Genomic DNA, 112,402 nt, shown 5'->3' with positions numbered 1-112,402 from the left:
TGGAAAGACCTGCTCGGCAAGATGCTGACCGACACCAACATCCGCACCGGCATCGTCGACCCGAACCGGGACGCGGCCGGTCTGGCCGGTCTGCTGGCCCTCGGGGCCTCGGCCGGTGAGGGCGCGCAGGCGCAGCAGGCCAAGGTCGGCGCGCTCCGCGCGCTGGCTCTGGGCAGTTCGGCGCTTCGTGACGACCTGCTCCAGAAGTTCCCGCGGTCGGCCGGTGAGGCCGATCTCTCGAGCTCGCTGAGCGCCGCGCCGCTGTCCGAAGAAGACGTGATCGCGTTCAACGCCGAGCAGCCGGCCGTGCAACTGGCCGCGCTCTACCTCGACCCGTCCCCACCGGGACTGAGCTACCCGTTCGCGATCATGCCGGGGGTCGACCTGCAGCGGCAGGCCGCGGCCACCGGCCTGCGCGGGCAGCTGTCCGGCGCGAACTTCAAGAATCTGCTGGCCAAGGCCGGTCTCCGCGGGCCGGACGGCACGGTCGGCGACGGCTTCAGCATGCCGGTGGGCGCTCCGGCGGCCAGCAAGGCCGCTTCGGCCCCGGCCGACCCCTCCAAGGGCGGCGCGGCCGCGTCCGGCGTCGACGCCGGCGCGATCAGCCAGGCTCTGGGTAGCTGGTCGGCGATCACGCTGCCCGGCCGCGCGCTCGCCGTGTTCGACGTCTCGGGCTCGATGAAGAAGCCGGTGCCGACCGCGCGGGGCCTCAGCCGCGCCGCTGTCACGCAGAAGGCCGCGCAGCAGGGTCTCAGTCTCTTCGACGACAAGTGGTCGGTCGGCGTGTGGGTGTTCTCCACCGACATGGTCGGCAAGCGACCGTACAAGGAGATCGTGCCGATCAGCCCGCTCACCTCGTCGCGTCAGGAACTCCTCCAGGCCACCGGGGCGATCGTGCCGAAGGACGGTGGCGACACCGGTCTCTACGACACCGCGCTGGCGGCCTACAAAGAGGTCCAGAACGACTGGGTCGACGGCCGGATCAACTCGGTGCTGCTGTTCACCGACGGCGAGAACGACAACCCGGGCGGGCTCGAGCTGCCGCAGCTGGTGGACGCCCTGAAGAAGGCGAACGACCCGAAGCGCCCGGTCCGCATGGTCATCATCGGCATCGGCGGCGAGGTCAACCGCAAGGAGCTGGAGGCGATCACCAACGCGACCAGCGCCGGCGGCGTCTTCATTGCCCCCGACCCGGCCAAGATCAGCGACATCTTCCTCGAGGCCATCTCCAGCCGGAACGGCGCCAACGGGTAAAAAGTTACGAACTGCGAGCCGCTGCGGGACTCGGTGCCGACCGCCCGCCGAGCGGAGCGAGGCCATTCAACTCAGCCATTCAGCTCAGCCGGACCAGTCCAGGACGACGGCCACGGCGTCGTCGTCCAGGTCGGCCTCGCCGAGGTGGATGCGCAGGTCGCCGAGCAGCGACCGCACCGCCTCGAGCGGGGCCATCGGCCCGATCCGGCGCAGGAAACGGCCCAGCGCCACGTTGCCGTAGGCCGCGGCCTCGGTGATGCCGTCGCTGACGACCAGCAGCCGGTCGCCCGGGCGCAGCTGAACCTTCTCGGGGTGGTACTCGGTGCTCTCGAACATGCCGAGCGGGAACTGCGCCTCGAAGTCCTGGGTGCGGGCCTCGCCGTCGCGCAGCACCATCAGCGTCGGTGAGCCGGCGTCCACCGCGGTCAGCTCGCCCGACCTGAGGTCCAGTTCCAGGAGCAGGGCGGAGACGTGCCACGCGCCCGCGTGCTGGGCGAAGATGGCCTGGTCGGCGAGGGCGGCCTGGTCGGCCAGGGGCAGGCCGGCCCGGCGCGCGTTGCGCAGGGCGTACGTGGCCAGCGAGGTGAGCAGCGCGGCGGTCATGCCCTCGCCCATCCCGTTCAGCACGGCCAGGGACAGCCGCCCGTCGTCCTCGGCCCAGTCGAAGCTGTCGCCGTTCACCGCGTACGACGGCTCGAGCTGTCCGGCCAGGCCGAACGAGGGCCGGATCCGGCACCGCCCGGGCAGCAGCTCCCACTGCATCTCGGCGGCCAGGGTCAGCCGCCGGGTCCGCGCCGCCATCGTGTAGCGGTCGGTGCCGACGACCGCCGCCTGGAGCTCGTGTCCCAGCGCGAGGGCCAGCTCGGCCAGCTCGGCGCGGTCCTCGGCCGGGTCGGGGGCGGGCCGGCAGCGGAGCACCCCGATCCGTTCGCCGCGCACGTTCACCGGCAGGTGCAGGACGCTGCCGGCCAGCACCTCGGTCTGGTGGTCGAAGCAGCGCCAGGCCGGATCGCCCGGCCGGGTCACCGGCGCGCCCCCGGCCAGCGGCAGCAGGGCGGCCAGCCGGTAGTCGACGAGCAGCAGGTCCGCGTCCTCGATGCCGTACTCGGCCCGGAGCGCGTCGGTCATCGCCTCCACGACCCGGTCGGCCGGAGCGCCGGTCAGCGCCCGCCGGACGGACACACTTCGCCTGGACACGGTTTCATCCCTTCGGCTGCGTGGACGGTACGGGTAGTGTCCGAGGCACCATGGGCGAACACCATGGGCCGGTCGTACCGGACCCGATGCGCGCCGCGGCGCTTGATGACGCCGCGCAAACCTTGCTGGCCACCTGGGAGGCGGCCCGCGAACAGAGCACGCCCCGGTTGTCCGCGGCGCAGTTGAACGCGCTGATCGTGGTCGAGAAGGACGAGGGCATCAATCTGCGTACGCTGGCCGGCCGGTTACGCATGATTCTGTCCTCGGCGAGCCGGCTGTGTGACCGGTTGGTGGCCGCCGGCCTGGTCGATCGGGCGCCCGGGCGCATCGACCGTCGTGAGATCGCGCTGTACCTGACACCGTACTCGCGGCAGCTGCTCGACGAGCTTCGCGCGTCACGGCTGGCGCTGCTGGGCGCGGCGCTCGACCGGATGTCCCCGGCGGGCCGGGCGGGGCTGGTCCGCGGCCTGTCCGAGTTCGCGGTGGCCGCCGCGGAGAGCCCGAGCGACACGTCCCGGCGCACGGCCTGAAACTACGTCGTCCGGGTCAGGAATGTCGCGGGGTCGTCGAGGATCGACCGGATCACCGACTCGGCCGCGCCCCGCATGGCCGCGTCGGCGCCCAGGGCCGCCGCCCGCAGCGTGACCGGGGCCAGGCCGGCGGTCAGCACCCGCCGGCCCAGTTCGTGCTCGATCGACGGGCGTAACCGGGGGAGCAACGGGCCGTAGATGCCGCCGAGCACGATGGTGTCCAGGTCGAGCAGGTTGATCACGCCGGCCAGCGCGATGCCCAGGGCGGCGCCGGCCTCGCCCAGGTCGGCGTCGTCCGGCAGGCCGGCGAGCGTCGCCGCGCCGGCCGCCCGGAGCAGCGCTTCCTGGCCGGCGTACTGCTCGAGGCAGCCCCGTGCCCCGCACCGGCAGGGCCGGCCGTCCGGATGCACCGGCAGGTGGCCGATCTCGCCGCTCCAGCCGCGTACCCCTCGGTAGAGCGCGCCGTCGAGCACCAGGCCCGCGCCGATGCCGATCTCGCCGGACACGTAGCCGAAGGTCGGGCGGCCCCCGGCCGCGCGCAGCTCGCTCAGCGCGGCCAGGTTGGCCTCGTTCTCCACGGCCACCGGCAGGCCCAGCGCCTCGCTCAGGTAGCGGCCGGCGTCGACGTCCTGCCAGCCCAGGTTGGGGGCGACCCGCACGATCCCGTCCGCGGAGACCAGCCCGGGAACGGCCAGCGCGGCGCCGGACACGCCGCCGGCCGGGGTCAGCCGGACGAGCCGGGCGAGCGTCTCCTCCCACGAACTGCTCCGTTGGTCGGCGGGCGCGACGACCCGGTGGCGGACCTGACCGGTGAGATCGATCACGCAGGCGGCCAGGTAGTCGACGTTGATCTCGAGGCCGAGCCCGAAGGCGCCGTCCGGGGCGAGCGCGAGGCCCGCGGCGGGCCGCCCGGCGCCGGACCGTGGCGCCGGCTCGCGCTCGACCAGCAGCCCGCGGACGATGAGGTCGTCGACGAGCGCCGAGACGGTGGCCCGGGTGAGCCCGGTGGCCGCCGAGGTGGAGGCCCGTGAGATCGGATTTTCGCTGGTCGCGACGGTTTGCAGGACGAGCGCGAGATTATGGGCGCGGACGCTGGACTGGCGCACGGGGACCGTCGAGGAGGCCTGGATGCGCGCGGTCACGCCCTTGACATTGCCATACCGCGCTCAAATAATTCAACCATTGAACAAATCCACGACGTTTCCCGGAGGTAACCGTGTCGCTCCAACCCACCCGCGAGGACAAGTTCTCATTCGGCCTGTGGACCATCGGGTGGCGGGCCCGCGACGCCTTCGGTGAGGCGTCCCGCCCCAAGCTCGACCCGATCGAGGGTGTGCACAAGCTCGCCGAGCTCGGCGCGTACGGCATCACGTTCCACGACGACGACCTGGTGCCCTTCGGCTCGGACGCGGTGACCCGGGACGGGATCATCGCCGGCTTCAAGAAGGCGCTGGAGGAGACCGGCATCGTCGTCCCGATGGTGACCACCAACACCTTCGAGCACCCGCTGTTCAAGGACGGCGCGTTCACCAGCAACGACCGTTCGGTCCGGCGGTACGCGCTGCGCAAGATCCTCCGCCAGGTCGACCTCGCCGCCGAGCTGGGCGCCAAGACCTTCGTGCTCTGGGGTGGCCGTGAGGGCTCCGAGTACGACGTGGCCAAGGACATCTACGCCGCCCTCGACCGCTACCGCGAGGGCCTCAACCTGATCGCGCAGTACTCCGAGGACAAGAACTACGGTCTCCGGTTCGCCATCGAGCCCAAGCCGAACGAGCCTCGCGGCGACATCCTGCTGCCCACTGCCGGCCACGCCATCGCCTTCACCCAGGAGCTGGAGCGGCCCGAGCTGTTCGGGATCAACCCCGAGGTCGGCCACGAGCAGATGTCCAACCTCAACTACACCCACGCCATCGCCCAGGCGCTGTGGCACGACAAGCTGTTCCACATCGACCTCAATGGCCAGCACGGCCCCAAGTTCGACCAGGACCTGGTCTTCGGTCACGGCGACCTGCTCAACGCGTTCTCCCTGGTCGACCTGCTCGAGAACGGCAGCTGGGGCGGCGGCCGAGGCTACGACGGCCCGCGCCACTTCGACTACAAGCCGTCGCGCACCGAGGACTTCGCCGGCGTGTGGGACTCGGCGGCCGCCAACATGCGGATGTACCTGCTGCTCAAGGAGCGTGCCGCGGAGTTCCGGGCCGACCCGGCGGTGCAGGAGGCGCTGGCGTACAGCAAGGTCAAGGACCTGTCCACGCCGACCCTGAACCCCGGCGAGACGTACGCCGACCTGCTGGCCGACCGCAGCGCCTGGGAAGACTTCGACGCCGACGCGGCCGGCGCACAGGGATACGGATTCGTGAAGTTGCATCAGCTCGCCATCGACCACGTTGTCAGGGCAAGCTGAGCTCATGAGTTTGATCGCCGGAATCGACAGCTCCACCCAGTCCTGCAAGGTCGTGATCCGCGATGCCGAGACCGGGAAACTGGTCCGGCAAGGACGCGCGAGTCACCCGGACGGCACCGAGGTGCATCCGGAGGCCTGGTGGACCGCGCTTCAGCAGGCCATCGAGGAGGCCGGCGGGCTCGACGACGTCGCCGCCGCCTCGGTCGCCGGCCAGCAGCACGGCATGGTGGTGCTCGACGAGAACGGCGAGGTGGTCCGCCCGGCGCTGCTGTGGAACGACACCCGCAGCGCCGGGGCGGCCTCCGAACTGATCAAGGAGCTGGGCGGGCCGCAGGAGTGGGTCGACGCGGTCGGCATCGTGCCGGTGGCCAGCTTCACCCTGACCAAGCTGCGCTGGCTGGCCCGCAACGAACCCGAGAACGCGGAGCGGGTCGCCGCCGTGTGCCTGCCGCACGACTGGCTCACCTGGAAGCTCAGCGGCGCGACCGGGCTCGACACGCTGCGCACCGACCGCAGCGACGCCAGCGGCACCCTCTACTGGTCCGCCGAGCACAACGCGTACCGTCCCGACCTGCTCGAACTCGGCTTCGGCCGGGCCATCCGGACGCCCGAGGTGCTCGGCCCGACCGGCATCGCCGGACACCTGCCCAACGGCGCGCCGCTCGGCCCCGGCGCCGGCGACAACGCGGCGGCCGGCCTCGGCGCGGGCGCCCAGCCCGGCGACGTGGTGATCTCGATCGGCACGTCCGGCACGGTCTTCGTGTCCAGCGACGTGGCCCCCAACGACCCGACCGGCACGGTGGCCGGGTTCGCCGACTGCACCGGCCGCTTCCTGCCGATCGTGGTGACGCTGAACGCGGCCCGGGTGCTGGACGCGGCGGCCAAGCTGCTGGGCGTCGACCACGACGAGCTGTCCCGCCTCGCGCTGTCCGCCCCGGCCGGCGCCGACGGCCTGGTGCTCATCCCCTACCTCGAGGGCGAGCGCACGCCGAACCGGCCGCGGGCCACCGGCGCCATCCACGGCCTCACCCTGCGTACGTCCGACCCGGCGCACCTGGCCCGGGCCGCCGTCGAGGGCATGCTCTGCGCGCTCGCCGACGGCCTGAACGCGCTCGAGCGCAACGGCTCCACGGCCAACCGGATCGTCCTGGTCGGCGGCGGCGCGCGCAGCGACGCGGTCCGCCGGATCGCCCCGGCCCTGTTCGGCCTGCCGGTGCTGGTCCCGCCGCCCGGCGAATACGTCGCCGACGGCGCGGCCCGTCAGGCCGCCTGGGTCACCGCGGGCGGGGCGGCGCCGCCGTCGTGGTCGGCCGAGACCCCCGAGGTGTACGAGGACACGAGCGTCCCGCTCATCCGCGAGCAGTACGCGGCCGCCCGCGACGCGGTGATCGACCGGAGGGACGGCTAACCTCTTCCCGTGACCTTGCGAGGCGGGACGGCGCATCGCGCGTACAGCGTGGTCGTGTTTGTCATCCTCGCGTCGCTGGACAACGTGGCCATCGGGCTGGTGCCGCCGCTCTACGGCTTCATCGGCTCCGACCTCGGCGTCGGCGAGGGCCGCATAGCGCTCGCCACCACGGTGATGTTCCTGGTCAGCGCGGTGGCGGCGATCGGCTTCGCCTACATCGGGGACCGCACCGACCGCAAGCCGGTGCTGCTGATCGGCACGGTCGTCTGGGTCGCCGGCACGGTCTGGTCGGGGTTGTCGGAAAGCTACCCGGCCTTCCTCGGCTCCCAGGTGCTGGCCGCGTTCGGGCTGGGCGCGGTCGCCTCGGTCAGCTTCGCCGTGGTCAGCGACCTGATCTCGCCCAAGCGCCGCGGCCTGGTGATGAGCTTCTGGGGGCTGTCGCAGGGTGTCGGCACGATCGCCGGGACGATGGTCGGCGGGCTGCTCGGCCACGACGACTGGCGGCGGCCGTTCCTGGTCACGGCCGGTGCCGGGGTGATCGCCGGGCTGGCCTACCTGTTCACCTACAACGTGCCGCGCGGCGAGAGCCAGCCGGAACTGGCCGGCATCGACTACGACGAGCGGATCCACCACGACCACCTGCCGGTGATCCTGCGCCGGCGTACCAATGTGTGGCTGATTTTGCAGGGTTTCTCGGCCCAGGTGGCGTTCGGGTCGCTGGTCTGGCTGCCGGTGCTGTTCCGGGCCCGGGCCGAAGACCAGGGCTACACGGCGAGTACGGCCGTGCTGGTCGGCAGCATCTTCGCGACCATCTTCCAGGCCGGCGGGGCGCTGTCCATCCTGGGCGGCCTGGCCGGCGACCGGTTGCAGCGGCGCACCCCGCGCGGGCGGGCCCTGGTGTCGGCCGTGGGCATCCTCGCCGCCGTGCCGTTCTACGTGGTGCTGTTCTTCGTGCCGATGCGGATCAACGTCCCGGACGGCGCCGGGTCGGGCGAGATCATCCCGGCCGTGCTGAAGAACGTCTTCACCGAGCCCACGGTGGCCGCCTGTCTCGCCACCGCGATCTTCGCCCTGGCCCTGACCTCGGCGAACTCGCCGAACTGGTTCGCCATGATCGGTGACGTGAACCCGCCCGAACACCGTGGCACCGTCTACAGCCTCGGCAACCTGGTCAACGGCTTCGGCCGGGCCGGCGGCAACGCCCTGGTCGGTGTCGCCTTCCGCGGCCTCTCCGGCGCGTTCCCGCCGCCGCTCAACTATGCCGTCGGGCTGGCCGCGTTCCAGTTCTTCTTCATACCCACCGGCGTCATGTACTGGCTGGCCAGCCGCACCGTGGCCAAGGACATGGCGGACACGCACGAGGCGCTGCTGGCCGCGCGCGCGTCCGCCCTGTCGCCGTCAGACGGTGAACCAGACGGTGACGTCGGTGGGGACCCGGCCGTCGGCGTCGAGGGGCTCGCTGCTCAGGAGGACACCCGCGCCGACCGGTAGCGCGACCGGGCTCTCGTCGAAGTTGGTCAGCACCCGCACGTCGCCGTTCCGGAACGAGCTCGAGTCGTCCCAGGTCATCGTGCCGGTGCCGAGGGAATACGACCGCCGCAGGCGCAGGGCCGAGCGATAGAGCTCCAGGGTCGATCCGGGTACGCCGACCTGACGGTCCCGCGCGTACTCGGCCCAGACCGGCGGCTGGGGCAGCCAGCTGTGGTCCGAGGGGCCGAAGCCATACGACGGGGCGTCCGCCTCCCACGGGATCGGCACCCGGCAGCCGTCCCGGCCGCGCTCGGCGCCGTTCGACCGGAACCAGGTCGGGTCCTGCCGAGCCTCGTCCGGGATCTCGGTGGCGTCCGGCAGCCCCAGCTCCTCGCCCTGGTAGAGGTACGCCGACCCGGGCAGCGCCAGCATCCGCAGGGTGGCCGCGCGGGCCCGGCGCAGGCCGAGGGCCGCGTCCGGCTGCGGGTCGCCGGGGCCGATGCCGCTGAGCTGCTTGAGCGGCTCCCGGTAGCCCAGCCGGCTGGTGTGCCGGAGCACGTCGTGGTTGGACAGCACCCAGGTGGTGATCGCCCCGACGGTGGCGTTGGTGGCCAGCGACTGCTCGATCACCTCGCGCTGGTCGTCGGCCGTCCAGGCGGCGAACAGGAACGGGAAGTTGAAGGCCTGGTGCATCTCGTCGGGCCGCACGTACCGGGCGATCCGCTCGACCGGCTGCACCCAGGCCTCGGCGACCAGCATCCGGTCCGGCCCGTACGAGTCGAGCACCGCCCGCCACTGCCGGTAGATCTCGTGCACGCCCTCCTGGTCCCACATCGGCGGCAGGTTGTCGGCCGGCGGCACCGACCACGGCCCGAAGTCCGGGTAGTCCCAGTCGGCCAGGTCGCGGTCCTTGACCAGCCCGTGCGCCACGTCGACGCGGAAGCCGTCCACGCCCCGGTCCAGCCAGAACCGCAGGATCCCGACGAACTCCTCCCGGACCTCGGGGTTGTCCCAGTCGAGGTCGGGCTGGGTGACGTCGAACAGGTGCAGGTACCACTGGCCGGGCGTGCCGTCCGGCTCGGTCACCCGGGTCCAGGCCGGCCCGCCGAACGTGCTCCGCCAGGTGTTCGGCGGCTCCTCCCCGCCCGGTCCGCGACCGTCCCGGAAGAGGTAGCGCGCGCGTTCCGGGCTGCCCGGCGCCGCGGCCAGCGCCGCCCGGAACCACTCGTGCTCGCTGGACGTGTGGTTCGGCACCAGGTCGACGATCACCCGCAGGCCCCGGGCGTGCGCCTCGGTGATCATCTCGTCCGCGTCGGCCAGGGTGCCGAACAGCGGGTCGACGTCGCGGTAGTCGGCCACGTCGTACCCGGCGTCGTTCTGCGGGCTGGTGTAGAACGGCGACAGCCAGATCGCGTCCACGCCGAGTTCGCGCAGGTCGGCGAGGCGGGACGTGATGCCGGGCAGGTCGCCCATGCCGTCGCCGTCCGAGTCGGCGAACGATCGGGGATAGACCTGGTAGATGACGGCGTCGTGCCACCAGAGGTGGGTGTCAGCAGGCATTGACCCACGCTATCCGGCCAGGCCCGGCCCTACCCGTCGAGAATCGCGGCGAAGCGTTCCTCGGCCAGATCCAGCTGGTCCAGGATGTGGTCCTTGGCGGGCAGGGAGAGCGGGGTGTCGGGCCGTCCGACGAGCTCTCTCAGCTTGGGTACGAGCGGCCGGTACTTCCGGGCCGACCGTTCGGCCTTGGCCGGCGTGGTGTGCACCACGCCGACGCCGTTGTCGGTGAAGTCGGACACCTTGATGACGCGCGCCCACGGGTCCCGGTCCAGGCTGGCGGCCACGTGCACCCGGTACTGCTCGTCCCGGTCGCGCTCCGGGTCGTACTCCGGGTTGGTCACCGACCGCACCAGCTCGGCCACCCGCGGGTTGAACCGCCGGGCCAGCTCGGCCACCGCGGCGTCGGTCAGCGGCGCGTGGCCGAGGTCGGCCGGCAGCCCGGACAGCTCGGCCGGGTGGTCCTCGACCGCGTCGTGCAGCAGCGCCGCCATGAGCACGTCCACGTCCCGCACCCCGTAGTACCGGATGATCCGGATCGCCACCCGCAGCAGGTGGTTGAGGTAGGGCTCGCGGACCCGCCGGTCCTCGGCGTGCAGGGTGGCGGCCAGGTCGAGCGCCCGGACGAGCTGCTCGCTCTCGTCCGCCGGGAAGCTCTCCAGCTCCAACCGGAACCGGTCGCGCAGTCCCGCCTCGCCGTACACCTCGGTGATCGCGTGCAGTGGCATCGACAGGAGCATGCGCGTGGCCATGCCGAGTAGATATACCAGCGATGGTCAGGAAGCGGTGGTCACTTCGGTGGCCTTCTGCGGGGCCGGCCGGGTCGGAACCGGGCGGGGCGAGGGCCGGCTGCGGCGCATCGGCATCGCCGAGGCCTGCTTGAGCGACCACGGGTTCTCGGCGTGCACGCCGCGCTTGGGCATGCCGGCGCCGTCGGTGAAGACCTCCTCGGTCATCGCCTGGAGCGCGCTCAGCGCCATGGCCAGGATCGTCGCCGCGGTGACCACGGTGATCGGCACGATCATCAGCAGTGGCCGGATCCCGCGGACGCCGCCGGCGGCGACCGGCTCCAGCTCCACGCTCGTCGCCGCCATCGCCGTGTAGTGCATGCCGCATACCGCGATGGCCATCACCACGGCCGCCCCGGTGATCGGCGCCCAGCCCTTGACCGACTGGGTGAACCACAGCGCCGTGGTCGCCGCGACCACCGCGATGATCCCGGACGCCACCACCAGCGGCATGCTGAAGACGAGCCGGCCGGAGACGTGCAGGCCGGCCATCCCGGTGTAGTGCATGGCGACGATCCCGGCGCCGGTGAGCACACCGGCCACCACGGTCTTGCCGAAGCTGCGCCGGCCGTGGCCGACGACCATCAGGCCGACGCCGACGGTGAGCACGCACAGGCCCAGGCTGACCATGGTCAGCACCATGTCGAAGCGCACCGGGCTGGCCGGCACGTCGAAGCCGAGCATGGCGGTGAAGTGCATCAGCCAGATGGCGGCGCCGCCGATCGCGAAGGCCGCGATCATCAGCCACCGGTTGCGGCGCCCCCGGGAGCAGGCGGCCCGGGCACGGTCGGTGCACATCAGGCCGAGGAAGGAACCCAGGAAGGCCAGCAGGAACGCGGCTATCGGGTTGAAGGCGCCGTACGTGAAGTGATGAACCTCAGCCACGATGTGTGCACCTCGCGAATACGTCGAGTGGACTTGTTCGCGGGGTATTCAGTCACTTATCGGTACACATCCATCGCACATCGTGTGCGGGTGACACGGAGCCGGAACGCAGGGAACCGGGGCCACCGTATGGCCACCTCGGGGGAGTGGAGATGGCCATACGGCAGTCCCGGTTCGGGGTTTGCCGTTAGTCAGGGGATAGGGACAAGGGTTCCGGGGCGGGATCAGGTGAAGAGGCTGACGCCACCGGGGCCGACGAGCAGGCCGACGATGATCAGCACGACGCCCCAGAGGATCTGCCGCCGGAACAACGCGAGGATGCCGGCGACCACGAGGATGACTGCGATAATCCAGAGCAACAGGTCCATGCTCAGCGGATACCCGACCCCGGAAAAACGGAAACCTCACGCGTGCACAAGTGTCGCCTGGATCTCTTCCGAGAGCAGGCGGTAGACGTTGTAGGCCTGCTTGATGACCGGGTGCGCCACGTTGCGGACGGGTACGCCGCCCGGCGTACGCCCACGCTCGGTGCCGTGGTGAGCGTGCCCGTGCAGGGCGAGCGTGGTGCCGGCCGCGTCGATCGCCCGGCCCAGCTGGTACGACCCCAGGAACGCGTGGATCTCGGGCGGCTCGCCGGCCAGCGTCTCCGGCACCGGGGCGTAGTGGGTGAGCGCCACCAGGGCGTCGCACGTCACGCCGGTCAGGGCCGCCTCCAGCCGGTTCGCGGCATCCTCGCCGGTGCGGACGAAATCCTTCATCTCGCGCTCGCCGAAGTTGCTCGCGCAGGTCCCGCCGAACCCGCCGCCGAAGCCCTTCGCCCCGGCCACGCCGAGCCGGTGCCCGTTCAGCTCCAGCACCGTCGAGGCGCCCTCGAGCACGGTGATCCCGGCGTCGGTGAGCACGGTGCACACCGCGTCGGCCTGGTCGCTCTGGTGGTCGTGGTTGCCGAGCACGGTGACCACGGGCACGGCCAGCCCGCCGAACTCGGTCACGAAGCTGCGCGCCTCCTCGACCGTCCCGTGCCGGGTCAGGTCGCCGGCCACCAGCAGCACGTCGGCCACCTCGGGCAGCTGTTCCAGCGCGGGGCGGTAGCGCCCGACCACGTCGGCGTCGACGTGCACGTCACCGACCGCCGCGACCCGGATCACGAGATCTCCTCGGCGTCGGCCGGCACGGTCGTCCGGGTGATCCCGATGTCGCAGGTGATCTGCACGTGCGGGAACCGGGAGGTGATCCGGCGGCAGATCTCGTCCCGCCGCTCCGGGCTCTCCACCTCGCCGCCCAGCACCACGGCCTGCTCCCGGCGTTGCACCGTGATGCCCTGCTCGGCCACCCGGTCGTCCTCGGCCAGCAGCCGCTGGATCTCCGCCTCCAGATAGTCGTCCACCTGAGGTGTCATGCGTTCCCCCCGTTGGTCGTCAGCGCGTCGGGCACCACGTCCAGGCGGTCGAGCAGGACGAGGAACGCCTCCGCGTACGGCGACTGGGCGGTCTCCTTGCGGACCCGCTCCCAGTCGATCTGCTCGCGCAGCGACCGCGCCACCGGCAGGCCGGTCGCGAAGTCGCAGTGGTGCTGGGTGTAGCTGAGCAGCTTGTGCACCATCAGCTGGGTGGCCGAGATCACCGGCATGGCGATCGCCTCGACCGGCCGGGTCACCGAGTCGGCCAGCGTGGCGTCGGTCACCGGCGACTCCACCGGGCGGTAGATCAGGTCCACCATGCGGCCCTCGTCGTACACCTTGACCAGCCAGTCCTCCGGCGGCTGCTCGGTCTCGAAGCCGACCGCGGCCAGCTCGTCGAGCGCCCGTTCCTTGTCCTGCTCACGGATCAGGAAGTCCACGTCGTGGTCGCTGGAGTGGCCGCCATGTGCGTACACCGCGAAGCTCCCACCCAGCGCGAACGGGATCTCGGCCTGCTTCAGCACCGACGCGACCCGTTTCAACGTGGTGGCGAGTCCTTCGTCCACCCGGTGCGGCATGGCAACTCCTGTCGTCGTGATGTGCGGCTTCAGTCGCATTCTGGTACCCCGTGGAGCCCTCGGTGGAACGGAACGCGTGACACCCCTGAGTACCGTCGATGGTGTGCCCCTGAACTCACCGTTCCCGCGCTCCGTGGCGCTCATCGGGATCGACGGCTCCGGCAAGACGACCCAGGCCCACCGGCTGGCCGAAATGCTGGCCGCCGAGGGGTTGCGGGCGTCGTACCGGCAGAACGCCGGTGGCCGGCACTTCGTCGCCCGCATCGCCAAGTGGTTCGGCCGCCCCGACGCCGAGGCCCTGGTCGGCCGCCGCGCGATGCTGGTGATCGAGGCGGTGCTCCGCTGGGGGGCGATCGTCCGCACGCTGTTCTTCCAGGCGTTCACCGGCGAGACCGTGGTGATGGACCGGTACGCCTACTGCCAGTACGCCAGCATGCGGTCACATCACGCCAAGCCCCGGGCCGAGCGCCGCGCCCGCCTCGCCTACCGCCTGTTCCCGCCGCCCGACGTCACGTTCCTGCTGGCCGTCAGCCCCAAGGTCGCTCAGGAGAGGATCGATGCGCGGGGGTACGACCGGGAGGAGCTGACGTTCCTCCAGGACGCGGACGCGGCGTACCGGTCGCTGCCGGAGTTCCCGGCCTTCGTGGTGATCGACGCGGACGGCACCCAGGACGAGGTGGCCGCCGCCCTGCGCGCCCACCTGCCCCTGGCCGCGGTGTCCGCGATCCCGCACCCGCGCGCGTCGGCTCTGCTGGCCGGCTCCCGCAGCGCCGTGCTGGCCTTCGGTTCCCTGCTCGCCGGCGTGGCCGCCCTCAGCTACCAGCTCCTCGAAGCTTTCTAGGCCTGGCCGTAGACCGGGATTGTGGCGCCGCTCATGGGGGTGGAGTCGTCGCTGGCCAGGAAGAGGATGACCTTGGCGATTTCGGCGGGGTTGACCCACTTGCTCCGGTCGCCGGGCATCCCGTTCCGGTTGGCCGGGGTGTCGATCACGCTCGGCAGCACGGTGTTGCAGCGGACGCCCTGCCCCTTGTACTCGACCGCCACCGCGTTGGCGAAGGCCAGCACCGCCGCCTTCGCCGTCACGTAGCCCGCCGCGCCCGGGAACGGCGCCACCGCGGCCCGGGACGAGACGCAGACCACCGAGCCGCCGCCGTTGGCCACGAGCACCGGGAGCGCGGCCCGGGTCACCAGGAAGGTCGGCCGCACGTTGGTCCGGATCATCGCCTCGAAGTCGTCGACCGCCGTCTCGTGGACGCGTCCGCCGCCGGCGTACCCGCCGACCAGATTGACCACCGCCGACAAGTGCGGTCCGGCGGCCGCGATCGCCGCCTCGACGTCACCCTGTGACGTGAGATCCGCCACAACCGCCTCGGCGCCGGCCGGCAATCGCTCCTGTGAGCCGGCTCGCACCGGGGCCACCACGCGCCACCCGGTTTCCAGGAAGGTCGAAATCACGGCCGTCCCGAGCCCGCCGGTGCCGCCGGTGATCACTGCCGTCCGTGCCATGAGAGAGCCCTTCTCCTTGTGTTCTCTGTCACGTCATGCCATCGAATCGACTCGACGGGGCAGTGGTTTACCGAAAGGATGGTCACCCGTACGGAAGTCACCCCTCCGGGCGAGTGAACTGCGGCGCAGCGTGGCGCATTGTGACGGTGGTCCCGTTCCGTCACGCCTTTGCGGCGGCGTTTGCGTCAAGCCACGTGGCAACCGGCCGATCCTGCGTATGAACCCTGCTGGCAACCAGGACGTACAGGGTAGTGACGAGCATCGCAGGGCAGGTCGTGATGCCCGTCGCTGCGACCGACGAGGGGCCGATGGTGTGATGACGTGGGCAATGGGTATGCGAGCTGTCACGCATCCAGCGCCGGGTGCGGCTCCGAATGACTCCCCGATGGCGTTCTTCAGTAAGTACGCAACGGGCTCCCAGCCAGCGCTCAGACTGTCGTGACACTTTCGACTCACCAGCCGCCGGCCGTTTCACCAGCCAGCACGGCAAACGGAATGACTGCGGGGCGCCATCTGTTGTGCAGGTGGCAGTTCGGCAACGCACCTTACTGCGGACGTTACGGGGAGGAACCAGATGGACGCAGGTAACGCCCGTAACTGGGTTAGCGAAGGCAATGAGGGGACCGTGGGCAACGTGGAGAAGAACACCGTGATGCGGACCGATGAGGTCGCCGAGGAGCGCGACCTCGTTGGAGTCTATCTGCACGAGATCTCCAGGACGCCGCTGCTCGACGCCGCCCGGGAGGTCGATCTCTCGAAGGCCATCGAGGCCGGCCTGTACGCCGAGCACCTTCTGGAAGAGGGCCAGCCCCGCCGCGGCACCAGCCGCGAAGAGCTGGAGCGCGTGGTCACCGAGGGACAGCGGGCCAAGGATCTGTTCATCCGCGCCAACCTGCGGCTGGTCGTGTCGATCGCCCGGCGGTACGTCCGCTCGGGCATGCCGATGCTCGACCTGATCCAGGAGGGCAACACCGGCCTGGTCCGCGCGGTCGAGAAGTTCGACTACGAGCGCGGCTACAAGTTCTCGACGTACGCGACGTGGTGGATCCGTCAGGCCATCAGCCGGGCCATCGCTCAGCAGGAGCGCACCGTGCGCCTGCCCGTGCACCTGGTCGAAGACGTCAACCGGATGCGGAACGTCACCCGCCAGCTCGTCCGCGAGCTCGGCGCCGACCCCGAGCCCGACCAGATCGCCAAGGCGCTCGGCGTGACCGTCGAGCGGGTCGGTGAGCTCACCCGCTGGGCGCAGGACACGGTGTCCCTGGACACCCCGGTCGGCGACGACGGTGACACCAACCTCGGCGACCTGGTGGCCGACAGCGACGCCCCGTCGCCGGAAGAGATCGTGCTGACCGCCCTGGAGCGGTCGCGCATCGAGGGTCTGCTCAACCACCTCGACGACCGGTCGGCCGGCATCATGCGGGCCCGCTACGGCCTGGAGGACGGCCGGGAGCACTCGCTCACCGAGGTCGCCTCCCGGTTCTCGCTCTCCCGCGAGCGGATCCGTCAGCTCGAGATCCAGGCGCTCGGCCGGCTGCGTGAGCTGGCCCGGGCCGAGGGCCTGCAGGCCGCCTGACCGATCAGGTCATACAAGAGGGCCGGTTCCCCGCGAGGGGAACCGGCCCTTTCACTGTGCTGAGTTACTTGACCCGGCCGTACCCGGTCGGAGTCATCGAGTTCATCGAGCGCTTCGTCACCGGCTCGCCGGTACGGTAAGCGTCGATCATCATTCCGCCGCCGACGTAGAGGCCGACATGGCCACCGTTGCGGAAGAAGATGAGGTCGCCCGCCTTCAGGTCACCCTTGCTGATCGGGGTGGTGGCGCTGATCTGGGCGGAGGCCTTGTGGGGCAGGCTCTTGCCCGCCGCACGCCAGGCCGCCGAGGTCAGCCCCGAGCAGTCGTAGCCGTTCGGGCCGTCGGCGCCGAACTTGTACATCACGCCGATGGCGTTGTACGCGAAGGACACCGCCTTGCCCGCGGAGCCGGCGATCTGCGGGATCGGGCCGCTGTACTTGCTGCCCGACTTGGTCGGCGTGCCGTACGCCGCCGTCCGCATCGCGTACAGCTTCTTGATGTCGTTCTCGATCTTCTTCTTGCGCTTGGCCAACTCGTTCAGCTGCGCGTTCTGCTTGTTCTGCGCGGTCTTCAGGGCGGCCTGACGCGTGTCGTAGTTCTGCGTGGTCGCCGTGTAGTTGTCGATCTTGCGCTGGCGATCGCGGGTCAGCTGGTCGAGCATGCCGATCCGGTCCATCAGGGTGCCCGATCCCTCGAGCATCACGTTCATGGCGCCGATGTCACCCTGCTGGTAAGCCTTGTTGGCGATCTGGCCCATCTCGGCCTGGGCGACCTTGAGGGCCTCCTTGGCCGGGCCCAGCGACTTCGTCAGCGCGACCTGATCGGCCTTGGTCTTGTTGAGATCGATCTTCATGCCGTTGTACGACTCGACGACATCCTCGAGATCGTCCGATGCCTTGGCGATCTTCTTGGTGATCTCGGTCTTGGACGGTTCCGCGTGAGCGGCCGTCACGGCCGGCCCGGTCAGCGCCAGCGCCATGAGGGCGACGGCCGCGATCCGGAACCTCGTGCGGGCGTGTGACAACGCTGAGAGGCCTTTCTTCCGCCTGTGCCGCCTACCGGGTTAGCTGACGGGTTCGGGCGGGAAGAAGGCCCTACCGCGGTGGTGCGCGGATTCACCCCGAGAACTCGGTTCCCCGGTTCGTCACGATGGGCCCGGGCGCGGCCGGATGGGGGTGACCGCGTCGAGGCCGCCGTGCAGACTCGGCAGCGCCGGCTCGGCGCCACCGGAGGGTGTGGCTGCGGACCGAACCAACCGCATTAACTTATCGATGGATCTCCGAAAAGCAAGCTCGGCAAGAAAACCTTAAGCCAATGAATGCGCGGCGTAATTCTAGGAATTCAGCGCGTGATCCCCGGACGCGGAATCGGACTTTTCGGGATTGACGCTGATCCAATTGCGCGTCACTTTCCGCTCGGCCCAGAAGGACAGGAACGGGATGGTGCCGGCCAGCATCACCAGCAGCATGCGGCTGAGCGGCCACTGGGCGCGGCGGCCGAGGTCGAAGGTGGCCAGCACGTACAGGATGAAGAGGAAGCCGTGCGCCGGGCCGACGCCCGCGACCACCGTGTCGTTGTCGGCCAGGTACTTCAGCGGCATGCCCACGAGGACCAGCACGATCAGGACCACGCCGACGATGTAGGCGATGATCCGGTAACGGGTGAGAGCTCCCTGCACGGTGCTTTCCTTACTTCCTGGGTCCGGGGTAGTCGCCGGGGCGGGCGCCGGGATGGGCGTTGAGCCAGGCGAGGTAGTCGTTGTAGGCCGCCAGTTCCGGGTCGTCGGCGCCGGGGTCGGGCGCCGGGCGGGACGGGACCCGGACCGGGCGGCCGACGGTAACAGCCGAATCTGGGAGCTTTTCCCGTTCCGGCGCCGGCTCCGCCGCCGGTTTCGTGGCCAGCCGAACCTCGCGCCACCACAGGAACGCGACGAAGCCGGCGAAGACCGGCCACTGGAACGCGTACCCCCAGCTCAGTGCGTTTCCGCCGGTGGCGCGGGTGTATTGCCACCAGCCCAGCAGGAGGAAGGCCACGATCAGAACGAGCGCGACCACATGGCGGAGGATCCACGCCGGGGTCAGCAGCCCTTTCATGACTGTCAGGGTAGTCGCGCGGGTTTCAGGGCGACCCGCGCGGGCAAGGCTGAACGGTATGAGCGACCAGCCTGTGGAGATCTCCGAGATCGGCATCGACCCGGCGGGACTGGGTGACGACGACCTGATCCGTGAACTGGCCAGCCTGCACCGGACCCGGCTGGACACCCTGCGGTACGGGCCGGACGCCGCCCTGGACAACCACCTGCGGCGGACGGCGGAACTGGAGACCGAGTACCTGGCCCGGCACCCGGGCCGTGAGGTGGATCCGCATCGCCTCACGCAGGACTTCTGACGTGTGTCCTGGGTCACAATGCCTGCTGGAATCAGGGCGGGCGACCGACAGTTGAGAACAGATGTCGGTGTGTCCAGTGTCCCCGGGCCTCACCCATTGCCTTCACGGAATACCGTTCGGCTGGAGCCGTGTTGAGCCACTCGCCGAGAGGCGACATGCACACCGACACCTATGCGCCGCCTCCGAGGTTCTCGGGGGCGGCGCATTATGTTGGGCCGGTTGTGGGTACCCGATCTTCATGAACGATCCTCGTACCGAAGAGCGCGCCGCCGACCTGCTTCCCGAGGAGCGCGCCGCCGGCAGCGCCGACCCGGAGGCCCAGGCCGCGGCCATTCTCGCGGATTCGGACGATCGGGAGCACAATTCGGACCTTTCGCGGGAAAACCGCACCTCGGCAGAGACGGTCGCACCAGCCGAAAGGGCTGAAGGCACCCGGTAGAGGCACAAAACTTTCGTGTCCACCTCAGGACGTGGGAGGATCCGACGCGTGCCCGCACCCCGACGGAGCGCTGAGCGCGCCGGTCAGCGGTCCACGCCGCCGGCGGCCGCTTCCTCCGCCCCCAATCAGACCCGACGCACAGCCCGTCCCCGCCACCCGGGACAGGGCGCCGGCGCCCCGAACGCGGGCCCGGTCCACCACACCGAGACGGAACCCGTCATCGCCGCCCACCCCAACGCCCCAGCCATCGGCCCGTCCCTGCCCGCTCCGCGGGACGCCGCCGATCCCGCCCCCGCCGAGGTGGCCCGGCCCGGATCGGCCGTCGTCATCCCCTCCGAGGTCGTCCGGCCGGGCGCCGGGGGCCTGGCGCTGCCGCAGACGAGCACGGTCGAGGTGGCCGGGCTCCTGCACGAGCTGTCCGAGCGGCTGCTCTCCGCGGACGACGTGGCCGGGGCCTTGGAGCGGCTCGCCGTCTTCACCGCCGGGACGATCCCCGGCGCGGTCCGCTGCTCGGTCGCGCTGATCACCGAGGGGGAGGGGCCGAGCCTGACCGCGTCGGGCAGCGACGGCCGCGGGGTCGACGACTGCCAGTTCGAGACCGGCGAAGGACCCGTCCTCGAGGCGGCCCGCACCCGCACCCTGGTGCTCACCCAGGACCTGCCGAACGACCCGCGCTGGCCGGCGCTGGGCGACTCCGCCCGCGACGAGGACGTGCACGCCGTGGCGGCCATCCCGCTGGACGTGCGGCGGACGTCGGTCGGCGCGCTCAGCATCTACGTCCGGCAGGCGCAGAGCATCCGCCCCGAGCTGCTGCTCACCGCGATGGCCATCGTCAACCAGGCCGAGATCCTGCTCAGTGAGCTGTCCCGCCGCGCGGCGCTGAGCCAGGGCGCCACGGTCGACCGCGCCATCGGCGTGATCATCGCGCAGCGCGGGTGTGGCGTACGCGAGGCCTACGACGTGTTGCAGGAGACCGCGCAGCGCCTCGGCATGGACCGTCAGTCGGTGGCCGAGCGCCTGATCGCCGCGGCCGCGCGCGACCGCTCGTAAGCAGAAGGGGCGCGGATCGCTCCGCGCCCCTCGATCACTCGTTCCCGCTGTCAGCGTTTGGCGCTGTGCGTGGGTTCGTGCTGTGTGTCCGGCGCGCGTTCGCCCGACTCGTGCGAGCCGCCGCCCGACTCCGGCGTGCCCGGGTCGGCGCCGGTCGCCGCGGCTGCCTCGGCCGCGTCGGCGTCGGCCCGCTGCTGCTGGGCCGAGCGCTGGGCGAGCGGGATCTCCGGCAGGAAGAGCACCACGATCAGGCCGATGATCATGACCGAGAAGGCCAGCAGGAACACGATCTGGATGCTGTCCGAGAAGCCGACCTTGAACGGGTGGGCGATCACGTCGGGCAGCGTCTTGAGGAACGACGTGTCACCGAGGTCGCCACCGCCGGCGGTCGCCTTCTGCAGGGTCTGGGCCGCGCTCGGGTCGGCGGCCAGGGCCCCCTGGAACTCCGGCGTGGCCTGAGCCGACTGGAAGGCCGTGCTGATCTTGCCGGGCAGCACGTTGAACAGCACCGACAGGAACACCGCGGTGCCGAGCGTGCCGCCCATCGAGCGGAAGAACGCCACCGAACTCGTGGCCACGCCGATCTCGCGGGGGCTCACCGCGTTCTGCACCGCGGTGATCATCGGCTGCATGTTGCCGCCCAGGCCGAGGCCCATCAGCACCATGATCAGCATGGTCCGCCAGAGCGGGGTGTCGGCGTCGATGGTGGCGAACAGCCCGAGCGCGGCGACCATCAGCGTGCTGCCGATGATCGGGAAGATCCGGTACCGCCCGGTGCGGGAGATGAGCTGACCGGCCAGGATCGAGCCGGACATGATGCCGAACACGAACGGGATCATCTGCAGGCCGGCCATGGTGGCCGAGGAGCCCTTCACGATCTGCAGGTACAGCGGGACGGTCATCAGGCCGCCGAACATCGCCATGCCCAGAATGGTGCTGGCGATCGAGGACACCCCGACCGTACGGTTGCCGAACAGCCGCAGCGGCAGCAGCGCCTCCTCCTTGTAGGCCCGCTCGGCGAGCACGAAGGCGACCAGGCCGACCGCGCCGATCACGTAGCAGAGGATCGCCCGGCCGGAGTCCCAGCCCCAGGTGCGGCCCTGCTCGGCGACGATCAGCAGCGGCACCAGGCCGATGATCAAGGCGAGGGCGCCCGGCCAGTCGATGCGGTGGGTGACCCGGGTGTGCGGCAGGTGGAGAACCCTGGCCACCACGATCATCGCGGCGACGCCGATCGGCACGTTCAGGTAGAACACCCAGCGCCAGCCGTCGATCCAGAGCAGCTTGTCGGCGCCGGCGAAGAAGCCGCCCAGGATCGGGCCGATGACGCTGGCGGTGCCGAACACGGCGAGGAAGAAGCCCTGGTACTTGGCGCGCTCGCGGGGCGGGACGATGTCGCCGATGATGGCCAGGGCCAGCGACATCAGGCCGCCGGCGCCGATGCCCTGGATCGCCCGGAACGCGGCCAGCTGGTACATGTTCTCGGACAGGCCGCAGAGCATCGAGCCGACGATGAAGATGCCGATGGCGAAGAGGAAGAACGGCCGCCGTCCGTAGATGTCGGACAGCTTGCCGTACAGCGGTGTCGAGATCGTGGACGTGATCAGGAATGCCGTGGTGGCCCACGCCTGGAGGTCGAAGCCGTTCAGGTCGTCGGCGATGGTCCGGGTGGCGGTGGCCATGATCGTCTGGTCGAGCGCGGCCAGGAACATGCCCATCATCAGGCCGCCCAGGACCGTGAGGATCTGGCGGTGGGTGAAGTCGGCCGACCGGGCGGCGGGGCCGCCCGCCGGCGCGGTGCTGATGTTGCTCACGCGATCTCCCGTGATGTCGCGGCCGAGTCACTGCGCAGGAGCGCCTCGGCTGAATTGTTGAATTCGGCGAACAGGCCGGTGAACAGGTCGGCCCGTTCCGGCGGCCAGTCCTGCATGACCCGTCCGACCAGGGCCGTGCGGGCCTCGCTCAGCCGCCTGCCCGCGACCCGTCCGGCCTCGGTGGCCGCCAGCCGGGAGACCCGGCCGTCGGCGGGGTCGGCCTCGCGCCGGGCGAGGCCGGCCTTGACCAGCTGCGCCGCCTGCCGGCTGACCGTCGACGGGTCGGCCTGCTTGATCTCGGCCAGGTCGGTGACCCGCATCGGGCCCCGGTGACAGAGCGGGAACAACAGCATCAGCGCGGAGAAATCGGCGCCGAGTTCCCCGACATTGAGCATGCCCTTCACGCGAACACCCAGTCGGGCGAATCGCACAAGTTCGCCGGCGAGGCGGCCGGCCGCGCTCTGGTCCGTTTCCATAGTTGCGTGCAGCCTACAAGTTGTTGGTTGGTGAACGCATTGTGTTCCGCATCTCCCAGATGATCGCGGTCAGAGTCTCCGTCTCCTCCAGCGCGGGCGGAACCGGAACCTCGTACTGCGTCACGCGCTCGAAGAGCCGCGCCGGGAGAAAGCCCCGATCGGCGTCACCGACCAGCACCCGGGCGCCGGCCCGCCGGGCGGCCAGCAGCGTCGCGGTCATCTGCTCGGCCACCCGCCCGGTGTAGAAGACGTCACCGGCCAGGACCACGTCAGGCTGCCCGATGTCGCCGGCCAGCGCGACCCGATTTACCTCCGCGTTACGCCGGGCCGCGGCGGCCGCCTCGGGATCGGCGTCGGTGGCCGCGACCGCGGCCGCGCCCGCCTTGGCGGCGGCGATCGCGACCAGTCCCGAGCCGGTCGCCACGTCGAGCACCCGCCGGCCGCGGACCACCTCGGGATGATCCAGGACGTAGCGGGCGAGACCTTGCCCGCCGGCCCAGGCGAATTCCCAGAACGGTGGCGGCCGGTCGCTGGTGAAGTCGCCCTGGAACAACCCGCGATGCGGCGCGGCCAGGTGCAGGGAGATCTCCGGCGTAAGGGGTACGGGTGTCAGCACGCTGCTGATTCTCCCGTGACGTGAGGGGGTTCCCTCGACCGAAAGACCTGTTATGACGACCGGTCGGCCTCATCCGTTCGGCGGGCGGGCATCCGAGTCGATCCCGGTGCGTGGACCGGATAGGACTGTTCATACGGCGAGCAATCTTGATGCGCGAACATAGACTGCGGCGACTACGTTTCCGCGGGGGTCCGATTCCAAAGATCGTGTACGAAGGAGGTGGCGGATGAGTGACGGGTCGATCACCGTGCTCGTCGTCGACGGCCACCAGACCTTCGCCGACCTGCTCGGCGTGGCCCTCGACGGCCAGGCTGACCTGCGCTGGGTGGGCCACGCGCGGACCGGGCAGGAGGCGCTGAGTCTGGTCGGCGAATTGCGTCCGAACGTCGTCCTGCTTGACCCGGAGCTGTCCGATTCAGACGGAATAGCCATCGCCGAGCTGCTGCGGCACCGCTATCCCGACACCAGAGTGGTGATCCTCACAGCAAGCAATGAGGCGGCTCTGGTGGGCCGGGCGACCGCCGCGGGCGCGGCCGGCTTCCTGACCAAGAACGGACCGCTCGGCGACGTGCTCAACGCGGTGCACACCGCGCATGGCGGCGGCATGACCGTCTCCACCGACATCCTCGCCCGGCTGCTGCGCAGCACCGCGCCGGTGGCGGGTCCGCGCCCGGGTGGCCTGACCGCCCGGGAACACGAGGTGCTCGAGCTGATGGCGGCCGGTCTCGACCCGCGGGCCATCGCCCGGCGGCTGGGCATCAGCGTGCACACCTGCCGTGGTCACGTGAAGGCGCTGCTCGGCAAGCTCGGCGCCCACAGCCAGCTCGAGGCCGTGGCGGTCGCCCGCCAGCGCGGCATCATCTCGTAGCCGGGATTTCTGCGCTGTCCGTGCACCTTCGGATGGCGGCTGACCTGCGATGAGTGACGGAGAGTAATTCACCTCAACACTCATCCGCGGCGGGCCGCCATCCGTACCACACCCCGGAAGCGCCTCGGCGAAGCATCGTCGGCGCCGACGCGATCGGGAGGACATCGCGTGGAACGTTCACCAGCCGATGAGGCCATGGCGTCCGATGTGGCCGTGGCTGATCTGCCGTTCAGCTCGGGCGCGCACTGGGCCAACCGTGACAGCCTGCGCAACACCGGGGAGCAAGCGATGTTCCGACGTCCACCGGCCGCGTCCTCGTTCTCTTCTTCCGAGGATCCATACCGCACCTCGTCCGCCGAGGATCCGTACCGCCCGTCTTCGCCCGAGGCCGCCGGCTCCGCGGAACAGCCCTGGGACGCGTTCGGGACCGACACCGGTTCGCACGCCGCCGTCTCGGACGCCGCCGTCTCGGACACCGGGTCGCGCAGCCGCGCCTCCTTCGGGATGACCGACGAGCCGATCAGCGGGAACTGGTTCGGCCGCGACCCGTCGCCGGTCTCCCCGGCCGCGCCGGCGCCGGCCTTCCCGGCGCCGGTCCAGCCCGAGCCGATCGCGGTCGAGCTTCCGGTACGCCTGCCCGAGCCGACGACGCACACCGGCAACCACCGGCAGACGCAGATGCCGCTTCCCCCGCAGGCGTCGCCGCGGCCGACCTACCAGGTGGCCGACTACGCCGCCGCCGCCGAGGCGGGCGCCGGGTTCTTCAACGAGGCCCAGCAGCACGAGATCCGCCCGCACCGGGCCGCTCCCGCCGGGCACCACCAGCAGGGTCCGCCCCGGCGGTCGAAGGGTCTCGCCGTGGCCACGGTCACGCTCAGCGCCCTGGTGCTGCTCGGCGGCGTCGCGGCCGGCGTGCGCTACTTCACCGGGGACGACAAGAGCCTCGGCTCGGTGCTCCAACTCGGCAACGAGGTCAGCGACAAGCCCGACTCCTCGGTCGCCACGGCGCCGCTGGGCCGGCGCACCAGCGCCACCTTCGAGCTGGTCGCGGCCACCCGCAAGGCCACCGTGAAGACGCAGGATCTGGGCGACGAGTTGTACCGGATCTCCGCGCTCGGCCAGACCGGCGCCGCGCCCCGGCCGGCCATCGTCGGCGACAAGGTGCAGCTGTTGCTGGAGACCCAGGGCGCGGCCGCGCCCGGCAACGTCGAGATTCTGCTGTCCAACAAGGTCACCTGGGGGCTGCTGTTCACCGGCGGCGCCGACGAGCAACTCGTCGACCTCACCGGCGGCAAGCTCAGCGCGATCGACCTGACCGGCGCGAGCCGCCGGGTCAACCTGACGCTGCCCCCGCCGCAGGGCACCGTGCAGGTACGCATCACCGGCGCGATCGAGGACTTGTCGCTGTCCTCCGGCAGTCCGGTGCGGGTGCGGGTGGACGGCGGGGTGAAGACCGTCGCGGCCGGCGAGCGGACGCTGAAGAACCTCGAGCCGGGCTCCACCCTGACGCCGAAGGACTGGAAGGCGGCCAATCGCTACGACGTCTCGGCGGAGTCCCGGCTGACGTTGCTCACCGTGAAGGACGCCGCGTAAGCGCGAACTTCAGGACAGTACGCGCAGGCGTACCGTCTGCTCCATCGCACGAAGCCGGTCGAGAACCTCGTCGGAGTAACCACCGCTGATGTCGGTGATCAGGTAGCCGTACTCGCCGCGGGTACTCAGCAGCTGACCCTCGACGTTCACCTTGTGCTCGGCCAGGATGCTGTTCACCTGGGCCAGCACGCCCGGCGTGTTGATGTGCACGTGGACGACGCGGCTCATGCCGGCCTGCTGGGGCAGCGCGACACCGGGCAGGTTGACGCTCAGCGTGGTGTTGCCCTCTTGCACGAAATGAACCAGTTTGTTGGCCACGAAGTCGCCGATGTCGGACTGCGCCTCCTCGGTGGACCCGCCGATGTGCGGGGTGAGGATGACGTTGGGCAGGCCACGCAGCTCGGAGACGAACTCGTCGCCGCGGCCCTTGGGCTCGGACGGGAAGACATCCACCGCCGCGCCCGCGAGGTGGCCACTGGCCAGCGCGTCACGCAGGGCCAGGTGGTCGACCACGATGCCGCGGGACAGGTTGAGGAAGATCGAGCCCTTCTTCATGCGGCCGAACTGCTCGGCGCCGAAGAAACCGGCGTTGCCCGGGCGGCCGTCGACATGCAGGGTCACCACATCGGCGGTAGCCAGCAGTTCCTCCAGGCTGGCGCAGCGGTGGGCGTTGCTCAGCGCGAGCTTGTCGGCGGTGTCGTAGAAGGACACGTGCATGCCCAGGTTCTCGGCCAGCACCGACAGCTGGGTGCCGATGTTGCCGTACCCGACGATGCCCAGATTGCGGCCGCGGATCTCGTGACTGCCGTCGGCCGACTTGTCCCAGACGCCGGCATGCATGCCGGTGTTCTTCTCGGTCAGCCGGCGGGTCAGCGCGATGATCTCGGAGACGGCCAGCTCCACCACCGAACGGGTGTTGGAGAACGGCGCGTTGAACACCGCGGTGCCGCGCGACGCGGCCGACACCAGGTCGATCTGGTCGGTGCCGATGCAGAACGCGCCGATCGCCACCAGGCTGTCGGCCGCGTCGAGCACGGCCGCGGTGACCTTGGTCTTCGAGCGGATGCCGAGCAGGGCCACGCCCTTGACGCGTTCGATCAGCTCGGCCTCGTCGAGGGCGGAGCTGACCGACTCGACCTCGTAGCCCTCCGCCTCGAGCCGCGCGACCGCGTCGGCGTGGATGTTCTCGAGCAGCAGGACTCGCACCATGGCTCCGATCTCAACAGGGGAACTTCCAGGGTAGTCGTGTCAACCTTTGAGATGCCGCCGCATCCAGGGGAGGAGTGCGTCACCCTGGGCGCGCTGGAACGCGCGTACGGTCGGCAGGCCCGGGGGCGGCGGCAGGCGGGACTGGTCCAGGAAATAGCCGACAAAACCCACCACCACGTCCACACCCTCGGCCGGCCGCACCGCGTCGCCGTCACCGCCGTGCACCTCGACGTTCATCGCGAGCAGGGTCAGGTCCAGCCAGTCCGGGCCGTTGCAGGCGTGCGGCCAGTCCACGAACCAGACGTCGCCGGCCGCGGTGATCAGCATGTTGTCCGGGCGGATGTCGAGGTGGACCAGGGTGTCGCCGGTCAGCGAGGCCAGGCCGCGCCCCGCCGTCGCGACGAGATCGTCCAGCCGGGGCCGCAGCCAGGGGTCGAGGTCGGCCGGCGGGTCGGCCGCGACGCGGCTCCACCCGCCGAAGTCGGTGGCCAGGGTCTCCGCGGCGGTGCGGCCGCGCGGGAACGGCGACGGCGTGAGGGAGCGGGCCAGGTCGGTCACCGCGCTCACGGCCGCGTCGAGTTCGTCCTTCACCCAGGGGGTACGGGGGTGCCGGCCGTCGATGTCGTCGAACACGAGCACGACCCAGTGGCCGTCGTCGAAGGTCCCTCGCAAGCGGGGCGCGTTCGTGGACGCGGGCAGGGCGGCGCAGATCTCCGCCTCCTGCCGGGCCAGCTCGGCCGATCGCGGGTTCTGGTCGGGGCTGACCGCCTTCACGAACGCACGGTCACCGGCGGCGGTGGTGACGCGGTCGGCCGTACCCGGGGAGAAACCGCCGCTCTGGGAGACAGCCTCGGTGACCGGGCTCTTCAGGATCGCGGCCACCGCCCCCTGAACCTCCCCGGGCAGATCGCGCCAGCCGAGGCGTGCGCCGCCGATCGCCGGGATCATGCCTCTCACCTCCGTTTGTGGTGCCGGGTCCCCAGATGAGAGAACCCTGGCAGTCCCGTCTCGATTACGAAACGGGTTTTCCCAGGTCATCCGGGACGGCCGGAAAGTGTCACAGCCCGATGGCAAGGTGTCTGCCATGAGCGCACCCGCCATCGAGACCGACGCACTGGTCAAGACCTTCGGCGACAACCGCGCGGTCGACGGGGTCGATCTCAGCGTGCCCGCCGGAACCGTGTACGGCCTGCTCGGTCCCAACGGCGCGGGCAAGACCACCGTGGTCCGCATGCTGGCCACGCTGCTCCGGCCCGACGGCGGCTCGGCGCGGGTCTTCGGCCACGACGTCGTGCGCGAGGCCGACGCGGTCCGCGCCCAGGTCAGCCTGACCGGGCAATACGCGTCGGTCGACGAAGACCTGACCGGCCACGAGAACCTGATCCTGCTGGCCCGGCTGCTCGGCTACCGCAAGACCGAGGCGCGCGCCCGGGCCGGCCAACTGCTCGAGGCGTTCGGCCTGACCGACGCCGCCGACCGGCAGGTGAAGAAGTACAGCGGCGGCATGCGCCGGCGGCTCGACATCGGCGCCAGCATCCTCAGCACCCCCGAGCTGCTGTTCCTCGACGAGCCGACCACCGGGCTCGACCCGCGCAGCCGCAACCAGGTGTGGGACATCATCCGGGTGGTGGTGGCCAACGGCACCACGGTGCTGCTCACCACCCAATACCTCGACGAGGCCGACCAGCTCGCCGGGCGCATCGCGGTGATCGACCACGGCAAGGTGATCGCCGAGGGCACGCCCGGGCAGCTGAAGTCCTCGATCGGGGCGGGCACGGTGCATGTGCGCCTGCGAGACGCGGAACAGCGACCCGAGGCCGAGCGGGTGCTCTCCTCGACCCTGGGCTCCGCGGTGTCGCTCGACGCCGACCCGGTCGCCCTCACCGCGCGGGTCGACGCCGCCGAGCCCGCGTCCCGGGCCCTGGCCGCGCTGGCCGCGGCCGACATCGTCGTCGACGAGTTCTCCCTCGGCCAGCCCAGCCTGGACGAGGTCTTCCTGGCCCTGACCGAGGTGAAATCATGACCACCACAGCCGCCGAGGCCGTTGCCTACAAGCCGTCGCCCGAGACCCTGGCCGCCGTGCTCACCCGTGGCGACCGGCCACGCCGCCCGAGCGCCTGGTCGGCGTCGGTGACGTTCGGCTGGCGGGCGATGCTGAAGATCAAGCACGTCCCCGAGCAGCTGTTCGACGTCACGGCGTTCCCGATCATCATGACGCTGATGTTCACCTACCTCTTCGGCGGTGCGCTGGCCGGCTCGACCGGCGACTACCTGCAGTTCTTCCTCCCCGGCATCATGGTCACCAGCGTCGTCATGATCACCATGTATACCGGCGTCGGCCTCAACACCGACATCGAGAAGGGCGTCTTCGACCGCTTCCGCACCCTGCCGGTGTGGCGCCCGTCCGCCCTGATCGGCATGATCTTCGGCGACGTGATGCGCTACCTGCTGGCCGCCACGGTCATCCTGGCCGTCGGCCTGATCCTGGGCTTCCGCCCCGCCGGCGGCCCGATGGGCGTGATCGCCGGCATGGTGCTGCTGGTCATCTTCTCGTTCGCCTTCTCCTGGGTGTGGACGATGTTCGGCCTGATCCTCCGCTCCGAGAAATCCGTGATGGGCGTCAGCATGATGGTGCTGTTCCCCCTGACCTTCCTCAGCAACGTCTTCGTCGAGCCGCGCACGATGCCCGGGTGGTTGCAGGCTTTCGTCAACATCAACCCCATCACCCACCTGGTCGGCGCCGTCCGCTCCACGATGGAGGGCAGCTGGGACATGAGCGAGATCACCTGGACCCTGATAGCCAGCGCCGTCCTGGTAGCCGTCTTCGGCACCTTGACCATGCGCTTCTACAACCGCAAATGACCCCCGCCCCGCACCACCCCGCCACCCCTTCCCGCCGCGGCCGTCCAGCCGCCGCCGGCGTTCACGCCCCCTCCGCCGCGTCTTCTGGCCGGGCGGCTGATGTCGAGGCTGGCCGAGCCGCTCTGCCCGCGCTTGATATCACCGAGTGGCAGGCTCAGCTGCTGGCCGCGGCCGAGGAGTCCAACCGCGCCCGGGCGGCCCGGGCGGCGGAGCGGCGCGAGAAGGCCGAGCGTCGCAAGGCCGGCATGGCGTCCCGTCACGCTTGGCGCCAGCTTCACCTCGACGCCCGAGCAGCCGACGCCGATCGGCGTCCCCCGCACTGACGTCGAGCCACTCCGCAATCCCGCGCGACGGATCGGCCGCGCGGTGGCTGGTCCAGTCGTGCCAGGTCGGCGCCGCCAGCGCGGCGCGGCTGGTGTCCGGTCCGCGGTGCGGCGCGTGTGTCAGGTTCGCGGCGCGGTGCAGGGCGGTGTGTCAGGTCGATGCGGCCCGATCGGGGCGACAGCTGACCAGCTTGCGGTTGGTGCATCGAGACTGCTGGGGATCGGCGGGCGGCTCACGTGGCCTGTTGATGGCCACGTGAGCCGCCCTGGTCGCCGACGCCCCTCCGCGCCGGCGCCCGTTCTTGGCCGGCCGCCGTTCTTTGTCGGCGGCTCGGGGCGTCGGCGGGGCCGGCGGGGGAGCTGGCGTGCAGGTTTGGTTTGGCGTTCCCCGCGCTTGAGCGTCTATGCCTCGTGGGGTCTTTGGGCGATCAGATCTGCCCCGATGGGTGGTCTTCGCCTGGGCGGATCTTGTGCCTGGCCGGTGGGGCTTCTTCGCCGACACCTTCCTGATCTAGGACGACGGGCTGCTCCTGGTCAGGTCAAGCGGGAGAGCGGGGAAGTGGTTCGTTCGAGGGCGGGGTGGAGGGCGTGTGGGCTGTGGGTGGGGAGGCTTCGCCTGGCTCTCGGTCAGTAGGGCGGTGACCGGTGACGTGCTCGGGGGATGGGGTGGTGGGGCGGGGCGGACGCGTTTGGGCGACGGGTTCTGGAAGGGCGGGGTGGAAGCGGATGGTGGCTTGAAGGTCTGCGCTTGGGGTCGCGGCGGGACGTTGAAGAGAAGGGGATCAGGGCCGCTATTGCTATTGCCAGGAAGAGGCGGGCGTTTGTCCACAGGGGAGTTCCTAGGGCCGTTATGGGGAGGAGCATTACGGCCAGGACGGTGATGGGCCACGCGGCTTGGGACGGGGTGATGCGCGGTAGGCGGCCGCTTATCGGCGACCATGCGCTCAAGCGTGATTTGACCGTGCCCGGCGTCGACCTCCCGTTCGGCGTGGCGTCCACGATTCGGCCGTTGGGCGCCGGGGCGGCTGGCGGCTGCTGGGTGGTGGTGGGGGCAGGCAGTCCGCGGGTGGTGGTGGGCGCCGGCAGTCTGCGGGTGGTGGTGGTCGGCATTTCGCGGGTGGTGGGGGCCGGCGGTGGTGGGCTGGAAACGCCGGTGGTCTGAGGCTGGGGAACGCGGGTGGTCAAGGGGAGGAAGGCGGCCAGGACCAGCCAGGTTTGGTGGTGGGTCCAGGAGACGGGGGAGAGGACGACGCTGGCGGCGCCGGTGATTGTTGTTGCGGTTAGCCAACTGTTGTTTCTGGCTGCTTGGGAGGCTCGGTATAAGGCTGCGGCGGCTATGGCGCCGCCGACGGTGATGGTTATTGCTGTTCTTGGGTCTGGGGGGAGGTCCAGGCGTAGGAGCATGCCGTTCAAGGACTGGTTGCCTGGTGAGGTGATGTGTCCTAGGCGGCTTACGTGGAAGATCTCTTCGGTCCAGAAGCGCCAGGTGTCTGTGGGGGTGGCAATGGCGGCTGCGGTGGTGCAGGCGGCGAAGGTTGCGGTGGCGCGTAGGGCGGCTCGGCGGTTGGCGGCCAGGAACAGCATCGGGATGAAGATCAGAGGGGTCAGTTTTATGGCTGCGGCTGCTCCGATCAGGACGCCGGACCACTTGGTTCTTCTCAGCGCCAGGAGGTCGGTGGCTACCGCGGCGGTCAGGAAGATGCTCACCTGGCCGAAGCGGATGTTTGAGCTGAATGGCGCGGACAGCGTCAAAGCCAGGGCCGGCCAACCTGCGTTTCTGGTCAGGAGATTCGGGGTGGAGGCGGTGGCTGAGAGGGAATGGGCGGCCAGGAAAGCCAGGGCGGCGACCGTTGCGATGGTGGCTGCGGTCCAGAGGAATTGCACTGTTGCCACGGGGAGGTCGGCCAGCGGGCGGAACAGCAGGGCCGCGAATGGTGGGTAGGTGAAAGGCGCGTCGCCTCGGATGAAGTCGTAGAGGCTGGGGGAACTCACCGCGCCCAGATAGACGTGGAGGTCGGACAGGCGGTCTTCGACGGGGCGGGACAGGGCGGCCCAGGCCGTCACGGCTGCTGCTGTCAGTGCTCCGGCCCAGGCCAGTTGACTGCGTCCCATGGTAGGAACTCTACATAGGGGGTTGGCGGCGGGCTAGGGCTGTGGTGAAGCCGTTATGTGGGAGTGGGTTCGGTCAGGCGGAGGGTCAGGGCGGCGGCCAGGAGGGCGGTGGCGGCCAGGCCCGCGGGGTGGGTGGCGAAGCCGAAGCCGAAGACGGCGGAATGGTCGAGGACGCGGTGGGCCAGGGCTGTGGGATCGGCTGCGGCCAGGAGGGTGGCCTGGCAGGCGGCGACCGCGGTCAGGGCTGCCGTGCCGCCGAGTGTCGCCTGGCGCCGGGGTGAGCCCGCGGGACCGAGCGCGATGGTGACGGCGCGGCGGGCGCGGGCGGTGGAAGCACGGTCGGCGGTGGCGCGGCCGGTGGAGGCGCGGCCGGTGGAGGCGCGGCTTTGGGGTTCTGTCGAGGTAGCTGCCTGGATGCGGCGGGAGAAGGCCAGGGCCAGGACGAAGACCGTGCAGAGGAGCAGGGGTGCGGTCAGGACGGTGGCGTTGCCCAGGAGTACGGCTGAGGCGTGGGTCGGGGCGGCGTCTGCCGGCAGGAGTGCGGCTGGGCTCAGGACTGGGCCGAAGGCGGTCGTGTCGGCGGGAAGCAAGGAGAGCGGGAACCACAGCGGGGCGGACCACGGGCTGATGCCGAGGGTGTGCGCGGCGTTGAGGGAGCCGGCGACCGTGGCGGCGATCAAAGAAATGACGCTGCCGGCCAGGAGAGTGGCGACGCCCGGTCCGCGGAAGGCGGTGGCCGGCCGCCGGGATGCGCGGCGGGACGTGGGCGAGCCAGCGGGGGAAGGGAGTGCGGCGGCGCGGCGGGTGGAGAGGAAGAGGGTGGTCAGGAGGGTTGTGGACCAGGTGGCTATGGCGGGGGCCACGTCTTGGAAGCCCATGAAGGGCATGACGGATACCGCGTTGCCCAGGAAGAGGAAGGCGAAGAGCGGCGGGGTGATCAGGGCGGTGGCCGCGAGGGGGGAGAGGCGGGTTCGGGTGGCCGCCACGGCCATCAGGGCTGCCGCGGGGAGGATCAGCCAGGGGGCTGTGGTGTGGACGGCGTTGCTCAAGGTCGCGGCCAGGAGGGTGGCACCGGCGGCGGTTGCCACGGTTGTTGTGCGGTGGGACCAGGACGGGCCGTCTGCTGTCGGTGCCACGGCGAGACTGCCCGCGTACATCAGCATTTGAAAGCGCGATGAGCGCAGGACGGACAACTCAGCTTGCCACTCACGCAGCAGGTCCGCGGCGATGTCGGGGGGCCAGCGGCGCGCGGCCACGGCCAGCAGAAGAAGGCAGAGCCTCATGCGGGGGACTCGCCCAGGACGGGAGCGCCCGACATCTGCTGTCGCATCGCCGCCACCTCGCGCCGGGCGGACGTCGCGCCCTCGGCGGTCAGCAGGTAGTAGCGGCGGGCGGGGCGGCCCTCGGCGGCCGGATCGGTTTCTTCCCAGCGCGACTCGACCCAGCCGGCGCGTTCCAGGCGGACCAGGACCGGGTAGAGCGTGCCGCTGGGCAGGCCGGTCGCCTGCATGAGTTGCAGGCCGTAGCGCTCGGCGCCGCCGGCCGCCAGCAGCGCGGCCACGACCTTGAGCACCGATGCCGTCATCCTGGGCATGTACGCACCCTACATAGGGTCGGCCACCCGCGGAAGGGTCACCGTGACCACCAGGCCGCCGTCCGGCCTGGCCATGGCCCGGGCCTCGCCGTTGTGGGCCCGCGCGACCGCCCGGACGATCGACAGGCCGAGGCCGGCGCCGGGGGAGGCCAGGCGTTCCGTGCCGAGCCGGCGGAACGGCTCGAAAAGGCCCTCGACCTCGTACGGCGGCACCACCGGTCCGCTGTTGCCCACCTCGACGAACGCGTTCGGCCCGTGCGTGCCGGTGACCACGCACACCCAGCCGCCGGGCACGTTGTGCCGCAGACCGTTCTCGATCAGGTTCTGCACCATGCGTTCGAGCAGCACGGGGTCGCCGTGCACGGGCGCCTCAGCCAGCTTGGTGTCGGCGGTGTCGGCCACGTGGTCGGCGATGTCGGCCAGGTCCACGTAGGAGTGCGCGGCCGGCTCCCGCTCCGACTTCGCCAGCATGAGCAGGCCGTCGATCAGACGGCCGTGCCGGTCGTTGATGGCCAGCAGCGTGTCGCCGAGCTGGCGCATCTCGGGCGGCACCCGCTCGGGGGTCAGCGCGACCTCGAGCAAGGTCCGGTTCAAGGTCAGGGGGGTACGCAACTCGTGCGACGCGTTCGCGATGAACCTCCGCTGCCCGTCGAAGGCGTGGTCCAGCCGGGTCAGCATCAGGTCGAACGTGTCGGCCAGCCGTTTGATCTCGTCGTCGGGACCTTCCAGGGCGATCCGCTCGCGCAGGCGGCCGTCGGCGGCGGGCGCGTCGGCGATCCGGCGGGCGGTGGCGGTGATCCGGTTCAGCGGTTGCAGCAGCAGGCCGGCGATCAGCCAGCCCAGCGCGATCGCCGCCGCGGCGACGATGACCAGCGCGAGACCGCCCTGGGTGAGCAGCGTGTACACCGTGCTCTCCCGCGCCTCCTCGGTGAACCGCTGGATGACGGTGGTGTCGCCGCCGACCAGGCCGGGGTCCGGGATCTTCGCCCGCACCATCAGGTTGGAGGGCAGCTCCCGGGACACCAGCACCGCGGTGACGCCCAGCAGGATCAGACCGGCGAGCAGGAACAACCCGCCGTACACGAGGGTCAGCCGGAGTCTCATCGGATGCGGTACCCCACTCCCGGTTCGGTCAGCACCACGGCGGGATCGCCGAGTTTGCGGCGTAGCTTCAGGATGGTCATCCGGACGGCGTGCGTGAAGGGGTCGGCGTTCTCGTCCCACGCCTTCTCCAGCAGCGACTCGGCCGAGACCGCGGTCCCGTCGGCGCGCAGCAGCTCGGCCAGCACCGCGAACTCCTTGCGGGACAACGGCACATAGCGGCCGTCCCGGAACACCTCGCGCCGGTGCGGGTCGAGGCTGATCCCGGCGCGGCGCAGCACCGGGGGAGCGGCGGCCCGGGACCGGCGGCCCAGCGCGGCCACCCGGGCGATCAGCTCGCGCAGCTCGAACGGCTTCGGCAGGTAGTCGTCGGCGCCAAGTTCGAGCCCGTCGACCCGGTCGTCGACGCTGCTCGCCGCGGTCAGCATGATCACCCGCATCGGCCCGCCCACGTCGGCGATCCGGCGGCACACCTCGTCGCCGTGCACCACCGGCAGGTCGCGGTCGAGGACCACCACGTCGTAGTCGTGCACATCGGTGCGTTCCAGGGCGGCGCCACCGTCGTAGACCACGTCCACGGCGTGCGCCTGCTGCCGTAGTCCGGCCGCCACCGCGTCGGCCAGCAACGGCTCGTCCTCGACCACCAGGATGCGCATCCCCATATGGTGACCCACGGTTACGTCATCCGGGCGTCACCGTTTTCGCTGACGCCCGGGAAATGCGACACGTCCTTGACTGGGCGGCATGCGAAGAACACTGCTTCTCATCCCGGTCCTGGCGCTCGCGGCCTGCGCGCCGCCCGCGCAAGATCCTTCGGTGGCGACCGCGAACGGCGGCGCCACCCCGACGGCCAGCGCCGCCGCCACCGGCAAGGACGGCGGCTTCGACCCGACCAAGCTCGCCAAGTGCATGCGGGAGAACGGCGTCCCGGACTTCCCCGACCCCGAGGTGGACGGGGGTCGAATCTCGATCAAGATGCCCGAAGGCGTACGCCGGGAAGTCGCCGAGAAGGCGATGCAGGCGTGCATGCAGTTCCAGCCGAACGGCGGCCAGCCCGGCAAGGCCGACCCGGCGATGACCGCGAAGCTGCGCGAGCTGTCCAAGTGCATGCGGGCCAACGGCGTGCCGGACTTCCCGGACCCCAGCGCCGACGGCGGCATCGAGATCAAGAACGACAAGGACGGCGGCGGCATCGACCCCGAGAGCGAGTCGTTCAAGAAGGCCGAGGAGGCGTGCAAGCAGTTCCGGCCGGAACCGCCGGACGGCAACGGCCAGAAGGACGTCGAGCAGAAGGCGGGTTCGTGAAGCGGGCGGGGGTGGTCGTGGCCGCGGTCGTCACCGTGGGCGCGGCCACCGCGGCCGCCGTCATGGTCGGGCTGCCGGAGGCGGAGGGCGGCAGCGGCGGCGAGACGGACGCGATGCCACCGGCCACGGCCTCCGTCACGCGCGGCACGCTGATCGACCGCGAGGAGAAATCCGGCGATCTGGGGTACGGGGACACGACGGCGATCTCCGCCCGGTCGGACGGGACGCTCACCGCGATCGCCGCCGCGGGCACCACCCTGACCCGGGGCCGACCGGTGTACCGCCTCGACAACAAGCCGGTCGTGCTGCTCTACGGGACGCTGCCGGCGTACCGGACGCTTCGCTCCGGTCTGGACGGCAACGACGTCAAGCAACTCGAGACGAACCTGTGGGCGCTGGGCTACCGCGGCTTCACGGTGGACAAGGAGTACACCTCGGCCACCGCCGGCGCCGTCGAGGAGTGGCAGGACGACCTGGGCCTCACCGAGACCGGCACGGTCGAACCGGCCCAGGTCGTGATCGCCCCCGGGCCGGTCCGCGTGGACAGCCTGAGCGCCGCCAAGGGCGACCTGGCCCAGCGCGGCGCCGCCCTGCTCAACCTGACCTCGACCACCCGCGTCGTGGAGGTGCGGCTCGAGCTGGCCGACCAGCGGCTGGCCAAGGTCGGCGCGGCCACCCGGATCACGCTCCCGGACGACAGCACGGTGGCCGGGAAGATCACCAAGGCCGAGACCGTCGTCGTGCCGGGCGAGGGCCAGGAACCGGACAGCACCGCCATCGAGGTCACCGTCGCCTTCGCCCAGGGCAAGCAGCCGAAGGGCCTGAACGAGGCCGCGGTGTCCGTGGCGTTCACCGCGTCGCAGGCCAAGGACGTGCTGACCGTCCCGGTGGGCGCGCTGCTGGCGCTGGCCGAGGGCGGCTACGGCGTCGAGGTGGTCGAGGGCTCGGCCACCAAGATCGTCGCCGTCAAGGCCGGCATGTTCGCCGACGGCAAGGTCGAGATCACCGGCGACGGGATCGCCGAGGGCACCGTCGTGGGGGTTCCGGCATGACCGGGCCGGCCGTCGTCGAGCTCGAGCGCGTCTCCAAGACCTACGCCGGCGGCGTCACCGCGCTGGACGACGTCAGCCTCCGGATCGAGCGCGGCGAGTTCGTCGCGATCGTCGGCCCGTCCGGCTCAGGCAAGTCGACGATGCTCCACCTGATCGGCACGCTGGACCGGCCCTCGTCCGGGTGGGTCAGCATCGACGGGTACGACGTGAGCGTGCTGTCCGACCGACAGTTGTCGGCCCTGCGCGCCCAGCGGATCGGCTTCGTCTTCCAGCACTTCCACCTGGCGCCGGGCCGGGACATCGTCTCCAATGTGGCCGACGGGCTGCTCTATTCGGGCGTACCCGAGAAGCAGCGCAAGCTGGCCGCCGAGGCCGCCCTGGTCCGGGTCGGGCTCGGCGACCGTCTCACCCACCGGCCGCACGAGCTCTCCGGCGGCGAACGGCAACGCGTGGCGGTGGCCCGGGCGGTGGTCGGCGAGCCGACGCTGCTGCTCGCCGACGAGCCCACCGGCAACCTCGACTCGGCGTCCGGCGCGTCGGTGATCGAGCTGCTCACCGAGCTGCACGCGGCCGGGACCACGGTCCTGGTGATCACCCACGACCTGTCGATCGCGGGCTCGCTGCCGCGGCAGGTGCCGATGATGGACGGGCGGGTGATCGCATGATCGTTTTGAGAAAGATGCGGCCGAGGGACGTCCTGCTCGTCGGCGCGACCGGTCTGCGGGCCCGGCCGACGCGCGCGGTCCTGTCGGCGCTGGGCATCGCGATCGGCATCGCGGCCATGGTCTCGGTGGTCGGCATCTCCGCCTCCAGCGCCGCCGACCTGGACCGCAAGCTGGCCGCGCTCGGCACCAACCTGCTGACCGTGGGGCCGGGCCGGACGATGTTCGGCGACGACGCCTACCTGCCCGACGAGTCGGTCGCCATGATCGGGCGGATCGGCCCGGTCCGGCAGGTCGCGGCGACCGGCGCGGTGCCGGACACCAAGGCGTACCGCAACGACCGGATCCCGGCGGCCGAGACCGGCGGTCTTTCGGTACGCGCGGCCGGCCTGACCCTGCCGGGCACGGTCGGGGCCTCGCTGCGATCCGGCGTCTGGCTCAACGCGGCGACGGCGCGATACCCGGCGACGGTGCTCGGCGCCGAGGCGGCCACCCGCCTCGGCATCGGCCGCGTCGGCGTGAACGTGCTGCTTGGCGGCCGTACCTTCGCCGTGGTCGGCATCCTGGAGCCGGTCCCGCTGGCGTCCGAACTCGACAGCGCGGTCCTGATCGGCTGGCCGGTCGCGCACGACCTGCTGGGCTTCGACGGGCACCCGACCACGGTCTACACCCGCGCCGACGACGCCCAGGTCACCGCGGTGCAGGCGGTGCTGGCGGCCACCGCCAACCCGTCGGCGCCGAACGAGGTCGAGGTGTCCCGGCCGTCCGACGCGCTGGCCGCCCGGGAGGCCACCGACCAGACGTTCACCGCGCTGCTGCTCGGCCTGGGCGCGGTGGCGCTGCTGGTCGGCGGCATCGGGGTCGCCAACACCATGGTGATCTCGGTGCTGGAACGCCGCTCCGAGATCGGGCTGCGCCGTTCGCTGGGCGCGACCCGCGGCCAGATCCGCACCCAGTTCGTGGCCGAGTCGCTGCTGTTGTCCCTGCTCGGCGGCATCGGTGGCGGGGTGCTCGGAGCGGTGGTCACCTCCGGGTACGCCGTGCTACAGGGCTGGCCCGCGGTCGTACCCGTCTGGGTGCTCGCCGGCGGCGTCGGCGCGACCGTGCTGATCGGCGCGCTGGCCGGGCTCTACCCCGCGGTCCGCGCGTCCCGGCTCTCCCCGACGGAGGCCCTGGCCAACGTGTGATCGCCGGCGGGATGGGCGACATCCGGTTCGCCGAGTTCCTTGAACTCGCGGCGAACCGGATGTCCGGTCAACGCCACCAGCCGCAATGTGGCCCGTCCGCGGGGTTGGTGGCCAGCGTTCAGAATCGAAACATTGACGAAACGCACTGTTCATACCTACAGTTTCAGCACGAGAGAGCGCTCTCTCTGACGGCTCAGGCCGGTCGCAATCAGTGGAGGCGTGATGGAACCAAGCGGTCCTCTCCGGTCTTTCCGGACTCTCGTTCTGACGGTCGCCGCGGCCGTCGTGGCCGGCGTCGGAGCGGTCGCCCTCAGCGGCACGGCCGACGCGGGCACGGTCGGCTCGGGAAGCTACACCGAGACCCTGCCGGCCGGCGCCAGCCTGCCGGTCGGCTGCGGTGACCTGGCCACCAACCCGCGCCAGTTCATGACCGCCAACGCGCCGGCCGGCCCGGTGCCGACCAACGACTGGTGGTCGTCGCTGGTCTACAAGAAGTTCGACTGCGCGTACAGCGAGAACCTGCACGCGCACCCGACGAGCTACGACACCACGTCGGGCGGGCTGGGTTTCTCGTACAACACCACGCCGCAGATCAGTGGCTCGTCCACCGGTGTGGGCGAGTACCACTACATCTACCAGGAGGATTTCACCGCCGGGGTGGCCGGGCTGAACGCCCCGCGGACCCTGGTCGACTCCTGGACCGACTGGACCGTCACCCCGTACTGGAGTGACGGCACCCGCACCATGAAGGCGACCATCGGACACGGGCTGCCGTTCGCGTACTTCCAGGTCACCGGGGGCAACGCGCAGATCACCGCGAAGAGCACCCCAACCATCTGGTCCAACAGCGGATCGCGGATCGGCTACTCGGTCGCCGGCAAGGACTACGTCGCGTACGCGCCGACCGGCGCCACCTGGTCGGTCAGCGGCAACGTCATCACGTCCACGCTGGGCGGCAAGGGTTACTTCTCGATCGCGGTGCTGCCGAGCGGTGTCGCCGACAAGGTCGCGCTGGCGACCAGCTACGGCGCCTACGCGCACAACCACGTCACGGGCACCCGGGTGTCGTACTCGTACAACCAGGCCACCAGCCGGGTCAACACGACGTACGCCTACACCACCACCGCCCGCGAGGGTTCGGGCAGCGGAACCGTCATCGGGCTGTACCCGCACCAGTGGCGGGCGTTGACCGGGTCCACCCCGATCACACCGACCTACGTCACCGCCCGCGGAGCCATGAAGGTTCTGGTGGGCGCTTCCTCGTACACCACCTCGGCGGTCTTCAACGGGGTTCTGCCCGAGGTGCCCGCGGTGGCCGACAGCGCCGGCGCCGACCTCGCCACCCTCAACGGCTATCTCGACCAGGTCAAGAACAACCCGGTCAGCCCGGTGAACAACGACACCTACTGGACCGGCAAGGCCCTCGGCATCGGCTCGCGGATCGCGGAGATCGCCGACCAGCTCGGCCGCACCGACGTACGCGACACCGCGCTGGCGGCCATCCGCACGCAGCTGAACCAGTGGCTCACCGCCACGCCCGGCGAGACGCAGAAGCTGTTCTACTACGACCGGAACTGGGGCACGCTGATCGGCTACCCGGCGTCGTACGGGTCCGACGCCGAGCTCAACGACCACCACTTCCACTACGGCTACTACATCGCCGCCGCGGCGACACTGGCCAAGTTCGACCCGTCATGGGCCGCGAACTCGGCGTACGGCGGCATGGTTGATCTGTTGATCCGCGACGCCAACAACTATGACCGCGGCGACAACCGGTTCCCGTACCTCCGCGACTTCGACATCTACGCCGGGCACGACTGGGCGGCCGGGCACGGCGCGTTCTTCGCCGGCAACAACCAGGAGTCCTCGTCCGAGGGGATGAACTTCGCCAACGCCCTGATCCAATGGGGACAGGCGACCGGCAACACCGCGATCCGCGACGCCGGCGTCTTCATCTGGACGACCCAGTCGGCCGCGATCAACGAGTACTGGTTCGACACCCGCAACGAGAACTTCCCGGCGGCGTTCGGCCACGGCACGGTCGGCATGGTCTGGGGCGACGGCGGCGCGTACGCCACCTGGTTCGCCTCGGCGCCCGAGCAGATCCACGGCATCAACATGCTGCCGGTCACCGGCGGGCACTTCTACCTGGGCAACGACCCCGCGTACGTGCGGCGTAACTACGCCGAGATGGTCACCAACGCCGGCCACGAACCGGCGCTCTGGCAGGACATCGCCTGGCAGTACCTGGCCCTCGGCGACGGCGACGCGGCGCTGACCAAGTTCCGGGCCAACAGCGGCTACACGCCGGAGGAGGGCGAGACCAAGGCGCACACGTTCCACTGGATCCGCAACCTGGCCGCCCTGGGCACGACCGACCTCACCGTCACCGCGAACCATCCGCTGGCCCGGGTCTTCACCAAGAACGGCGCCAAGACGTACGTCGCCTCCAACATCACCAACTCAGCGCTCACGGTGACCTTCTCGGACGGCCGGGTGCTCGCGGCGCCCGCCGGTCGGACGGTCGCCAGCGGGGCCCTCTCGTGGTCGGGCGGCAACGCCACCGGCGGAGGGATCACGCCGCCGTCGGACCCGCCGTCGGACCCGCCTTCCGATCCGCCTTCCGATCCTCCGACGGACCCGCCTTCTTCCCCGGTGCGTCATCTGCAGGCCGGCGGCGCCCTGACCGCCGAAGCCGGGAGTGCCGGCACCGCTACCGTGGCCAAGTCGACGGGCGCCAACGACAACCAGCCGCACTCGCCGACCACGTTCACCGCGACCGGGCTCAACCTGGCCTACCGCTCCGGCGGCGCGACCGCCTTCGGCCTCTCGGTGGACTCGGCCACCTCGGTCGGCAACGCCACCCAGGTCCGCGTCTCGTACGACCTGACCGGCAACGGCAGCTTCGACCGGGTCGAGACGTTCCGCTACTTCGCCACCGACCCGGTCACCGGGTGGGAGCGGTACTCCGAGGCGGCCGGCCAGATCACCACCACCGGGGCGTTCGGCAACCTGGCCAACGGGACGGTCAAGCTGGAGATCTGGAGCGCTATCGGCTCGGCGCCCAGCACGGTGTCGCTGGGTTCACTCTCGACGGTGACCCTGCCCTATCAGTGACGCGCTCTCACGGTGTATCGGTGGGCCGCGCTGTCCGGATGGACGGTGCGGCCCGCCCTTGCACGGGGGGCCTATGCTCCAGCCGCCTCAGGCCAGGGCTTTGACAACCGCCTTCATCCGCCGGTTCCGCTGGGCTCCGAACACCCGGTCGATCAGATACGTCAGCTCGGGCTCCAGCTCCAGCGGCGGGCCGGCGCCCTCGGGGTTCGCTTTGCGGGCGAGCCGGGGGCCGGCGCGCCAGGCCCGGAGCACCCGGGCGACGTTCGCGAGGTAGAGGTACGACGAGAACCCGTCGGCGTCGCCCGCCCGGACGGCGCAGCCGGTCGCCTGCGCCCAGTAGTACAACGCCTCTGGTCCATGGTCGAGCCGCAGCATGACCAGGCCGAGGCGATCGAGGAGGAACCGCTTGCGGGGGCAGCGTTCCAGGCCCTCGCGTAGCGTCTCCAGCGCACCGTGCGGATCATGCTCGTCGTCGAGCATCCACATGTAGAGCACGTCATGATCGGCGTATTCGGGCCGAACCAGCAGTTCCGCGGCGGCGCGTTGGCTGCCGGCCCGTCCGCCGGTGCGGCTGGCTTCCACGATCTCGCTGAACCCGCCCATCGCCCGAAGGTTGCGCGGCTCGTCCCGCTCCGGGAACCGCGGTTGCAGGCATGCCTCAACGTACTGGGCGGAGTCGGCGGGGACGTCGAGCCGGAACCATTCGGCCATGGCGTGACCGTACGCGGCGCAGTCAGGTGGCGGAGCGGGTGATGTCCGGTACCGGCCACCTCTCCGGTGGTCGATGGGCCGGCCGGGACGGGTTCCGGAGAGTGCCCGTGGGAGTGATGCCGGAGACCGTCCCTTCGCTCCGACGCCGGAGCCACCGCCCCGCGGTCGCTGGCACTCGCGGGCTCACCGGAGCCGGCGAGGCCGAACCGCGGCCCGCCTGAAAAGCAAGAAAGAGCAGCTCAAGGCTGCTCTTTAAGAGCGCGCCCGGCAGGATTCGAACCTGCGACCGACGGATTAGAAGATCCGGGTAGTACGTCCCGGCCATCGGTCCACGGTCCGGAGGGTTGCCTATCAGTCCTGGTAGGCAACCCTCCAAGGCCTGGTCCGCAGTAGGGGCTGATGATCAGTCTGAGGGCATCCGGGCTCACAGCGGGCTCACCTGATGGAGTTCGTATGTTTGATTCCCAGGCGGCCGGCTGTTAGCTGCGACCAGCGCAGGGGACCGCCTGGACATATTGCAGCTAGCCTGTTGCCGCTGCATCAGCAGCTATCAGGCGTGTGCTTTTCAGAAGTTGTAGGAGCGCCAGGATTGGGTGAAAGAGGTCCAAAAAGCGGGCGGCAAAATTCAAGTAGCTTAAGCTGTAGCTATCGCTCTCCACGACACCGCTAACAATGTCATAGTGCGCACTCGCATGACCGATTGAGTTCCGTAACTTGTTGCTTAGAATTTCTGGAAGGTTGTTATCCCACCCCGGCCACTCTCGACACCACAGGATCTTATGGGCGTTTGGCATTTTCTCGAATGCCGAAATATTTGATGGTGCGGTCGCCCTGGCATTCGTCTCGAGGATTCTCGGAGGAATCGGCCCAAAAGAATTGGGGTTGCCTCGTGCATGCGCGTTCATTAGGGCTATAGCGAACGGTAAGGTTCGGCAACACGTCTCGTAAATCTGTACGTATGCGTCTCGCAATACTTCGAAATCATCACGGTATACGCGCAAAAGGTCGAGTTTATGAGCATTCGCGGGGTCTGTGTAGCGGACTACAAGGCCCGGTGACCAAGACTCCCAAACACTGATATACGCCCTTAGTTGTTCGAATAGTGACTTCTGCGCTTTCGCTGCCCAGCCTGAGCGCTCAGCATCCTTTGCCCACATAACGTACGGGCCACAGTCTGTCACGCCTTCTATTCGATCGAGAACCGAAGTAAAGAGTCCGGCCTGTCGCGATCCTGGAATTAAGGGCAGGAGAAGTATGAGTGCAGGTTGTAGTGCAATTATGTGCCGAGCCTGAACCGAAGTAGGTGTTTTCCAGTCAGGGAACAGGTGCCTTCCGGTCGATTCGAAGTTGTCCGACTGTTCCGTGAGGTAGTAGTGAAGGAACCTTTCGTACGATCTCCAGGTAGGGCCTATGGATTGCATTCGTTGATGAATTGCATTGGCTGCTAGGTTGTCACCAATCAATTGTCCAAAGGTCGCGTTGGGTGCGCCGCCGAAATCGGTCAAAATCCGAGCGTCCGGCTTCAACGGAACTGCGGTGCCGGCCGTTAGTACGACCTCCCCGTCTGGTATCTGGCTTGCAGGCTCTGTCTCGGCGGTGGCGTCGTGCCACTCAAGCTTCACTTGATCGAGTTCCATGCCCTGATATCTTCCTCTAATTCGATATGAGCAATGGGGGCATGGAATCGCTATTCGGGTCAGTTCGCTTGGAAGCAACTCCAGGCGGAGCCAAAAGTGCTTACCGCATCCTTCGCACCTAAGGCGTGAGCGCAAGATCATGAGTCCTTCTTTCTAAATGGGTCTATACTGTTGACGTAAACACGAAAGATCAGCTTCATCTGCGCCGGCGATCGGCTTGGCCGCCATCTCCAAGTTGCTCGTCCATCCGTTGCGGTTGTGGTGCAGACTGACCGGGTCACCTGGTCAGGAGCCGAGTTCTTCGAAGCCCGGGGCGTCTCGTCGACGCTCGCGTACGCATGACCGTCCTCTTGTAGATGGAAGCCTGTTCGGCTGGTGGTGCGTTCCATCGGCAGCGGCCCAATGACCTCGCGCATCCACTTCGCGAGCACGTGTTCCTCTGACCGTCATCCAAGCCGCCCCAGAACGCGCACGTCCACGGGTCGTTCGATTTCGAGATCCCGTTGTCTCCGTCCTACCAGGCCGGTATCCTATGAATGCGTGAGCGGCCTAGTTAATGGTGAACGTCGGTATGCCCGATTCCGACCATCGAGCCGTAACGAAGACCACTACCGGCCCGCGGCGTTATACCGCGTTGGTGCTGATCGGCACGTCGATGAGATCCCGTGCGACTACGATCCCGTCCTTGACGATGTAGCACTCGACGACGTGTTCTCCGCGGAAGCTGGTTCGCTCGTGTCTCACGCCGGAGCGGCTTGACGAGATGATTTGGCCGCGGATAATGTTCCGGCGTTCGGCCTCATCCCCTCGATTTAGCACCTTCCACTTGACCTCATAGGGTTCTGGGGCGCTGCACTCGATGATCTTGAAGTCAAGGCCTTTGTTCGCGAGGAGCGGGGTTCGGTCGCGGAGCATCGTTCGTAGCAGGGCCGGCCGCCAGCCGTTCTGCGCGACTTCGCAGTCGATCGTCACCGAATGCCTAATGTCAACGGGGAACAGGGTTTCGACGAACTCTTCCGTGTCGTTGAACGAGTGGGTGGACTCGGTGATCTCAAGCGGAACCACCGTGCCGAACACCTTGCGCCACTTCTTGTTCGCAGATGCCTTCCCCTCGCTGTCGATAGCGTCGAGACAGCGGTTGTACGCCTTTTTCGCCTTCGACTGGAAGTGTTTCTTCACCGTCACACGTTGGTTGCTGCCTAGTGCGAGGTAGCAGTCCTTATCAGGCTCGTCCGCGAGGAACTCGAAGAAGTCCCGGACCATAAGGTCGAACCAGTCTGACCCCTCGTCGTCGTACTCAGTGTTGGTCGAGAAGAATCGATGTACCAGCGTGTCTATAAGCAGGCCGCCCATGACTACGCCGTTCGTGTCCTTCCAGGCCCGAGCCATCCGAGCGAGGTGGCGCATGTTCCTCGACGTGCGGTCGTTGCAGACCTTGGTCGCCGCGATCTCCTCGCGTGGCTTAGTGACCTTCCAACTCTCGGACTTCGTGTCTGGGTAGTCGAAGCTGCCGTCAGTGTTCTCGAAGGCCGGCTGAACCTCGAACTTGAACTTGTTACTGGTGAACTGCACCCGCACGACACACTGGTCGACTCGGATCTCAGTGTTGGGATAACGAGCCTTCAGAACATCCCGAACGCGCTCGAGGACCCTCCGCGGCCCAGTCTCGCTCTTGTAGCTTGAGCGAAGGTTGGCCGAGAGGATGTAGATCATGTCGAGGTCGGACACCCCATGGATTGCCGTGTGGCGTCCATAGGAGCCGACCATAAGCCGGTTCGAGGTAGATCCCTCAACCGACCTGAAGTCCTTGTTCAGCGTCTTAGTGATCTGATCCCGACGAGCGCCGATCGTGGTGCTGGCATCGCCGACCTTCAGATTCACAAGAAGACTGTCGAAGATTTCAGAGACCTTCATTCGGCAGCCTCACCCCTAAGAGTCCGAAGCGTCTCCGGAGGGTAGGGGCCGATCGTGCGTGACATGAACATTAGTCCTCATTGTTCTTATGATTCTGAACTTAGCTCAATATTTCGAGCTTCGGCCCCTGGTCCGGGCGGTGGAGACTCTACCGAGTCCTTGTCGAATAGCCCAGATTTTATCTTCTTCCTGGCACTGCCGAAATGCTTACTGCTCGTACCAGGAGATGCGCCATCGATGGCTGCCTTCTCCGCCGCAAGATCACTGATGGATCTTCGAAGTTCCTTAAGGGGCAGCGTGGGAAGATCAAGACCGATGACTTGCCGAAGCCTGACCCGGAGCGCACCGAGCTGCCGGCCAGCGCCGAGGTGTTGCTCTGCCGATTTTTCAGGCGACATGAACGTCAACACTGCGGACATGATGGCGGCCAGCAACGCAAGTATCCCAGCGAGCGCTTTCCCAAGATCCGCCACGATCGTGGCTGCGGCCGCAGTCGACAGCACTGTCGTGATGATGCCGAGGATCCGGTGAATCCGCCTGTAATGTTCCGCTGATGCGAAATGTGTCTTCTCTGTATAGAGAAGATCATCCTGCATCTGCGTAAGCTCGTCGCGTATCGCTGCGCGCGCTGACTCTGCTTCCTCGGATCTCACCACGATGATCGAGGATACGCGCAGCGCGTGCCGATGTCCGTTGTGTACTCGGCCGCGTGCGCGGCTATGTGCAACTCGTAGCTGTCACTGAGCCCGGTTAGGTTGAACCTTGGCTTTTTCGGCCTCAACAAAAGGAGTGCTGCATGCCGAGTTGACGCTCGGTCGTCCTTAGGCGGAGAACGTGAGAGATAAAGTCCTAGGTCAGAGGTCGAACTCTCCGCGACGCACGCCTGCGATGAAGGCTGTCCACTCTTGCTGGGAGAACACGAACGTTCCGCCGTCGCGGTTCTTAGTGTCTCGGACGGCTACCAGGTCGGGGAGGTTGGTGGCTACCTCTACGCAGTTGCCCTCGCCGCCGCTGCGGCTGGACTTGCGCCATACGGCTCCGTCGAGGTCTTGGGTCACCACGACCACTCCTTCGCCTTCTGCTGGATCAGCTGGTATGACCTGGGTTGATCGAGTGCCACGCTACCAAGGTCTGCCCAGATCCTGGCGTACGTTTTGACCTCGCTGGGCTTGTCCAGGTAAAGGGCTCCAGTTGGGTGCTCCGAGTAGACCGTGGTGGGCTCTGGGCCGCGGACGGGTGTCTCCTCTGGGAAGTCCAGAATGACGAAGGATCCGTGGAACGCGCGGTGTGGGCCGGCGGCGAGTGGGACTACCCGGATGGAGATGTTCGGGCGTTCGGACAGCGTCAGCAGGCAGGTGAGTTGGTCGATCATGATTTCTGCGGTGAACCCGCGCAGTAGGGCAGCCTCGCTCAGGAAGATCTCCAGGTCGGGCGCCGTCGGCGCTCGGCGGGTCAGGATCTGCTGTCGTTGCATTCGGACGGCTGTTCCGCGTTCCAAGATTTCAGGCGTCGGCTCTCTGGTGATGCAGCGGACGGTGGCTGCTTGGGCGTATGACGCGGCCTGCACGAGACCCGGGATGACTTCGGCCTCGTATTGGCGGATGCGTGACGCTGCTGCTTCCATACCGAGGAAGAGTTCGAACCACTCCGGGATGTCGGAGTAGGCGTGCCACCAGCCCTTGGACTTGGTCTCGCGGGCCAAGGTCTTGAGAGCGTTAGTCAGCTCGGTGTCGGCGCCGTAGAGCCGGCACATTGCCTCGACGTCGTTCGGGTGGATGGGGACCTGGCCGGTCTCGTAGCGCCACAGTCGGGGCTTCGACCACTCCAGTGCGGTGACCACTTGGGTCACGGTGAGGCGAGCGCCCTCACGCAAGTCCCTGAGTCTGCGGCCAAGCTGACGCCGGGGAACGGTCGATCCGATGTGCTCATTCGTCACCGTGTAACTCCCTCGCCGCTCGGCGCGTAACCGGGTTCCGCGTCGCCGCGTAATGCTCATCGGGCGTTCGACCCCTTCTTTGAGCATTCTGCCGCGTAATCATTGCGAGGGGTAGTCCCACGACTAACCATCGATGCCTACGGCCGTCGCATCGCTCTCGGGATGCCGACGGGATGACTGAGTGGAGGGTCGATGGGGATTGGTGCGGTAACGGCAGCTCTGGTGCTCGGCTTCTTGGCCGGCTTACTCGCCTTCAGGACGAAGAGTCGATGGTGCCCGCGTTGCGGCTCGTTGACGTTCGTTGCGCTGCCTGAGTGTCCTGACGGCCAGGCGTCCGAGCGGCCTCCGGCATCGTGACCGCGACAGAGATGGCCGTCGTCGAGCATCTACCTTGTCGACCAGAGTGGCGTTGCCATACCTGCGGTGATGAGTGGCCGTGTCTTGAAGCGCGGATCGGCCTTGTCATGCAGTCCCTCACCTGCCGTACTGCCGTGTTCGTCTACCTCGCCTTGTGCCTGGCGGACGCTGCCGCCGACTTCGCCAAACTGGGGATAGGGCCGGACCTGTACGGCCGGTTTCTGGGCTGGGCCGGGACCGGCTCCTACGAGAGGATCACTCCGCGATGATGCGGGACGAGCTGTTGCAGCGGATCGCCGCGCTGCCAGAGCATGCCGATGTCGGGGTTCAGATCGGCGATGACCATCTCGACATCGCGGAGGTCATCGTCTGGGGCGAGGACCAGTTCGGGGCGCTCAAGTGCGTTGCCGCGGATGTTCGCGACGTGTTGATCGCGTGGGGACACTCCGCGGGGGCACCTGACCAGCCGTCCGTGCTGGGAGCAAGGCAGCGTCCGTAGGGTCAGGTTGGGCCGGCCGACGACAACTCCAGCGTCCCGCCGGAGGTTGCTCCCGCCTAATCGGGCTCACGCGTGGGGACAGGCAGCAAGACCGATTGCCAAGAAAGAAGAAAGAGCAGCTCAAGGCTGCTCTTTTTGAGCGCGCCCGGCAGGATTCGAACCTGCGACCGACGGATTAGAAGTCCGTTGCTCTATCCGCTGAGCTACGAGCGCACGACGGCTTAGCTTACCTACACCGAGCCGTCGGTGAGGCCCGGCGGCATCCTAGTGTGGCCCACCCACCGCAGCCGTGTCACCAGGGAAATGCCGGCGGGCGTCACTCGCGGCTGCCCAGGGCCTTGACCGCGGGAACGCCGAGCAGGCGGCGGACCGGCAGGATGGTTGTGGTCATGGCCAGCAACGTGGCCCCGCCCAGGATGGCGGCCCAGCCCAGCGGCGGCACGTAGGGGAGGAAGGAGCCGGTCAGGGCGTGCACCACCACGGTCAGGGTCACCGCCGCGATCACGCCGCCGATGGCCAGGGCTACGCCCAGCAGGGCCGCCTGTTCGGCGTTGACCATGCGTCCTACCTGGCGGCGGGTGGTGCCGGCCAGGCGCAGGGTGGCCAGTTCGCGGCTCCGGGCCAGGGCGGCCAGGATCATGGCGTTGGCGGCGGCCAGGGCGGCGTAGCCGATCATCACGGCGACCAGGAGCTTGTTGAGCCAGGCGCTGGTGGCCATGTCGGTGGCGAGTTGGCTGGTCAGGGCGTCCACGGGCACGGCGCCGGGGATGGGGGCGTCAGCGCGGATCAGCACCTCGTCGAACGGAGCGGGGGCCAGGGTGCGCTGGTCCAGGATCACGTCGCCGAAGGCGAGACCTCGGGTGTAGATGGCCGCCACCCGCAGGCGAGCGGGGGTGCCGTCGCCGAGCCAGATCTCGGGGCGGTCGCCCACCTTCCAGTTGTTGGAGGACGCCTGCAGTTCGGAGACCGCCATGCTGTCGGGGGCCAGGGCGGCCAGGTCGCCCTGCACGACGCCCAGGTCCATGGTGTCGGTGGCGCCGGCGGGGGTGATCGCCCGGGCGGAGACCGGCTCGGCGCTGTCGAAGATCTTGATCAAGACCGAGGTGTGGCGTACGCCGGTCACGGCGGTCACCCCGGGCCGGTTGCGGACCTCGTCGAGGTCGGCGGGACCGGCGATCGCCTGCTGGGCCAGCAGGCCGTCGCGGGTCTGGGTGACGGTGGCCCGCTGCAGGTTGTCCTGGAGGAACCAGACCGAGCCGCCGAACCCCACCGACAGCACCAGCGCGGTCAGCACCGTCGCCATGCCACGCGAGTTGGCGCGCAGGTTGGCGGCGGCCAGGTAGCCGCTCGTACCCGCGAACATTGTGAGAATCGGGGCCAGCAACCGCGCCGCGCCACTGTTGATCCACGGGGCGAGCAGGGCAACCGCGGTGACGAAGAGGTAGAGCATGCCGAGCGCGCCGGTGATCGCGGTCATGCCACCGGTGCCGGCCGCGAAACCGCCGGCGGAGAAGGCGCCGGTCAGCGTGACGACGCCGACGACGGCGCGGACCATGCCGGGCTTCGACTGTTCCACCGCGGCCTCGCCGAGCGCCTCGGTGGGGCGGATCGCGGTCGCCCGGCGGGCGGCGACGACGACCGCGAGCATGGCGACCAAGGTGATGAGGAGCGCGGCGGCGAGGGCGGCGAAAGGGCTGGGCCCGATGGGTACGGACGCCGGCACGAAGCCCCGCGACAGCAGCTCACCGTGCAGCCAACCGGTGGCGAGCAGGCCGGCGGGCAACCCGAGCGCCACGGCGACGCCGCTGATCAGGCCGGCCTCGGCGACCAGCATGCGGCGCACCTGGCCGGGGGTCGCGCCGATCGCCCGCAGCAGGGCGAGGTCGCGGCGGCGGTGCCGGACGGACAGGCCGATGAGACCCGCCACGACGAAGATGACCAGCAGCACCACGTACCCGCCGAACGACGCTCCGACCTGGACCAGCAGGTCAAGGGCCGTGGTGGCGGCGGAGCTCTCGGCCCGGCCGCGGGCGGAGGCGGCGAAGGTGCGGGCGGAGGCGGAGGCGGCGAGCCGGTCCAGGGTGGCCCGGTCCACCTCCGGTCCGGCCTTGACCAGGATCGCCTCGACCTGGCCGGGACGGGTCGACGGGATGGTCGCCACCGCGGTCACGCCGGGCACGGCGCGCACCTGGTTCACCAATGCCGCGGGAACGGTTCCCGGCTCCGGTAGGCGTACCCGGGAAGTGGTGGTCTCGCCGTCGAACTCCTTGTCGGTGAAGGTGATCTCGGTGCGGGCGACGACGATGTCGGCGGCCGCGTAACGCTGCGGTGCGGGTTGGTGGCGGAGGCCGGCGTCGACCAGCGAACCCATCGCCATCAGGATCAGCACGCCGAGCGTGAGGGCGATCAGGGTGGCGGTGGCGCTGCCGGGGCGGTGGCGCAACAGGCGCAGAGCAAGCTTTGTCATCGGTCAGCCCACCGGGGCCAGGGCGCGGTCGATGCGGCCGTCGCTCATGTGCAGGGCCTGATCGGCGTACGAAGCGGCGCCGGCGTCGTGGGTGACCATGATGACGGTCTGGCCGTACGCGTCGACGACCGACCGCAGCAGCGTCAGCACCTCGGCCGCGGTCCGCGAGTCGAGGGCGCCGGTCGGCTCGTCCGAGAAGATCACGTCGGGGCGGGCGGCCAGCGCGCGGGCGATCGCCACCCGCTGCTGCTGGCCGCCGGAGAGCTCGGCCGGGCGGTGCCGGAGCCGGGGGCCGAGACCGACGCGCTCGACCACCTCGTCCAGCCAGCGCCGGTCGGGGCGGGCGCCGGCCAGACGCAGCGGCAGCTCGATGTTCTCCCGCACGGTCAGCGCGGCGATCAGGTTGTAGCTCTGGAAGACGAAGCCGATCCGGTCGCGGCGCAGCTTGGTCAGCTTGGTCTCGGACAGCCGGGACAGCTCGGTGTCACCGATCCAGACCCGGCCCGACGTCGGCCGGTCCAGCCCGGCCGCGGTCTGCAGCAGCGTGCTCTTGCCGGAGCCCGACGGCCCCATCACCGCGGTGAAGGTTCCGCGGGCGAAGCCGGCGTCGACGCCGGCCAGGGCGGTCACGGTCTCGCGTCCGGAACGGTAGGTTCGCACGAGCTGTTCCACCCGTACGGCATAGGTCGTTGACATGCTTCGACGCTATTTTCGGCGCCGGTTCCGGAACAGCCCGCCAGCTACCCGACGGTGGTACCGCTGGCACTACTCCGATCTTCCGGGGCCGGCGGCACCTCGATCTCGGGCTCGCCCGGCGCCGGCAGGAATGCGTCCTGCCAGCGGGCCAGCTCCCGGAACACCTCGGTGCGGACGTGCTTGCCGGACAGCGTCAGGTCGTGCATGCCGCCGTCGAACCGGGTGATCGTCACGTGCGGGCCGAGGCGCGGCGCCCAGCGGGCGATGTGTTCGACATCGAGGACCGCGTCGGTCAGGCGTACGTCATCATCCCAGTCCTTGCCCCGGAAGGTCCGCGTCGAACACGCCACCAGGACCGGCACGTCGATCTGCAGCCCGCGCCGCAGCCGCGACTGACCGCGCGTGATCGCCTGCAGCCAGCCCGCCGTCACCGGGAACCCGAGCACCGGTTTCCAGTTGAGGTCGTAGGTCCACTCGCCGCGCTCGGTCGCGTGCAGGCTCTGGCCGTAGAGACCCAGGGCCTTGACCGGAACGATCCGGTACGGGGTGCGCTTCGCGCTGGTCGCCGTGATCGCGGCCATGAGCGGGCGGCGTACCAGCCACGGGCTGTTGAAGTCGAAGAACGGGCTGTTCAGGAACAACCCGTCGACCAGGCCCTGACCCTGCCGCGCGTGCGCCCACAGGGACGTCGTGAGGCCGCCGGTGGAATGTGCCACCACGAGCAGTTGGTCGTGCCCGTCGACGCTGCGGATGATGCGGGCCGACTCGTCCAGCTCGGGGAAGTAGTCGGTGAGGCTGCGGCAGAAGTTCGGGGTCTGGTGCGCGAGCAGGCTGCGACCGTATTTACGCAGGTCGAGCGCGTAGAAGTCCCAGCCCCGCTCGACGAAGAAGTCGGCCAGATGGGTCTGGAAGAAGTAGTCCACGAAGCCGTGGACGTACAGCACCGCGCGGCGGCTGGGGTTCGGCTGATCCGTACGCCGGCGGACCAGCGTCGCCACGACCTTGCCCTCGTCGTCGGTGCCCAGGTCGATGGTGTGCCGCTCGTACGGCGGTCCCAGAACGTCCGTTTCCACGTCACCCAGGCTAAACGGGTTGCCGGGTTATCCACAGTCTTTCGTTGTCCACAGGCCCGGCTTTCGATCTTGGCCGTTTCGGTTCAGTTGCCGCACAAGCGCTTCTCCGATCAGAAAGGCCCATGATCATGTACGACACACCCATCGTCGTCGTCGGCAACGCGCTGACCGCGCCCGAGTGGCGGCGCACCACCAAGAGCAACACCCTGGTCGCCAACTTCCGGGTGGCGTCCACCTCCCGCCGCTACGACAAGGACAACAACCGCTGGGTCGACGGCGACACCCTCCGCGTACGCGTCAACTGCTGGCGCCGCCTGGCCGAGAACGTCGGCGCCTCGGTCGCCGTCGGCGACCCGATCATGGTGGTGGGCCGGCTCTACACCCGCGACTGGATCGACTCGGAGAACAACCCGCGCACCTCCTACGAGATGGAGGCCATGGCCGTCGGCCACGACCTGGCCCGGGGCCGCACGAAGCTCTTCCGCACCCGCCCCGCCGGCGTCACGGCCGCCGAAACCCCCGAGTCCGACGGCGTGGTCCGGGGCGAGGCGGCCCCGTCCCTCGACGACCAGCCGGTGACCCTGGGCGACGGCATCCCCGCCGACACCACCGAGCCGGCCTTCGTCGAGCAGCCGCCGGCCCTCGACCCGGTGACGGCGGCCGTCCTCCCCGGCGGCGGCATGGAGCCCTTCGAGAAGGACACCAAACCGTCCGACGAGGGCGACGGCGACGACGACCCCGAGCCGCCGACCCCGCCGTCCCCGTCCCCCGCCCCGTCGCCGGCCGCGGCCGAGATCGAGATCGAGGTCGAGCGCCTCGAGGAGGAGGTGAACCAGCGCCGCCCGCGCCGCAGCCGCCGCCAGCCCATCCCGGCGTAACCGCCGCCTAGACCGCCGCCGCCCCGGGCAAACGCCCCCGCACGCACCCGGGGCGGCGGCACCTTCGGGGCGGCCGCCCGAACCCGGCAATCTCGGGCGGCCGCCCCATCGTTTGGCGTGGTGTTGACGGCAGGCCCTCGACCTCCCACAGCGACTCTCCTGAAGTGTCGGTCACGCCACGATGAGTGACCTGTCCTGGAGGCTGCTGTGCCGGAGCCTCGGCCTGGGCGAGCGTCTTCGCCGAGATCGAGCGGGCCGATTCTCCGATCGCCGAGGCGTATTCGACGCCGTTGATGCTCTCGATCGCCCGTGAGGTGTACGGGCGGGCCGGCCGTGATCCCCGCGAGCAGCTCGAGGCCTCTCTGGACTCGCGGCTCGCGGTGGAGAACAACCTGCTGGATCGGCTGGTTGACACCGCCTACGCCCAGCCGGACGGACCGCAGCCGCCGGAGCGGTCGGCCGGGCGATGGCCGAGAGAGAAAGCGTCCCGCCATCTGGCGGTCCTGGCCCGGTACCTCTACGACGCCCAGGAGCGCGACCTGCGCTGGTGGGACCTCGCCGACCGCATGCTGTCGGCCGGGACCGGGGCTCTCCTGGGCACCGCCGTCGGCCTCCTGATGGTGGTCGCGTCGCTGGCGTGCTTCGCGATCGGTGGCGGTGGGGCGGGCTCGGGCCTATGGGCCAGCGCGCTGGTCGGCTTTCTGTTCTTCGTCCTGATCGTGACAAGGTGGTCGTTGGAGAGCGCGCCGCCCGGACGCTTGCCGGCTCGGCTGTTCTCCGTGGCGGCGTTCCGCGAGGCGTTCGCCGTGGCGCCGACGCCGAGCGTGCTGATGTGGATCCCGTTGGCGCTCGGCTCCGGGGTGGCGACAATGGCGATCGACGGCTGGTCGATCTCCAGCGGCGAGCTGTTCCTCGGGTCGATGGGGCTGGCGCTCGCCCTGCTGGTGACGTTGACTTTCGCGCTGGTGGCCTACCGATGGCTGCTGGCCGTGCCCGCCGCCGCTCGCCTGGACTCACCGCGGGAAGTGGTGCGCCAGGACCGCACCTCGGCACTGGTGAGCGCGGTCGTGAGCGGGCTTGTCTTCGCTCTGCTTCTCATGCCGCTGGGACTGACCACGGCCGTGCTGGGCAGCGCCGTCTACGGCTGGTCGACCGGCGGAGCGGGCTGGCTGCAGAACGCCTCCCTGACGGAGATCGCTGGGGCCCGCCTGGTCGATGTCGTGCCCGGCTACTTCTCCACCTGGGCGATCGTGGTGTGGCTGCTCGTCGTGGTGCCTGGACTTCTCGTCGGCACCTATCTGCTGTTGTCCCGGGCATGGTTCCGCTTCCAGATCGCGCGGTTGGTCCTGGCCGGCACCCGAGTGTTGCCGTTGCGGATGCTCGGACTGCTCGAGGATGCCTGCCGGCGCAAACTGCTACGGCAGTCCGGCGGGGCCTACCAGTTCCGGCATCTGCGGCTCCAGGAGCGGCTCGCGGACGATCAGTCGGCCGCCTACCGCGCTGAGCTGGAAACGGCACGGCGGCGGGCCCGGCGGCGGCACCGCATTCTCGTGCCGGCGCTGATTGGAGCCTTCCTGGCCAGTCTCGTCATTCCGCTGGCGGTAGTGCCCCGCGACGACGCCGACAAGGTGTTGCGACTGCCCTACGGCCGTCTTGCCGAGAGCCTCGTGATCAGCCCGGACGGCGAGACTCTGGCCACCTCGTCCGCTGATGGCGTCCGGCTGTGGCGACTGGACCAGGCCGGCGACGAGGACCACGAGCCCTATTTCGTCGGAACCGCCGGCGACAACGTCCGCCCGTACTTCAACCCGAGCGGGCAGTTGTTCTTCGTCCGCGACGAAGTCTCCTTGTCGCCCGGCCCTGACGCGGATGCCGAGCCCCGCGTTCGCGTGTGGCGCTGGGCTGCGCGCGGCTGGGAGCAGCTCGGCGCAGCTTGGCCGCCCGAGAGCGTGGTGCTTCTCGACAACGGAGCCAAGGTCGGCCTGCTGTCCGCCGGCGACGGGCGGGCGAACGCGACCCTCAACGTCTACTCCGCCGACAGCGAGAGTGCCCTCTCGATCCCCGGCCGTTTCGCCGTCGATCTCGGCGACGCTGATCCGCCCGAATACGACGCCGACGGCGCACCCATGGATCTAGTCGGGCGGCGCTTCGTCCTGAGTGGAAGTCACGATGGCTCCCTCACCGTGTGGGACACCGCCGGCGACCCGCCTTCGCGGAGGACGATCGCGCAGCCAGGTGGCGGACCGAACGAAGCGATGGTGGATCCGGCGGGCAAACGCGTGGTGGTGCGCACCAAGAACGGTGCGAAGCTTTTCGACCTGGCGAGCGGGACGTCGGTCACGCTTCCCTTCCGCGAGACCAAGTCCGAGCTCCGCTTCGATCCGACCGGCACGTGGCTCGCCGGCTCGAGCGGAAACCGGGAGAACGACGACGGCGACGATTTCACGGTAACTGTCTGGAACGCGGCGGACAGCCGGCAACGGCGCTCCTGGCCACTCGGCGGGGACGTTGTCGACTTCGACTTCGTCCCTGGCGCACCCACGCTTCTGGTGAAGACCGCTGAGCCAGAGTCGGACTACAGCACCTTGCAGCTACTGCCGGTGAACGGCGGCCCTGCGTCGCCGCCGGTGACCGGTGCCACGGGCTATTCCCTGTACCAGACCCGGCCGAAACCGATCCTGGTCGTTCCGCGCTTCCGGTCGGGCCCGTCGGGCGGCCAGCAGGTCGACATCCTCGATGCGACCTCGGGGAGCACGAACCACACGATCGCCTTTTCCGGCGACCTCGAACAGGCCGACGGCTGGACCCCCGGGTCCGGTGCCGACGAGGGCCAGCCACCCCCGATCGTCGCCACCACCGCGAACGGCCGCATGGCATGGAACGCTGTGACGGGGCAGAAGCTGGGCCCCGACGGGCGGGTCGACTGGGTGGACCACCTTGAGAACCCGCTCGGCACGGTCATCGCCGGGAGGAGCGACCGCGGCCTGGCGGTCTACGACGCCAGGACGGGCGTGCTCATCCGGCGGCTGGTTCGGTCAGTGCCGCCGCCGTCGCCGAGCGAGGACGACACCAACACCGACTTCGGCCCGATCGGGGCACTCTTCAGCGCGGACGGCCGGTTCCTCGCCACGCCCGCGGCGCACGACGCGATCCAGGTGTGGGATCTCGCCGACGGCGACGCGATCGAGCTGAAAGGGCACAGCGGAAGACTGGCGACGTTCGTCTGGGGCTGCGGGAAGACCTGGGACACGTTGATCAGCGCGGGTATGGCGGACTCGACCGTCCGGCTGTGGAGGTTGTGACCCCCGGTGCGGACACCCACGCCGCGACACCCACGAGCTTCGTCATCTTGACCGCGCCGTTGGCCAGGTTGCCAACGGCTCCGGTCGTGGTGAGGTCGGTGGCGAAGGTAGCGGAACGCACCCAGCCGTAGGTCAGCTTCTTCCACCTAGGCAAGTACTTGCCTGGGTGGAAAGTGACTGCTACTTTCCTAGTAGGAAACTTGTTGCTAGGAGGGAACATGAACGAGCACATCCACCCGGACGACGCGGCACGATCCTTGGCCGAGGTTCGGCGCCGCAAGGAACAGATCGTTGCGCTGTCCCGGATTCCCGGCTGGTTCCGCTGGACCGTCGCGCTTCTCGCGGTCGTCCTGGCCGCCGGCCTCGACAGCCGAAGACCCCTGCTCATCGGCGTTGGCACGACCGTGTTCGTACTCGGCCTGTTGATCGCCCTGGGTGTGATCTTCGGGCGCGGCTGGAGCCGGGCCACCCCCCGCCACGACCTTCTGGGTCCACGCGCGGGGCTGGTCATCGTGGCCTTCGTCGGTCTGGTCCTGCTGGTCAACCTGCCGACGACGTTCCTTCTGCAGGCCGCCGGCTCGCCACTTCCGGCGACGGTCGGCGCGGTCGCCGGCGGGGTGGTGATGATTGTCGGCGGCCCGATCGTGGCCCGCTACCTCCGTCGGCTGGCCGACGACGGCCGATGATCCCGCCCAAGTTCGACGAGCTCATCCACGCCCCGACCCGACTGTCCATCGTGGCGCTGCTGGCCGCCGCCGAGGACGCGGAGTTCCGCTTCATCCGTGACAGCGTCGGCCTGTCCGACTCGGCGCTTTCCAAGCAGCTCACCACCCTGGAAGAGGCCGGGTACGTCGAGATCCGTAAGTCCTTCGTCGGCAAACGGCCTCGCACGTCCGCGCGGCTCACCACGGTCGGCCGGGCCGCCTTCGACCAGCATGTCAGCGCCTTGCAGCAGATCGTGGCCCAAGCGGGCCGCACCGTACGTCCGGACGGCGCAACCCAGTGAGTGGCGCCGCGTGGCCGAGGCCACGCGGCGCTTCACGGTCACGACAGCCGGATCAACGATCTTCACGCTGCCGGCAGGCTTCCGCCCCGGTTCGTCAACGACGCAGCCGGACCAGCGACCTACGCCGTCCTTTCCGGCGTGGTCATTCTCTACATCCTCTTCCAGGCCCCCGCCACCTGTGCCGCGATCAACCGAATCACCCAGCGCACCGGCGAGGTCGACTACTGCCGCAACAACTGCGGCGGCATGCTGCTGGGCTGCCACGTCCGCCAGCACAAGTTCCAGAAGTTCAAGACACTGTGGTGGCAGCAGAGCTGGCGCAACAAGACCAGGGGCATGCTGTCCGGCGGACCGGCCGTCTTCGCCACCATCGCCACCACCATCGCCACCATCATCGGCACCATCACCGGCATCTTCGGCATGGTCCACGACCTGGTGTGAAAGCTTCGCCACCCTGGGTGTCATATCGGTGCCGACACAGCACTGCAGGCGTTGGAACGCGACCTTCCTCGCGTCGTCGACGGACGCCTCAATACCGCCAGCAGTCACCTGCGAGAATCCTGCCGCACCGCCTCACCCTCGCCATCGAAGAATCGCCATGCGGCCCACCAGGTCTGAAGTCTGAACAGGCCTGAACAGGCCAAGGCAACGTGCCCTTCCTCTGTTCGGCGTTCGGAGGCGTCAGGCTAGTCGCAGCCGAAGCCGTCGTTGTCGCGGTCGAGGTCGTAGACGTCGGTGCCGATCACCTTGACCACGCCGTCGACGTAGGACGGGCCGTTTCCGCTGCCTCCGGCGCAGTCGACGTCGCTGTCGATGGGGACGCAGGCGCCGGAATAGTTGGGGTCGCAGTCGGGCTCGTCGGATCTGGTGCCTACCGCTATCACCCTGGTCGTCGGCTGCTTGGTGACCTTGGAGCTGATCAGGCGCTTGGCGGTCTGGGCGCCGTCGGTCAGGGTCAGCTCGTAGGTCAACGTTCGCACCCCGGCGACACCCTGTTTGCGCACCTCCTTGGTGCCCTCGGCCATGTCCGGATCAGTGGTGGTGCGTGTCTTGAACGGGATCGCCCGCTTCTCCTGGACGGTGCGTTTCCGGACGGCAGGAGTGGGCGGCGCAGTTGTGGTGGGCGGGGCGGGGACCGTTGAGCTGGGGACGGTTGAGGTGGTGGGCGGGGCGGGGGTGGTGGAGTCGCGGGGCTGAGTGAGCGGCGCGATGTCGGCGGCCTCGTCCCGGTCGGTTGCCGGGGTCGCGGAGGGGATTGGGTCGAGGGCCGCTCCGATGGCGCCCACGCCGGTGACGCCGCCGCAGCAGAGGACGAGCGGGCCGGCGACGAGGACGGCGACACGCTGGAGCGGGCTGAGGCGGGCCCACAGCCGGCGCACGGAACCGCGGCGCGGGTGGGACGGCTGGTAGGTCACCTCGTCAGGGTGGCCCTGGGCGGGGCGGCGCGGCATCGCTTGATCGTCCACAGGCGACTCGTCCGGCGTGGGCCGAGTGGCTGGTTCGGATCAGCCGGGTGGCCTGATCGAGACTCGTCCTACGATGAGCGCATGGTTCGACGGCTCGGGTGGTTGCTGGTGGTTTCGCTTGTGGTGGGGGGCTGCGGGAACGAGGAGCAGCCGGATGCCGCGCCGTCGGGCGGTCCGGTGGTCACGCCGGCGGTCAGTTCGGTGGCGCCCAGCCCGACGGTCAGCGCCGGCCCGGCGCCGCAAGGGTTCAAGGCCCGGGACGTCGATGATCTCGGGAAGCTGTGTGGCATGCCGAAACGGCAGGCGGCGGGGGCGGCGGCGTTCGCGGGGCCGGGGCCGTACCCAACGGTGGTCTTCAGTAAGGACGCGGGCGAGAAGGCGTACTCGCGGGTCGGCCTGGAGCGGAAATATCAGCTGGCCTATCCCGAGGACGCGAGCCTGCTGGCCTGTGTCACCGGCAGCAAGGGCAAGCGGGTGGGGCGGTGCAGCTACCACGACGTGGCGACGGATGACACCTTCGTCACCACTGTGGACGGGCAGCGGTTCACGGTCGAGGTTTTCGCGCTGGCCACCGGCAAGCGGATCGCCCGGAAGACGTTGACGACGGCCGGCTCCTGCCCGAAGAGCCTGGTTCCGAAGGCTGGGGTCGATCAGACCAAACACGTCTACGCGACGTTGTCGTCCGAGCAGATCGAGGCGGTCGTGGGGCCCTACTACAAGGGCTGACGGGTCATGGTGACGTCGATCGGGTCCTCGGACTCGTAGCGGAAGCCGTGCCGTTCGTAGAGGCGGCGGGCGGGGCTGCCCTGGAGGACGATCAGGCTGACCGTTGCGTGGCGAGCGCGGGCGAGAATGGCGGAACCGAGGCCCTGACCCTGGTGTTGAGGGGCCAGGTAGAAGTGCTCCAGCCAGTGGCGGTCGGCGGCCGGGCGCAGGGTGATGGATCCGGCGAGAGCCGCGGCGATCTCGATGATCGAGGTGTGGCTGGGGGTGAACGCGTCGCGGAGGCGTTGGCGTACCCGGTGATCGTCGTAGCGGCCCAGGCGGGTCAGGTCGGCGCGCATCACCTCGGCGCGCAGGTCGGCCAGCGGCTCGATGTCGGCGGGCTCGGCGGGACGTAAGGACCAGGTCACGGGTGGGAGTGTGCCAGCCGGAGGGCGTTGAGCCGACGCCGGCGACCTCAATGAGGTTGCCGGGCGGACGCGGCTGTCACGGACTCGAGGCCCGGCGGCAGAATGGCCCGGTGATCTCCGCACCCGACGCCACCGGCCTGGTCGCGGGCTATCTGCTCGATCTCGCTCTGGGCGATCCGCGCCGGTGGCACCCGGTGGCCGGGTTCGGGCGGGCGGCCGGCCTCCTGGAGCGGAAGGTCTATGCGCCGCGGCGCCGTAACGGGGTGGTGTTCACGGCGGTGGCGGTCGGGGTTCCGGTGCTCGCCGGGGCGGGGCTGGCCGCGCTGACCCGGAGACAGCCGGTGGCGCGGGCCGTGCTGGTGGCCGCCGCGACCTGGACCGTGCTCGGCGGGCGGACGCTTCGCCGGGAAGCGACGACGATGAGCTCTCATCTGGCGAACGGCGATCTCGACGCCGCGCGGGGACGGCTCGGGCATCTCTGCGGGCGCGACCCGAGCGCGCTGGACGAGCGGGAGCTGGCCCGGGCCACGGTCGAGTCGGTGGCCGAGAACACCTCCGACGCCGTGGTCGCGCCGCTGTTCTGGGGTGCGGTCGCGGGGCTGCCGGGGCTGCTGGGCTACCGCGCGGCCAACACGCTTGATGCGATGGTCGGGCACCGGTCCGACCGGTACGCCCGGTTCGGCACCGCCTCGGCCCGGCTCGACGACGCGCTCAACCTGGTGCCCTCGCGGCTGACCGGGCTGCTCACCATCGCGTTCGCGCGGGACCGGAAAGAGGCTTTCCGGGTCTGGCGGCGGGACCGCGACGACCATCCTTCGCCCAACGCGGGGCAGTGCGAGGCGGCCATGGCGGGCGCTCTGGGCGTACGCCTGGGTGGGCGGAATGTCTATTTCGGTCGCAGCGAGACGCGGCCGTTCCTGGGCGACGGCCCCAAGCCGGGCCATCGGGACGTGGCGCGGGCGGCGCGGCTCTCGGCGGCGGCCGGTGGGGTGGCGGTCGGACTGGCGGCCGGGTTGCGGCTAGCTTTCAGGGGTGGACGGGGGAGGACTGCTGGTGGCCGGGACCACCTCGGACGCCGGGAAGAGCGTGGTCACGGCCGGCATCTGTAGGTGGCTGTGGCGCAACGGTGTGCGGGTGGCGCCGTTCAAGGCGCAGAACATGTCGAACAACTCGGTCGTGGTCGCCGGGCCGGACGGCCGGGGCGGCGAGATCGGCCGGGCCCAGGCGATGCAGGCGGCGGCCTGCGGGGTGGCCCCCGACCTGCGCTTCAACCCGGTTCTGCTCAAGCCGGGCAGCGACCGGTCGAGCCAGGTCGTGCTGCTCGGCGAGGCGGTCGACACGGTCACCGCGGGCAACTACCGGTCGATCAAGCCGAGGCTGGCCGAGGCCGCGTACGCCGCGCTGGCCGAGTTGCGCGCCGAGTACGACGCGGTGATCTGTGAGGGCGCCGGCAGCCCGGCCGAGATCAACCTTCGGGACGGCGACTTCGTCAACATGGGCCTGGCCACGGCCGCGGACCTGCCGGCGGTGGTGGTCGGCGACATCGACCGCGGCGGGGTGTTCGCCGCCCTGCACGGCACGGTCGCCCTGCTCAGCGAGGCCGACCAGGCGCGCGTCGCCGGCTTCGTGATCAACAAGTTCCGTGGCAGCCGGTCCATCCTGCGGCCCGGCCTCGACATGATCACCAAGGTGACGGGCCGGCCGGTGCTCGGCGTCCTGCCCTACGAGAGCGATGTTCAGGTCGATGGAGAGGATTCGCTGGCGTACGGGCGGCTCCTCGGCCGCCCCGGCCCGCCGCACGGCACCGAATGGCTGCGCGTCGCGGTGATCCGGCTGCCGCGCATCTCCAACGCCACCGACGCCGAGGCGATCGCCGCCGAACCGGGCGTGCGGGTGCGGATCACCACCGAACCCGCCGATCTGCTCGACGCCGACCTGGTCGTCCTGCCCGGCTCGAAGGCGACGGTCAGCGACCTGGCCTGGCTGCGCGCGACCGGCCTGGCCGACGCGGTGGTGAGCCACGCCGGACAGGGCAAACCGCTGCTCGGCATCTGCGGCGGCTTCCAGATGCTCGGCCGGGCCATCCACGACGACGTCGAATCCGGCCTGGGCACGGTGCCCGGCCTGGGCCTGCTCCCGGTCGAGGTCACTTTCGGCCGGCGAAAGACAGTTCGACAATCGCGGGGGTACGCCCGGCGCACGCCCGTGACCGGCTACGAGATCCGCCACGGGTACGTGTCCGGTGACGACGCCCCGCAGCCGTTCCTCACCTACGCCGACGGGCGGCCGGAAGGTGCCGTGGCGGCCACCGTCAGCGGCACCCACTGGCACGGCGCCTTCGAATCCGACGAGTTCCGCCGCCTCTTCCTCACCACGGCGGCCCGGCAGGCGGGCCGGACCGGCTGGCGACCGGCGCCGGGAACGAGCTTTCACGGCGTACGCGAAAAGGCCCTTGATCTTCTCGGCGACCTGATCGAAGAGCATCTGGACACCGCCGCCCTGTGGCGCCTGATCGAGAACGGCGCGCCGGCCGGGCTGCCCGTGCTGCCGCCCGGAGCGCCGTGACCAGCGAACGCTTCGCCGACCTGGCCGTCGCCGTGCATGCCGTGCTCCCGCGCCTGGGCCGGACCCGGCTGGTCGCCGTGGACGGACCGAGCGGCGCCGGCAAGACCTGGTTCGCCGACCGGCTGGGCCAGGCGACCGGCGCGCCCGTGGTGCACACCGACGACCTCCTGGACGGCTGGGACGACCAGTTCGCGTTCTGGCGCCGGCTGGAGGAATCAGTGTTATCCCCGATGCGCCGGGGGGTGGCCGCGGAATACCGTCGCTACGACTGGACGTGCGGACGCTTCGGCGACGAGGTCGTCCGGGTGGAAACCCCGGACGTGCTCATCGTGGAAGGCGTGTCGTCGGCGCGCGAGGTGATCCGGCCCGAGCTGAGCCTTGGCGTGTTCGTGAGCGCGCCGCCCGAGCTCTGCGTGGCCCGGGTCGTCGAGCGCGACGGGGGACACGACGTTGCGTTCGCGGCGTACCTTGGCCGGTGGCGGCGTGCCGAAGCTCGGCATTTCGCCGCCGACGGTACGGCCACACACGCCGACCTGCTGGTCGACGGTGCGGTGAACGGTGACGACGAGCGGTACGAACGACTCTGGCGAAGCTCGCCGGGGTAGGTGACGATCAGCCGCGGAGACCGTGGCGAGGGAAGCGGGTGGACGATGACGACCGAGGACGACAGCCGCCCAGCCCGGCGCCGGGTCACGCTCACCGGGATCAGCTCCCGGGCATGGGAGCACCCGGCCGACCGTGGCGCGCTGACCGCCCTGCGCGAGCTGCGCGGGTTCGACGACGTGGTGAAGGCGTTCTTCGGCATGTGGAACGAGCGGGCCTTCCGGCTCGCCTTCCTGGCCAACGCCATCCGCGTCGACCACCGGCAGTACCCGGCGGTCTACCAGCGCTTCACCGAGGCGGCGACCACGCTCGACGTGGCCGAGCTGCCTCAGCTCTACGTGTCGCAGGACCCGATGATCAACGGCCAGGCGATCGGCATCGACAAGCCGTTCATCGTGATCACCACGGGCGCGGTCGACAAGCTCGACGAGGACGAGCTGCGGGCGCTGCTGGGCCACGAGATCGGCCACGTACGCAGCGGTCACGCCGTCTACAAGACGATCATGATGATCCTGACCAAGTGGGCCGCCAACCTCTCGTGGCTCCCGATCGGGGCGATCGCGCTGCGGGCCATCATCGCGGCCATGTTCGAGTGGTGGCGCAAGGCCGAGCTCTCCGCCGACCGCGCCGGCCTGCTCGCCGGGCAAGACCCGTCCGCCTCGATCCGGCTGCTGATGAAGCTGGCCGGCGGCGGCGACCTGACCCAGATCGACACGGCGGCGTTCCTCGAGCAGGCGGCCGAGTACGAGAGCGGCGGCGACCTGCGCGACAGCTTCCTCAAGCTCGGCATGACCCTGTACTCCAGCCACCCGGTCCCGGTCGCCCGGGCCGCGGCGCTGCGCAAGTGGGTCGACTCGGGGGAGTACGCCGCGATCCTCGCCGGCGAGTACCCGCGCCGGGACGGCGACGGCAACGCCTCGGTCACCGACGACGTCAAGGCGGCGGCCAGCTCGTACCGGGAGACCTTCAAGGAGTCGCAGGACCCGCTGGTCGGGCTGCTGCGCAAGTTCGGCGACGGCGCGGCCGACCTGGCCGGCTCGGCCGCCCGCAGCGCCCGCACCTGGGGCCAGCCGCGGAGCGACCGGCCGGAGGGGGAGACCCCGCCCGCATAGGGCTGCGCCCGAAATTGGAAAGGTTCTAGAGTCGGGGCATGAGCCTCTCTGACGATCAACTGCGCGCCGCGGTCGGGCGCGAGATGCCCGGGGTGCGCGCCGACCTGGAGCGGCTGGTCCGCATCCCCAGCGTCGCGTTCCCCGGCTTCGATCACTCGCACGTGCAGCGCTCGGCCGAAGCGGTGGCCGAGCTGCTGCGCGGCTGCGGCCTCGACACGAAGATCGTCCGTGCGGGCGGCGGCCATCCGGCCGTGATCGGTCGCAAGCCGGCGCCGCCCGGCGCGCCGACCGTTCTGCTGTACGCCCACCACGACGTCCAGCCGGCCGGCGACCCCGAGCTGTGGACCGGGGAGCCGTTCGAGCCCGAGGAACGTGACGGCCGGCTCTACGGCCGGGGCGCCGCCGACGACAAGGCCGGCGTGATGGCCCACGTCGCGGCGTTGCGGGCGTTCGGCGACGACCTGCCGGTGGGCGTGACGGTCTTCGCCGAGGGCGAGGAGGAGTACGGCTCCGAGTCGCTCGACGCGATCCTCCGCGAATATCAGGACGAGCTGCGCTCCGACGTGATGGTGATCGCCGACTCCGGCAACTGGGACATCGGCGTACCCGGCCTGACCACCTCGCTCCGCGGCATGGTCAGCCTTTTCGCCGAGGTGAAGGTGCTGCGCAGCGCGGTGCACAGCGGCATGTTCGGCGGCCCCGTGCCGGACGCCCTGACCGTGCTGGCCCGGCTGATCGCCACCCTGCACGACGAGACCGGCGAAGTGGCGGTCGACGGGCTGGTCGGCCGCGAGGGCGCCACCATCGACTACCCCACCGACCGGTTCCGGAGCGAGGCCGGGATGCTCGACGGCGTCCAGCTCACCGGCACCGGCACGATCACCGACCGGATCTGGACCAAGCCGGCCATCGCGGTGCTCGGCATCGACGCGCCCGGCTCGGTCGAGGCGGCCAACGCGCTCCAGCCCTCGGCCCGAGCCAAGATCAGCGCGCGCCTGGCGCCCGGCGACGACCCGGTCAGCGCCTTCGCCGCCATCAAGTCCCACCTCGAGAAGCACGTCTCGTGGGGCGCCCACATCGAGGTGACCCTCGACGTCGACGGCGAGCCCTGCGTGATCGACGCGACCGGCCCGGCCTACGACGCGGCCCGCGCCGCCTTCCGCGACGCCTGGGACGGCACCGAGCCGGTGGACATGGGCGTCGGCGGCTCGATCCCGTTCATCGCCACCTTCCGCGACCTCTTCCCGGACGCGTCGATCCTGGTGACCGGCGTCGAGGACCCGCATGCGGCGGCCCACGCGCCGGACGAGAGCCTGCACCTCGGCGAGTTCCAGCGCGTCTGCCTGGCCGAGGCCTTGCTGCTCCGCAACCTGGGCCGCCAGTAGCCGGCGGCGTCCTTCGTCGCACCACCTGCTCTCCGCTACCTTGGCCGCTCTGGTCGCATCACCCATCCGGCCTTTCCATGCCCGGATGGGTGATCTGGGCTTGCTTGGGTGATCATCGCGGCACTAGTATTCGAACATGCGTTCGAATGAGTCGATCCTCCGTCTCCGTGCCGCGGTGAGTGCCCTCGTCGATGTCGACATCTCCGCCTGGGACGACACGTCCCTCAACGACCACCTGGCCGAACTCTCCTCGGCCCTCTGCGAGGTCGACGCCGAGCTGAGCCGGGTCGCCGACGCGATCCGAGCGCGTGGGTTCCGGGTGGTCGAGCCGATAGCGGCATGAGCGCCGGCCCGTGAACAGGTGCCGCCGCCTGCTCCGCTCCGGCCGCCACTTCTTCGTTCCCGACCGGTTTTCTGACCCCGATTGAGACCGCCCGGCCGTTGTCCCCGGCCGGGTTTGGCGGGGCCGCGTGTCCCCGCGGCTTCCGCCTCATGGGTGGCCGGCCCGTCCACCTGCCCACGAGCGGACCGGCCACCCACCCCGAACGCCCGCGAGCCGTTGTCCTTTCCGGCTCCGGGCCCGACCCGGATCGTCCGGGCCTTCGATCCGGGCCGAACGCGGTCCGGTCCCGGCCACTCAACGGGGGAGTGCGCCGGGACCGGCCCGCGCCCCAGTGGTCTTCGAGCCGAGGGCGGCTTTATGGGCCTCGTTCGCCGCCATAGTGTGCGAGAATCGCACACTATGGCAGACATCGACGCGCGGACCTTGGGGGAGCGCATCCGAGATGCCCGTAAGCGAGTGGATCTGAGCCAGGACGACCTCGGGAAAGCCGTGGGCCTCGAGCGCACTGTCGTCAACAAGGTCGAGTCGGGTGGTCGCAAGGTCACCGCACTCGAACTGTCCGACATCGCTGCCGCGATCGGCGTACGTATGTCCACCTTCTTCGAAGAGCCCGTCCCGGCGCTTGTCGCGCATCGATCCAGCCAGGGCCTTGATACCACGGACTCTAAGATTGACGCCCTCTTGGCCGAGTTCGCCGGCGAGGTCGAGTTCGTCGCCTCACTCGGTGTCGACGAACTGGGACTCGATGCCGCTGCCGCAGTCGCGCAGGCAGGCATAACACGACCGACGACCACCACAGAGGCTGAGGCGCTTGCTGGGAGAGCGCGTGAATTGATGGACCTTACGCCCGAGGAGCCGATTCGCCGGCTCTCGGAAAGCGTTGCCGGAGTGGGGCTGCTGGCTTTCTCCCGCGATCTTGGCAAGGACACCGCCGATGCCGGCACGATCCTGTTGCGTCGTGGCGGTGTGAGCCTGGTGAACAGCCACATGAAAGTCGGCCGTAGGCGGCTCGCATTGGGGCACGAGCTCGGCCACTACCTGATCGCGGACGACTACACCGTCGACTGGCGAGTGGCTGATCACTCTGATCAGGTCGTCCCCATGGAGTCGCGCCTCGATCGTTTCGCGCGCGCCTTGCTCTTGCCGCGGACGGCCGTCGAACGGAAGTGGAGCGAGAAGGTTTCCGACTCAGGGGTGCGCGGTGCAGCTATTCGGATGGCCAGCGAATTCCGGGTTGACATGGCCACGCTTGCGACTCGGCTGAAGGAGTTGGGGCTGGCCGACGGCGGCACAGCCAACTCAGTGCGTGAATACCGCACCACGAAAGCCGACATCGTTGAAATGAATCTGAACGTCTCCCTCGAGAGCTTGGGAGGAACGACGGTTCCCCGGCCGTTCACTCTGGCCGTACTCCGGCTGGTGCGGGACGAGCGGATCAGCCGGGAGCGTGCACTGGACCTGCTCCAGGGAACCTTCGACGAGGTGGACCTGCCGGAGATCCGCGACCGGCGACCCGATGAGATCTGGAAGTTCGTTTCGTGACGGTGCCCGAACAGGCTTTGGTGTTCGACACGGGTCCCATGCGACATTTCGCGATTCAGGGTTGGCTCGGAGTCTTGCGCTTTCTCGCCGGAGAGCGCCCGGTGTATATACCGGACAGCGTCGAACGCGAGCTCGACCAGGCTATCGAACATGTTTCCGCGGCCCGCGCCGTGCTCGATGCTGGCTGGATCCAGGTCTACCGGTCGACGAGTAGTGACTTCCTCAAGGCGTTTGCCCGCTACGCCGATCGGCTCGTGGCCGACGGAAAGAATGTGGGCGAATGCGGGGTGCTGGCCATGGGGCAGATCTTCAAGTGTGAGGTGGTGATCGATGACGCGACACCACGCAGCGTCGCAGAAGAAGATGGTATTGGTCACGGCCACCGTTCCCTTGCTCTGCGATGCGATCCGTGCGAGGAAACTAACAACCGTGATGGTTGAAGCGCTGGCTGACGACCTCCTGGAGAGTGAGTACTTCCTGCCCTTTGGCCGCGGTGGTTTTCGGCAACACGTGATGGAGAACGGCCTTCTGGACTACGACGAGCTCTGAACCACGTTCCTTTCGACCTGCGCCGTCGGCCCGAAGCCTGCGGCTGAGAGCGTCTCGGCGGTCGTCCATGTCGCGAAAATGTCGTAGGGAGCTGCCAGGATGACCTGGTGCTTTTCGTGGATGTGGCGGCTACGTCGGCGGCGGTGAGTGCGACCTCGGGGCGTAAGGCCAAGGTTGAGTTGCTTGCCGAGGCGCTTCGGCGGATGGGGCCGGACGAGCTGGCGGCCGGGTCGGCCTACCTGGCCGGGGAGTTGCGCCAGCGGCAGACCGGCGTGGGTTATGCGAGTTTGCGTGACCGGCCGCCGCCCGCTGAGGCGGCCACGCTCACCGTGGCCGCGGTTGATGCGGCGATCGCTGAGATCTCGGTGGTCGGCGGGGCCGGGTCGCAGGCTCGGCGGCGGGAGTTGCTGGGGGCGCTGTTCGGTGCGGCCACGGCCGATGAGCAGCGGCTGCTGGTCGGGTTGTTCGGTGGGGAGTTGCGGCAGGGCGCGCAGGCCGGGTTGCTGGCCGATGCGATCGCCAAGGCCGCGGCGGTGCCGCTCACGGCCGTACGCCGCGCATTGCTTCTGTCGGGAGACCTCAAGCAGGTCGCGGTGGCGGCGCTCGGTGGGGGTGCGGCGGCGTTGGGCGAGTTCAGCTTGCGGGTGGGTACGCCGCTGACGCCGATGTTGGCCCAGAGTGCGCCCGATGTGGCCGCCGCGCTGATCGCGACCGGGGTGCCGGCGACCGTCGACGTGAAGCTGGACGGGATCCGGATCCAGGTGCATCGCTCGGGTGATGAGGTGGCCGTCTTCACGCGGAGCCTCGACAACATCACCTCGCGGCTGCCCGATGTGGTGGCGGCGGTGCGGGCGTTGCCGGCGCGCGAGATCGTGCTCGACGGTGAGGCGATGGCGCTGGATGCGAGTGGGCGGCCGCGGCCGTTCCAGGAGACGTCGAGTCAGGCCGCCACCCGGGGCGCGAAGGGTGAGAGGCCGGCCGGGGCGGTGCTGACGCCGTGGTTCTTCGACCTGCTGCATGTCGACGGCGCCGATCTGCTCGACGAGCCGGGGCGGGTGCGCTGGGCGGCGCTCGCCGACGCGGTTCCTCGGGAGTTGATCGTGGGCCGCCGGGTGGTCGAGACCGAGGAGCAGGCGGCCGAGGCGTTCGCGGCGGCGCTGGCGGCCGGTCAGGAGGGTGTGGTCGTCAAGGCGCAGGAGGCGCCGTACGACGTGGGGCGGCGCGGGTCGGCCTGGGTCAAGGTGAAGCCGCGGCACACGCTCGACCTGGTGGTGCTGGCCGTCGAGTGGGGACACGGGCGGCGCAAGGGGTGGCTGTCCAACCTGCATCTGGGCGCGCGCGACCCGCGTACCGGCGGATTCGTGATGCTGGGCAAGACCTTCAAGGGGCTGACCGACGAGTTGCTGCGCTGGCAGACGCAGCGCTTCCAGGAGCTGGCGACCGGTGACAACGGCTGGGTCGTCACGGTGCGGCCCGAGCAGGTGGTGGAGATCGCCTTTGACGGGGTGCAGACGTCGCCGCGCTATCCGGGTGGGGTGGCTTTGCGGTTCGCGCGGGTGCTGCGCTATCGCGACGACAAGAAGGCGGAGGCGGCCGACACGATCGACATGGTCAAGGCCATCGGCATGCCACCGGCCTGATCGCTCGGCGGGCCGGTTCGGCGGTCCGGGCGGTCCCGGGTTGGATCAGATGGCGGCCCGGGTGGTCGCGGGTGGATCAGATGGCGGCCAGGGAGCGGACGTAGTTGACCTGGTGGTGGATGGCGGCCACCTGGGACTGGTCGGTGACCGGGATGCGGGCCACGTACTGGCGGGTGCCGTTGGTGACGGTCACCTGGACCGTGCCGCGGGCGATCGTCTCCTTGACCAGCAGGAAGAGCAGGCTGAAGACGGTCAGCACGCAGAAACCGGCGACCGCGCAGATGATCGCCCACTGGGGGATGCGCTGTTCGTGGTGCCAGTAGTCGTGGACCTGCCAGTTCGAGCCGGCCAGGGGGATGTCTCCGGCCGGAGTGTGGATCACGGTCGAGGTGACGCGCATCTCTCCGACGTGGACGATGACCGGGCCGGGCGGGAGCAGGTCGGCCGGGGTTTGATAGGGCTGCACCGGCTGTTGCGGATAGGCGCCGGCGGCCGACTGGCCGGTGATCGGCGCGGTGGGCGCAGCGGGATACCCCGACGTGGACGCACTGGGGTAACCGGAAGCCGGCGCGGCGGGATAGCCCGATGTGGGATAACCCGATGTCGGCGCGGCGGGATAGCCCGAAGAGGGCGCACCGGGCTGACCGGACACCGGCGGAGCGAGTGGATCCGGCTGGCTGGAGACCGGATGCTGCGGCGCCGGGGCGTTCGGCGGCGGCGGCGGTGGTGTCTGCTCGCCCCAGGGATCGCTCGGTGCGGAGGTCACTCCTGAAGACTACCCAGCGCACACCAGCCAACGCAGTCCCCACTCAGGAAGGACGCGGCAGGTGAGAACGTCACTCGGGCCGACGCGCCGCGGGCACCACGGCCGCCGCCGAGCCATCGGAAGCGGTCCGATCGGAGGCGGCCCGGTCGGCCTCGGAGACCCGGTCGCGCGCGGCGCCAGGCGTGTCGCCGTGTGCCTCCTTGCGGGCCTGCCAGGCGAAGGCCAGCAACGCCATCAAGGCGAACAACCACCACTGGACCGTGTAGCCGCCGTTCTGCCACGCGTCCTCGTGGTCGATCGGGATCGCGGTGAAACCGGGCTCGGGTGACGACGCGAGGAGGTAGGCGCCGTACAGCGGGTACGGCATCTCGGCCGCCAGGCGGGGCAGGGACACGCGGCGGGTGTCGAGCCGGCCGTCGCGGTGGCCGATCGGGGCCGGCTTGCTCTCCGAGCGGTGCACCTGGCCGACCACCGTGACCGTGCCGGCGGGGGCCGGGGGCGCCACGGGCGCGGCGACCGCCCCGCCCGACGCGGGCGGCACCCAGCCGCGGTCGATCAGCACGGCGGTGCCGTCGGCGAGGACCAGGGGGGTGAGGATCTCGAAGCCGACACTGCCGTCGACCGTACGGCCGCGGGCTTGAACCTCGTGGGCGGGATCGTAACGCCCGGTGACCGTGACCTTGGTCCAGGCGAGCGCCTCGCCGGGGTTGGGGCCGGTCTTGCCGGGGGCACCCGGACGGGTGAGAACCGATGTGAGCGGAACCGGTGAGCCGGTCGCCGCCGCGTCGATGCGGTCGTTGATCGCGCTGCGTTCGTGGTACCGGTGCAGCTGCCAGTTGCCGAGGAACACCATGACCACCGACGCGGTCACGGCGAGCGCCGCGGCGGCCAGCCAGCGCGGCGTCAGCAGGAACCGATACACCCTTGCGAGGCTACCGGGCACCCCAAGATCGCAGCGCGGGGGAGCGGTCCGGGTAGGGTGCGAGATCCGCACCGGAGACCGGAAGGGGGAACTGGCAGTGACCGCTCAGCCGCGACTCGTCGTGAGCGCGCCCGCCTCGGGGCATGGCAAGACCGCGATCGCCGTCGGCCTCCTCGCCGCGTACGCCGCCCGCGGGGTGCCCGCCGCCGGGTTCAAGGTCGGTCCGGATCACACCGATGCCGCGTACCTGGGCATGGCCGCCGGACGCCCGGGCCGCAACCTCGACCCCCGCCTGGTCGGCGCCTCCCACATCGCGCCGCTGTTCGCGCATGGCGCGGCCGGCTCGCGGATCTCGGTGATCGAGGGCGCGATGGGCCTGTTCGACAGCTTGACGGGGCAGCCCGAGATCGACGGCACGGCCGCGGTGGCCGCCGCCCTGCGCGCCCCGGTCGTGCTGGTCATCGACGTGGCGGCGATGGGTCACTCGGTGGCGGCGCTGGTGCACGGCTTCCGGATGTTCGACGAGATGGTGCATCTGGGCGGGGTGATCCTCAACCGGGTCGCGTCGTCCCGCCACGAGCAGCTGCTGGGCAGCGCCCTGGATGATCTCGGCATGCCGGTGCTGGGCGCGCTCCGGCGCGGCGACCTGCCCAACGTTCTGCCTGGCCGGGCCCAGGGTGTGGTGCCGGCCATGCATCGGACGGCCGACGCCTCGCGGGCCATCCAGCTGCTCGGTGAGGCGGTCGGCCGCGGCGTCGACCTCGACCGCATGCTGGCGCTGGCGTCGACCGCGCCCGCGCTGCCCGGTCCGGTGTGGTCGCCGGCCGAGGCGGTCGTGGCGCCCACGCCGGGCGGTCCGCGTCCGGTGATCGCGCTGGCCGGTGGCCCGGGCGCGACGTTCTCCTACGCCGAGACCGCGGAGTTGCTGGTCGCGGCGGGTGCGGAGGTCGCGGTGGTCGATCCGTTGCGCGATGAGAAACTTCCGGCGGGGGTACGCGGACTCGTTGTCGGCGCCGGCCTTCCTGAGTCGTACGCCGGTGAGCTGTCGGCCAACCGCCGCCTCGCCGCCGAGGTCGCCCAGCGCGCCGCCGACGGCATGCCCGTGATGGCCGAGGGCGCCGGCCTGACCTGGCTGGTCCGCGACCTGGACGGCCTGCCGATGTGCGGCGTGCTCGACGCCGGCGCCCGCACCGGCGACCAGGTGGTGGCCGGCTACCGCGAGGCGACCGCGCCCGCCACCTCGCCGCTGGCCCCGGTCGGCGCCCGGATCACCGGTTACAAGCAGGTCCGGGCGATCGTCACGCCGCGCGCCGGCGAGCAGCCGGCCTGGATCTGGTCGGGCACGCCGGAGGGGTTCGTCTGGCGCCAGGTGCATGCGTCCCAGCTGGGCATCCACTGGGCCGGCGCGCCCGAGATCGCCCGCCGCATCGTGCTGGCCGCGGCCCCGCGTCCCAAGATCACGAGCCAGCCGATCGAGCGGAAACCGGGACCGAGGGAGGAGAAGACGGCGGAGCTGACCGTCCGGCCGGCCATCGAGGCCGAGGCCGACACAGCGGATGTCGTGACACGTCCGTAACCTGAACAGAAGCCCTCCACACGTAAGAGAAGGAGGCGGACGCGTGGCCGACCAAGTTCCCCTGGACTTCGACCCCCCGGTGCGACGGCTCCGGGCCCTGCTGCTCGGCGTCGCCGACGAGGACCTGACCGCACCGACCCCCTGCCCCGACTGGACGGTCGGCGACCTGCTGCACCACATCATGGGACTGTCGTACGCGTTCACCGCCGCCGCGCGGAAGGCGACCGACGTGCCCGGCACCGACGGCCCGCCACCGGAGCCTTCCGCCGCCGACCTGCCACCACACTGGCGCAGCCGGATGCCGGTCCTGCTCGAGGAACTGGCCACGGCCTGGAAGGATCCGGCCGCCTGGACCGGCACCGCGATGGCCGGAGGCGTCACCCTGCCGGGGGCCGAGATGGGCCTGGTCGCGATGGACGAGGTCGTCACGCACAGCTGGGACCTGGCCCAGGCGACCGGTCAGGAGATGGCCGCCGACCCGCGGATCCTGGAGGCGTTGCTGGAGTTCCTGTCGCGCGGCCCGGACGAGGGCGTGCCCGGCATGTTCGGCCCGGCCGTCACGACGGACGACGAGGCCTCGCTGCTCGACCAGGTGGTGGCCCGGGCCGGCCGCGACCCGCTCTGGCAGCAGACCGGCCGTCGCCGCCGCCCGGGCTTCACCGCGCAGCGGCAGGGCGACGACTCCCCGACGAGAACGGCGGCGAGCTAGCGACCCCGGTTCCGGCGGTTCGAGCCGTTCGACCCGTCGGAGTCGTCGGAATCGCGGGAGCCGTTGCGGCGATCGTTGCCGGAGCCCGAGCGGCCGCTGCCCACCAGCTTCCCGGACGGCGCGGCGAACTTCGCCTTCGGCTGGCCCTTGAGCGCTTCCTTGAGCGTCTCGGCCACGGTGAACTTCGAGATCGTGCCGCGGCCGCTGCCGACCACGTTGTCGGGGTTGTCCGGGTCGGCGACGAACCCGGCCGCCGCCAGCTGGGGCGTGAACCCGCAGAACCAGGCCGTCTTGTTGCTGTCGGTGGTGCCGCTCTTGCCGGCCACCGGCCGCTGCATGGTCGCGTGCACCATCGGCGAGGTCTCCCAGCCGCCGCACTCGCCCTTGGCCGCGCCGTAGCCGGTGACGCACCGGGCGGCGTCGGTCGCGGCCAGCGCCACCTCGCGCTTGACGGCCTGGTGGCAGCGCGGCTTGGCGACCTCGACACCCTTGTATCTGGCCTGCTTGCCGTCCATCCCGGCGATCGAGCGGACCGGCAGCGGCTCGCAGTACTTGCCCTGCGCGGCGAGTGTGGCGAAGACGTTGGCCATCTCGACCGGGGTGGCGTCGCTGACCCCGAGGGTGAAGGCGCCCCAGCCGTCGGCGCGGTCGGGCGTGGCCATCGTCCGGTCGATGTCCGTACGCCACTTGAGCCCGAGCCGCTCGGCCATCCGCACCGCCTTCTCCGAGCCGACCTTCTGCTCGAGCCAGACGAAGTACGTGTTCACCGACTTGCCGAAGCCGCTCCACATGGTCTGCCGGCCGCTCATCGACTTGCTGGAGTTCTTCGGGCACCAGTGCTTGCCGCAGGCCGACGGGCCGGGCGAGGTGAAGTACTTGGACCGGAACTGCTGGGGCGCGTTGAACGACGTGGACAGGGGCAGGCCCTTCTCCAGGGCGGCGAGCATGGTGAAGATCTTGAACGTCGACCCGGCCTGGTAGCCGGCCATGTCGCCGCCGCCGAGCAGCGGGTTGACCGTGTTCGGGTAGTTGCCCTTCAGGCCGTCCTTGCGTTTGGCCCGGTCGGTGTGCCGGCCGTTGCCGCTCTGGTCCAGCGAGTACGTGCGGTTCACGGCCATCGCCTTGATCTGCCCGGTGCCGGGCTGGATCAGGACCTCGCCGTGCGCGTACTTGCTCTTGCGTTCCTCCTTGTCGAGCACGTTCTTCATGGCGGACTTCTGGATCCGCGCGTCCAGGGTCGTGACCACCTTGTAGCCGCCGCGGCGCAGCGACTCCTCGCGCTCGGCCGGGTCGACGCCGAAGGCCGGCTGCTCCAGCCACCAGCTGCGGAAGTAGTCGCAGAAGAAGCCCCAGTCGTTGTGCTTGGCCGAGACCGACACGCAGTCGTTGGGCGGCGAGCTGAGCTTCAGGACGATCTTGGCCTTCTTCGCGGCGGTGGCCTGGTCGGTGGTGATCACGCCCATCTTGAGCATCTGGTCGATCACGTAGTTGCGCCGTTCAGTGGCCGCACGCTGGTCGTGGACCGCCGGGTCGTACGCCGAGGGCGCCTTGACCAGGCCGGCCAGCAGCGCCGCCTCGGTGAGCGTGAGCTTGCCCGGCGACTTGGAGAAGAACACCTGAGAGGCGGCATAGACCCCGTACGCGCGGTGCCCGAAGTAGGCCGAGTTGAGGTAGCGCTCGAGGATCTCCTGCTTGCTGTGGCGCTTCTCCACCTCGATGGCCAGCCGCATCTCGCGCAGCTTGCGGGCGGTGGTCTGCTCGGTGGCCTCGAGCGCTTCCTTCGGGGTCTTCGCGCCGTCCCGCAGGGCCATCCGCACGTACTGCATGGTCAGCGTGGACGCGCCCTGGGAGACGCCACCGGCCTGCTGGTTGGCGACGAACGCGCGGGCCACGCCCTTGGGGTCGACCCCGTGGTGCTCGTAGAAGCGGGTGTCCTCGGAAGCCACGATCGCCTGGGTGATGTACGGCGACATGTCGGCCAGCTCGGTCGGCTTGCGGTGCTCCTCGTAGAAGGTGGTCAGCAGGGTCTTGCCGTCGTTGGCGTACACGTAGGTGGTCTGCGCCGACGGGACGACCGACAGCTCCTCGGGCAGGCTCTGCAGCGCGTCCGAACCGGCCTTGATCCCGAAGCCGGCCATCGCGGCCAGGGGGTAGGCGAGACCTGCGACGACGACCCCGGCGATGAGTCCCGCGCGGATGAGGGGGGCGATCCGGCCGGCTGCGGAGAGGGGTCGATTCGTCACTCTTCGACGGTATGGCAATAAGCCTCACATACGCATCAAACGGCTGAAGTGAGAGCGACATCCCGGTTCCGTCATGCTGATCCCATGACGTACGACCTGGGCCATCACGGTGACAGCGAGGTCGGCGCCGGCCTGATCGACCTGGCCGTGAATGTCCGCCGGGCGCCGATGCCACGGTGGCTCGCCGATCCCGTCGCGGCCTCGCTGACCGGGCTGGCGGCGTACCCGGACCAGGGCGAAGCGATCGAGGCGGTCGCGGCCCGGCACCGCCGTGACCGGGGCGAGGTCCTGCTCACCGCGGGCGCGGCCCAGGCCTTCGTGGTCATCGCGCAGGCGTTGCGCGGCGCACGCCGGCCGGTCGTGGTGCATCCCCAGTTCACTGAGCCCGAGGCGGCGCTGCGAGCCGCCGGGCACGAGGTCGAGCGGGTGCTGCTGACCGAGGCCGGCGGCTTCCGGCTGGACGCGCGGCGGGTGCCCGAGGACAGCGACCTGGTGATCGTCGGCAACCCGACCAACCCGACCTCGGTGCTGCACCCGGCGGCCGAGATCGCGAAGCTGGCCCGGCCCGGCCGGGTGCTGGTGGTGGACGAGGCGTTCGCCGACACGACCTTCCGGCCGGGCGTCGCGGGGGAGCCGGAGTCGCTGGCCGAGCGCCGCGACCTGCCCGGCCTGGTCGTGCTGCGCAGCCTGACCAAGACCTGGGCGCTGGCCGGCCTGCGTATCGGCTACGCGCTCGCGGCCCCAGAGCTGATCATGAGGTTGCGGCCGCACCTCCCGCTCTGGCCGGTGTCGACACCCGCCCTCGCCGCCGCCACCGTCATCGCCAGTGACCGCGCCGTCGCCACCGAGCGTGCGATCGCCGAGGAACTGGCTGCGGAGCGTGCGCACCTGGTCGAGGCGCTGAGCAATGTGCCGGGTATCACGATCGCCGGCGAACCGGCCGCCGCATTCGTCGCGATCCGACTCGCCGGTGCTGACAAGATCCGTCTTGAGCTGCGCGAACGCGGCTGGGCGGTGCGCCGCGGTGACACCTTCCCGGGCCTGGGTCCCGATTGGCTCCGAATGGCGGTGCGCGACACTTCCACCACGGACGCGTTCATCGAGGCGCTGAACGACGCGATCAAGACGGGCGCGGCGAGGTGAGCCGCGGTGAGGAAAGCCGCGGTGAGGCAGCCGCAGAAGAGGGAGCCGCAGTGAGCCTGGAGAGCACCGTCGCCGCCATCCGCCCGGCGGACGAGGCGGCCATGGCCGCGGCCCGGGACCGCCAGGCCCGGCTGACCAAGCCGGCCGGGTCGCTGGGCCTGCTGGAAGACCTGTCGGTCCGCCTGGCCGGCCTGGCCGGCGAGTGCCCGCCGCCGCTGCCCGAGCCGGCCACGGTGGCCATCTTCGCGGGCGACCATGGCGTACACGCGCGGGGTGTCTCGCCCTGGCCGCAGGAGGTCACCGCCCAGATGGTGGCCAACTTCGTGGCCGGCGGCGCCGTGGTCAACGCCTTCGCCCGGCAGAACGGCGCCGACGTGCTGGTCGTCGACGTCGGCGTGGCCATCCAGCTGCACGGCGGCCGCAACCTGCTCGACGTGAACATCCGGCGCGGCACCCGCGATCTGACCGCCGAGCCCGCGATGACCGCCGCCGAGACCCGGCAGGCCGTCGAGACCGGCATCTCGGTCGCCCACGCGCTGACCGACGGCGGCGCCCGCTGCCTGCTCACCGGCGACATGGGCATCGGCAACACCACCCCGGCGGCCGCGCTGATCGCCGCGTTCACCGGCCGCCCGGCCGCCGACGTGACCGGTCGCGGCACCGGGATCGACGACGAGACATACGCCCGGAAGGTCGGTGTGATCGCCGCCGCCCTGACCCGGCACGGCCCCGACCCGGCCGACCCGCTCGGCGTGCTGGCCGCGGTCGGTGGCCTGGAACACGCCGCGCTGACCGGGTTCCTGCTCGGCGCGGCCGAGCGCCGGGTCCCGGTGATCGTCGACGGCGTGATCGCCGCGTCGGCCGCCCTGGCCGCCGCCGCCCTCGCCCCGGACGCCGTCGCCGCGATGGTCGCCGGCCACCTGTCCGTCGAGCCCGGCGCCGCCGTCGCGCTCCGCCACCTCGGTCTGACCCCGCTGCTCGACCTGGGAATGCGCCTCGGTGAGGGCACCGGCGCCCTGCTCGCGCTGCCGATCGTGGCGAGCGCGGTGCGGGTTCTGCACGACGTCGCCACCTTCGACTCGGCCGGGGTTTCGGAGAAGTGAACAACCTGTACCCCATGGCCCTGCGCCTCGACGGCCGTCGTGTGCTCGTCGTCGGCGGCGGCGCGGTGGCCACCCGCCGGATGCCCGCCCTGCTCGCGGCCGGCGCCGTCGTCGAGGTGGTCTCGCCCGAGCTGACCCCGGCGCTGCGTGCGCTGGCCGACCAGGGCCGCCTGAGCTGGAACGAACGTACTTTCGCTCCCGAGGACGTCCGCGGGGCCTGGCTGGTGCAGGTGGCGGTCGACGATCCGGTGGCGGCGGCAGCGGTCAGCGCGGCCGCCGAGGAAGAGCAGATCTTCTGCGTACGCGCGGACGACCGCGACGCGGCGACGGCCTGGACCCCGGCCGTGACCCGGCACGGCGAGATCACCGTGGCGGTGACCGACAGCGGCGACCGGCGCCGCGCGATCGGCGTCCGTGACTCGGTGGCGACCGCGCTGGAGTCGGCGACCGCGACCGAGCCGATGCCGGCCGGCGTGGCCCTGGTCGGCTCCGGCCCCGGCGACCCCGAGCTGATCACCGTGCTGGGCCGGCGCCTGCTGGCCGCGGCCGACGTGGTGGTGGCCGACCGGCTGGTGCCCGGCCCGCTGCTGGCCGACCTGCGCCCGGACGCCGAGTTCGTGGACGCGGCCAAGATCCCGTACGGGCCGTCGGCGGCGCAGGAGGAGATCAACCGGATCCTGGTCGACCGGGCCAAGGCCGGGAAGTTCGTGGTGCGGCTCAAGGGCGGTGACCCGTACGTCTTCGGGCGCGGCGGCGAGGAGGCGATCGCCTGTGCCGAGGCGGGCGTCCCGGTGCGCGTGGTGCCCGGCGTGACCAGCGCGGTGGCGGCGCCCGCGCTGGCCGGCATCCCGGTCACCCAGCGCGGGGTGGCGCACGAGTTCACCGTGGTCTCCGGGCACGTGCCGCCGGACAGCCCGGCGTCGCTGGTGGACTGGGCGGCGCTGGCCCGGATGCGCGGGACGGTGGTCGTACTCATGGGCCTGAAGAACCTGCCCTTGATCGTCGAGGCGCTGATCAAGCACGGCCGGGCGGCGGCGACCCCGGCCGCGGTGGTGCAGGAGGGGTCGACCGAGGCGCAGCGCAGCCTGCGTGGCACCCTCGGATCGATCGCGACCCAGGTGGTCGACGCCGGCATCCGGCCACCGGCGGTCGTGGTGATCGGAGAAGTCGCCGCGATCGTGGCGTGATTCCTGTGACTGAGGGGTAACTCACTGAAATGGAGCCCAGACCACAGATGACGGTGACGGGCGTTGTCCTCGACGCTCCGGACGCCAACGAGTTAGCGGCCTTCTACCAGCGCCTGCTGGGCTGGTCGGTGATCCAGGAGGATCCCGGCTGGGTCCGGCTGGCCGCTCCGGCCGGTGGCGCCGGCCTCTCGTTCCAGACCGAGACCCGGTACGTACGCCCGGTCTGGCCGGCCCAGGCCGACGACCCCCAGATGAGCGTGCACCTCGACATCCAGGTGGACGACCTGGACGAGGCCGGGGCCCACGCCGAGAAGGCGGGCGCGACCAAGGCCGACTTCCAGCCGCAGGAAGACGTCCGGGTCTACCTCGACCCGGACGGCCATCCCTTCTGCCTGTATCTCTAGCTGTTCCCCCGGGACAGGTCGGCCGCGATGTCCAGCTCTTCCAGGAAGTTCTTGGCCCACGCGGCCACATCGTGAGTGCGTAGGTGGCGCTGCATGGTCCGCATCCGGCGCTTCTGCTCGGTCGGCTCGGCGGCCACCGCGCGCAGCAGCGCGTCCTTCACGCCGTCCGGGTCGTGCGGGTTGCACAGGAAGGCCTGCCGCATCTCGGTCGCGGCCCCGGCGAACTCGCTGAGCACCAGCGCGCCACCGCGGTCGGCCCGGGAGGCGACGTATTCCTTGGCCACCAGGTTCATGCCGTCTCGCAGCGGCGTGACCATCATGATGTCGGCGGCCGCGTAGAGCGCCGCCAGCTCGGCCTTGGGCATCGACTGGTGCAGGTAGTGCACCGCGGGCACGCCGACCCGGCCGAACTCGCCGTTGATCCGGCCGACCTCGCGCTCCACCCGTACTCGAAGGGTCTGGTAATGCTCGACCCGCTCGCGGCTGGGCGTGGCCACCTGCACCATCACCGCATCGCCGACCTTGAGCTTGCCGTCCGCGAGCAGTTCCCGGAACGCCTTGAGGCGCAGCTCGATGCCCTTGGTGTAGTCGAGCCGGTCGACCCCCAGGATGATCGTCTCGGGGTCGCCCAGCTCGCCCCGGATCTCCTTGGCCCGGGCCTGCACCTTGGGGTCGGCGGCGAGCCGTTCCATGTCCTGGGTGTCGATGCTGATCGGGAAGGCGCCGGCCTTCACCTTGCGTCCGTCGACCTGGATCGACTGGCCCTCGTAGCGCAGGCCGAGCAGGTGCCGGGCCAGCCGCACGAAGTTCTGCGCGGCCAGCCGCTGCTGGAAGCCGACCAGGTCGGCGCCGAGCAGGCCGCGCAGCACCTCGGCGCGGAACGGCATCTGCATGAACAGCTCGATCGGCGGGAACGGGATGTGCAGGAAGAAGCCGATCCGGAGGTCGGGCCGCAGCTCGCGGAGCATGGCCGGCACCAGTTGGAGCTGGTAGTCCTGCACCCAGACGGTGGCGCCCTCGGCCGCCACCTCGGCCGCGGCCTCGGCGAACCGCTGGTTGACCACGCGGTAGGTCTCGCGCCACCGGCGCTTGTAGACCGGCGTCTCGACGGCGTCGTGGTAGAGCGGCCAGATGGTGGCGTTGGACTGGCCCTCGTAGTAGCGCTCCAGTTCCGCGTTGCTCAGCGGCACCGGGTGGATCCGGATGCCCTCGAGCTCGAACGGCTCGGGCGCGTCACCGTCGCCGCCGGCCCAGCCGATCCAGGTGCCGCGGTGTTCGGTGAGGACGGGGTGCAGCGCGGTGACCAGACCACCGGGACTGGGCCGCCACTGCCGCTCGCCGTCATCGGTGATCACCTCGTCGACGGGCAGGCGGTTGGCGACAACGACGAAGGAACTTCGTTCGGCCACGCTGGTGCACCTCCGGGTCGTAGCTAGTTCCCACCGGAGAGCCTACTGTGCGTAGCTGAATGCGGGGTCCCCGCTTGTGGCGTCCGGGTGGCATTCTGTTCCGGTGAGCTCGTCCGATGATCTTCCCCCGCCGCGGCGGCCACTGTTCTTCCCTGTGGTCATTGCCACGACGTTTCTCTGCATCATCGGCATCTCGGTCGGCATTCTCCTCGCCAACGAGCGCGACCGCCGCGAGGCGTTGAATCAGGGGAACAACAACACCCCGAGCGTCGTCGGCTCCCCACCGACCGAAGCGCCGCCCGAGGAGCCGAGCCCAGCGCCGTCCCTCGACGGTGAGCCCTGCCGCGAGGAGACGCTCGCCGCGGCCGCGAAGGCTGGATACCCCGGACCGCTGGCGATAGTCCTGCACCTGCGGACCAGAACCTCCGACGTCTACATCTGCCGGGACGCCTCGGACCGGTACTTCTACCACGCCAACAACGGCGGCAACGACGAGTGGATCGAGGGGGAGACCGCGCTCTTCGTGAGCAGGGTCGAGCGCCGGCCGGACGACTTCCTGGCCGTCGCCAACAACGGCACCACCCTGTCGGTCACCAAGAAGCGGCTCCTGATCACGTTCACCGACGGCCGCAAGGAGACACAGAAGGCGGTGTCCTAGGAATTCCGGGGAGGGTCGGCGGGGTTGTACAACCGGTGCCCTGGGAGGATGGGTGCCCACTGCTCACAATGTCGTCGACACGGAGGTAGGCCGCACCGTGGCCCAGTACATCTACACGCTGGAGAAGGCGCGCAAGGCGCACGGCGACAAGGTCGTTCTCGACAACGTCACGCTGAGCTTCCTGCCCGGCGCCAAGATCGGCGTGGTCGGCCCGAACGGCGCCGGCAAGTCCACGCTGCTCAAGGTCATGGCCGGGCTCGAGACGCTGAGCAACGGCGAGGCCCGGCTGATGCCCGGCTACACCGTCGGCATGCTCGCCCAGGAACCGCCGCTCAACGAGGAGAAGACCGTCCTCGGCAACATCGAGGAAGCCGTCACCGAGACCAAGGCCAAGCTCGACCGGTTCAACAAGATCGCCGAAGAGATGGCCACCGACTACACCGACGAGCTGATGGAGGAGATGGGCAAGCTCCAGGAACAGCTCGACAACGTCAACGCCTGGGACCTCGACTCCCAGCTCGAGCTGGCCATGGACGCGTTGCGCTGCCCGCCGCCGGACGCCGACGTCACCCAGCTCTCCGGCGGTGAGCGCCGCCGGGTCGCGCTGTGCAAGCTGCTGCTCGAGGCGCCCGACCTGCTGCTGCTCGACGAGCCCACCAACCACCTCGACGCCGAGAGCGTGCAGTGGCTGGAGCAACACCTGGCCAAGTACGCCGGCACGGTCATCGCCATCACCCACGACCGGTACTTCCTGGACAACGTGGCCGGCTGGATCCTCGAGCTCGACCGTGGCCGGGCCATCGGCTACGAGGGCAACTACTCGACGTACCTCGAGAAGAAGCAGCAGCGTCTCTCGGTCGAGGGCCGCAAGGACGCCAAGATGAAGCGGCGGCTGTCCGAGGAGCTCGAGTGGGTCCGCTCCAACGCCAAGGCCCGGCAGACCAAGAGCAAGGCCCGGCTGGAGCGGTACGAGGAGATGGCCACCGAGGCCGAGAAGACCCGGAAGCTGGACTTCGAGGAGATCCAGATCCCGCCGGGCCCGCGCCTGGGCAACACCGTCATCGAGTCCAACGACCTGGTCAAGGGCTTCGACGGGCGGATCCTGATCGGCCACCTGTCGTTCTCGCTGCCGCGCAACGGCATCGTCGGCATCATCGGCCCGAACGGCGTCGGCAAGACCACGCTGTTCAAGACCATCGTCGGGTTCGAGAAGCCCGACTCGGGCGAGGTCCGGGTCGGTGAGACTGTGTCCCTGTCGTACGTCGACCAGAACCGCTCCGGCCTCGACGGCAGCAAGACCGTGTGGGAGGTCGTCTCGGACGGCCTGGACCACCTGATGGTCGGCAAGGTCGAGATGCCGTCCCGGGCCTACGTGGCCGCCTTCGGCTTCAAGGGCCCCGACCAGCAGAAGCCGGTCAAGGTGCTGTCCGGCGGCGAGCGCAACCGGCTCAACCTCGCGATGACGCTGAAGATCGGCGGCAACGTGGTCCTGCTCGACGAGCCGACCAACGACCTCGACGTCGAGACGCTCTCCAGCCTCGAGAACGCGCTGCTCGACTTCCCGGGCTGCGCGGTGGTCATCTCCCACGACCGGATGTTCCTGGACCGCGTCGCCACCCACATGCTGGCCTGGGAGGGCACCGACGAGGAGCCCGACAAGTGGTTCTGGTTCGAGGGCAACTACGAGGCGTACGAGAAGAACAAGATCGACCGCCTCGGTGCTGACGCGGCCCGCCCGCATCGAGTCACCTACCGCAAGCTCACCCGTGACTAGGTTCGTTCATGACGTGGCCGTTCGCTGGTCCGACATGGACGTGTACGGCCACGTCAACAACGCGCGCTTCCTCACGCTGTACGAGGAGGCGCGCGTTGCCATGTTCTTCCTCGGCGCCCGCGAGAGCGGCCTGACCTCGTTCGAGGAGGGCATCGTCATCTCTCGCCACGAGGTCGACTACGTGCGGCCGGTCGACTTCGGTCAGGCGATCCGTATCGAGATGTGGATCTCGCAGTTGCGCGCGGCCAGCTTCGTGGTGTCGTACGAGCTGTTCGACGAGGGTGTGCTGGCCGGCCGGGCGAAGTCCTGGTGCGTGCCGTACAACCTGGCCGAAGGCTTCCCGCGCCGGCTGAGCGAGGCGGAGCGCGACTTCCTCAAGCCGTACGCCGAGCTATGACGCTGTCGGGCATCGCTGACGCCGGCGCCTTCCTGGCCCGGCTGGTCCGGCTGGACAAGGCCGCCCCGGTGCGCCTGCGGCCGGCCGGTCCCCGGGTCGCGATGTGGGCCCGGCTGCCGTGGGACGTGCTGGTCACCCGCGAGGTCGACGGCACGGTCGAGGACGACATCACGGTGTCGGCGGCTGAGTTGCTGTCCCGTTTGTCGCGGTCGGACGATTCGCTCCCGGCGCGCCGGGACGCCGACTGGCGCTGGCCCGTCCCGTCGGCCGGTGGCAGCGTGGTCGAACACGTCGCCGTGGCCGAGCTGAGCCGGCTCGCCATCGCCGCGGCCGGGACGTTGCGTGAGGTCACCGGGGGTGGCCTGGGTCGCGCCGTCGGATCGCGCATGGTTCGTGACGCTCTGCTCGACCACGTTGCACTGGTCGTCACGCCCGCCGACGGCGTTCCGGTGGAGATTCCGCAACGACTCGTCCAGGCGACTTCGCGGATGGGATTTCTCGGACCGGCCGATGTGGAGGGTCCTGATGCGAGAGTGCTGGTGTCGGGACGCTGGGTGGGAGTTTCCGCACCATATGGAGTTGCATGGCTACAGCGGGTCAAGAAACTGACCGTTATGCCTATCTCGACTCACCCGAAAGGGTGATGGCGTATCGGTCAACCGGTCGCGCCCTCCGGTTGGGGGGATGACCTCCGAGATCTGTACGGGTAGCGTCGCTGCCCGGGGTCCCCGCTACGTCCGGCGGCCGACCTGCTGGGGAGCGAGGTGCAACAACGATGCCGTGGTGGTCATGGCGTCCCGGCTCGTCCGGGGGTGACCGGCCCGAGGCCGGTGGCGAGGTCGCGTTGCAGAGCAGCGTCCGCGTCGGAGTACCCGCCCAGCGTGATCCCGGGCATTCGGCTCCACCGGCCGAATTGTCCACGATCGACGAGGGTGACCAGGTTCAGCCGGTAACGCTGACCCGCATCGGCAAGGCCCTCGACCTGCTCGACATCCGGTTCCTCGCCGACGGCGGCGGGTCGCTGCTGGCCATGTGGGAACGGCACGCGGTGCTGTTCACCCTCGAAGGGCCCGATGACGAGATCCTCGTGATGCGCGCCCGGCCCCACTCCACCGTCCCGCCCGACTGGGCCGACCGGGCCTACCGCGTGGTCAACGAGTGGAACCACACCCGCCGGTTCTGCAAGGCGTATGTGGGCGACCCGACCGAGCGGGGGCAGCTGCCGATCTACGCGGAGCTGCAGGTTCCGCTCAACTCGGGCGCCCACGACGCCCTGCTCGTCGAGATGCTCGACTGCGGCGCCGCCGTCGCCACGTCCTTCGTGGACTGGCTGCACGACGAGGGCGCCCTGCTGTAGGGCTGTCCGGCCGCCCTAGATGGTTGATTCCAAGGGTTTCAGTGGTCGTACGCGGTCAGGGAGCGCATGACCGGCTGGCCGGTGTGCCAGTTGTGCCAGATCGCGGCGGTCAGGGCGAGGACGCGTTGCAGGACTCGAACGGTGACGCCGGTGATGGTCCGGCCACCGTGTCGTTCAAGATCGAGTTGGCCTTTGAGGGTCTGGTTGACCGACTCGATGCTCTGCCGCACGGCGCGTAGTAGTCCTCGGCCGGGGCGTTGCGGTTCGGTGCGGTACGCGGGCCTGACGACGGTGATACCGCTGTCGTTGAGCCAAGTTTCGGTGTCGCGGTCGCGGTAGCCCTTGTCCACGACCAGAATCAGCCCGTCGCGGTGGTGGAACATGGTCGGCTGCAGGGACACCAGATCGACGAGGACTTCGCGTTCGTCGGTCTTGGCGTTGCTCAACGCGAATGCGACGGGCAGGCCGTGCACGGTGGTGACCAGATGCAGCCGCAGACCCCAGAACAGCCTCGAATGCGAAGCGCAGTAGCCGTAGCCGGCCCAGCCGGCCAGGCCGGAACGCAGGACGGTCTCGCGGGACATGCCGCACGGCACCGGGGTGGAGTCAGCGATCCGGATCGGGTGCTGCCACAGATCGGTGTCGGTGACCAGCACAGTGATGAAATGGGCCAGCTGGGTGGTGAGTCTGCGCAGGCGCTTGTTGTAGCCGGGCTGTTTGGGCAGGTCAGGGAACAGGTGGATCAACGACTTGCGGGCGTAGCGGATCCACCGGCTCTCGTTGTGGTAACCCCGCAAAGCCTGCATCACCGACACGGTGATCAGCTCGGCGTCAGTGATCCGCGGGGTGATCCCGACCTTCGGCCGGTACGGGCTGAGCTGCGGGGACGCCTTCAACTCGTCATCGATCCTGACGTACAGTGCGGTCGCGAGGGTGTCCAGATCGACGTGCACGGGGCCTCCATGGTCTCGTTGCCTAGGCAACGAGACCATGGAGGCCCTCGCGCCTGCTCGCCGTCCCGCACCCCTTGGAATCGATCATCTAGTTCAGCGGGAACATGCCCACTCGGCCGTGGTACTCCTTGCCCAGCTTGTCGGTGTCGCTTCCGACCAGGAGGCCGTTGCTGGTGGGGATCAGGGCGCGGACGCCTACGCCGCGGGAGCGGGTGGGGTCCCAGGGGAGGGCCTTGCCGGTGGTGGGGCTGACCGCGCCGATGCCTTCGCGCTTGACCGCGCCGGGGCCGGGACCCTTGGCGTCGCTGCCGTACGGGTTGTCCAGGTAGCGCTGGTGGCCGCCCAGGTAGACGGCGGCGCCGGTCACCGCCACGGCGTAGAGGGAGTCGCCGCCGGTGCGCTGGACCCAGGTCGGGTTCTGCTTGCCGGGCGCCACCTCGAAGCGGGCGGCCGAGTCGCAGAGCTTGACCGCGGACGAGGCCCGGCCGGTGGCCGCGACCACGAAGTATTTGCCGTCGGGGGAGAACTTGACCTGGCGGAGGTAGGTGTCGAAACCCTTCATGCACTCCGGCTTGTAGGCGTCGGTGTACCAGCTGGAGAGGGAAGCGGTGGCGCCGGCCACGTCGAACAGGGCGATCTGGGTGCGGTCGGCGGTGCCGGACTTGAGCAGGGCGCCGACCGCGATCAGCTTGCTGCCGTCGGCGGTCACGTCGAAGTGCTCGACCCGGGTGCGGTCCAGGCCGGGGGCGGAGAGCTTGGCGTCGAAGCCGGCGTCGACCGCGCCGGTGAGGGCGTTCATCCGGGCCAGGCCGGCCCGCGGGGTGCCGTTGATGGCCGAGAACGTGCCGCCGGCGTACAGCCACTTGCCCCGGACGGCCAGCGCCCGGGCGTCGCCCCAGTTCTGCTTCGCGGTGAAGCTGCTGAGCCGCTGGCCCGAGGCGAGCGAGACGCGGGCCAGGCCACGCTGGGCGGCGCCGCTGACCGTCTTGAACGCGCCGCCGAGGTAGACCGTGTTACCGGCGCCGGGCGCCAGGGCGTACACCGCACCGTCGACGGCCGGCGCGAACGGGCGGACCGCGCCGTCGTTCAGGCCGTACGCGAACACGTTGCGCCGCGCGTACGTCTGCGTCTTGGCGCTGTTGGTGACCTGCGTGAAGCTGCCGCCCACCACGACCGTGTCACCCACCACCGTGATGGCCCACACCGTGCCGTCCTGCACATGCGGGGTGTAGTCGACCGGATTGACCGAGACGACCTTCGGTTGGGCCAGGTCGGCGGCGGCCGGTGCCGCGGTGGCGGCCAGACCGGTGACGGCCAGCAGGGCGGTGGCGGCGGCGGACAGGCGTCGGCGCATCTGAGCGGCTCCAGGGTCGGGTAGTGATCATTCGATCAACGACCGACCCGCCGCCCGGGATGCTCTCAGGGCGTGTCTCGTGGATCAGCCAGGGCTGCGACGTGGCCCAGAGCGCGCCTGACGGCACCCACGACACACCCACATCCGACACCAGGATGAGGGCGCGCCGTGCGCGACGCCAGCCACACTCTGGACCGCGCCTCGCACTTGGCTGACCCGCGAGACACGCCCTACTCGGCGTTGACCATGAATTGCGCGGCCCGCTCCAGGTAGTCCCAGAGGGCCGAATGGTGGGGCTCGGGCAGCCCGAGCGAGTCGACCGCGTCGCGCATGTGGGTGATCCAGGCGTCCCGGGCGGCCGGCGTCACCTGGAACGGCGCGTGCCGCATCCGCAGCCGCGGGTGCCCCCGGGACGCCGAGTAGGTGTTCGGGCCGCCCCAGTACTGCATCAGGAACAGCGTCAGCCGGTCGGCGGCCGGGCCCAGGTCTTCCTCCGGGTACATCGGCCGGAGCAGCGGATCGGTCGCCACGCCCTCGTAGAACTTGTCGACCAGGCGCCGGAACGTGGGCTCACCGCCGACCGCGACGAAGAAGCTGGCCTCTTCGACGGGTGGTTCCTTGGACGCTGGGGTGAGTGGCAACTCTCGGGGCGCGGTCACCCGTCTATGGTGCCAGCCGCCTCGCGCAACCGCGGACGGGCCGGAGCCGGTGGCTCGGCCGCCGTCTCCACCTGGCTGCCGGCGCCCGGCCAGCGGTACGCCTGTGCCAGCATCAGCCCGGCGCCGGCCACGCTCCACAGGCCGACCACCACCGGCACCGGCGCGTGATCGGCCAGAACGCCGGTGAGCAGCACCGCGCCGCCCTGCGCCACCTGCAGGCCCTGCTGCATCACGCCGAACGCGCGGGCCCGGTAGCCGTGTGGCAGGCAGAGCACGAACTGGGTGTTCAGGGTCGGGATCAGCCCGCCCATCGCGGCGCCGGAGAGAAGTGTGAGCACCACCACGATCGGGACCGGCGGGGAGGTGACCGCCGGGATCAGCATCAGCGGCGCGAGCACGGCCAGCGGCCGGATCAGCCGGTGCCGGGTGGCCTGGGTGATCAGCCGGCCGGTGATCAGGCCGCCGATCACGAAGCCGACCGGGCCGGCCGCCATGATCATGCCCTGGCCCAGGCCGCGGCTCACCGAACCCGGGTCACTCTGCGCGGCCCAGGCCGCGGCCAGGCCCTCGGGCACGATCGAGAACGCCGAGATGGAGAACGCGAGCAGCGCGATCGACCGCAGCATCCGGCTGCCGAAGACCAGGCGGAACCCTTCCGCGGACTCCTTCACCAGGTGGGTGCGCTGTCCTTCGGGCACGGCCGGCGGCCGATGCCGTACGCCGCCGGCGACCAGCAGCGCGGAGGTGACGAACAGCAGGGCGACGATGCCCATGGCCAGCCGCGGGTTGGCCGCCGCGGCCACGGTCGCGCCGACCAGGTAGCCGGCGACCTGCGCGGCCTGGATGGTGGTGGCGTTCGCGGCCATCGCCACGGCCATCCGTGACCGGCCCAGCATCAGCGGCATCAGGGCCGAGCGGGCGGCCTGGATCGGCACGCCGGCCAGGGTCACGGCGAAGAGCACGGCCAGGATGGCCGGCCACGGCACGCCGGGGATGACCAGGATCAGGATCAGAGCGGTACGCGCGAGGTCGCCGAGAACCATGGCCGATCGGTACGAGTGCCGTTCGGCCAGCGCGGCCAGCAGCGGCCCGAACAGCAGCCACGGCAGATAGCTGGTGGCGAAGGCGGCCGCGGACAGCAGGACCGAGTCGGTGCGCTGGAAGACCAGCACGGTCACGGCGGCCCGGGCCAGGTAGTCGCCGATCCAGGAGGCGATCAGCGCCAGGTAGACGGCGCGGTACTCGGACACGGCGAAGACGTCCCGGAAGGTCACCGGTCGGTCGACGGACACCCGGCCCCCGCTCTGTCGAGAAGTAGTCCGCGCGTACATGACGCTGCACGTGCAGATGCTCTGTGCGGGATTCTGCCCGATCGGCCGACCGGTGGCTAGGGCGTACGGCGGTAACACGCCACGAACGGGCGAGATCGGACATCACCCGTTCGCCGTACGTGGTGGTAAGAACATCTGCCAGTGACGGTTCAGGCCACGGCCTGGTTAGTTGGGGCCGCCGGTCTCGCTCGCCGAGTTGTAGGGCGCGGCGGGCCGGGGGAGCAGTCGCGAGGCGGCGATCCGCCCCGAGATGCCGGAGTTCTCCAGCGCCTCGCTCAGCGCCCGGCGCAACTCGCGCTGGACCGCGATCTGCCCGTCCGCGGTCGTCTTGGCGATGGTCCGGATGGTGGCGCCGTCCACCGTGATCGTCTCCACGCCGACCACGTCCGGTGGCTCGAGGAACTCGGTGGCGTGGTCGGGGTCCTCGGCGACCCGCACCGCGGCCGTACGCATGACCGAGATCGCCTCCTCCGAGTTGACGAACCCGATCGGGATGTCGATCACCACCATCGCCCAGCCCTGGCTCTTGTTGCCCACCCGGAGAATTTCACCGTTGCGTACGTACCAGAGCACGCCCCGCGCGTCCCGCACCGTGGTGATCCGGAGCCCGACCGACTCCACCACCCCGCTGGCGTCGCCCAGGTCGACCGAGTCACCCACGCCGTACTGGTCCTCGAGCAGCATGAACAGGCCCGCTATCAGGTCCTTGACCAGGCTCTGGGCGCCGAAGCCGAGGGCCACGCCGACGATGCCGGCGCTGGCCAGCAGCGGCGCCAGGTTGAACCCGAACTCACCCATCACCAGCAGGGCGGCGATGGTGAACACGATCGCGGTCACGAAGCTGCGCAGCACCGACCCGATCGCCTCGGCGCGCTGCCGCCGGCGTTCCGGGATGAACGTGCCCTCTTCCGCCGCCGGCGTGGTGCGTTCCTTCAGCGGCTTGAGCAGGGCCGGCATCGAGGCGCGTGAGGTGCTGGTGGTCAGCCGGCGGATGGCCCGGTGGATGAGCCAGCGGACCAGCATCGCGATCAGGACGATGCCGATGATCCGCAGCGGCTTCAGGATGATCAGGAAGCTGCTGTTGGCCAGCCACTGGTTGCCGGTGAACTCGTAGACCTGGCGGCACAGGGCGTCGGCGTTACAGCCGTCGGTGATGTCCTTGATGCTGGGCGAGAAGTCGACGCCGGGGGTGGACGGACCGGGAGAAGGGGCTAAGGGCAGCACGGGAGACCACCTTAACGACCGTGGTTGAACCCGTCCCCCGACCAGGGGACCTCAGACGTTTACCGCCCGGCCACAGATTGTGCTCGCAATTCCGTCATTCATCAGGGACTATTGGGCGCACGGGTACCGGAGATCGCCGGGTTCCCTGGCGTTACTTCCAGCACACGTCTAGGTCGGGAGCGGTGAGCAGCAACACACCTGAAAGGTGCTAACGATGCCTGACATACGACCCACAGTGGGCTCCTCCGCGTTGGTGTTGAACGCTACCTACGAGCCCTTGTGCGTCGTATCGGTGCGTCGAGCGACCATTCTCGTGCTGACCCTGAAGGCCGAGTGTGTCTCCGACGGCGATGGCTTGCTCCACAGCGCCCGTCACACGCTTCCCGTCCCGTCGGTGGTCCGGCTGACGCGCTACGTGAAGGTTCCGTACCGCACCCACATCGGCCTCTCCCGCCGCGCGATCTTCGCCCGTGACGGCGGCCGCTGCGCCTACTGCCGCGGTTCGGCCGAGACCATCGACCACGTCTTCCCGCGCAGCCGTGGTGGCCTGCACGCCTGGGAGAACGTGGTCGCCGCGTGCGCCAAGTGCAACCACAGCAAGGGCGACAAGACGCCGGCCGAGCTGGGCTGGCGGCTCCACCACGCGCCGGCCGCCCCCCGGGGGGTGGCCTGGCGGGTGCTCGGCCACCGCACGCCCGACCCGCGCTGGGCCGACTGGCTCGACCTCCCGAGCGTCCCCGAGGCCGAGGCGGCGTAGGGCGCCCTGGCTCACCGGCCCTTGGTGCCGGTCAGGCTGGCGAACACCACGATGTTGTCGCTGTACCCGCGCGTGCCGCCCAGCCAGGTGCCGCCGCAGGTGACCAGGCGCAGCGACGGCCGGCTGTAGTCGCCGTAGACCTTCTCGACCGGCAGTTTCGCCTTGCCGTAGTTCTCCACCGAGTTGATCGTGAACAGCGCCACCTCCCGATCGTCCCGGAGAACCTCGATGACCTGGCCGGGCTTCAGCTTGGCCAGGTCGTGGAAGACCGACGGGCCGGTGCGGGTGTCGGCATGGCCGACTATCATCGCCGGGCCGAACTGGCCCGGGGTGGGTCCCTCCCGGAACCAGCCCGCCTCGTTGTGGCGTTGCACCGGCGGCACGTCGACCGACCCGTCCTTGGCCAGCCCGACCTCGAGGAGCGGCGCCTCGACCTTGATCGCCGGGATCGTCACCCGCAGCGGGCGGCTCGGCTCCAGCACCGGGAAGGCGCGCGGCGGCGGCTTGTCCGGGCCGCGGAACCAGCCGCCGATGTTCAGGCCGGTGGCGTTGCCCAGGCCCATGCCGACGCAGAACAGCCCGATGAAGACCAGCCCGCCGGCGATCCAGCCGATCGGCAGGCGCCTTCGGCGTACGGCCGTGCGGGCCGCGGGCGGCTGGAACCGCGCCGGCTCGATCGGCGGCGGAGCGGCCACCGGGAGCCGCGGCCGCGGGACGACCTCGGCCGGGCGCTTGCGGCGTACCGAGTCGGGCAGCCGGGCCGGACTCAACCCAGCCGCCGGCGGCGCGCGGCGAACACGGCCAGCGCGATACCGGCGGCGATCGCGCCGGCCCCGCCACCGATCATCAGCGGCGCCTGCCGCCCCGGCGCGGTGCCGCCCCCGCCGGTCGCCGGGCCCTGCCTCGGCTCGACCCGGGCCACCACGTGCAGGACGGCGGTGGCGGACAACTTGTCGGGGCAGCGCAGGGTCACCCGGTAGTCGCCGGGCTGGATGGTGCGGCCGATGCGGGTGGTCGCGGTCAGGAACCCGAAGCTCGGCTTGACCTCGATCGATCCCCAGGGCTCGGCGGCCACCACGGCGGCGGTCAGGTTGTCGGTGCAACTGGCGCGGAGGCCCACCTCGTCGCCCGCGCGGACGGTGCTCGGGTTGGTCTCGACGAAGACGGCGGCCGCCGCGCCGGCCGGCGAGGGTGTGGCCAGGATCAAGAAACCGGCTGCCGCGAGCGCGGCCAGGACGGATCTGCGCATGGGCTCCCCCTCCGACACGATCGGTTCAAGATGGCGCGTGAGGGTGATTTTCGCACCTCGAGGCGTGTTCCGCGTAGATCCCGACGGCATGAGATAGCGGGAAGACACCCGACGCCTTAGGAGAACCCGCTCTCCGCTACCGTGAAGGTGTGTCCGTGTTGAACACCGTGCTGGTCTACGCGCTGATCCCGTTCGCGGTCATCGCGGTCGTGGCGACCCTGGCGCTCTCCGGGAGCGGCAAGGGCCGGCCCTCGCGCCGCTACCGCCCCGGCCGGCCGTACGACTTCGCGCCGACCTGGTTCCTGTCCGCCCCCGAGCGCACCGGCCCGGCGTCGTCGGCACCCGCGATCGAGGCCGGCGTCATCGAGGACTCGTCCGGTCAGCCTGTCCGCCCCGGCCCGGTTGGAGGCGCAAGTGACCGCTGGTGACCAACACTCGTCGACCACGGTCGAGCGCTCGACCACGGGCGTCGACGGTCCCGAGGGCCAGTCGCGCGGGCCACACCCGTCCAGTTCGGTGGAAGCGCCCGGCGGGCCGACCCTGACCGAAGACCCCCACAAGTCCGAGCCCACGGTGGCCGCGCTGGAGGGTCCGTTCACCACCCGCCAGCTGCTGCGCCTCGACGAGACCCTGCGGGTGGCCGACCAGCAGACCGGGCTGATCTTCAGCGTGTACGTCGGCGACCTCACCGAGCCGGTCCGCGAGGCCGCCCAGGGGCTGCACCGCCAGATCGAGGGCGCCCCGCGCGCCGTGCTCGTGGCGGTCTCACCCAACCAGCGGGTGCTCGAGATCGTCACCGGCAGCGAGGCGCGCAAGCGCATCTCCGACCGTGACGCCAAGCTGGCCGCGCTGTCCATGGCCGCGTCCTTCGCGGGCGGCGACCTGGCCGGTGGCGTGCTCGCCGGCCTCGACCAGCTGGCCACCCACGCCGGCAAGCATTAGATCCAGCTCGACGGAGCGACCCCGACCGGGAACGGCGCGCTGAGACGCACCAGCTCCGGCGGGGCGATCGTCCGCTCGCACTCGTAGCCGGCGTTCGTCAGCGTGTGTGCGTGCAGGACCGGGCCGTCGGAGACCCGCCAGAAATGCGGGATGCCGGCCTCGGCGTAGAGGGACGGCTTGAGCAAGCGGTCGTAGCGGCGGCTGGACGGGCCCTCGACCTCGACCACCAGGGCCACGTCGGACGGGTCGGCCCAGACCGCCCCGGACGACTCCGGACGCAGCACGGTCACGTCGGGGATCAGATGGCTCGGCCCGGCCGCGACACCCAGCCGGGCGCACACCCACCAGCCTTCCGGCGCCGCGCCACGCAGCGTCGTCACCAGGGCGCGCACGACGGCCTCGTGTGGTTCGTCGAGCGGCGGCGTCACGTGCAGGCTGCCGTCCACGATCTCGTAGCGGTGCCCGTCCTGCGGGAACAGGTGCAGGTCGGGCTCCGTCCACGGGCCGTCGGGCGCGGTCCAGCGGACCAGGGAACCGGGGCCGGTCGTCACCCACCCAGCGTACTCACGCTGGGTGGTGACGATGTGACACTTAGCGCTCCGCGATATCCCTGGAACGAGCCTTGATGGCGCGGACCACGCCGTCGCGGCCCTCGGCGACCAGCCGGCGCAGCGACGGGTTGTGACCGTCGGCGGCCAGCCAGGCGTCGGTCAGCGCCACCGTCTCCTCGCTCACCTGGTAGGCCGGGTAGGCCATCATCACGAACTCCTGGGCCGGCTCGCTGTCCGAGCGCTTCCAGACGTTGTCGACGACCTCGAAGAACAGTGGGGCGTACTGCTTGGTCAGCTCCACCTGGGTGGCGTGCTGGAAGCCCTGGAGCAGCGAGCGGTGCAGCCAGTTCGGCAACTCCTCGTCGCTGGTCAGCCGGGCCCACACCGACGCCTTGTTCTCGGCCGTGGGCAGCAGCGCCCGGGCGTACGCGGCCTCGCGCTCGCCGCTGGCCGTGCGGTCGCGGTCGAGCTCGGCCCCGATCTGCTCGTCGGTGGCCCGGCCCTTGGCCGCCAGCGCCTGGAGCAGCGACCAGCGCAGCTCGGTGTCGATGGTCAGGCCCTCGGGCACGCCCTCGCCGGTCAGCCAGCCGCTCAGCGTGGCCAGATCGTCGGCGCCCCGGCCGGACGCGAGGTACGCCCGCGCCCAGGCCAGTTGGAAGCCGCTGCCCGGGGTGGCCGCGGTCAGCGCCGTGCGAGCGGTCTCGGCCAGCCGGGCCCAGCCGGTCGGCGCCCACTCCGGGTCGGCGTACATGACCAGCGCGGTCTGGGCCTGACGCAGGGTCGCCGTGGTCAGGTTGATGTCCTTCTCGGCGGGCAGGCCGCTGCACACCAGCGCCACGTAGTCGCGGGTGGCCAGCTCGGCGTCGCGCACCATGTCCCAGGCGGCGGCCCAGCACAGCGCCCGGGCCAGCGACGAGTCGAAGCCGGCGATGTGGTCGACCACGGTGGCCATCGAGCGCTCGTCCAGGCGCAGCTTGGCGTACGTGAGGTCGTCGTCGTTGAGCAGCAGCACGTCGGCCGCCGGCTGCCCGTTCAGCTGGGTGATCTCGGAGCGCTCGCCGGTCACGTCCAGCTCCAGCAGCTCACGCCGCACCAGCTGGTCGCCGCGCAGGTCGTAGAGGCCGACCCCGATCCGGTGGGTACGCATGGTCGGGTACGCGGCCGGCGCTTCCTGTTGCACGACCACGCTGGTGTACGTGCCGTCGGCGCCCACCTCGATCACCGGCCGCAGCGTGTTGACCTGGGCCGTCTCCAGCCACTGGGCGGCGAACTTGCGCAGTTCCCGGCCGGACGCCGTCTCGAGCTCGGTGAGCAGGTCGTCGAAGGTGGCGTTGGACCACATGTGCTTGCCGAAGTACGCGCGCAGGCCGGCCCGGAAGGCGTCCAGCCCCACGTACGCGACCAGCTGCTTGATCACGCTGGCGCCCTTGGCGTACGTGATCCCGTCGAAGTTGACCTCGACCGCTTCCAGGTCGGGCATCTCGCAGTACACCGGGTGGGTGGACGAGAGCTGATCCTGGCGGTAGCCCCAGTTCTTCCGGATGGACAGGAACGTCGTCCAGGCGTCGGTGAACCGGGTGGCGCTGGTGTTGCACCAGTGGCTGGCCCACTCGGCGAACGACTCGTTCAGCCACAGGTCGTTCCACCAGCGCATGGTGACCAGGTCGCCGAACCACATGTGCGCCAGCTCGTGCAGGATCGTGTTGGCGCGCTGCTCGTACTCGAAGTCGGTGACCTGGGACCGGAAGATGTAGTGGGCCTCGGCGTGCACGACGCAGCCGAAGTTCTCCATCGCGCCGGCGTTGAAGTCGGGCACCCACAGCTGGTCGTACTTGGGCAGCGGGTAGCGCACGCCGAACTGCTCGTGGAAGAAGTCGAAGCCCTGCTTCGTCACCTCGAAGATGTCGTCCGCGTCGAGGTACTGCGCCATCGAGGCCCGGACGAAGGCGCCCAGCGAGATGCCGTCGTGCTCGTCGCGCACCTCGTGGTAGGGGCCCGCGCAGAGCGCCGTGATGTACGAGCTCATCTTCGCCGACGGCGGGAAGTGCACGGTCTTGGCCCCGAACTCGGCCTTGGCCTCGGAGTCGACCGGCATGTTGGAGATCACCCGCCAGTGCGCCGGCACGGTCGCGTGCCAGGTGAAGACGCTCTTCAGGTCGGGCTGGTCGAAGCAGGCGAAGACGCGCTGGGCGTCGGCCGTCTCGAACTGGCTGTAGAGGTAGATCTCCTTGTCGACCGGGTCCATGCTGCGCTGGAGGCCCTGACCGCTCGCGGAGTACGCGAAGTCGGCGTCGACCACCAGCGTGTTGCTCGCGGCCAGCCCGGTCAGCCTCAGGCCGGCCTCGGCCGACCAGCCGGCCGTGTCCACCGGCGCGCCGTTCAGCGTGACCGACCGCAGGCTGGTCGCGGCGACCTCGATGAAGGTCTCGGCGCCGGGCTCGCCGCAGGTGAACGTGACCTCGGTGGTGGAGCGGAAGGTGCCCTCGCCAGGGTTGCCGGAGCCGTCGGTCAGGTCGAGGGTGATCTCGTACCCGTCCACCGTGAGCAGGCGCGCCCGCTCGGCCGCCTCGACCTGGGTCAGGTTACGAACTCCGGCCACGATCACTCCATTCGCGTCGTTCAGGACCGACCGGCCCCCGTCGAGAGTTTTCCACGTCACCCTATGCGTTACCGGGGTGTCGCACGTCACCCGGAACGAGTCAGCTTACAGAGAGAGGATCACAGCATGACGGAACGTGAGACGGTCGACATGTGGTTCGACCCGGTGTGCCCCTGGGCCTGGATGACGTCGCGCTGGCTGCTCGAGGTGGAGAAGGTGCGTCCGCTGGACATCCGCTTCCACGTGATGAGCCTCTCGGTGCTCAACGAGGGGCGTGAGCTGCCGGCCGACTACCGTCAGCTGCTGGACACGGCGTGGGGGCCGGTGCGGGTCTGCATCGCCGCGGCCGAGACGGCCGGCCCCGAGGTGTTGCGCGACCTCTACACCGCGCTCGGCACCCGCATCCACCTGCAAAAATACGACCGGAACGAGAAGCTGTACGCCGAGGCGTTGTCCGACGCCGGCGTCGACCCGGGACTCGCCGCCGAGGCGGACAGTGACAAGTGGGACGAGAAGCTACGCGCGAGCCACGACGCCGGCATGAAGCCGGTCGGCATGGATGTCGGCACCCCGGTGATCCACGCGCCCGGCCCGGCCGGCGAGCCGGTGGCGATCTTCGGCCCGGTGGTCACCCCGGCGCCCAAGGGCGAAGCGGCGGGCAAGCTGTGGGACGGCGTCCGGCTGTGCATGAGCACGCCCGGGTTCTTCGAGCTCAAGCGCACCCGCGACCTCGGACCGATTTTCGAATGAGAGCACCCGGGGCCCCCGAGGGTCGTTGGATGGGGTGAACATCCCAGCGCGACCCGGGAGGGACCCTGTGAGTGCGAGTGACAGCGTCGCCACCTCGACGATCGCCGTTCATCCGGGTACGTGGACCGATCCCGATCTGGCGGCGATGGTGGCGCCGCCGGTGACGGTGGTCTCGATGCCGGTGGAGCGGAAGATGGACGACCGGCGTCGAGCGCAGTTGCAACGGTCACGAGGGAACATGCCGGTGGCACGGCACCGTCGGCCCGCCCGGTAGCCTGCGCGCATGACGGTCGCCCACCCGATCCCCCGGGCCTGGATCTCCGCCGCGAACACCGGCGCGCAGAACTACGACGAATTCGCCGACGACGCCGAGATCACCGCGATCATCGCGGCGAACCCGGCGAGCAGCCTGGCCATCGAGATGCCACATCTCGCGCCCGGTTCGCTCGGCCAGACCTTCACCGAGGCGCTGCCCGACGCGGCGGCCCGGCTCGCCGCGCAGCAGGAGCGCGGCGACTACACGTCGGCCGAACAGGTCGCCGTCCTCTACCGGATCACCGCGCCGGGGGAGCAGCCCGCGGTCGGCCTCTGGACGATGGTCGACACCGACCAGATCTCCACCAGCGCCGACGAGCCCGGCCTGGTCATCCGCAACGAGGACGTGTTCCTGGCCAAGGTGCGCGAGCGGGTCGCGCTGGCCGGGACGGTCAACACGCTGCTGTCCCCGGTGCTGCTGCTGCAGACCGGGCGCGGCGACGAGCTGCACGAGGCGCTGCTGGCCGCCACCGAGGCGGCCGGTGAGCCGGACGCCACCGATTCCGACCAGTCCGGGCGTACCCATCACGTTTGGGTCCTGCCCGCCGGTAAGCAGCAGGACGAGCTGCTGGCCCTGGCCGGCGGGGGCGAACTGGTCGTCGCCGACGGCAACCACCGCAGCCTGGCCGCACAGAGCGGGGGCCTGAGCCGCTTCCTGGCCGTGGTCACCACGCCCGCGTCGATCGCCATCCAGCCCTACAACCGGCTGATCAGCGAGCTGCCGGCGCCGCCGGGCGAGCTGGTCGAGCGGCTGACCGCGGCCGGCGCGACGGTCACCGACCTGCCGCAGCCCCCGCGGATCCCGGCCAAGGGCACGATCGAGCTGTACGTCGACGGCCACACCTACGCCGTTCAGCTCCCGGCCGACCCGAACGTGCCCGACGTCGAGAACCTCGACCACGCCCGCGTCGAGCGCGTGCTGCTCGGGCAGGTGCTCGGCCTCGACCCGGGCGACAAGCGGGTCAGCTACGTGGGCGGCGACTACTCGGCCGACTGGCTGCGCTCCGAGGTCGACGAGGCGCGCTCCGAGCTGGCCGTGCTGATCGCCCCGGTGACCGTCGACGACTTCGTCACGGTCAACCTCCAGCGCCAGAAGCTGCCCCGCAAGAGCACCTGGTTCACGCCCAAGGCGCGGGGCGGGCTCGTGTTGTCGCAGCTGAGCTGATGCTGCACCCGCAGGTCACGGCGGCCGCTTCGCTCCGGCGGCGGCCGCCGGCCGAGGTGCTGGCGGCCGACCCGCTGAGCCAGCTCCAGTTCGTCCGGGAGGCCATGGAAGCGGCCAACGAGGCCGAGACCGGGCCGGCGTTCCCGCTGCCGGTGGTCGCCGACTTCGAGGCCGGTGACGTGCCCTGCCGGCTCTACGCGACCGGCTTCGGCCTGCCGGTCGTGGTCTACGTGCACGGGGGCGGCTGGACGTACGGCAGCATCGAGACCTTCGACCGGCTGTGCCGCCGCATCGCGCAGCGGTCCGGGTGCGCCGTGGTGTCGGTGGGCTACCGCCTGGCCCCGGAACATCCGTTCCCGGCCGCGCTGGACGACGTCGAGGCCGTCCTCGCGTACCTGCGCAAGGAAGGTGAGGGCCTCGGCCTGGACCCCACCCGGCTGGCCATTGCCGGTGACAGCGCGGGTGGCCAGATCGCCACGGTCGTCGCGCGGCGCCTGCGGGACGCCGCCATGCCGCTGGATCACCAGGTGCTCATCTACCCGGCCCTCGACCCGCTGTGCGCCTCCGAGTCGTACGCCGAGCTGGGTTCTTACGGATTGGACCGGGCGTCGATGCAGCTGGCCTGGTCCGCCTACGTCCACGACCAGGCGCTGCGCTTCACGCCCGACGTGGCCATCCTGGCCACGCCCGACCTGGCCGGGATGCCACCGACGCTGATCATCACGGCCGAGTTCGACGTCCTGCGCGACGAGGGCGCCGACTACGCCGACGCGCTGGCCGCCGCGGGCGTCCCGGTGGTGCACACCCGCTACGCCCAGATGAACCACGGTTTCGCCCGCAAGCTGGCCGTCATTGACGCCGCCCGCGCGGCCGCCGACCAGATCGCGGCGGTCCTGCGCAGCGCCCTGACCTTCTGAGAGGATCGTGCCCATGCGTGTCTACATCGGCTCTGACCACGCCGGCTACGAGCTCAAGAACTCCCTGGTCGAACACCTGAACAAACAGGGTCACGACGTGGTCGACGTGGGACCGCACGTGTACGACCCCGAGGACGACTACCCGGCCTTCTGCTTCCACACCGCCTCCCGCACGGTCGCCGACCCGGACAGCCTGGGTGTCGTCATCGGCGGGTCGGGCAACGGCGAGCAGATCGCGGCCAACAAGATCGCGGGGGTACGCTCCGCGCTGGTCTGGAAGACCGAGATCGCCGAGCTGGGCCGCCAGCACAACGACGCGAACGTGTGCGCGATCGGCGCCCGGCAGCACACCCCGGAAGAGGCGGCCGCGTTCGTCGACGCGTTCCTGGCCACGCCGTTCTCCGGGAACGTTCGACACCAGCGCCGCATCGACCAGCTCACCGAGTACGAGCGCACCCGGACGCTGCCGCCGCTGCCGGCCGGTTAACGGCGGGGCAGCTCCTCGCGCGGGGTCCAGTTCCGGCGCACGATGGGCAGCTTCTCCGCCTCGGCGAGATGCTCGTCGGTCGGTCTCGCGGCGTCTCGCGCCCGAAGCGCCGCGCCCACGCTGACCTGCGACGATCCCGAGCCGACGAGGCCTCGGAGCCCACGCTCGGAGTCTTCGCCGCCGGTCGGCCGCCGGGCCTTCTCGACCGGCGGCGGCTCCGTTGCTTCCGGCCGCGGCTCCGTTGCTTCTGGCGGGGGCGGCGTTGCTTCCGGCGGGGGCGACGAGCGCACCCGCCGGCGCCTGCGTTCGGGCTCAGCCATCCTGCGACTCTAGAAGATCTGCGGCGGCTCTAGAAGATCTGCAGCGGCGAGGGCATCCGGTGCCAGCCGAAGGCCTGCGACGCCCGGATGAGCGCCCCCGGCGTCAGCTCACGCACCCGGCCCGCCCCCGCCAGCGACGTGAGCGAGGTCCCGCCCAGGTAGGCCGCCCCCAGCTCGGTCACCGTGCAGGCCAGGTCGGCCGGGCCGGTGGTCGGCTCGCAGGCGCCGTTGGTCAGCCGCCAGCGACCGGTGTTGGCCGGGATCAGCGGGTCGGTCACGTCCAGCACCACGTCGACGTCGGTGGCGTAGCGCCGGGCGGCCAGCGCGCCGGGCACGTCGACGATCCGGATCCACAGACCGTCCTGCAGCCGTACGCCGAGCTGCCGCGGCTCGTTCACCAGGTGCACCAGCGGGTCGTCCACCGGCAGGTACGTGGCGTGCAGGCTACGCGCCAGATCGACGCCGAGGAGGAAGCGCCAGAGCGTGGCGTACGTCTCCGGATCGGCCGCCACCACCTCGCCGACCTGGACCTCCGCGGTCGGCCCGTTGCTGTCCCAGCCGCCCTTGGTGCGCCAGGTCGCATAGCCGGTCAGGCCGTGCGGACCCTCGTGCACCACCCCGTGCCGCTCGGTCGCCCCCTCCCGCATCGCGGGGATGTCGGCGAGCACGAAGCGCCACCAGCGGTCGTCACGGGAGGACCAGCCGACCCGTTCGGCCCGCAACTGCTCGTACACCTTGGCGAAGTCGCCGATCGTGGCCACCGGGTCGACCAGCCGGAGCTTGCCGGCCGGCTCGCCGGGCAGGGTCAGCTCGCGGGTGTTCACGCGCAGCGACAGGCGCTGGGCGGCCAGGCCGTACCCGTACCGGGGGTAGATCCGGCCCTCGCTGGCCCACAGCACCGCGATCGGCTCGCGCCCCGCCGCCGCGACCTCGGCCAGCTGGCGCCGGATCATCCGGCTCAGGACGCCGCGCCGCCGGTGTGTCGGGGCGACACCCACGAGGGTGACATGCGCGGCCGGGAGGATCGCGCCGGGCACGGTCAATTCTCTGGTGTACGCGGCCGCGTGCCCGACCACGGCCTCGTCGTCGGTGGCGACCAGGCCGCGCTCCGGCTCGTACACCGAGCTTTCGACCTGCCGCAATTCGTCCGAGTCGGCGTCGTGGAAGAGGAGGCTGAGCAGCCTGTGGATCGCATCCCAGTCGTCCGCGGTGGCGGCCCGGAAGGTGAGGTCTTCTCCGGTGGTCATGCCGTTCTGTGTAACGGACCGGGCACGTCCGGGCTAACGAAAATACCTGTCTCAAATTCAATCCCGGTAGAGGCGCCCCGCAAGAGAATTTGAGACAGGTATTGCCGCGTCGTTACTCTCGAAGTCGCACGGCGCCCGGTGCGCCGCGCCTGAATTCGTCCGGGAGGATCCCAATGCCGGAGCAACCGCAGTGGTCGGAGCGGACGCTCGACATGCCGCCGCAGGACCCGTGGGCCGAGCCGCCCACCGCGCAGTCCGTGCCGGACGGCCCGCCCGTTCCGCCCGACCCGAGCCCGTTCTCGCGCGGCCGGGCGTCGGTGACCCCCAAGACGGCTCGGTTCACCGCCGAGCACGAGCCGACCGGGGTCGGCTGGCCGGGCGCCGGGGCGCCACCGCAACCGCGCGAGTTCTCCTGGCGTGAGCTGCGCCGGGGCGGCGAGTGGACCACCGCGGGCCTGCTGTTCGCCTTCGTCTGCTGGGGCATCTGGGCCATCTCGACCGACGGCGACCTGACCACCGCGGTGATCGTGTTCGTCTGCAGCCTGCTGGTCGCCGGCGGCCTCTTCGCGCTGTGCCGGCTGATCGGGCGCCAGGTGCTCGAGAAGCAGTTCGGCCGGGTCCGCCGGGGCGCTCGCGGCTCACACGTGGTCACGGCGATCTTCCTGATCGGCGTGGGTGTCGCCCACCTGCGCCAGACCGGCTGGGTGGTCGACGCCTACAACTGGGTCGTGGGGTTGTTCTAGCTCTGCCTCCAGTAGCTCTGCCTTGAGTCCTTTGCGGAACGGGTGGCGGGCCTCCTCCGGGAGGCCCGCCATCGTTCACTCGTTGAACGCCTTGCCCGTCTCGACGAGCGACTTGAGGTCGCTGAGCAGCCAGGCCCAGCCCCCGCCGGCGCCCTCCTCGTCGGTGCCCGCGACCATCGCGAACGACGCCGGCGACTCGGGCAGCTCGTGGATCACGGTCAGCTTGCAGGTGCCCGGCTGGCTCTTCGACTCGGAGATCTCGAAGGTCAGCGTCGAGTACGCCTCGGCCGCCGTGGCCGGGTCCATCAGCAGCTTCCAGGTCTGCTTGAGCCGCCGGGGCGGGTCGGCCTCGACGACCTCACCATCGGCGATCACCTCGGGCATCTCGAAGCCGTGCTGCTGGGCGAACGCCTTCATCCCGTCGTTGGCGAACTGACGGAACGCGCCGCCCGCTCGCAACTCATAGTGAGCGACGGCGGCGTACCCGTACCGCCCGTTCCATTCCGGGTCGGTGATCGCCGCCCAGATCCGGTCCGGCGTCGCCTTGATCCAGATGCGGTGCACCTGCGTCGTCGTGGTGGTGGTCATTCCTCGTCCTCCAGGGCGTTCTTGAGATCGACCAGTGCGGTGACCTGGCGTTCCGTGTACTTGTCGATCCACCGGTCATGGATCAGGCGGATCGGCACGGTGTTGAGGAAGTGCAACTTCTCCCGCCCGGACCGGCGCGCCACGACGAGACCCGCGTCCTCGAGGACCCGCAGGTGTTTCGCCACGCCGAAGCGCGTCATGGCCAGCTCGGACTCGAGCTCGGTCAGCGTGCGGCCGTCACACTGGAAGAGCAGATCAAGCAGAAACCGACGGCTCGGATCCGCGAGCGCCTTGAACACCCGGTCGTCATCCGTCATGACGCAAAGTTATGTGACCAGAAGGTCACATGTCAACGCCGAGGCTGGTGCCAATCTCCACGGCCGGACGCCGGCGCAACGGCCTGGACCATCTCGTCAGGTCGCCGAGATGGCGTGAGCCTGCTGTGCTCGTACTCTCCGTAGTTGATTTGTCACCGTGAATGACGCAACCGTCCGGCACCCGCCGAAGCAACCCGGCGCGTGCAACCTCAACCCATGAGCCCTCGCGTAGTGAACGTCTATCGTTCCCCAGCCCTGGCGGCCCTGGCCGCAGCCCGCGCCGTCGCCACCCGGCCCCCGCCCCCGCTTCCGGTGCGGCCGAGCGAGGCGTGACCTGAATCGTGGGGTCTGGGGGCTCGGCCCCCAGGTTGGCGTGCGAAGGGCCCCGGTCTGCGTTTTCCGCAGACACGGGGCCCCGGTCCGTCGTGGGGTCTGGGGGCTCGGCCCCCAGGCTGGCATGCGAAGGGCCCCGGTCTGCGTTTTCCGCAGACACGGGGCCCCAGTCCGTCGTGGGGTCTGGGGGCTCGGCCCCCAGGCTGGCATGCGAAGGGCCCCGGTCTGCGTTTTCCGCAGACACGGGGCCCCAGTCGTGAGCGGGCGACGAGAATCGAACTCGCGTAGTCAGTTTGGAAGACTGAAGCTCTACCATTGAGCTACGCCCGCGTCGGTGCATCAACAGCGTACTGAATGTCCCCCGTGACATGCGAACGGGATACCCCGGTGAGTCGCCCGGGCGACTCCGGAGCGCAGGCGCTGAGGCGGACCGCATACACTTGCCCGGCCACGGGGTGTGGCGCAGCTTGGTAGCGCACTCGCTTTGGGAGCGAGGGGCCGTGGGTTCAAATCCCGCCACCCCGACTGACACCACCAGACGAAGCAACAAGGAGTACGCCTGTGAAGAGCACCGTCGAGACTCTGAGCCCGACCCGGGTGAAGCTCGCCATCGAGGTGCCGTTCGACGAGCTCAAGCCGAGCCTGCAGAAGGCGTACCGGGAGATCGGCGCGCAGGTGCAGATCCCGGGCTTCCGGCGCGGCAAGATCCCCGCCCAGGTGATCGACCAGCGGGTCGGCCGGGGCACGGTCCTCAACGAGGCCGTGCAAGAGGCCATCCCGCAGCAGATCCTGGCCGCGGTCCGCGAGCACGACGTCAAGACGCTGGGCCGTCCCGAGGTCGAGATCACCGAGTTCACCGACGGTGAGCCGCTGAAGTTCACCGCCGAGGTCGACGTCCGGCCCGAGATCACCATGCCCGACCTGTCCACCATCTCGGTGACCGTGCCGGCCGTCGAGATCGGTGACAGCGAGATCGACGAGCAGGTCAACGGGCTGCGCGAGCGCTTCGCCACGCTGAAGACGGTCGACCGTCCGGCCGCCGAGGGCGACTACGTCCAGCTCGACCTCAAGGCGACCGTCGACGGCGAAGAGGTGCCGGGCGGCTCGGCCACCAACATCTCCCACGAGGTCGGCAGCAAGCAGCTGCTCCCGGGCCTCGACGAGGTGCTGGTCGGCCTGGTGGCCGACGCCGACGCGTCGTTCACCACCCAGCTGGTCGGCGGCGACTTCGCCGGCCGCGACGCCGACGTCGAGGTCAAGGTGCGCAGCGTCAAGGACAAGCAGCTGCCCGAGGTCGACGACGAGTTCGCCCAGCTGGCCAGCGAGTTCGACACGCTGGAAGAGCTGCGCGGCGACCTGCGCGAGCGGCTCGGCCGGGTGAAGAAGGTCGAGCAGATCTACGCCGCCCGTGACGAGGCACTCAAGCAGCTCGTCGAGGCGGCCGACATCCCGGCGCCCGAGGGCATCGTCAAGGACGAGGTCGAGGGCCGCAAGCAGGCCATGACCGACCAGCTCGAGCGGATCGGCGCCACCCTCGAGGACTACCTGGCCTCCGAGGAGAAGACCGAGGAGCAGATCGACACCGAGCTGGCCGACGCCGCGACCGAGGGCGTCCGTATCCAGCTCCTGCTCGACACGGTCGCCGACGCCGAGGACATCCAGGTCTCCGACGACGAGTTCGGCCACGAGATCGTGCACCGCGCGCAGCGGGCGCAGATGTCCCCGCAGCAGTACTACGACCAGCTCGTGCAGTCCGGCACCGCGGCCGCCGTGTTCGGCGACGTGCGCCGGGGCAAGGCGCTGGCCTCCGTGCTGGAGAAGGTCACCATGCAGGACAGCGAGGGCAACACGTTGACGCTGGACGACCTCCGCGAGGCCAACGAGGCCGAGCACGCCGGTCACGACCACTGACGCCTGCGCTGACAGCGAACACCCGCCCGAGCGGGAAGCCGCCGGGCATCCGACCGGTTACGTTGGTCGTACTACGGACCAGTTGCCGGCCGGATCGCTCGGCCGGTTCAGTCAGCGGTGAAGGGCTGCCATGACCGACCTGCACATTCCTGCGAGTCCCGCTCTGCGGGGCGGCGAACTCAGTGGCAACCTCGACGACTCGGTCTTCAACCGGCTGCTGCGCGAGCGGATCATCTTCCTCGGCAGCGAGGTGACCGACCAGGTCGCGAACCGCATCTGCGCGCAGCTCCTGCTGTTGTCCGCCGAGGACCCGGAGCGCGACATCAACCTGTGGATCAACTCGCCGGGTGGCTCGGTCTACTCCGGCATGGCGATCTACGACACCATGCAGTTCATCGACAACGACGTTCAGACCGTGGCCATGGGCATGGCCGCGTCGATGGGACAGTTGTTGCTCTGCGCGGGCACCGCGGGCAAGCGTTTCGCCCTGCCCCACGCGCGGATCATGATGCACCAGCCGTCCGGCGGGATGGGCGGTACGGCCGCCGACATCGCGATCCAGGCCGAGCAGATGCTCTACACCAAGCGCATGTTCCAGGAGCGGGTGTCCTTCCACACCGGCCAGGACCAGGCGCAGATCGAGGCCGACTCCGACCGCGACCGCTGGTTCACGGCCGAAGAGGCCAAGGACTACGGCTTCATCGACAAGGTGATCACCGGGGCCACACAGGTCCCGGAGGGCGCCGGCACGCTGAACTGAGGGAGCAGACCATGACCGACCTTTCCATGCCTCCAGGGTTCGCACCCGTGCACAACCGGTACGTCCTGCCTTCGTTCGTGGAGCGCACGTCGTACGGCGTCAAGGAGTCGAACCCGTACAACAAGATGTTCGAGGACCGGATCATCTTCCTCGGCGTGCAGGTGGACGACGCGTCGGCCAACGACGTGATGGCCCAGCTGCTGACGCTGGAGAGCACCGACCCCGACCGCGACATCACCATGTACATCAACTCGCCCGGTGGTTCGTTCACGGCCATGACGGCGATCTACGACACGATGCAGTACGTCCGCCCCGACATCATCACGGTGTGTCTCGGCCAGGCGGCCAGCGCGGCCGCTGTGCTGCTGGCGGCCGGGTCGCCGGGCAAGCGGATGGCGCTGCCCCACTCGCGGATCATCATCCACCAGCCGGCCACCGAGGGCGGCTACGGCCAGGGCTCGGACATCGAGATCCAGGCGCGCGAGATCCTCCGGATGCGTACCCAGCTCGAGGAACTGCTGGCCAAGCACTCCGGCCAGACGGTCGAGAAGGTCCGCAAGGACATCGACCGCGACAAGATCATGACGGCCGATGAGACCAAGGAGTACGGTCTCGTCGACACCGTTCTGGTCAGCCGTAAGAAGAGCCTTCAGACCGTGGGCGCGGGCAACTGACACCACCCGCCGGGGGTCGGACAGTCGCGAGCTAGACTGACCGGCCCCTGACACGCCCGTTTTGGGGGGTCGGAGAAGTGCCCAACAGCGGGTAACGTCGAGCGTGCAACCTCAGCAACGCGGGTCCGCGGACGATGAGCTGTGCAGGACGAAAGTTTTCAACGGCGTCGAGGCGGATCGTTCTCAGCTTGAGGACGGGCAGTAGCCGGCCGATGAGTGGCAGGGAGACCGTAGGTGGCACGGATCGGTGACGGTGGCGACCTACTGAAGTGCTCCTTCTGTGGGAAGTCCCAGAAGCAGGTCAAGAAGCTCATCGCGGGCCCTGGGGTCTACATCTGCGACGAGTGCATCGATCTCTGCAACGAGATCATCGAGGAAGAGCTGGCCGAAACCGGCGAGGTGAAGTGGGAAGAGCTTCCCAAGCCGATGGAGATCTGCCAGTTCCTCGACAACTACGTGGTCGGGCAGGAACAGGCCAAGAAGGCGCTGTCGGTCGCCGTCTACAACCACTACAAGCGGATTCAGGCCGAGTCGGCCGGCGCGCCCGGAGCGGGCAGCGACGTCGAGGTGGCCAAGTCCAACATCATGCTCATCGGCCCCACCGGCTGCGGCAAGACACACCTGGCGCAGACCCTGGCCCGCATGCTGAACGTGCCGTTCGCGATCGCCGACGCCACCGCGCTGACCGAGGCCGGCTATGTCGGTGAGGATGTCGAGAACATCCTGCTCAAGCTGATCCAGGCCGCCGACTACGACGTCAAGCGGGCCGAGCAGGGCATCATCTACATCGACGAGGTCGACAAGATCGCTCGCAAGAGTGAGAACCCGTCGATCACCCGCGACGTCTCCGGCGAGGGTGTCCAGCAGGCCCTGCTCAAGATCCTCGAGGGCACGGTGGCCAATGTGCCGCCGCAGGGCGGCCGGAAGCACCCCCACCAGGAGTTCATCCAGATCGACACCACCAACGTGCTGTTCATCGTGGGTGGCGCGTTCGCCGGGCTGGACCGCATCATCGAGTCCCGCGTCGGCCAGGGCGGGGTCGGCTTCGGCGCCCACCTGCGTTCGATCTCCGAGCGGAACACCGACGACATCTTCAGCAAGGTCATGCCGGAAGACATGCTGAAGTTCGGGCTGATTCCCGAGTTCATCGGCCGGCTCCCGGTGATCACCACGGTGCGCAACCTCGACCGCGAGGCGCTCATCAAGATCCTCACCGAGCCGCGCAACGCCTACGTGAAGCAGTACCAACGCCTCTTCGAACTCGACGGCGTCGAGCTCGAGTTCGACACCGGCGCCCTCGAGGCCATCGCCGATCAGGCCATGCTCCGAGGCACCGGCGCCCGCGGCCTCCGCGCCATCATGGAAGAGGTTCTCCTCTCCGTGATGTATGAGGTCCCGAGCAACCCCGACGCCGCGCGTGTGCTCATCACCCGCGAGGTGGTCCTCGAGAACGTCAACCCGACCATCGTCCCGCGCGAGTTCGGGGGCCGCCGTGCCCGCCGCGAGCGCGAGGAGAAGTCGGCCTGACCCTCGCCGACGCCATCGCCCGCCTCGCTCGAGGCGGGCGAGCACCTCGGTGGCGGCCCTTGGCCTTCGTCGGCTCTGGGCCCACGCCGTGACCCTGCCTTCCCGGCCCGCTCAAGATCCCTCTGACGCCCGGCGATGACTTCACGCACAGCCGGGTGGCCAGAGCCCACGGTCGTGCCTTGGCCGCCGCCGCGCACCCTGTGGCTCCGAACTCTGCTGTCCCCACCACACCCTGGGCGCGCTTAGGCTCGGGGTATGCGTGTTGCGGTGTGTCAGCTGAATGCCCAGGACGATCGTGAGCGGAATCTTGCCGAGGCCCGTGGACTGCTGGAGCGGGCGGCTGCGGCGGGAGCCGAACTGGCCGTGCTGCCGGAGTATGTCGACTATCTCGGGCGTGGCCAGGGGATGCCGAAGCCGGAGGGGATAGACGGCGAGTTCGCCGGCTTCTTCGCCGCGGCGGCCCGGGAGCTCGGGATCTGGGTGCACGCGGGCTCGTTCCACGAGAGCGGGCCGGACGACGATCACACCTACAACACGTCACTGGTCTTTTCGCCCGCGGGTGAGCGGGTGGCGGTCTATCGCAAGATCCATCTGTACGACGTGGAGATCCCGGGACGGGTCTCGTACCAGGAGTCGCGCACCGTGTCGGCCGGCGACGACGTCGTGGTGGCCCCGGTCGCGGGGGTGCCGGTCGGGCTGTCGATCTGTTACGACCTGCGGTTCCCCGAGCTCTATCGACGCCTCGCCGATGGCGGCGCGCAGGTCATCGTGGTGCCGGCGGCCTTCATGATGCATACGGGTCGCGATCACTGGGAGGTTCTGCTGCGGGCGCGGGCGATCGAGAACCAGTGCTATGTCGTGGCGGCGGGGCAGATCGGTGACCACGAGCCCGACCGGACGTGCTTCGGGCGCAGCATGGTGATCGACCCCTGGGGGACCGTGGTGGCTCAGGCGCCTGATGTCGTGGGTGTTGTCGTCGCGGATCTCGACCTCGAGCGGGTGGAGAAGATCCGGACCGAGGTGCCCAGTCTGGCCAACCGCCGGCTCTGACCCGGGTTAAGGCCTTCCGCGTCGACCCGGGTTAAGGCCTTCCGCGCCGCAGCGCTGGCCGGGTCATGGATCGGCCTCAGATTTGCGCGACCAGGTAGCTGACCACGGCGACGCCGACCAGGGCGCCGCCGATCAGGAGCATCGCGCCGCCCATCCGGGACGGGCCGCGGCGGAGCAGCTTGAGCAGCGAAACCGCCATCACCACCAGCACCAACAGGCCGATGACCAGCTGCCACAGGGGTGAGAGCAGGCCGAACAGCCAGTCGCCGGCGGGTGCCGAGGTCTCGGTCATGCCTGCCACTCTGACACGGCCGGGGGCCGATTTGCGTTTCGCCAGACCGGTCGCGTAAGTTTCTCCACGGCACACGGAGCCGGACGAAGAGGATTCTTCGGACAGCGCCTGAGCCACCGCCGAAGACGCGCGCTATGCTCGTCAGAGGCACCGGGCGAGGCAGGGTGTGAGCACGGGAAACCGGGTTTGCACCGGCGGGAACGACCGGGTAGAGTATGAGAGCCGCAGGAGCCGGGCGGATGGATCGCTAAGCGGTCATCGGTCGGTCTGACGGATAACCCGAACGACACAACCACTTCAGGGTGGTTAGCGTTAGCGCGGGTTGAACTGGGCGATGCCTTCGAGGTTGCAACCTCGTGATGGCGATGTCGACCAGGAATCGGAGCGAAAGCCCCAAGGAAGGATCTCGGTCAGAGATCCGGTTTTTGGTGTGTGGTTGTTCTTTGAGAACTCAACAGGGTGCTTGATAAGCCAGTGCCAATTTATGGCGAGGTTTTGTTTTGCCTCGCGATTCCTTTGGCAACAAGATTGTTTGTTGCTGGGATTTGAAATATCTCTAGATTTTGTTGGAGAGTTTGATCCTGGCTCAGGACGAACGCTGGCGG

Annotated in this window: 112 protein-coding genes, 3 tRNA genes, 1 pseudogene and 1 riboswitch (1 of these 117 cut by a window edge); of the genes and pseudogenes, 61 read left to right on the top strand and 55 right to left on the bottom strand. The window is 69.9% G+C overall.

The genetic code is table 11. The annotated features are described in order from the left end of the window. Window positions 1–1,254, top strand: the 3' portion of a protein-coding gene (locus tag AB0M54_RS16595; protein ID WP_364330892.1) for a VWA domain-containing protein. It extends 453 nt beyond the left edge of the window; only the last 1,254 of its 1,707 coding nucleotides appear in the window; its start codon lies off the left edge, out of view; it ends in the stop codon at window positions 1,252–1,254. An 84-nt stretch (window positions 1,255–1,338) separates the two neighbouring features. On the opposite strand, the gene AB0M54_RS16590 is transcribed toward AB0M54_RS16595, so the two are convergent. After that, the gene (locus tag AB0M54_RS16590) at window positions 1,339–2,451 is read right to left on the bottom strand and encodes a PP2C family protein-serine/threonine phosphatase (protein WP_364330894.1); all 1,113 of its coding nucleotides are present in this window, start codon (window positions 2,449–2,451) and stop codon (window positions 1,339–1,341) included. A 50-nt stretch (window positions 2,452–2,501) separates the two neighbouring features. Between AB0M54_RS16590 and AB0M54_RS16585 the strand changes: the two genes are divergently transcribed. After that, on the top strand, window positions 2,502–2,981 hold the full coding sequence (locus AB0M54_RS16585; protein WP_364471994.1) for a MarR family transcriptional regulator: 480 nt from the start codon (window positions 2,502–2,504) through the stop codon (window positions 2,979–2,981). A 2-nt stretch (window positions 2,982–2,983) separates the two neighbouring features. On the opposite strand, the gene AB0M54_RS16580 is transcribed toward AB0M54_RS16585, so the two are convergent. After that, window positions 2,984–4,123 carry an ROK family protein gene (locus tag AB0M54_RS16580; RefSeq protein ID WP_364471991.1) on the bottom strand — a complete coding sequence of 380 codons (1,140 nt, stop codon included), beginning with the start codon at window positions 4,121–4,123 and terminating at the stop codon, window positions 2,984–2,986. 74 nt (window positions 4,124–4,197) lie between these two features. Between AB0M54_RS16580 and xylA the strand changes: the two genes are divergently transcribed. From xylA to AB0M54_RS16565, 3 genes are read left to right on the top strand one after another with little or no spacing between them, the layout of a single operon-like run. Continuing rightward, window positions 4,198–5,385 carry a xylose isomerase gene (xylA, locus tag AB0M54_RS16575; protein ID WP_364330903.1) on the top strand — a complete coding sequence of 396 codons (1,188 nt, stop codon included), beginning with the start codon at window positions 4,198–4,200 and terminating at the stop codon, window positions 5,383–5,385. 4 nt (window positions 5,386–5,389) lie between these two features. Next, window positions 5,390–6,793 carry a xylulokinase gene (gene xylB, locus AB0M54_RS16570; protein WP_364330905.1) on the top strand — a complete coding sequence of 468 codons (1,404 nt, stop codon included), beginning with the start codon at window positions 5,390–5,392 and terminating at the stop codon, window positions 6,791–6,793. 9 nt (window positions 6,794–6,802) lie between these two features. Continuing rightward, window positions 6,803–8,284: an MFS transporter gene (locus AB0M54_RS16565; RefSeq protein WP_364330907.1), complete on the top strand. Its 1,482-nt coding sequence runs from the start codon at window positions 6,803–6,805 to the stop codon at window positions 8,282–8,284. Here the strand turns inward: AB0M54_RS16565 and AB0M54_RS16560 are convergent. The 7 genes from AB0M54_RS16560 to AB0M54_RS16530 all read right to left on the bottom strand — a co-directional run bounded on the left by AB0M54_RS16560 (window position 8,192) and on the right by AB0M54_RS16530 (window position 13,470). Next, window positions 8,192–9,823, bottom strand: coding sequence for a glycoside hydrolase family 13 protein (locus AB0M54_RS16560; protein WP_364330910.1), 1,632 nt, complete (start codon window positions 9,821–9,823; stop codon window positions 8,192–8,194). The two genes, AB0M54_RS16565 and AB0M54_RS16560, sit on opposite strands and share 93 nt — an antisense overlap. A gap of 29 nt (window positions 9,824–9,852) precedes the next feature. Then, window positions 9,853–10,572, bottom strand: coding sequence for an HD domain-containing protein (locus AB0M54_RS16555; RefSeq protein ID WP_364330913.1), 720 nt, complete (start codon window positions 10,570–10,572; stop codon window positions 9,853–9,855). 24 nt (window positions 10,573–10,596) lie between these two features. Further along, window positions 10,597–11,493, bottom strand: coding sequence for an MHYT domain-containing protein (locus tag AB0M54_RS16550; RefSeq protein WP_364330915.1), 897 nt, complete (start codon window positions 11,491–11,493; stop codon window positions 10,597–10,599). Window positions 11,494–11,717: 224 nt separating this feature from the next. Further along, window positions 11,718–11,861, bottom strand: a complete 144-nt coding sequence (locus AB0M54_RS16545; protein WP_364330918.1) for a GPGG-motif small membrane protein — start codon at window positions 11,859–11,861, stop codon at window positions 11,718–11,720. Between the two features lie 36 nt (window positions 11,862–11,897). Beyond that, a complete protein-coding gene (locus AB0M54_RS16540; protein ID WP_364471988.1) occupies window positions 11,898–12,641 on the bottom strand; it encodes a metallophosphoesterase in 744 nt (247 codons plus the stop codon). Continuing rightward, window positions 12,638–12,892: a hypothetical protein gene (locus AB0M54_RS16535; protein WP_364471985.1), complete on the bottom strand. Its 255-nt coding sequence runs from the start codon at window positions 12,890–12,892 to the stop codon at window positions 12,638–12,640. Before AB0M54_RS16535 ends, AB0M54_RS16540 begins: the two co-directional genes overlap by 4 nt. Beyond that, window positions 12,889–13,470, bottom strand: coding sequence for a nucleotidyltransferase (locus tag AB0M54_RS16530; RefSeq protein WP_364330926.1), 582 nt, complete (start codon window positions 13,468–13,470; stop codon window positions 12,889–12,891). Before AB0M54_RS16530 ends, AB0M54_RS16535 begins: the two co-directional genes overlap by 4 nt. A gap of 103 nt (window positions 13,471–13,573) precedes the next feature. Here AB0M54_RS16530 and AB0M54_RS16525 point away from each other — a divergent pair, with 103 nt between their 5' ends. After that, window positions 13,574–14,311 (top strand): thymidylate kinase, encoded by a 738-nt coding sequence (locus tag AB0M54_RS16525; protein ID WP_364471982.1) that lies wholly within the window; start codon window positions 13,574–13,576, stop codon window positions 14,309–14,311. On the opposite strand, the gene AB0M54_RS16520 is transcribed toward AB0M54_RS16525, so the two are convergent. Then, window positions 14,308–14,976, bottom strand: a complete 669-nt coding sequence (locus tag AB0M54_RS16520) for an SDR family NAD(P)-dependent oxidoreductase (protein WP_364471980.1) — start codon at window positions 14,974–14,976, stop codon at window positions 14,308–14,310. The two genes, AB0M54_RS16525 and AB0M54_RS16520, sit on opposite strands and share 4 nt — an antisense overlap. A gap of 574 nt (window positions 14,977–15,550) precedes the next feature. On the opposite strand from AB0M54_RS16520, the gene AB0M54_RS16515 reads away from it, so the two are divergent. Then, window positions 15,551–16,552, top strand: a complete 1,002-nt coding sequence (locus AB0M54_RS16515; RefSeq protein WP_364330935.1) for a sigma-70 family RNA polymerase sigma factor — start codon at window positions 15,551–15,553, stop codon at window positions 16,550–16,552. Window positions 16,553–16,616: 64 nt separating this feature from the next. Here the strand turns inward: AB0M54_RS16515 and AB0M54_RS16510 are convergent, their stop codons facing one another. From AB0M54_RS16510 to AB0M54_RS16500, 3 genes are all read right to left on the bottom strand, one after another. After that, on the bottom strand, window positions 16,617–17,531 hold the full coding sequence (locus tag AB0M54_RS16510; RefSeq protein WP_364471978.1) for an NlpC/P60 family protein: 915 nt from the start codon (window positions 17,529–17,531) through the stop codon (window positions 16,617–16,619). Window positions 17,532–17,589: 58 nt separating this feature from the next. Further along, window positions 17,590–17,718: riboswitch (cyclic di-AMP (ydaO/yuaA leader) on the bottom strand. Between the two features lie 167 nt (window positions 17,719–17,885). Further along, window positions 17,886–18,230, bottom strand: coding sequence for a DUF3817 domain-containing protein (locus AB0M54_RS16505; RefSeq protein ID WP_364330941.1), 345 nt, complete (start codon window positions 18,228–18,230; stop codon window positions 17,886–17,888). A 10-nt stretch (window positions 18,231–18,240) separates the two neighbouring features. Next, entirely contained in the window at window positions 18,241–18,645 is a 405-nt protein-coding gene (locus AB0M54_RS16500) for a hypothetical protein (protein WP_364330944.1), read from the bottom strand. Window positions 18,646–18,703: 58 nt separating this feature from the next. Here AB0M54_RS16500 and AB0M54_RS16495 point away from each other — a divergent pair, with 58 nt between their 5' ends. The 3 genes from AB0M54_RS16495 to AB0M54_RS16485 all read left to right on the top strand — a co-directional run bounded on the left by AB0M54_RS16495 (window position 18,704) and on the right by AB0M54_RS16485 (window position 20,429). Beyond that, entirely contained in the window at window positions 18,704–18,940 is a 237-nt protein-coding gene (locus tag AB0M54_RS16495; protein WP_364330947.1) for a DUF6158 family protein, read from the top strand. A 238-nt stretch (window positions 18,941–19,178) separates the two neighbouring features. Beyond that, window positions 19,179–19,379, top strand: coding sequence for a hypothetical protein (locus AB0M54_RS16490; protein WP_364330950.1), 201 nt, complete (start codon window positions 19,179–19,181; stop codon window positions 19,377–19,379). Window positions 19,380–19,427: 48 nt separating this feature from the next. Further along, the gene (locus tag AB0M54_RS16485) at window positions 19,428–20,429 is read left to right on the top strand and encodes an ANTAR domain-containing protein (RefSeq protein ID WP_364330952.1); all 1,002 of its coding nucleotides are present in this window, start codon (window positions 19,428–19,430) and stop codon (window positions 20,427–20,429) included. 50 nt (window positions 20,430–20,479) lie between these two features. Here AB0M54_RS16485 and AB0M54_RS16480 read toward each other — a convergent pair whose 3' ends face one another. From AB0M54_RS16480 to AB0M54_RS16470, 3 genes are all read right to left on the bottom strand, one after another. Continuing rightward, window positions 20,480–22,243: an MDR family MFS transporter gene (locus AB0M54_RS16480; protein ID WP_364471975.1), complete on the bottom strand. Its 1,764-nt coding sequence runs from the start codon at window positions 22,241–22,243 to the stop codon at window positions 20,480–20,482. Then, window positions 22,240–22,638, bottom strand: coding sequence for a MarR family transcriptional regulator (locus AB0M54_RS16475; protein ID WP_364331195.1), 399 nt, complete (start codon window positions 22,636–22,638; stop codon window positions 22,240–22,242). The genes AB0M54_RS16480 and AB0M54_RS16475 overlap by 4 nt, the downstream gene beginning before the upstream one ends. 94 nt (window positions 22,639–22,732) lie before the next feature. Continuing rightward, window positions 22,733–23,335, bottom strand: coding sequence for a 50S ribosomal protein L11 methyltransferase (locus AB0M54_RS16470; RefSeq protein ID WP_364471972.1), 603 nt, complete (start codon window positions 23,333–23,335; stop codon window positions 22,733–22,735). A 226-nt stretch (window positions 23,336–23,561) separates the two neighbouring features. Here AB0M54_RS16470 and AB0M54_RS16465 point away from each other — a divergent pair, with 226 nt between their 5' ends. Further along, window positions 23,562–24,203 carry a response regulator transcription factor gene (locus AB0M54_RS16465; protein WP_364330958.1) on the top strand — a complete coding sequence of 214 codons (642 nt, stop codon included), beginning with the start codon at window positions 23,562–23,564 and terminating at the stop codon, window positions 24,201–24,203. 168 nt (window positions 24,204–24,371) lie between these two features. After that, entirely contained in the window at window positions 24,372–25,796 is a 1,425-nt protein-coding gene (locus AB0M54_RS16460) for a hypothetical protein (protein WP_364471969.1), read from the top strand. Between the two features lie 9 nt (window positions 25,797–25,805). On the opposite strand, the gene serA is transcribed toward AB0M54_RS16460, so the two are convergent. Together serA and AB0M54_RS16450 are read right to left on the bottom strand one after the other, a co-directional pair. Further along, the gene (gene serA / locus AB0M54_RS16455; protein ID WP_364330963.1) at window positions 25,806–27,005 is read right to left on the bottom strand and encodes a phosphoglycerate dehydrogenase; all 1,200 of its coding nucleotides are present in this window, start codon (window positions 27,003–27,005) and stop codon (window positions 25,806–25,808) included. A 39-nt stretch (window positions 27,006–27,044) separates the two neighbouring features. Then, window positions 27,045–27,953, bottom strand: coding sequence for a phosphotransferase (locus AB0M54_RS16450; protein WP_364471966.1), 909 nt, complete (start codon window positions 27,951–27,953; stop codon window positions 27,045–27,047). 136 nt (window positions 27,954–28,089) lie between these two features. Here AB0M54_RS16450 and AB0M54_RS16445 point away from each other — a divergent pair, with 136 nt between their 5' ends. The 3 genes from AB0M54_RS16445 (at window position 28,090) to AB0M54_RS16435 (ending at window position 31,352) form a co-directional block, all read left to right on the top strand. Continuing rightward, window positions 28,090–29,028, top strand: coding sequence for an ATP-binding cassette domain-containing protein (locus AB0M54_RS16445; RefSeq protein WP_364330967.1), 939 nt, complete (start codon window positions 28,090–28,092; stop codon window positions 29,026–29,028). After that, a complete protein-coding gene (locus AB0M54_RS16440; RefSeq protein ID WP_364330968.1) occupies window positions 29,025–29,867 on the top strand; it encodes an ABC transporter permease in 843 nt (280 codons plus the stop codon). The genes AB0M54_RS16445 and AB0M54_RS16440 overlap by 4 nt, the downstream gene beginning before the upstream one ends. A gap of 1,200 nt (window positions 29,868–31,067) precedes the next feature. Next, window positions 31,068–31,352: a hypothetical protein gene (locus AB0M54_RS16435; RefSeq protein WP_364472294.1), complete on the top strand. Its 285-nt coding sequence runs from the start codon at window positions 31,068–31,070 to the stop codon at window positions 31,350–31,352. A 134-nt stretch (window positions 31,353–31,486) separates the two neighbouring features. On the opposite strand, the pseudogene AB0M54_RS16430 reads toward AB0M54_RS16435, so the two are convergent. From AB0M54_RS16430 to AB0M54_RS16410, 5 genes and pseudogenes are all read right to left on the bottom strand, one after another. Continuing rightward, a pseudogene (locus AB0M54_RS16430) lies at window positions 31,487–32,302 on the bottom strand (glycosyltransferase 87 family protein); the annotation flags it as partial. 53 nt (window positions 32,303–32,355) lie between these two features. Next, window positions 32,356–33,585: a hypothetical protein gene (locus tag AB0M54_RS16425; protein ID WP_364471963.1), complete on the bottom strand. Its 1,230-nt coding sequence runs from the start codon at window positions 33,583–33,585 to the stop codon at window positions 32,356–32,358. Then, window positions 33,582–33,896 (bottom strand): PadR family transcriptional regulator, encoded by a 315-nt coding sequence (locus AB0M54_RS16420; protein WP_364471960.1) that lies wholly within the window; start codon window positions 33,894–33,896, stop codon window positions 33,582–33,584. Before AB0M54_RS16420 ends, AB0M54_RS16425 begins: the two co-directional genes overlap by 4 nt. A gap of 9 nt (window positions 33,897–33,905) precedes the next feature. Further along, window positions 33,906–35,000 (bottom strand): HAMP domain-containing sensor histidine kinase, encoded by a 1,095-nt coding sequence (locus AB0M54_RS16415; protein ID WP_364330971.1) that lies wholly within the window; start codon window positions 34,998–35,000, stop codon window positions 33,906–33,908. After that, on the bottom strand, window positions 34,997–35,653 hold the full coding sequence (locus AB0M54_RS16410; RefSeq protein ID WP_364330973.1) for a response regulator transcription factor: 657 nt from the start codon (window positions 35,651–35,653) through the stop codon (window positions 34,997–34,999). The genes AB0M54_RS16415 and AB0M54_RS16410 overlap by 4 nt, the downstream gene beginning before the upstream one ends. An 88-nt stretch (window positions 35,654–35,741) precedes the next feature. Between AB0M54_RS16410 and AB0M54_RS16405 the strand changes: the two genes are divergently transcribed. The 5 genes from AB0M54_RS16405 (at window position 35,742) to AB0M54_RS16385 (ending at window position 42,320) form a co-directional block, all read left to right on the top strand. Continuing rightward, window positions 35,742–36,302: a hypothetical protein gene (locus tag AB0M54_RS16405; RefSeq protein WP_364471958.1), complete on the top strand. Its 561-nt coding sequence runs from the start codon at window positions 35,742–35,744 to the stop codon at window positions 36,300–36,302. Next, a complete protein-coding gene (locus AB0M54_RS16400) occupies window positions 36,299–37,354 on the top strand; it encodes a peptidoglycan-binding domain-containing protein (RefSeq protein ID WP_364330978.1) in 1,056 nt (351 codons plus the stop codon). The genes AB0M54_RS16405 and AB0M54_RS16400 overlap by 4 nt, the downstream gene beginning before the upstream one ends. Continuing rightward, on the top strand, window positions 37,351–38,019 hold the full coding sequence (locus AB0M54_RS16395; protein WP_364471955.1) for an ABC transporter ATP-binding protein: 669 nt from the start codon (window positions 37,351–37,353) through the stop codon (window positions 38,017–38,019). Before AB0M54_RS16400 ends, AB0M54_RS16395 begins: the two co-directional genes overlap by 4 nt. Further along, window positions 38,016–39,203 carry an ABC transporter permease gene (locus tag AB0M54_RS16390; protein ID WP_364471952.1) on the top strand — a complete coding sequence of 396 codons (1,188 nt, stop codon included), beginning with the start codon at window positions 38,016–38,018 and terminating at the stop codon, window positions 39,201–39,203. The genes AB0M54_RS16395 and AB0M54_RS16390 overlap by 4 nt, the downstream gene beginning before the upstream one ends. A gap of 285 nt (window positions 39,204–39,488) precedes the next feature. Then, a complete protein-coding gene (locus AB0M54_RS16385; RefSeq protein WP_364471949.1) occupies window positions 39,489–42,320 on the top strand; it encodes a glycosyl hydrolase in 2,832 nt (943 codons plus the stop codon). 87 nt (window positions 42,321–42,407) lie between these two features. Here the strand turns inward: AB0M54_RS16385 and AB0M54_RS16380 are convergent, their stop codons facing one another. The 6 genes from AB0M54_RS16380 to AB0M54_RS16355 form a co-directional block, all read right to left on the bottom strand. Next, complete coding sequence (locus AB0M54_RS16380; RefSeq protein WP_364471946.1) at window positions 42,408–43,031, bottom strand: hypothetical protein; 624 nt, start codon at window positions 43,029–43,031, stop codon at window positions 42,408–42,410. Between the two features lie 521 nt (window positions 43,032–43,552). Continuing rightward, window positions 43,553–44,668 carry a hypothetical protein gene (locus AB0M54_RS16375; RefSeq protein ID WP_364471943.1) on the bottom strand — a complete coding sequence of 372 codons (1,116 nt, stop codon included), beginning with the start codon at window positions 44,666–44,668 and terminating at the stop codon, window positions 43,553–43,555. 624 nt (window positions 44,669–45,292) lie between these two features. Then, entirely contained in the window at window positions 45,293–46,582 is a 1,290-nt protein-coding gene (locus AB0M54_RS16370; protein ID WP_364471940.1) for a nucleotidyltransferase, read from the bottom strand. Window positions 46,583–46,668: 86 nt separating this feature from the next. After that, complete coding sequence (locus AB0M54_RS16365; RefSeq protein WP_364471937.1) at window positions 46,669–47,178, bottom strand: DUF4231 domain-containing protein; 510 nt, start codon at window positions 47,176–47,178, stop codon at window positions 46,669–46,671. A gap of 258 nt (window positions 47,179–47,436) precedes the next feature. Next, a complete protein-coding gene (locus AB0M54_RS16360) occupies window positions 47,437–47,643 on the bottom strand; it encodes a DUF397 domain-containing protein (protein WP_364471934.1) in 207 nt (68 codons plus the stop codon). Continuing rightward, window positions 47,637–48,518, bottom strand: coding sequence for a helix-turn-helix transcriptional regulator (locus AB0M54_RS16355; protein ID WP_364471931.1), 882 nt, complete (start codon window positions 48,516–48,518; stop codon window positions 47,637–47,639). The genes AB0M54_RS16360 and AB0M54_RS16355 overlap by 7 nt, the downstream gene beginning before the upstream one ends. Window positions 48,519–49,140: 622 nt before the next feature. On the opposite strand from AB0M54_RS16355, the gene AB0M54_RS16350 reads away from it, so the two are divergent. After that, window positions 49,141–49,374, top strand: a complete 234-nt coding sequence (locus tag AB0M54_RS16350; protein ID WP_364471928.1) for a hypothetical protein — start codon at window positions 49,141–49,143, stop codon at window positions 49,372–49,374. Window positions 49,375–49,514: 140 nt separating this feature from the next. Here AB0M54_RS16350 and AB0M54_RS16345 read toward each other — a convergent pair. The 4 genes from AB0M54_RS16345 to AB0M54_RS16330 all read right to left on the bottom strand — a co-directional run bounded on the left by AB0M54_RS16345 (window position 49,515) and on the right by AB0M54_RS16330 (window position 53,610). Continuing rightward, a tRNA-Arg gene (locus AB0M54_RS16345) sits at window positions 49,515–49,587 on the bottom strand. 103 nt (window positions 49,588–49,690) lie between these two features. After that, a complete protein-coding gene (locus AB0M54_RS16340) occupies window positions 49,691–51,841 on the bottom strand; it encodes an ABC transporter permease (protein ID WP_364471926.1) in 2,151 nt (716 codons plus the stop codon). A 3-nt stretch (window positions 51,842–51,844) separates the two neighbouring features. Next, on the bottom strand, window positions 51,845–52,537 hold the full coding sequence (locus AB0M54_RS16335; RefSeq protein WP_364331027.1) for an ABC transporter ATP-binding protein: 693 nt from the start codon (window positions 52,535–52,537) through the stop codon (window positions 51,845–51,847). Between the two features lie 44 nt (window positions 52,538–52,581). After that, window positions 52,582–53,610 (bottom strand): alpha/beta hydrolase, encoded by a 1,029-nt coding sequence (locus AB0M54_RS16330; RefSeq protein WP_364331030.1) that lies wholly within the window; start codon window positions 53,608–53,610, stop codon window positions 52,582–52,584. Window positions 53,611–53,738: 128 nt separating this feature from the next. On the opposite strand from AB0M54_RS16330, the gene AB0M54_RS16325 reads away from it, so the two are divergent. From AB0M54_RS16325 to AB0M54_RS16305, 5 genes are all read left to right on the top strand, one after another. Further along, window positions 53,739–54,488 carry a single-stranded DNA-binding protein gene (locus tag AB0M54_RS16325; RefSeq protein ID WP_364471923.1) on the top strand — a complete coding sequence of 250 codons (750 nt, stop codon included), beginning with the start codon at window positions 53,739–53,741 and terminating at the stop codon, window positions 54,486–54,488. A gap of 566 nt (window positions 54,489–55,054) precedes the next feature. Beyond that, the gene (locus tag AB0M54_RS16320) at window positions 55,055–57,790 is read left to right on the top strand and encodes a WD40 repeat domain-containing protein (RefSeq protein WP_364471920.1); all 2,736 of its coding nucleotides are present in this window, start codon (window positions 55,055–55,057) and stop codon (window positions 57,788–57,790) included. A 218-nt stretch (window positions 57,791–58,008) separates the two neighbouring features. Then, window positions 58,009–58,476 carry a hypothetical protein gene (locus AB0M54_RS16315; RefSeq protein ID WP_364331039.1) on the top strand — a complete coding sequence of 156 codons (468 nt, stop codon included), beginning with the start codon at window positions 58,009–58,011 and terminating at the stop codon, window positions 58,474–58,476. Next, on the top strand, window positions 58,473–58,796 hold the full coding sequence (locus tag AB0M54_RS16310) for a transcriptional regulator (RefSeq protein ID WP_364331042.1): 324 nt from the start codon (window positions 58,473–58,475) through the stop codon (window positions 58,794–58,796). The genes AB0M54_RS16315 and AB0M54_RS16310 overlap by 4 nt, the downstream gene beginning before the upstream one ends. 138 nt (window positions 58,797–58,934) lie before the next feature. After that, on the top strand, window positions 58,935–59,237 hold the full coding sequence (locus tag AB0M54_RS16305) for a hypothetical protein (RefSeq protein WP_364471917.1): 303 nt from the start codon (window positions 58,935–58,937) through the stop codon (window positions 59,235–59,237). A gap of 245 nt (window positions 59,238–59,482) precedes the next feature. On the opposite strand, the gene AB0M54_RS16300 is transcribed toward AB0M54_RS16305, so the two are convergent. Next, window positions 59,483–60,247, bottom strand: coding sequence for a G5 domain-containing protein (locus tag AB0M54_RS16300; protein WP_364471914.1), 765 nt, complete (start codon window positions 60,245–60,247; stop codon window positions 59,483–59,485). Window positions 60,248–60,343: 96 nt separating this feature from the next. On the opposite strand from AB0M54_RS16300, the gene AB0M54_RS16295 reads away from it, so the two are divergent. Then, window positions 60,344–60,988: a hypothetical protein gene (locus AB0M54_RS16295; protein ID WP_364331050.1), complete on the top strand. Its 645-nt coding sequence runs from the start codon at window positions 60,344–60,346 to the stop codon at window positions 60,986–60,988. On the opposite strand, the gene AB0M54_RS16290 is transcribed toward AB0M54_RS16295, so the two are convergent. Further along, on the bottom strand, window positions 60,976–61,395 hold the full coding sequence (locus AB0M54_RS16290) for a GNAT family N-acetyltransferase (RefSeq protein ID WP_364471911.1): 420 nt from the start codon (window positions 61,393–61,395) through the stop codon (window positions 60,976–60,978). The genes AB0M54_RS16295 and AB0M54_RS16290 overlap by 13 nt on opposite strands. 113 nt (window positions 61,396–61,508) lie before the next feature. Between AB0M54_RS16290 and AB0M54_RS16285 the strand changes: the two genes are divergently transcribed. The 9 genes from AB0M54_RS16285 to AB0M54_RS16245 all read left to right on the top strand — a co-directional run bounded on the left by AB0M54_RS16285 (window position 61,509) and on the right by AB0M54_RS16245 (window position 71,134). Continuing rightward, the gene (locus AB0M54_RS16285; RefSeq protein WP_364472270.1) at window positions 61,509–62,504 is read left to right on the top strand and encodes a cobalamin biosynthesis protein; all 996 of its coding nucleotides are present in this window, start codon (window positions 61,509–61,511) and stop codon (window positions 62,502–62,504) included. Next, a complete protein-coding gene (locus tag AB0M54_RS16280) occupies window positions 62,428–63,960 on the top strand; it encodes a cobyric acid synthase (protein ID WP_364471908.1) in 1,533 nt (510 codons plus the stop codon). Before AB0M54_RS16285 ends, AB0M54_RS16280 begins: the two co-directional genes overlap by 77 nt. Then, the gene (locus AB0M54_RS16275) at window positions 63,957–64,565 is read left to right on the top strand and encodes a hypothetical protein (RefSeq protein ID WP_364471905.1); all 609 of its coding nucleotides are present in this window, start codon (window positions 63,957–63,959) and stop codon (window positions 64,563–64,565) included. Before AB0M54_RS16280 ends, AB0M54_RS16275 begins: the two co-directional genes overlap by 4 nt. A 45-nt stretch (window positions 64,566–64,610) precedes the next feature. Further along, a complete protein-coding gene (locus AB0M54_RS16270) occupies window positions 64,611–65,675 on the top strand; it encodes a M48 family metallopeptidase (protein ID WP_364331062.1) in 1,065 nt (354 codons plus the stop codon). Between the two features lie 38 nt (window positions 65,676–65,713). Next, a complete protein-coding gene (locus AB0M54_RS16265) occupies window positions 65,714–67,060 on the top strand; it encodes a dipeptidase (RefSeq protein WP_364331064.1) in 1,347 nt (448 codons plus the stop codon). A 136-nt stretch (window positions 67,061–67,196) separates the two neighbouring features. Next, window positions 67,197–67,403 carry a hypothetical protein gene (locus AB0M54_RS16260; protein WP_364331067.1) on the top strand — a complete coding sequence of 69 codons (207 nt, stop codon included), beginning with the start codon at window positions 67,197–67,199 and terminating at the stop codon, window positions 67,401–67,403. 399 nt (window positions 67,404–67,802) lie between these two features. Further along, entirely contained in the window at window positions 67,803–68,945 is a 1,143-nt protein-coding gene (locus AB0M54_RS16255) for an XRE family transcriptional regulator (RefSeq protein ID WP_364471902.1), read from the top strand. Next, a complete protein-coding gene (locus AB0M54_RS16250) occupies window positions 68,942–69,385 on the top strand; it encodes a hypothetical protein (protein ID WP_364471899.1) in 444 nt (147 codons plus the stop codon). Before AB0M54_RS16255 ends, AB0M54_RS16250 begins: the two co-directional genes overlap by 4 nt. Before the next feature lie 216 nt (window positions 69,386–69,601). Beyond that, on the top strand, window positions 69,602–71,134 hold the full coding sequence (locus AB0M54_RS16245; RefSeq protein ID WP_364331076.1) for an ATP-dependent DNA ligase: 1,533 nt from the start codon (window positions 69,602–69,604) through the stop codon (window positions 71,132–71,134). Between the two features lie 76 nt (window positions 71,135–71,210). On the opposite strand, the gene AB0M54_RS16240 is transcribed toward AB0M54_RS16245, so the two are convergent. Beyond that, window positions 71,211–71,900 (bottom strand): hypothetical protein, encoded by a 690-nt coding sequence (locus tag AB0M54_RS16240; protein ID WP_364331079.1) that lies wholly within the window; start codon window positions 71,898–71,900, stop codon window positions 71,211–71,213. Between the two features lie 70 nt (window positions 71,901–71,970). After that, window positions 71,971–72,822, bottom strand: coding sequence for an SURF1 family protein (locus AB0M54_RS16235; protein ID WP_364471897.1), 852 nt, complete (start codon window positions 72,820–72,822; stop codon window positions 71,971–71,973). Between the two features lie 97 nt (window positions 72,823–72,919). Here AB0M54_RS16235 and AB0M54_RS16230 point away from each other — a divergent pair, with 97 nt between their 5' ends. Together AB0M54_RS16230 and AB0M54_RS16225 are read left to right on the top strand one after the other, a co-directional pair. Continuing rightward, window positions 72,920–74,398, top strand: a complete 1,479-nt coding sequence (locus AB0M54_RS16230) for a cobyrinate a,c-diamide synthase (RefSeq protein WP_364471894.1) — start codon at window positions 72,920–72,922, stop codon at window positions 74,396–74,398. 43 nt (window positions 74,399–74,441) lie between these two features. Next, window positions 74,442–75,107, top strand: a complete 666-nt coding sequence (locus tag AB0M54_RS16225) for a TIGR03086 family metal-binding protein (protein ID WP_364471891.1) — start codon at window positions 74,442–74,444, stop codon at window positions 75,105–75,107. Here the strand turns inward: AB0M54_RS16225 and AB0M54_RS16220 are convergent. After that, window positions 75,104–77,350, bottom strand: coding sequence for a transglycosylase domain-containing protein (locus tag AB0M54_RS16220; protein ID WP_364471888.1), 2,247 nt, complete (start codon window positions 77,348–77,350; stop codon window positions 75,104–75,106). The two genes, AB0M54_RS16225 and AB0M54_RS16220, sit on opposite strands and share 4 nt — an antisense overlap. A gap of 48 nt (window positions 77,351–77,398) precedes the next feature. On the opposite strand from AB0M54_RS16220, the gene cobC reads away from it, so the two are divergent. From cobC to AB0M54_RS16200, 4 genes are read left to right on the top strand one after another with little or no spacing between them, the layout of a single operon-like run. Continuing rightward, entirely contained in the window at window positions 77,399–78,493 is a 1,095-nt protein-coding gene (cobC, locus tag AB0M54_RS16215) for an Rv2231c family pyridoxal phosphate-dependent protein CobC (RefSeq protein WP_364471885.1), read from the top strand. A gap of 50 nt (window positions 78,494–78,543) precedes the next feature. Next, window positions 78,544–79,596 (top strand): nicotinate-nucleotide--dimethylbenzimidazole phosphoribosyltransferase, encoded by a 1,053-nt coding sequence (cobT, locus tag AB0M54_RS16210; RefSeq protein ID WP_364331095.1) that lies wholly within the window; start codon window positions 78,544–78,546, stop codon window positions 79,594–79,596. Window positions 79,597–79,610: 14 nt separating this feature from the next. Then, complete coding sequence (cobA, locus tag AB0M54_RS16205) at window positions 79,611–80,783, top strand: uroporphyrinogen-III C-methyltransferase (RefSeq protein ID WP_364331098.1); 1,173 nt, start codon at window positions 79,611–79,613, stop codon at window positions 80,781–80,783. Window positions 80,784–80,830: 47 nt separating this feature from the next. Continuing rightward, the gene (locus AB0M54_RS16200) at window positions 80,831–81,187 is read left to right on the top strand and encodes a VOC family protein (RefSeq protein WP_364471882.1); all 357 of its coding nucleotides are present in this window, start codon (window positions 80,831–80,833) and stop codon (window positions 81,185–81,187) included. On the opposite strand, the gene AB0M54_RS16195 is transcribed toward AB0M54_RS16200, so the two are convergent. After that, window positions 81,184–82,596, bottom strand: coding sequence for a trehalose-6-phosphate synthase (locus AB0M54_RS16195; RefSeq protein WP_364471880.1), 1,413 nt, complete (start codon window positions 82,594–82,596; stop codon window positions 81,184–81,186). The two genes, AB0M54_RS16200 and AB0M54_RS16195, sit on opposite strands and share 4 nt — an antisense overlap. Window positions 82,597–82,699: 103 nt before the next feature. On the opposite strand from AB0M54_RS16195, the gene AB0M54_RS16190 reads away from it, so the two are divergent. From AB0M54_RS16190 to AB0M54_RS16170, 5 genes are all read left to right on the top strand, one after another. Continuing rightward, window positions 82,700–83,254 carry a hypothetical protein gene (locus AB0M54_RS16190; protein ID WP_364471878.1) on the top strand — a complete coding sequence of 185 codons (555 nt, stop codon included), beginning with the start codon at window positions 82,700–82,702 and terminating at the stop codon, window positions 83,252–83,254. Window positions 83,255–83,351: 97 nt separating this feature from the next. Further along, complete coding sequence (gene ettA, locus AB0M54_RS16185; RefSeq protein ID WP_364331205.1) at window positions 83,352–85,028, top strand: energy-dependent translational throttle protein EttA; 1,677 nt, start codon at window positions 83,352–83,354, stop codon at window positions 85,026–85,028. A 13-nt stretch (window positions 85,029–85,041) separates the two neighbouring features. After that, on the top strand, window positions 85,042–85,425 hold the full coding sequence (locus tag AB0M54_RS16180) for a thioesterase family protein (RefSeq protein ID WP_364471875.1): 384 nt from the start codon (window positions 85,042–85,044) through the stop codon (window positions 85,423–85,425). Then, window positions 85,422–86,069: a hypothetical protein gene (locus AB0M54_RS16175; protein ID WP_364331113.1), complete on the top strand. Its 648-nt coding sequence runs from the start codon at window positions 85,422–85,424 to the stop codon at window positions 86,067–86,069. The genes AB0M54_RS16180 and AB0M54_RS16175 overlap by 4 nt, the downstream gene beginning before the upstream one ends. A gap of 131 nt (window positions 86,070–86,200) precedes the next feature. Beyond that, window positions 86,201–86,782: a YbjN domain-containing protein gene (locus AB0M54_RS16170; RefSeq protein ID WP_364331116.1), complete on the top strand. Its 582-nt coding sequence runs from the start codon at window positions 86,201–86,203 to the stop codon at window positions 86,780–86,782. Window positions 86,783–86,820: 38 nt separating this feature from the next. On the opposite strand, the gene AB0M54_RS16165 is transcribed toward AB0M54_RS16170, so the two are convergent. The 5 genes from AB0M54_RS16165 to AB0M54_RS16145 all read right to left on the bottom strand — a co-directional run bounded on the left by AB0M54_RS16165 (window position 86,821) and on the right by AB0M54_RS16145 (window position 92,207). Next, the gene (locus tag AB0M54_RS16165; RefSeq protein ID WP_364471872.1) at window positions 86,821–87,735 is read right to left on the bottom strand and encodes an IS982 family transposase; all 915 of its coding nucleotides are present in this window, start codon (window positions 87,733–87,735) and stop codon (window positions 86,821–86,823) included. Window positions 87,736–87,823: 88 nt separating this feature from the next. After that, on the bottom strand, window positions 87,824–89,089 hold the full coding sequence (locus AB0M54_RS16160; protein WP_364331119.1) for a PKD domain containing protein: 1,266 nt from the start codon (window positions 89,087–89,089) through the stop codon (window positions 87,824–87,826). 230 nt (window positions 89,090–89,319) lie between these two features. Beyond that, entirely contained in the window at window positions 89,320–89,730 is a 411-nt protein-coding gene (locus tag AB0M54_RS16155) for a globin (RefSeq protein WP_364331207.1), read from the bottom strand. A 14-nt stretch (window positions 89,731–89,744) separates the two neighbouring features. Continuing rightward, the gene (locus tag AB0M54_RS16150; protein WP_364331121.1) at window positions 89,745–91,040 is read right to left on the bottom strand and encodes an MFS transporter; all 1,296 of its coding nucleotides are present in this window, start codon (window positions 91,038–91,040) and stop codon (window positions 89,745–89,747) included. Between the two features lie 204 nt (window positions 91,041–91,244). Continuing rightward, the gene (locus tag AB0M54_RS16145; RefSeq protein WP_364331208.1) at window positions 91,245–92,207 is read right to left on the bottom strand and encodes a mechanosensitive ion channel family protein; all 963 of its coding nucleotides are present in this window, start codon (window positions 92,205–92,207) and stop codon (window positions 91,245–91,247) included. A 310-nt stretch (window positions 92,208–92,517) separates the two neighbouring features. On the opposite strand from AB0M54_RS16145, the gene AB0M54_RS16140 reads away from it, so the two are divergent. Next, entirely contained in the window at window positions 92,518–93,060 is a 543-nt protein-coding gene (locus AB0M54_RS16140; protein WP_364331124.1) for an HNH endonuclease, read from the top strand. Window positions 93,061–93,071: 11 nt separating this feature from the next. Here AB0M54_RS16140 and AB0M54_RS16135 read toward each other — a convergent pair whose 3' ends face one another. Beyond that, window positions 93,072–93,830, bottom strand: a complete 759-nt coding sequence (locus AB0M54_RS16135) for a class F sortase (protein WP_364471869.1) — start codon at window positions 93,828–93,830, stop codon at window positions 93,072–93,074. Beyond that, window positions 93,827–94,309 carry a hypothetical protein gene (locus tag AB0M54_RS16130; protein WP_364331130.1) on the bottom strand — a complete coding sequence of 161 codons (483 nt, stop codon included), beginning with the start codon at window positions 94,307–94,309 and terminating at the stop codon, window positions 93,827–93,829. Before AB0M54_RS16130 ends, AB0M54_RS16135 begins: the two co-directional genes overlap by 4 nt. A 149-nt stretch (window positions 94,310–94,458) precedes the next feature. On the opposite strand from AB0M54_RS16130, the gene AB0M54_RS16125 reads away from it, so the two are divergent. Next, window positions 94,459–94,737 carry a hypothetical protein gene (locus AB0M54_RS16125; protein ID WP_364331133.1) on the top strand — a complete coding sequence of 93 codons (279 nt, stop codon included), beginning with the start codon at window positions 94,459–94,461 and terminating at the stop codon, window positions 94,735–94,737. Between the two features lie 112 nt (window positions 94,738–94,849). Further along, window positions 94,850–95,251, top strand: a complete 402-nt coding sequence (locus tag AB0M54_RS16120) for a DUF5130 family protein (protein WP_364472267.1) — start codon at window positions 94,850–94,852, stop codon at window positions 95,249–95,251. Here the strand turns inward: AB0M54_RS16120 and AB0M54_RS16115 are convergent. Together AB0M54_RS16115 and pepN are read right to left on the bottom strand one after the other, a co-directional pair. Continuing rightward, a complete protein-coding gene (locus AB0M54_RS16115) occupies window positions 95,248–95,802 on the bottom strand; it encodes a Uma2 family endonuclease (RefSeq protein WP_364471866.1) in 555 nt (184 codons plus the stop codon). The two genes, AB0M54_RS16120 and AB0M54_RS16115, sit on opposite strands and share 4 nt — an antisense overlap. Window positions 95,803–95,842: 40 nt before the next feature. After that, window positions 95,843–98,401, bottom strand: a complete 2,559-nt coding sequence (gene pepN, locus AB0M54_RS16110) for an aminopeptidase N (protein WP_364471863.1) — start codon at window positions 98,399–98,401, stop codon at window positions 95,843–95,845. Window positions 98,402–98,527: 126 nt separating this feature from the next. Here pepN and AB0M54_RS16105 point away from each other — a divergent pair, with 126 nt between their 5' ends. The 4 genes from AB0M54_RS16105 to AB0M54_RS16090 all read left to right on the top strand — a co-directional run bounded on the left by AB0M54_RS16105 (window position 98,528) and on the right by AB0M54_RS16090 (window position 102,035). Further along, window positions 98,528–99,151 carry a disulfide bond formation protein DsbA gene (locus AB0M54_RS16105; protein ID WP_364471860.1) on the top strand — a complete coding sequence of 208 codons (624 nt, stop codon included), beginning with the start codon at window positions 98,528–98,530 and terminating at the stop codon, window positions 99,149–99,151. A 283-nt stretch (window positions 99,152–99,434) separates the two neighbouring features. Then, window positions 99,435–100,631: a DUF1015 family protein gene (locus AB0M54_RS16100; RefSeq protein WP_364471857.1), complete on the top strand. Its 1,197-nt coding sequence runs from the start codon at window positions 99,435–99,437 to the stop codon at window positions 100,629–100,631. Further along, entirely contained in the window at window positions 100,631–101,548 is a 918-nt protein-coding gene (locus tag AB0M54_RS16095; RefSeq protein ID WP_364471854.1) for an alpha/beta hydrolase, read from the top strand. Before AB0M54_RS16100 ends, AB0M54_RS16095 begins: the two co-directional genes overlap by 1 nt. A gap of 13 nt (window positions 101,549–101,561) precedes the next feature. After that, entirely contained in the window at window positions 101,562–102,035 is a 474-nt protein-coding gene (locus AB0M54_RS16090) for a ribose-5-phosphate isomerase (protein WP_364471851.1), read from the top strand. On the opposite strand, the gene AB0M54_RS16085 is transcribed toward AB0M54_RS16090, so the two are convergent. Both AB0M54_RS16085 and AB0M54_RS16080 read right to left on the bottom strand, forming a co-directional pair. Then, complete coding sequence (locus AB0M54_RS16085; protein ID WP_364331153.1) at window positions 102,032–102,355, bottom strand: hypothetical protein; 324 nt, start codon at window positions 102,353–102,355, stop codon at window positions 102,032–102,034. The genes AB0M54_RS16090 and AB0M54_RS16085 overlap by 4 nt on opposite strands. A gap of 29 nt (window positions 102,356–102,384) precedes the next feature. Continuing rightward, window positions 102,385–103,602: a GNAT family N-acetyltransferase gene (locus tag AB0M54_RS16080; RefSeq protein ID WP_364471849.1), complete on the bottom strand. Its 1,218-nt coding sequence runs from the start codon at window positions 103,600–103,602 to the stop codon at window positions 102,385–102,387. A 173-nt stretch (window positions 103,603–103,775) separates the two neighbouring features. Between AB0M54_RS16080 and AB0M54_RS16075 the strand changes: the two genes are divergently transcribed. Next, a complete protein-coding gene (locus tag AB0M54_RS16075; protein ID WP_364471846.1) occupies window positions 103,776–104,345 on the top strand; it encodes a DNA-directed RNA polymerase II in 570 nt (189 codons plus the stop codon). Between the two features lie 75 nt (window positions 104,346–104,420). Here the strand turns inward: AB0M54_RS16075 and AB0M54_RS16070 are convergent, their stop codons facing one another. The 3 genes from AB0M54_RS16070 to AB0M54_RS16060 form a co-directional block, all read right to left on the bottom strand. After that, the gene (locus AB0M54_RS16070; RefSeq protein WP_364471843.1) at window positions 104,421–104,933 is read right to left on the bottom strand and encodes an SRPBCC domain-containing protein; all 513 of its coding nucleotides are present in this window, start codon (window positions 104,931–104,933) and stop codon (window positions 104,421–104,423) included. Further along, window positions 104,930–105,250 carry a metalloregulator ArsR/SmtB family transcription factor gene (locus tag AB0M54_RS16065; RefSeq protein WP_364471840.1) on the bottom strand — a complete coding sequence of 107 codons (321 nt, stop codon included), beginning with the start codon at window positions 105,248–105,250 and terminating at the stop codon, window positions 104,930–104,932. The genes AB0M54_RS16070 and AB0M54_RS16065 overlap by 4 nt, the downstream gene beginning before the upstream one ends. Window positions 105,251–105,842: 592 nt before the next feature. Continuing rightward, a tRNA-Gly gene (locus AB0M54_RS16060) sits at window positions 105,843–105,913 on the bottom strand. Window positions 105,914–106,034: 121 nt separating this feature from the next. Here AB0M54_RS16060 and AB0M54_RS16055 point away from each other — a divergent pair. The 6 genes from AB0M54_RS16055 to AB0M54_RS16030 all read left to right on the top strand — a co-directional run bounded on the left by AB0M54_RS16055 (window position 106,035) and on the right by AB0M54_RS16030 (window position 111,505). Further along, window positions 106,035–106,108 (top strand) — tRNA-Pro (locus AB0M54_RS16055). Window positions 106,109–106,144: 36 nt separating this feature from the next. After that, a complete protein-coding gene (gene tig / locus AB0M54_RS16050; RefSeq protein ID WP_364331168.1) occupies window positions 106,145–107,494 on the top strand; it encodes a trigger factor in 1,350 nt (449 codons plus the stop codon). Between the two features lie 130 nt (window positions 107,495–107,624). Beyond that, window positions 107,625–108,254, top strand: a complete 630-nt coding sequence (locus AB0M54_RS16045) for an ATP-dependent Clp protease proteolytic subunit (protein WP_364331171.1) — start codon at window positions 107,625–107,627, stop codon at window positions 108,252–108,254. Window positions 108,255–108,265: 11 nt separating this feature from the next. Then, the gene (locus AB0M54_RS16040) at window positions 108,266–108,928 is read left to right on the top strand and encodes an ATP-dependent Clp protease proteolytic subunit (RefSeq protein ID WP_364331174.1); all 663 of its coding nucleotides are present in this window, start codon (window positions 108,266–108,268) and stop codon (window positions 108,926–108,928) included. 234 nt (window positions 108,929–109,162) lie between these two features. Beyond that, a complete protein-coding gene (clpX, locus tag AB0M54_RS16035) occupies window positions 109,163–110,455 on the top strand; it encodes an ATP-dependent Clp protease ATP-binding subunit ClpX (protein WP_364331177.1) in 1,293 nt (430 codons plus the stop codon). A 255-nt stretch (window positions 110,456–110,710) separates the two neighbouring features. Then, on the top strand, window positions 110,711–111,505 hold the full coding sequence (locus AB0M54_RS16030) for a carbon-nitrogen hydrolase family protein (protein WP_364331180.1): 795 nt from the start codon (window positions 110,711–110,713) through the stop codon (window positions 111,503–111,505). Window positions 111,506–111,581: 76 nt separating this feature from the next. Here AB0M54_RS16030 and AB0M54_RS16025 read toward each other — a convergent pair whose 3' ends face one another. Beyond that, entirely contained in the window at window positions 111,582–111,806 is a 225-nt protein-coding gene (locus tag AB0M54_RS16025) for a hypothetical protein (RefSeq protein ID WP_364331183.1), read from the bottom strand. Between the two features lie 303 nt (window positions 111,807–112,109). Further along, the coding region (locus AB0M54_RS16020) for a hypothetical protein (protein ID WP_364471837.1) at window positions 112,110–112,402 on the bottom strand (293 nt) is incomplete at its 5' end.

It is taken from the genome of Actinoplanes sp. NPDC051470, from assembly GCF_040682035.1.
Lineage (GTDB): Bacteria > Actinomycetota > Actinomycetes > Mycobacteriales > Micromonosporaceae > Actinoplanes.
The sequence above is the reverse complement of the archived record's forward strand: the minus strand, read 5'-3'. Positions and strand labels throughout refer to the sequence as shown.

Excerpts from the sequence above, each read along its gene's own strand:
- AB0M54_RS16340 (WP_364471926.1), bottom strand. The coding sequence starts at position 51,841 with ATGACAAAGCTTGCTCTGCGCCTGTTGCGCCACCGCCCCGGCAGCGCC.
- AB0M54_RS16260 (WP_364331067.1), top strand. The coding sequence starts at position 67,197 with ATGCGTTCGAATGAGTCGATCCTCCGTCTCCGTGCCGCGGTGAGTGCC.
- AB0M54_RS16255 (WP_364471902.1), top strand. The coding sequence starts at position 67,803 with ATGGCAGACATCGACGCGCGGACCTTGGGGGAGCGCATCCGAGATGCC.
- cobA (WP_364331098.1), top strand. The coding sequence starts at position 79,611 with ATGGCCCTGCGCCTCGACGGCCGTCGTGTGCTCGTCGTCGGCGGCGGC.
- AB0M54_RS16585 (WP_364471994.1), top strand. The coding sequence starts at position 2,502 with ATGGGCGAACACCATGGGCCGGTCGTACCGGACCCGATGCGCGCCGCG.
- AB0M54_RS16520 (WP_364471980.1), bottom strand. The coding sequence starts at position 14,976 with ATGGCACGGACGGCAGTGATCACCGGCGGCACCGGCGGGCTCGGGACG.
- AB0M54_RS16440 (WP_364330968.1), top strand. The coding sequence starts at position 29,025 with ATGACCACCACAGCCGCCGAGGCCGTTGCCTACAAGCCGTCGCCCGAG.
- AB0M54_RS16200 (WP_364471882.1), top strand. The coding sequence starts at position 80,831 with ATGACGGTGACGGGCGTTGTCCTCGACGCTCCGGACGCCAACGAGTTA.
- AB0M54_RS16105 (WP_364471860.1), top strand. The coding sequence starts at position 98,528 with ATGACGGAACGTGAGACGGTCGACATGTGGTTCGACCCGGTGTGCCCC.
- AB0M54_RS16030 (WP_364331180.1), top strand. The coding sequence starts at position 110,711 with ATGCGTGTTGCGGTGTGTCAGCTGAATGCCCAGGACGATCGTGAGCGG.
- AB0M54_RS16045 (WP_364331171.1), top strand. The coding sequence starts at position 107,625 with ATGACCGACCTGCACATTCCTGCGAGTCCCGCTCTGCGGGGCGGCGAA.
- AB0M54_RS16475 (WP_364331195.1), bottom strand. The coding sequence starts at position 22,638 with ATGCTCAATGTCGGGGAACTCGGCGCCGATTTCTCCGCGCTGATGCTG.
- AB0M54_RS16420 (WP_364471960.1), bottom strand. The coding sequence starts at position 33,896 with ATGCCCAGGATGACGGCATCGGTGCTCAAGGTCGTGGCCGCGCTGCTG.
- AB0M54_RS16085 (WP_364331153.1), bottom strand. The coding sequence starts at position 102,355 with ATGGCTGAGCCCGAACGCAGGCGCCGGCGGGTGCGCTCGTCGCCCCCG.
- AB0M54_RS16410 (WP_364330973.1), bottom strand. The coding sequence starts at position 35,653 with ATGCGCATCCTGGTGGTCGAGGACGAGCCGTTGCTGGCCGACGCGGTG.
- AB0M54_RS16270 (WP_364331062.1), top strand. The coding sequence starts at position 64,611 with ATGACGACCGAGGACGACAGCCGCCCAGCCCGGCGCCGGGTCACGCTC.
- AB0M54_RS16450 (WP_364471966.1), bottom strand. The coding sequence starts at position 27,953 with ATGATCCCGGCGATCGGCGGCGCACGCCTCGGCTGGCGCGATCTGCCC.
- AB0M54_RS16130 (WP_364331130.1), bottom strand. The coding sequence starts at position 94,309 with ATGCGCAGATCCGTCCTGGCCGCGCTCGCGGCAGCCGGTTTCTTGATC.
- AB0M54_RS16075 (WP_364471846.1), top strand. The coding sequence starts at position 103,776 with ATGCCGGAGCAACCGCAGTGGTCGGAGCGGACGCTCGACATGCCGCCG.
- AB0M54_RS16395 (WP_364471955.1), top strand. The coding sequence starts at position 37,351 with ATGACCGGGCCGGCCGTCGTCGAGCTCGAGCGCGTCTCCAAGACCTAC.
- AB0M54_RS16095 (WP_364471854.1), top strand. The coding sequence starts at position 100,631 with ATGCTGCACCCGCAGGTCACGGCGGCCGCTTCGCTCCGGCGGCGGCCG.
- AB0M54_RS16090 (WP_364471851.1), top strand. The coding sequence starts at position 101,562 with ATGCGTGTCTACATCGGCTCTGACCACGCCGGCTACGAGCTCAAGAAC.
- AB0M54_RS16295 (WP_364331050.1), top strand. The coding sequence starts at position 60,344 with ATGGTTCGACGGCTCGGGTGGTTGCTGGTGGTTTCGCTTGTGGTGGGG.
- AB0M54_RS16390 (WP_364471952.1), top strand. The coding sequence starts at position 38,016 with ATGATCGTTTTGAGAAAGATGCGGCCGAGGGACGTCCTGCTCGTCGGC.
- AB0M54_RS16265 (WP_364331064.1), top strand. The coding sequence starts at position 65,714 with ATGAGCCTCTCTGACGATCAACTGCGCGCCGCGGTCGGGCGCGAGATG.
- AB0M54_RS16560 (WP_364330910.1), bottom strand. The coding sequence starts at position 9,823 with ATGCCTGCTGACACCCACCTCTGGTGGCACGACGCCGTCATCTACCAG.
- AB0M54_RS16530 (WP_364330926.1), bottom strand. The coding sequence starts at position 13,470 with ATGCCGCACCGGGTGGACGAAGGACTCGCCACCACGTTGAAACGGGTC.
- AB0M54_RS16300 (WP_364471914.1), bottom strand. The coding sequence starts at position 60,247 with ATGCCGCGCCGCCCCGCCCAGGGCCACCCTGACGAGGTGACCTACCAG.
- AB0M54_RS16320 (WP_364471920.1), top strand. The coding sequence starts at position 55,055 with ATGCTGTCGGCCGGGACCGGGGCTCTCCTGGGCACCGCCGTCGGCCTC.
- AB0M54_RS16370 (WP_364471940.1), bottom strand. The coding sequence starts at position 46,582 with ATGAAGGTCTCTGAAATCTTCGACAGTCTTCTTGTGAATCTGAAGGTC.
- AB0M54_RS16175 (WP_364331113.1), top strand. The coding sequence starts at position 85,422 with ATGACGCTGTCGGGCATCGCTGACGCCGGCGCCTTCCTGGCCCGGCTG.
- AB0M54_RS16315 (WP_364331039.1), top strand. The coding sequence starts at position 58,009 with ATGAACGAGCACATCCACCCGGACGACGCGGCACGATCCTTGGCCGAG.
- AB0M54_RS16555 (WP_364330913.1), bottom strand. The coding sequence starts at position 10,572 with ATGGCCACGCGCATGCTCCTGTCGATGCCACTGCACGCGATCACCGAG.
- AB0M54_RS16160 (WP_364331119.1), bottom strand. The coding sequence starts at position 89,089 with ATGCGCCGACGCCTGTCCGCCGCCGCCACCGCCCTGCTGGCCGTCACC.
- AB0M54_RS16335 (WP_364331027.1), bottom strand. The coding sequence starts at position 52,537 with ATGTCAACGACCTATGCCGTACGGGTGGAACAGCTCGTGCGAACCTAC.
- xylB (WP_364330905.1), top strand. The coding sequence starts at position 5,390 with ATGAGTTTGATCGCCGGAATCGACAGCTCCACCCAGTCCTGCAAGGTC.
- AB0M54_RS16140 (WP_364331124.1), top strand. The coding sequence starts at position 92,518 with ATGCCTGACATACGACCCACAGTGGGCTCCTCCGCGTTGGTGTTGAAC.
- AB0M54_RS16365 (WP_364471937.1), bottom strand. The coding sequence starts at position 47,178 with ATGCAGGATGATCTTCTCTATACAGAGAAGACACATTTCGCATCAGCG.
- AB0M54_RS16515 (WP_364330935.1), top strand. The coding sequence starts at position 15,551 with ATGGACGCAGGTAACGCCCGTAACTGGGTTAGCGAAGGCAATGAGGGG.
- AB0M54_RS16070 (WP_364471843.1), bottom strand. The coding sequence starts at position 104,933 with ATGACCACCACCACGACGACGCAGGTGCACCGCATCTGGATCAAGGCG.
- serA (WP_364330963.1), bottom strand. The coding sequence starts at position 27,005 with ATGGTGCGAGTCCTGCTGCTCGAGAACATCCACGCCGACGCGGTCGCG.
- AB0M54_RS16445 (WP_364330967.1), top strand. The coding sequence starts at position 28,090 with ATGAGCGCACCCGCCATCGAGACCGACGCACTGGTCAAGACCTTCGGC.
- AB0M54_RS16415 (WP_364330971.1), bottom strand. The coding sequence starts at position 35,000 with ATGAGACTCCGGCTGACCCTCGTGTACGGCGGGTTGTTCCTGCTCGCC.
- AB0M54_RS16535 (WP_364471985.1), bottom strand. The coding sequence starts at position 12,892 with ATGACACCTCAGGTGGACGACTATCTGGAGGCGGAGATCCAGCGGCTG.
- AB0M54_RS16465 (WP_364330958.1), top strand. The coding sequence starts at position 23,562 with ATGAGTGACGGGTCGATCACCGTGCTCGTCGTCGACGGCCACCAGACC.
- AB0M54_RS16405 (WP_364471958.1), top strand. The coding sequence starts at position 35,742 with ATGCGAAGAACACTGCTTCTCATCCCGGTCCTGGCGCTCGCGGCCTGC.
- AB0M54_RS16490 (WP_364330950.1), top strand. The coding sequence starts at position 19,179 with ATGAACGATCCTCGTACCGAAGAGCGCGCCGCCGACCTGCTTCCCGAG.
- AB0M54_RS16350 (WP_364471928.1), top strand. The coding sequence starts at position 49,141 with ATGATGCGGGACGAGCTGTTGCAGCGGATCGCCGCGCTGCCAGAGCAT.
- AB0M54_RS16425 (WP_364471963.1), bottom strand. The coding sequence starts at position 33,585 with ATGAGGCTCTGCCTTCTTCTGCTGGCCGTGGCCGCGCGCCGCTGGCCC.
- AB0M54_RS16375 (WP_364471943.1), bottom strand. The coding sequence starts at position 44,668 with ATGGAACTCGATCAAGTGAAGCTTGAGTGGCACGACGCCACCGCCGAG.
- AB0M54_RS16495 (WP_364330947.1), top strand. The coding sequence starts at position 18,704 with ATGAGCGACCAGCCTGTGGAGATCTCCGAGATCGGCATCGACCCGGCG.
- AB0M54_RS16310 (WP_364331042.1), top strand. The coding sequence starts at position 58,473 with ATGATCCCGCCCAAGTTCGACGAGCTCATCCACGCCCCGACCCGACTG.
- AB0M54_RS16065 (WP_364471840.1), bottom strand. The coding sequence starts at position 105,250 with ATGACGGATGACGACCGGGTGTTCAAGGCGCTCGCGGATCCGAGCCGT.
- AB0M54_RS16500 (WP_364330944.1), bottom strand. The coding sequence starts at position 18,645 with ATGAAAGGGCTGCTGACCCCGGCGTGGATCCTCCGCCATGTGGTCGCG.
- AB0M54_RS16545 (WP_364330918.1), bottom strand. The coding sequence starts at position 11,861 with ATGGACCTGTTGCTCTGGATTATCGCAGTCATCCTCGTGGTCGCCGGC.
- AB0M54_RS16380 (WP_364471946.1), bottom strand. The coding sequence starts at position 43,031 with ATGGCCGAATGGTTCCGGCTCGACGTCCCCGCCGACTCCGCCCAGTAC.
- AB0M54_RS16325 (WP_364471923.1), top strand. The coding sequence starts at position 53,739 with ATGTACGACACACCCATCGTCGTCGTCGGCAACGCGCTGACCGCGCCC.
- AB0M54_RS16080 (WP_364471849.1), bottom strand. The coding sequence starts at position 103,602 with ATGACCACCGGAGAAGACCTCACCTTCCGGGCCGCCACCGCGGACGAC.
- AB0M54_RS16040 (WP_364331174.1), top strand. The coding sequence starts at position 108,266 with ATGACCGACCTTTCCATGCCTCCAGGGTTCGCACCCGTGCACAACCGG.
- AB0M54_RS16170 (WP_364331116.1), top strand. The coding sequence starts at position 86,201 with ATGCCGTGGTGGTCATGGCGTCCCGGCTCGTCCGGGGGTGACCGGCCC.
- AB0M54_RS16510 (WP_364471978.1), bottom strand. The coding sequence starts at position 17,531 with ATGGCGCTGGCGCTGACCGGGCCGGCCGTGACGGCCGCTCACGCGGAA.
- AB0M54_RS16100 (WP_364471857.1), top strand. The coding sequence starts at position 99,435 with ATGACGGTCGCCCACCCGATCCCCCGGGCCTGGATCTCCGCCGCGAAC.